109 protein-coding genes and 1 pseudogene (2 of these 110 only partly in view) are annotated in these 111,793 nt (G+C 68.3%); 44 read left to right on the top strand and 66 right to left on the bottom strand.

Translation table 11 applies throughout. The annotated features are described in order from the left end of the window. On the top strand, nt 1–721 hold the 3' portion of the coding sequence (locus KHC19_RS17350) for an LLM class flavin-dependent oxidoreductase (RefSeq protein WP_213353715.1). Its footprint begins 620 nt before the window's first position; the window shows 721 of its 1,341 coding nt (coding positions 621–1,341); the start codon falls outside the window, past its left edge; it ends in the stop codon at nt 719–721. Nucleotides 722–771: 50 nt separating this feature from the next. Here the strand turns inward: KHC19_RS17350 and KHC19_RS17355 are convergent, their stop codons facing one another. The 14 genes from KHC19_RS17355 to KHC19_RS17420 form a co-directional block, all read right to left on the bottom strand. After that, nucleotides 772–1,752 carry a Csu type fimbrial protein gene (locus KHC19_RS17355; protein WP_213353717.1) on the bottom strand — a complete coding sequence of 327 codons (981 nt, stop codon included), beginning with the start codon at nt 1,750–1,752 and terminating at the stop codon, nt 772–774. Then, the gene (locus KHC19_RS17360) at nt 1,749–4,130 is read right to left on the bottom strand and encodes a fimbria/pilus outer membrane usher protein (protein WP_213353719.1); all 2,382 of its coding nucleotides are present in this window, start codon (nt 4,128–4,130) and stop codon (nt 1,749–1,751) included. The genes KHC19_RS17355 and KHC19_RS17360 overlap by 4 nt, the downstream gene beginning before the upstream one ends. Before the next feature lie 25 nt (nt 4,131–4,155). Next, nucleotides 4,156–4,887, bottom strand: a complete 732-nt coding sequence (locus tag KHC19_RS17365; protein WP_213353721.1) for a fimbrial biogenesis chaperone — start codon at nt 4,885–4,887, stop codon at nt 4,156–4,158. A gap of 34 nt (nt 4,888–4,921) precedes the next feature. Beyond that, the gene (locus tag KHC19_RS17370) at nt 4,922–5,404 is read right to left on the bottom strand and encodes a Csu type fimbrial protein (protein ID WP_213353723.1); all 483 of its coding nucleotides are present in this window, start codon (nt 5,402–5,404) and stop codon (nt 4,922–4,924) included. 645 nt (nt 5,405–6,049) lie between these two features. After that, nucleotides 6,050–6,238, bottom strand: a complete 189-nt coding sequence (locus tag KHC19_RS17375; RefSeq protein ID WP_213353725.1) for a hypothetical protein — start codon at nt 6,236–6,238, stop codon at nt 6,050–6,052. A gap of 159 nt (nt 6,239–6,397) precedes the next feature. After that, nucleotides 6,398–6,859 carry an SRPBCC family protein gene (locus tag KHC19_RS17380; protein ID WP_213353727.1) on the bottom strand — a complete coding sequence of 154 codons (462 nt, stop codon included), beginning with the start codon at nt 6,857–6,859 and terminating at the stop codon, nt 6,398–6,400. 19 nt (nt 6,860–6,878) lie between these two features. Then, the gene (locus tag KHC19_RS17385; protein ID WP_213354217.1) at nt 6,879–7,583 is read right to left on the bottom strand and encodes an ABC transporter ATP-binding protein; all 705 of its coding nucleotides are present in this window, start codon (nt 7,581–7,583) and stop codon (nt 6,879–6,881) included. Further along, nucleotides 7,576–8,331 carry an ABC transporter ATP-binding protein gene (locus KHC19_RS17390; protein WP_213353729.1) on the bottom strand — a complete coding sequence of 252 codons (756 nt, stop codon included), beginning with the start codon at nt 8,329–8,331 and terminating at the stop codon, nt 7,576–7,578. Before KHC19_RS17390 ends, KHC19_RS17385 begins: the two co-directional genes overlap by 8 nt. After that, nucleotides 8,328–9,293 carry a branched-chain amino acid ABC transporter permease gene (locus KHC19_RS17395; protein WP_246549119.1) on the bottom strand — a complete coding sequence of 322 codons (966 nt, stop codon included), beginning with the start codon at nt 9,291–9,293 and terminating at the stop codon, nt 8,328–8,330. Before KHC19_RS17395 ends, KHC19_RS17390 begins: the two co-directional genes overlap by 4 nt. Nucleotides 9,294–9,339: 46 nt before the next feature. Further along, entirely contained in the window at nt 9,340–10,212 is an 873-nt protein-coding gene (locus KHC19_RS17400; protein ID WP_213353733.1) for a branched-chain amino acid ABC transporter permease, read from the bottom strand. Between the two features lie 34 nt (nt 10,213–10,246). Further along, nucleotides 10,247–11,491: an ABC transporter substrate-binding protein gene (locus KHC19_RS17405; protein ID WP_213353735.1), complete on the bottom strand. Its 1,245-nt coding sequence runs from the start codon at nt 11,489–11,491 to the stop codon at nt 10,247–10,249. Between the two features lie 63 nt (nt 11,492–11,554). Beyond that, nucleotides 11,555–13,930 carry a xanthine dehydrogenase family protein molybdopterin-binding subunit gene (locus KHC19_RS17410; RefSeq protein WP_213353737.1) on the bottom strand — a complete coding sequence of 792 codons (2,376 nt, stop codon included), beginning with the start codon at nt 13,928–13,930 and terminating at the stop codon, nt 11,555–11,557. Then, entirely contained in the window at nt 13,927–14,439 is a 513-nt protein-coding gene (locus KHC19_RS17415; RefSeq protein ID WP_213353739.1) for a (2Fe-2S)-binding protein, read from the bottom strand. Before KHC19_RS17415 ends, KHC19_RS17410 begins: the two co-directional genes overlap by 4 nt. Next, nucleotides 14,436–15,296, bottom strand: a complete 861-nt coding sequence (locus KHC19_RS17420; RefSeq protein WP_213353741.1) for an FAD binding domain-containing protein — start codon at nt 15,294–15,296, stop codon at nt 14,436–14,438. The genes KHC19_RS17415 and KHC19_RS17420 overlap by 4 nt, the downstream gene beginning before the upstream one ends. Before the next feature lie 164 nt (nt 15,297–15,460). Between KHC19_RS17420 and KHC19_RS17425 the strand changes: the two genes are divergently transcribed. The 4 genes from KHC19_RS17425 (at nt 15,461) to KHC19_RS17440 (ending at nt 20,226) form a co-directional block, all read left to right on the top strand. Then, a complete protein-coding gene (locus tag KHC19_RS17425; RefSeq protein ID WP_246549062.1) occupies nt 15,461–16,135 on the top strand; it encodes a TetR/AcrR family transcriptional regulator in 675 nt (224 codons plus the stop codon). 407 nt (nt 16,136–16,542) lie between these two features. Then, the gene (locus KHC19_RS17430; RefSeq protein ID WP_246549065.1) at nt 16,543–17,235 is read left to right on the top strand and encodes a gluconate 2-dehydrogenase subunit 3 family protein; all 693 of its coding nucleotides are present in this window, start codon (nt 16,543–16,545) and stop codon (nt 17,233–17,235) included. Nucleotides 17,236–17,239: 4 nt separating this feature from the next. Then, nucleotides 17,240–19,006: a GMC family oxidoreductase gene (locus tag KHC19_RS17435; protein WP_213353745.1), complete on the top strand. Its 1,767-nt coding sequence runs from the start codon at nt 17,240–17,242 to the stop codon at nt 19,004–19,006. Beyond that, nucleotides 19,003–20,226, top strand: a complete 1,224-nt coding sequence (locus KHC19_RS17440; RefSeq protein WP_213353747.1) for a c-type cytochrome — start codon at nt 19,003–19,005, stop codon at nt 20,224–20,226. Before KHC19_RS17435 ends, KHC19_RS17440 begins: the two co-directional genes overlap by 4 nt. A gap of 123 nt (nt 20,227–20,349) precedes the next feature. On the opposite strand, the gene katG is transcribed toward KHC19_RS17440, so the two are convergent. Beyond that, nucleotides 20,350–22,527, bottom strand: coding sequence for a catalase/peroxidase HPI (gene katG, locus KHC19_RS17445; RefSeq protein ID WP_213353749.1), 2,178 nt, complete (start codon nt 22,525–22,527; stop codon nt 20,350–20,352). A gap of 199 nt (nt 22,528–22,726) precedes the next feature. Between katG and KHC19_RS17450 the strand changes: the two genes are divergently transcribed. Further along, on the top strand, nt 22,727–23,671 hold the full coding sequence (locus KHC19_RS17450; RefSeq protein ID WP_213353751.1) for a hydrogen peroxide-inducible genes activator: 945 nt from the start codon (nt 22,727–22,729) through the stop codon (nt 23,669–23,671). A 64-nt stretch (nt 23,672–23,735) separates the two neighbouring features. On the opposite strand, the gene KHC19_RS17455 is transcribed toward KHC19_RS17450, so the two are convergent. Together KHC19_RS17455 and KHC19_RS17460 are read right to left on the bottom strand one after the other, a co-directional pair. Then, on the bottom strand, nt 23,736–24,248 hold the full coding sequence (locus KHC19_RS17455) for a cytochrome P460 family protein (protein ID WP_213353753.1): 513 nt from the start codon (nt 24,246–24,248) through the stop codon (nt 23,736–23,738). A 13-nt stretch (nt 24,249–24,261) separates the two neighbouring features. Next, complete coding sequence (locus tag KHC19_RS17460; protein WP_213353755.1) at nt 24,262–25,329, bottom strand: alpha/beta fold hydrolase; 1,068 nt, start codon at nt 25,327–25,329, stop codon at nt 24,262–24,264. Nucleotides 25,330–25,650: 321 nt separating this feature from the next. On the opposite strand from KHC19_RS17460, the gene KHC19_RS17465 reads away from it, so the two are divergent. Next, nucleotides 25,651–26,067, top strand: a complete 417-nt coding sequence (locus KHC19_RS17465) for an organic hydroperoxide resistance protein (RefSeq protein ID WP_213353757.1) — start codon at nt 25,651–25,653, stop codon at nt 26,065–26,067. Between the two features lie 68 nt (nt 26,068–26,135). On the opposite strand, the gene KHC19_RS17470 is transcribed toward KHC19_RS17465, so the two are convergent. The 6 genes from KHC19_RS17470 to KHC19_RS17495 all read right to left on the bottom strand — a co-directional run bounded on the left by KHC19_RS17470 (nt 26,136) and on the right by KHC19_RS17495 (nt 32,290). Next, nucleotides 26,136–26,276, bottom strand: coding sequence for a hypothetical protein (locus KHC19_RS17470; protein WP_213353759.1), 141 nt, complete (start codon nt 26,274–26,276; stop codon nt 26,136–26,138). 37 nt (nt 26,277–26,313) lie between these two features. After that, on the bottom strand, nt 26,314–27,780 hold the full coding sequence (locus KHC19_RS17475; RefSeq protein ID WP_213353761.1) for an aldehyde dehydrogenase: 1,467 nt from the start codon (nt 27,778–27,780) through the stop codon (nt 26,314–26,316). Nucleotides 27,781–27,919: 139 nt separating this feature from the next. Continuing rightward, entirely contained in the window at nt 27,920–29,701 is a 1,782-nt protein-coding gene (locus tag KHC19_RS17480) for a cytochrome c biogenesis protein DipZ (protein ID WP_213353763.1), read from the bottom strand. Nucleotides 29,702–29,896: 195 nt separating this feature from the next. Next, nucleotides 29,897–30,865: a quinone oxidoreductase family protein gene (locus KHC19_RS17485; RefSeq protein WP_213353770.1), complete on the bottom strand. Its 969-nt coding sequence runs from the start codon at nt 30,863–30,865 to the stop codon at nt 29,897–29,899. Between the two features lie 54 nt (nt 30,866–30,919). Further along, nucleotides 30,920–31,486 carry a TetR/AcrR family transcriptional regulator gene (locus KHC19_RS17490; RefSeq protein WP_213354219.1) on the bottom strand — a complete coding sequence of 189 codons (567 nt, stop codon included), beginning with the start codon at nt 31,484–31,486 and terminating at the stop codon, nt 30,920–30,922. Between the two features lie 78 nt (nt 31,487–31,564). Beyond that, entirely contained in the window at nt 31,565–32,290 is a 726-nt protein-coding gene (locus KHC19_RS17495; RefSeq protein WP_213353772.1) for a response regulator, read from the bottom strand. Nucleotides 32,291–32,635: 345 nt separating this feature from the next. Between KHC19_RS17495 and KHC19_RS26490 the strand changes: the two genes are divergently transcribed. After that, on the top strand, nt 32,636–32,881 hold the full coding sequence (locus KHC19_RS26490) for a DUF1127 domain-containing protein (RefSeq protein WP_246549066.1): 246 nt from the start codon (nt 32,636–32,638) through the stop codon (nt 32,879–32,881). Between the two features lie 35 nt (nt 32,882–32,916). Here the strand turns inward: KHC19_RS26490 and KHC19_RS17505 are convergent, their stop codons facing one another. From KHC19_RS17505 to KHC19_RS17555, 11 genes are all read right to left on the bottom strand, one after another. Continuing rightward, nucleotides 32,917–35,460, bottom strand: a complete 2,544-nt coding sequence (locus KHC19_RS17505) for a two-component system VirA-like sensor kinase (RefSeq protein ID WP_213353774.1) — start codon at nt 35,458–35,460, stop codon at nt 32,917–32,919. Continuing rightward, nucleotides 35,417–36,610: a cytochrome-c peroxidase gene (locus KHC19_RS17510; protein WP_246549067.1), complete on the bottom strand. Its 1,194-nt coding sequence runs from the start codon at nt 36,608–36,610 to the stop codon at nt 35,417–35,419. Before KHC19_RS17510 ends, KHC19_RS17505 begins: the two co-directional genes overlap by 44 nt. A gap of 136 nt (nt 36,611–36,746) precedes the next feature. After that, nucleotides 36,747–37,463: an HAD family hydrolase gene (locus tag KHC19_RS17515; protein ID WP_213353776.1), complete on the bottom strand. Its 717-nt coding sequence runs from the start codon at nt 37,461–37,463 to the stop codon at nt 36,747–36,749. A gap of 4 nt (nt 37,464–37,467) precedes the next feature. Beyond that, on the bottom strand, nt 37,468–38,148 hold the full coding sequence (gene rpe, locus KHC19_RS17520) for a ribulose-phosphate 3-epimerase (RefSeq protein WP_213353778.1): 681 nt from the start codon (nt 38,146–38,148) through the stop codon (nt 37,468–37,470). Nucleotides 38,149–38,244: 96 nt separating this feature from the next. After that, nucleotides 38,245–39,165, bottom strand: coding sequence for a CbbX protein (cbbX, locus tag KHC19_RS17525; RefSeq protein WP_213353780.1), 921 nt, complete (start codon nt 39,163–39,165; stop codon nt 38,245–38,247). 232 nt (nt 39,166–39,397) lie between these two features. Continuing rightward, nucleotides 39,398–39,817 (bottom strand): ribulose bisphosphate carboxylase small subunit, encoded by a 420-nt coding sequence (locus KHC19_RS17530; protein WP_213353782.1) that lies wholly within the window; start codon nt 39,815–39,817, stop codon nt 39,398–39,400. A 145-nt stretch (nt 39,818–39,962) separates the two neighbouring features. Next, on the bottom strand, nt 39,963–41,432 hold the full coding sequence (locus tag KHC19_RS17535) for a form I ribulose bisphosphate carboxylase large subunit (protein ID WP_213353784.1): 1,470 nt from the start codon (nt 41,430–41,432) through the stop codon (nt 39,963–39,965). Between the two features lie 100 nt (nt 41,433–41,532). Beyond that, the gene (gene fba / locus KHC19_RS17540; protein ID WP_213353786.1) at nt 41,533–42,618 is read right to left on the bottom strand and encodes a class II fructose-bisphosphate aldolase; all 1,086 of its coding nucleotides are present in this window, start codon (nt 42,616–42,618) and stop codon (nt 41,533–41,535) included. 11 nt (nt 42,619–42,629) lie between these two features. Beyond that, entirely contained in the window at nt 42,630–44,585 is a 1,956-nt protein-coding gene (gene tkt / locus KHC19_RS17545) for a transketolase (protein ID WP_213354222.1), read from the bottom strand. 83 nt (nt 44,586–44,668) lie between these two features. Then, on the bottom strand, nt 44,669–45,544 hold the full coding sequence (locus tag KHC19_RS17550) for a phosphoribulokinase (protein ID WP_213353787.1): 876 nt from the start codon (nt 45,542–45,544) through the stop codon (nt 44,669–44,671). 10 nt (nt 45,545–45,554) lie between these two features. Then, the gene (locus KHC19_RS17555; RefSeq protein WP_213353789.1) at nt 45,555–46,619 is read right to left on the bottom strand and encodes a class 1 fructose-bisphosphatase; all 1,065 of its coding nucleotides are present in this window, start codon (nt 46,617–46,619) and stop codon (nt 45,555–45,557) included. Between the two features lie 184 nt (nt 46,620–46,803). Between KHC19_RS17555 and KHC19_RS17560 the strand changes: the two genes are divergently transcribed. Next, on the top strand, nt 46,804–47,745 hold the full coding sequence (locus tag KHC19_RS17560) for a LysR family transcriptional regulator (protein WP_213353791.1): 942 nt from the start codon (nt 46,804–46,806) through the stop codon (nt 47,743–47,745). Nucleotides 47,746–47,799: 54 nt separating this feature from the next. Here KHC19_RS17560 and KHC19_RS17565 read toward each other — a convergent pair whose 3' ends face one another. From KHC19_RS17565 to KHC19_RS17575, 3 genes are all read right to left on the bottom strand, one after another. Next, on the bottom strand, nt 47,800–48,735 hold the full coding sequence (locus tag KHC19_RS17565) for a RimK family alpha-L-glutamate ligase (protein WP_246549069.1): 936 nt from the start codon (nt 48,733–48,735) through the stop codon (nt 47,800–47,802). Then, entirely contained in the window at nt 48,732–49,688 is a 957-nt protein-coding gene (mch, locus tag KHC19_RS17570; protein WP_213353793.1) for a methenyltetrahydromethanopterin cyclohydrolase, read from the bottom strand. The genes KHC19_RS17565 and mch overlap by 4 nt, the downstream gene beginning before the upstream one ends. Nucleotides 49,689–49,770: 82 nt before the next feature. Continuing rightward, nucleotides 49,771–50,667, bottom strand: coding sequence for an NAD(P)-dependent methylenetetrahydromethanopterin dehydrogenase (locus KHC19_RS17575; RefSeq protein ID WP_213353795.1), 897 nt, complete (start codon nt 50,665–50,667; stop codon nt 49,771–49,773). 814 nt (nt 50,668–51,481) lie between these two features. Here KHC19_RS17575 and KHC19_RS17580 point away from each other — a divergent pair. The 12 genes from KHC19_RS17580 to KHC19_RS17635 all read left to right on the top strand — a co-directional run bounded on the left by KHC19_RS17580 (nt 51,482) and on the right by KHC19_RS17635 (nt 64,119). After that, nucleotides 51,482–51,862: a 4a-hydroxytetrahydrobiopterin dehydratase gene (locus KHC19_RS17580; RefSeq protein WP_213353797.1), complete on the top strand. Its 381-nt coding sequence runs from the start codon at nt 51,482–51,484 to the stop codon at nt 51,860–51,862. 8 nt (nt 51,863–51,870) lie between these two features. Continuing rightward, nucleotides 51,871–53,106, top strand: coding sequence for a molybdopterin-binding domain-containing protein (locus KHC19_RS17585; protein ID WP_213353799.1), 1,236 nt, complete (start codon nt 51,871–51,873; stop codon nt 53,104–53,106). Nucleotides 53,107–53,196: 90 nt separating this feature from the next. Beyond that, complete coding sequence (locus tag KHC19_RS17590; protein WP_213353800.1) at nt 53,197–54,867, top strand: formylmethanofuran dehydrogenase subunit A; 1,671 nt, start codon at nt 53,197–53,199, stop codon at nt 54,865–54,867. 319 nt (nt 54,868–55,186) lie between these two features. Next, nucleotides 55,187–56,092 (top strand): formylmethanofuran--tetrahydromethanopterin N-formyltransferase, encoded by a 906-nt coding sequence (gene fhcD / locus KHC19_RS17595; protein ID WP_213353802.1) that lies wholly within the window; start codon nt 55,187–55,189, stop codon nt 56,090–56,092. Beyond that, the gene (locus tag KHC19_RS17600) at nt 56,089–56,907 is read left to right on the top strand and encodes a formylmethanofuran dehydrogenase subunit C (RefSeq protein WP_213353804.1); all 819 of its coding nucleotides are present in this window, start codon (nt 56,089–56,091) and stop codon (nt 56,905–56,907) included. The genes fhcD and KHC19_RS17600 overlap by 4 nt, the downstream gene beginning before the upstream one ends. Nucleotides 56,908–57,086: 179 nt before the next feature. Then, on the top strand, nt 57,087–57,485 hold the full coding sequence (locus tag KHC19_RS17605) for a c-type cytochrome (protein ID WP_213353806.1): 399 nt from the start codon (nt 57,087–57,089) through the stop codon (nt 57,483–57,485). A 162-nt stretch (nt 57,486–57,647) separates the two neighbouring features. Beyond that, nucleotides 57,648–58,676: a quinoprotein relay system zinc metallohydrolase 2 gene (locus KHC19_RS17610; protein ID WP_213354226.1), complete on the top strand. Its 1,029-nt coding sequence runs from the start codon at nt 57,648–57,650 to the stop codon at nt 58,674–58,676. 452 nt (nt 58,677–59,128) lie between these two features. Further along, entirely contained in the window at nt 59,129–60,934 is a 1,806-nt protein-coding gene (gene xoxF5, locus KHC19_RS17615; RefSeq protein WP_213353808.1) for a lanthanide-dependent methanol dehydrogenase XoxF5, read from the top strand. 212 nt (nt 60,935–61,146) lie between these two features. Further along, entirely contained in the window at nt 61,147–61,788 is a 642-nt protein-coding gene (locus tag KHC19_RS17620) for a c-type cytochrome, methanol metabolism-related (RefSeq protein WP_213353810.1), read from the top strand. Between the two features lie 4 nt (nt 61,789–61,792). Beyond that, nucleotides 61,793–62,656, top strand: coding sequence for a substrate-binding domain-containing protein (locus KHC19_RS17625; RefSeq protein ID WP_343207749.1), 864 nt, complete (start codon nt 61,793–61,795; stop codon nt 62,654–62,656). Between the two features lie 74 nt (nt 62,657–62,730). Further along, a complete protein-coding gene (locus KHC19_RS17630; RefSeq protein WP_213354228.1) occupies nt 62,731–63,309 on the top strand; it encodes a PQQ-dependent catabolism-associated CXXCW motif protein in 579 nt (192 codons plus the stop codon). Nucleotides 63,310–63,522: 213 nt separating this feature from the next. Next, a complete protein-coding gene (locus KHC19_RS17635; RefSeq protein WP_213353814.1) occupies nt 63,523–64,119 on the top strand; it encodes an HXXEE domain-containing protein in 597 nt (198 codons plus the stop codon). A 14-nt stretch (nt 64,120–64,133) separates the two neighbouring features. On the opposite strand, the gene KHC19_RS17640 is transcribed toward KHC19_RS17635, so the two are convergent. The 5 genes from KHC19_RS17640 to KHC19_RS17660 form a co-directional block, all read right to left on the bottom strand. Beyond that, nucleotides 64,134–64,784, bottom strand: a complete 651-nt coding sequence (locus KHC19_RS17640; RefSeq protein WP_246549071.1) for a hypothetical protein — start codon at nt 64,782–64,784, stop codon at nt 64,134–64,136. Between the two features lie 36 nt (nt 64,785–64,820). Continuing rightward, nucleotides 64,821–65,699 carry an ABC transporter permease gene (locus KHC19_RS17645; RefSeq protein ID WP_213353816.1) on the bottom strand — a complete coding sequence of 293 codons (879 nt, stop codon included), beginning with the start codon at nt 65,697–65,699 and terminating at the stop codon, nt 64,821–64,823. Beyond that, nucleotides 65,696–66,508: an ABC transporter ATP-binding protein gene (locus tag KHC19_RS17650; protein WP_213353818.1), complete on the bottom strand. Its 813-nt coding sequence runs from the start codon at nt 66,506–66,508 to the stop codon at nt 65,696–65,698. Before KHC19_RS17650 ends, KHC19_RS17645 begins: the two co-directional genes overlap by 4 nt. Before the next feature lie 427 nt (nt 66,509–66,935). Further along, entirely contained in the window at nt 66,936–67,922 is a 987-nt protein-coding gene (locus tag KHC19_RS17655) for a PQQ-dependent catabolism-associated beta-propeller protein (RefSeq protein WP_213353820.1), read from the bottom strand. A 52-nt stretch (nt 67,923–67,974) separates the two neighbouring features. Then, nucleotides 67,975–69,204: an ABC transporter substrate-binding protein gene (locus KHC19_RS17660; protein ID WP_213353823.1), complete on the bottom strand. Its 1,230-nt coding sequence runs from the start codon at nt 69,202–69,204 to the stop codon at nt 67,975–67,977. Nucleotides 69,205–69,528: 324 nt separating this feature from the next. Between KHC19_RS17660 and KHC19_RS17665 the strand changes: the two genes are divergently transcribed. The 4 genes from KHC19_RS17665 (at nt 69,529) to KHC19_RS17680 (ending at nt 72,617) form a co-directional block, all read left to right on the top strand. Then, nucleotides 69,529–70,032 (top strand): DUF3280 domain-containing protein, encoded by a 504-nt coding sequence (locus KHC19_RS17665; protein WP_213353825.1) that lies wholly within the window; start codon nt 69,529–69,531, stop codon nt 70,030–70,032. Further along, complete coding sequence (locus KHC19_RS17670) at nt 70,029–71,051, top strand: ABC transporter substrate-binding protein (RefSeq protein ID WP_343207750.1); 1,023 nt, start codon at nt 70,029–70,031, stop codon at nt 71,049–71,051. The genes KHC19_RS17665 and KHC19_RS17670 overlap by 4 nt, the downstream gene beginning before the upstream one ends. A 136-nt stretch (nt 71,052–71,187) precedes the next feature. Beyond that, the gene (locus tag KHC19_RS17675; RefSeq protein WP_213354234.1) at nt 71,188–71,862 is read left to right on the top strand and encodes an ABC transporter permease; all 675 of its coding nucleotides are present in this window, start codon (nt 71,188–71,190) and stop codon (nt 71,860–71,862) included. Further along, nucleotides 71,859–72,617 (top strand): ABC transporter ATP-binding protein, encoded by a 759-nt coding sequence (locus KHC19_RS17680; RefSeq protein ID WP_343207751.1) that lies wholly within the window; start codon nt 71,859–71,861, stop codon nt 72,615–72,617. The genes KHC19_RS17675 and KHC19_RS17680 overlap by 4 nt, the downstream gene beginning before the upstream one ends. 241 nt (nt 72,618–72,858) lie before the next feature. On the opposite strand, the gene fae is transcribed toward KHC19_RS17680, so the two are convergent. After that, nucleotides 72,859–73,365: a formaldehyde-activating enzyme gene (gene fae, locus KHC19_RS17685; RefSeq protein ID WP_213353830.1), complete on the bottom strand. Its 507-nt coding sequence runs from the start codon at nt 73,363–73,365 to the stop codon at nt 72,859–72,861. Nucleotides 73,366–73,851: 486 nt separating this feature from the next. On the opposite strand from fae, the gene KHC19_RS17690 reads away from it, so the two are divergent. From KHC19_RS17690 to KHC19_RS26015, 11 genes and pseudogenes are all read left to right on the top strand, one after another. Further along, nucleotides 73,852–74,061, top strand: a complete 210-nt coding sequence (locus KHC19_RS17690) for a hypothetical protein (protein WP_213353832.1) — start codon at nt 73,852–73,854, stop codon at nt 74,059–74,061. Between the two features lie 230 nt (nt 74,062–74,291). Continuing rightward, nucleotides 74,292–74,771, top strand: a complete 480-nt coding sequence (locus tag KHC19_RS17695) for a cupredoxin domain-containing protein (protein WP_213353834.1) — start codon at nt 74,292–74,294, stop codon at nt 74,769–74,771. Between the two features lie 71 nt (nt 74,772–74,842). Next, nucleotides 74,843–75,112: a histidine kinase gene (locus tag KHC19_RS17700; protein WP_213353836.1), complete on the top strand. Its 270-nt coding sequence runs from the start codon at nt 74,843–74,845 to the stop codon at nt 75,110–75,112. A gap of 119 nt (nt 75,113–75,231) precedes the next feature. Further along, nucleotides 75,232–76,971: a sensor histidine kinase gene (locus tag KHC19_RS17705; RefSeq protein WP_246549073.1), complete on the top strand. Its 1,740-nt coding sequence runs from the start codon at nt 75,232–75,234 to the stop codon at nt 76,969–76,971. Then, the gene (locus KHC19_RS17710; RefSeq protein WP_213353838.1) at nt 76,968–77,669 is read left to right on the top strand and encodes a response regulator transcription factor; all 702 of its coding nucleotides are present in this window, start codon (nt 76,968–76,970) and stop codon (nt 77,667–77,669) included. The genes KHC19_RS17705 and KHC19_RS17710 overlap by 4 nt, the downstream gene beginning before the upstream one ends. Before the next feature lie 186 nt (nt 77,670–77,855). Continuing rightward, nucleotides 77,856–77,933, top strand: coding sequence for a pyrroloquinoline quinone precursor peptide PqqA (gene pqqA, locus KHC19_RS17715; RefSeq protein ID WP_213354238.1), 78 nt, complete (start codon nt 77,856–77,858; stop codon nt 77,931–77,933). 55 nt (nt 77,934–77,988) lie between these two features. Next, a complete protein-coding gene (pqqB, locus tag KHC19_RS17720; RefSeq protein WP_213354239.1) occupies nt 77,989–78,945 on the top strand; it encodes a pyrroloquinoline quinone biosynthesis protein PqqB in 957 nt (318 codons plus the stop codon). After that, a pseudogene (gene pqqC, locus KHC19_RS17725) lies at nt 78,942–79,997 on the top strand (pyrroloquinoline-quinone synthase PqqC). The gene pqqB and the pseudogene pqqC overlap by 4 nt, the downstream one beginning before the upstream one ends. Beyond that, nucleotides 79,994–81,139, top strand: a complete 1,146-nt coding sequence (pqqE, locus tag KHC19_RS17735; RefSeq protein ID WP_213353844.1) for a pyrroloquinoline quinone biosynthesis protein PqqE — start codon at nt 79,994–79,996, stop codon at nt 81,137–81,139. Before pqqC ends, pqqE begins: the two are co-directional and overlap by 4 nt. A gap of 18 nt (nt 81,140–81,157) precedes the next feature. Then, complete coding sequence (locus tag KHC19_RS17740; protein WP_246549075.1) at nt 81,158–81,871, top strand: hypothetical protein; 714 nt, start codon at nt 81,158–81,160, stop codon at nt 81,869–81,871. 241 nt (nt 81,872–82,112) lie between these two features. Further along, complete coding sequence (locus KHC19_RS26015) at nt 82,113–82,433, top strand: hypothetical protein (protein ID WP_343207753.1); 321 nt, start codon at nt 82,113–82,115, stop codon at nt 82,431–82,433. Nucleotides 82,434–82,580: 147 nt separating this feature from the next. Here KHC19_RS26015 and KHC19_RS17750 read toward each other — a convergent pair whose 3' ends face one another. From KHC19_RS17750 to KHC19_RS17805, 12 genes are all read right to left on the bottom strand, one after another. Beyond that, nucleotides 82,581–83,447, bottom strand: coding sequence for a quinoprotein dehydrogenase-associated SoxYZ-like carrier (locus tag KHC19_RS17750; RefSeq protein ID WP_213353848.1), 867 nt, complete (start codon nt 83,445–83,447; stop codon nt 82,581–82,583). Between the two features lie 145 nt (nt 83,448–83,592). Further along, nucleotides 83,593–84,801, bottom strand: a complete 1,209-nt coding sequence (locus KHC19_RS17755) for an MFS transporter (protein WP_213353850.1) — start codon at nt 84,799–84,801, stop codon at nt 83,593–83,595. A gap of 14 nt (nt 84,802–84,815) precedes the next feature. Further along, nucleotides 84,816–85,640 carry an aldo/keto reductase gene (locus KHC19_RS17760; protein ID WP_213353852.1) on the bottom strand — a complete coding sequence of 275 codons (825 nt, stop codon included), beginning with the start codon at nt 85,638–85,640 and terminating at the stop codon, nt 84,816–84,818. A gap of 177 nt (nt 85,641–85,817) precedes the next feature. Continuing rightward, a complete protein-coding gene (locus tag KHC19_RS17765; protein WP_213353854.1) occupies nt 85,818–86,336 on the bottom strand; it encodes a gluconokinase in 519 nt (172 codons plus the stop codon). Nucleotides 86,337–86,358: 22 nt separating this feature from the next. Beyond that, on the bottom strand, nt 86,359–87,396 hold the full coding sequence (locus KHC19_RS17770) for an L-idonate 5-dehydrogenase (protein ID WP_213353856.1): 1,038 nt from the start codon (nt 87,394–87,396) through the stop codon (nt 86,359–86,361). A gap of 48 nt (nt 87,397–87,444) precedes the next feature. Then, nucleotides 87,445–88,725 (bottom strand): TRAP transporter large permease, encoded by a 1,281-nt coding sequence (locus KHC19_RS17775; protein WP_213353858.1) that lies wholly within the window; start codon nt 88,723–88,725, stop codon nt 87,445–87,447. Then, entirely contained in the window at nt 88,722–89,303 is a 582-nt protein-coding gene (locus tag KHC19_RS17780) for a TRAP transporter small permease (protein WP_213353860.1), read from the bottom strand. Before KHC19_RS17780 ends, KHC19_RS17775 begins: the two co-directional genes overlap by 4 nt. Before the next feature lie 147 nt (nt 89,304–89,450). After that, nucleotides 89,451–90,467, bottom strand: coding sequence for a TRAP transporter substrate-binding protein (locus tag KHC19_RS17785; protein ID WP_213353862.1), 1,017 nt, complete (start codon nt 90,465–90,467; stop codon nt 89,451–89,453). 64 nt (nt 90,468–90,531) lie between these two features. Then, complete coding sequence (locus KHC19_RS17790) at nt 90,532–91,302, bottom strand: SDR family oxidoreductase (protein ID WP_213353864.1); 771 nt, start codon at nt 91,300–91,302, stop codon at nt 90,532–90,534. A gap of 11 nt (nt 91,303–91,313) precedes the next feature. Continuing rightward, nucleotides 91,314–92,513, bottom strand: a complete 1,200-nt coding sequence (locus KHC19_RS17795) for a mandelate racemase/muconate lactonizing enzyme family protein (protein WP_213353866.1) — start codon at nt 92,511–92,513, stop codon at nt 91,314–91,316. 65 nt (nt 92,514–92,578) lie between these two features. After that, complete coding sequence (locus tag KHC19_RS17800) at nt 92,579–93,604, bottom strand: DctP family TRAP transporter solute-binding subunit (protein ID WP_213353868.1); 1,026 nt, start codon at nt 93,602–93,604, stop codon at nt 92,579–92,581. Next, nucleotides 93,582–94,409 carry a FadR/GntR family transcriptional regulator gene (locus tag KHC19_RS17805; RefSeq protein ID WP_213353869.1) on the bottom strand — a complete coding sequence of 276 codons (828 nt, stop codon included), beginning with the start codon at nt 94,407–94,409 and terminating at the stop codon, nt 93,582–93,584. Before KHC19_RS17805 ends, KHC19_RS17800 begins: the two co-directional genes overlap by 23 nt. A 177-nt stretch (nt 94,410–94,586) precedes the next feature. Here KHC19_RS17805 and KHC19_RS17810 point away from each other — a divergent pair, with 177 nt between their 5' ends. Beyond that, nucleotides 94,587–95,609, top strand: a complete 1,023-nt coding sequence (locus KHC19_RS17810; protein ID WP_213353870.1) for an LLM class flavin-dependent oxidoreductase — start codon at nt 94,587–94,589, stop codon at nt 95,607–95,609. A gap of 113 nt (nt 95,610–95,722) precedes the next feature. After that, entirely contained in the window at nt 95,723–97,396 is a 1,674-nt protein-coding gene (locus tag KHC19_RS17815; RefSeq protein WP_213353871.1) for a B12-binding domain-containing radical SAM protein, read from the top strand. A 21-nt stretch (nt 97,397–97,417) separates the two neighbouring features. On the opposite strand, the gene KHC19_RS17820 is transcribed toward KHC19_RS17815, so the two are convergent. Continuing rightward, nucleotides 97,418–98,413, bottom strand: coding sequence for a LacI family DNA-binding transcriptional regulator (locus KHC19_RS17820; RefSeq protein ID WP_213353872.1), 996 nt, complete (start codon nt 98,411–98,413; stop codon nt 97,418–97,420). A gap of 151 nt (nt 98,414–98,564) precedes the next feature. Between KHC19_RS17820 and KHC19_RS17825 the strand changes: the two genes are divergently transcribed. Genes KHC19_RS17825 through KHC19_RS17845 form a run of 5 tightly spaced genes read left to right on the top strand, consistent with a single transcriptional unit; the run spans nt 98,565 to nt 104,280 of the window. Then, nucleotides 98,565–99,623, top strand: coding sequence for a sugar phosphate isomerase/epimerase family protein (locus KHC19_RS17825; RefSeq protein ID WP_213353873.1), 1,059 nt, complete (start codon nt 98,565–98,567; stop codon nt 99,621–99,623). After that, complete coding sequence (locus KHC19_RS17830; protein WP_213353874.1) at nt 99,620–100,780, top strand: Gfo/Idh/MocA family protein; 1,161 nt, start codon at nt 99,620–99,622, stop codon at nt 100,778–100,780. Before KHC19_RS17825 ends, KHC19_RS17830 begins: the two co-directional genes overlap by 4 nt. Further along, nucleotides 100,777–102,294 carry a sugar ABC transporter ATP-binding protein gene (locus KHC19_RS17835; RefSeq protein WP_213353875.1) on the top strand — a complete coding sequence of 506 codons (1,518 nt, stop codon included), beginning with the start codon at nt 100,777–100,779 and terminating at the stop codon, nt 102,292–102,294. Before KHC19_RS17830 ends, KHC19_RS17835 begins: the two co-directional genes overlap by 4 nt. Then, the gene (locus tag KHC19_RS17840; RefSeq protein WP_213353876.1) at nt 102,287–103,282 is read left to right on the top strand and encodes an ABC transporter permease; all 996 of its coding nucleotides are present in this window, start codon (nt 102,287–102,289) and stop codon (nt 103,280–103,282) included. The genes KHC19_RS17835 and KHC19_RS17840 overlap by 8 nt, the downstream gene beginning before the upstream one ends. A 26-nt stretch (nt 103,283–103,308) precedes the next feature. Then, nucleotides 103,309–104,280 (top strand): ABC transporter substrate-binding protein, encoded by a 972-nt coding sequence (locus tag KHC19_RS17845; RefSeq protein WP_213353877.1) that lies wholly within the window; start codon nt 103,309–103,311, stop codon nt 104,278–104,280. A 41-nt stretch (nt 104,281–104,321) separates the two neighbouring features. Here the strand turns inward: KHC19_RS17845 and KHC19_RS17850 are convergent, their stop codons facing one another. Together KHC19_RS17850 and KHC19_RS17855 are read right to left on the bottom strand one after the other, a co-directional pair. Next, nucleotides 104,322–105,026 (bottom strand): LrgB family protein, encoded by a 705-nt coding sequence (locus KHC19_RS17850; protein ID WP_213353879.1) that lies wholly within the window; start codon nt 105,024–105,026, stop codon nt 104,322–104,324. Then, a complete protein-coding gene (locus KHC19_RS17855) occupies nt 105,007–105,426 on the bottom strand; it encodes a CidA/LrgA family protein (protein WP_213353880.1) in 420 nt (139 codons plus the stop codon). The genes KHC19_RS17850 and KHC19_RS17855 overlap by 20 nt, the downstream gene beginning before the upstream one ends. An 88-nt stretch (nt 105,427–105,514) precedes the next feature. Here KHC19_RS17855 and KHC19_RS17860 point away from each other — a divergent pair, with 88 nt between their 5' ends. Next, nucleotides 105,515–106,399, top strand: a complete 885-nt coding sequence (locus KHC19_RS17860) for a LysR family transcriptional regulator (protein ID WP_213353882.1) — start codon at nt 105,515–105,517, stop codon at nt 106,397–106,399. A 42-nt stretch (nt 106,400–106,441) separates the two neighbouring features. On the opposite strand, the gene KHC19_RS17865 is transcribed toward KHC19_RS17860, so the two are convergent. From KHC19_RS17865 to KHC19_RS17900, 8 genes are all read right to left on the bottom strand, one after another. Then, nucleotides 106,442–107,266, bottom strand: a complete 825-nt coding sequence (locus KHC19_RS17865) for a lytic murein transglycosylase (protein ID WP_213353884.1) — start codon at nt 107,264–107,266, stop codon at nt 106,442–106,444. 130 nt (nt 107,267–107,396) lie between these two features. Beyond that, entirely contained in the window at nt 107,397–108,638 is a 1,242-nt protein-coding gene (locus KHC19_RS17870) for an RNA polymerase sigma factor (protein ID WP_213353886.1), read from the bottom strand. Beyond that, nucleotides 108,638–109,009, bottom strand: a complete 372-nt coding sequence (locus tag KHC19_RS17875) for a YciI family protein (protein ID WP_213353888.1) — start codon at nt 109,007–109,009, stop codon at nt 108,638–108,640. Before KHC19_RS17875 ends, KHC19_RS17870 begins: the two co-directional genes overlap by 1 nt. Nucleotides 109,010–109,035: 26 nt before the next feature. Further along, entirely contained in the window at nt 109,036–109,356 is a 321-nt protein-coding gene (locus KHC19_RS17880; RefSeq protein ID WP_213353890.1) for a ubiquitin family protein, read from the bottom strand. Between the two features lie 10 nt (nt 109,357–109,366). Further along, the gene (locus KHC19_RS17885) at nt 109,367–110,452 is read right to left on the bottom strand and encodes a WD40/YVTN/BNR-like repeat-containing protein (RefSeq protein WP_213353892.1); all 1,086 of its coding nucleotides are present in this window, start codon (nt 110,450–110,452) and stop codon (nt 109,367–109,369) included. Between the two features lie 12 nt (nt 110,453–110,464). After that, entirely contained in the window at nt 110,465–110,878 is a 414-nt protein-coding gene (locus tag KHC19_RS17890) for a VOC family protein (protein ID WP_213353894.1), read from the bottom strand. A 146-nt stretch (nt 110,879–111,024) separates the two neighbouring features. Further along, nucleotides 111,025–111,381: a winged helix-turn-helix domain-containing protein gene (locus KHC19_RS17895; protein WP_213353896.1), complete on the bottom strand. Its 357-nt coding sequence runs from the start codon at nt 111,379–111,381 to the stop codon at nt 111,025–111,027. A gap of 95 nt (nt 111,382–111,476) precedes the next feature. Beyond that, nucleotides 111,477–111,793, bottom strand: the 3' portion of a protein-coding gene (locus KHC19_RS17900; protein ID WP_213353897.1) for a UxaA family hydrolase. It continues 1,207 nt past the right edge of the window; the window shows 317 of its 1,524 coding nt (coding positions 1,208–1,524); its start codon lies beyond the right edge, outside the window — the gene reads right to left on this strand; the stop codon is at nt 111,477–111,479.

Raw genomic sequence — 111,793 nt, forward strand, 5'->3', positions numbered from 1 at the left:
CTCGCCGCAGGGGCGGCCGGTGCTGATCCAGGCGGGATCCTCGGAGACCGGCGTCGCCTTCGCCGCCCGCCATGCCGAGGTGGTGTTCACCGCCCAGCGCACGCTGGAGGACGGCCAGCGCTTCTACCGCGAACTGAAGCGGCAGGTGGCGGCGAACGGCCGCGACCCGGAGCATGTGAAGATCGTCGTCGGCCTCAGCCCGATCATCGGCGGCACCGAGGCGGAGGCGAAGAAGCTCGCGCAGGAGCTGAACGAGCTCACCGTGCCGGAATACGGGCTGCGGCAGCTCCGGCAATTCAGCGGCGTCGATCTCTCCGCCTATCCGCTCGACGCGCCGGTGCCGCTGGACGCCTTCCCGGACGCCGAGGCGGTGGAGACCCATCGCAGCCGCACCGCGCTGGTGATCGAGCTCGCCAAGCGGGAGACGCTCACCATCCGCCAGCTGCTGCACCGGCTGGCCGGGGCACGCGGGCACCAGACCTTCGTCGGCAGCACCGACCAGCTTGCCGACCGCATCGAGGAATGGTTCACGAGCGGCGCCGCCGACGGGTTCAACTTCATGCCGGCCTATCTGCCCGGCGGGCTGGAGGATTTTGTCGACGGGGTCATCCCGATCCTGCAGCGGCGGGGCCTGTTCCGCCGTGACTATGAAGGCACCACGCTGCGGGATCATTACGACCTGCCGTTCCCCGAGGCCGGGCGCGACCGGCGCGCCGCCTGACGCTTCCCGGCCGGTGCGGCGGAGGCGCATGCGTCGCCTCCGGGCGGTTCCTAATAGGTGACGGTCACGGCTACCGAATCCGTATAGGTCCCCGGGGGCGGCGTGGTCTGCGGCGGGACGCGGCCGAACACGGTGAGGTTCTGCGTGAGGCCGCTGCCGGTGTTGCCGACCGTCTCGCCGCCCGCCGATCCCCAGGGAATGGTGCGTCCCGAATTCTGGTAGAGGCCGTAGAGGACGAAATAGGCGCCGCTGATCATGCGCCGCGTCGTCGCCGTATAGGCGCCGACCGCGAGCGCAACGGTGTAGCTGGTGCCGCTGGTGCAGGTCACGCGCACCTGGCCGGAGGCGTCGATATTGCTGCTCAGCAGCCCCTGCGAACCGAAATCGACGTTCTGGGTGGTGACGAGGCAGTTCTTGTCGATCTGGGCGCTGGCCGTGAAACTGGAGGTGGCGGTGAGCGGCAGCAGGCCCAGTATGCCCGAACAGCCGCCGAGCAGCGGTGCCGTCAGCAGGCCGTAGCGCGCCGAGATGGTGAGGCTGGAGGTGTAGCTTCCCACCGGCACCGTCGTCTGCGAGCCGGCGATCTGCCCGTATACCGTCACGCTGGCCGAGCCGCCGCCGGTGCCGATGACGGGAATGGTCACCGGCACGTCGACGCGGGGGACCGCGCCGAGCGTGGTGTCGGCATTGGTTCCCCAGGAGACCGAGCGGGCGGTATCACTGTAGAGGCCGAAATTCAGCGTGTTGGCGCCGCTGACCATGCGCCTGACGGTGCCGGTGGAGCCGCCGGAGCCGGCATTGATGCCGGGGCACACCGCCACCTGCCCGAGGGACGTCACGTCCAGCACGGTCGTCACGCAGTTGATGGTGAGCGTGGTCGAGGCGTTCACCGCCGCCCCCGACAGGATGTCGATGCCGCTGAAGGTGATGTTGCCGGCGGTGGCCGTGCAGGTCACGGCCCGGGCCGGCGCAAGGCCGCCCAGCGTCCACAGGAGCAGGCCGAGGATCCAGACGGCGGAGGCGGATTTCATTGGCACGGCACCTTCTCGATGACGACCTGACGGCCGGGCCGGGGCGTGAAATCGAAGCTGGCGGCGCAGCTATTGCCGTCCGGCAGGGTGATGGTCGCGCTGTTGGAGGGCTGGAGGTCGCCGAGGAAGGCCTGGCCGTCATAGCCCACCACGACCGGCTGCGGCGAGCCGTTGAGCGCCACCAGCGTGCCCATCGGCAGCGCGACGCCCTTGGCATCGATGAAGGCGACCAGCGCCGAGGCGCCACCGGATTTGACGCCGAACTTCACCAGCACGCCGCTGCGCGCCGCCGGCACCACGGTGCGCCGCGTATTGGCGATCTGCGCGTCGACCGGCAGATTGGTCGGGTCGATCTCGATGGCGTTTTCCTCGTAGCTCTGCAGGTTTGGCACCAGCACCTTGCCACCGGCATCGGTGACGCCGACCATGTGGTTCTGCGCCCGGACCGGCACGCCCGGCGCGCCGACGTCGACGACGCCGAAGGAATCGCTGATCTGGTTCGAGAAGAACACGCCGCCGCCGGCCGCCACGATCGCCCCCTGCGCGGTGGCGGTGAAGGCATTGCCGCCGCTGCCATATTGCTGGACGCCGACCTCCACGCGCCCGTTCTGGCCGCGATAGCTGCCGGCGACGCCGCGATAGGTCTGGGCGCCCTCTGAATCCAGGAAGCGCCAGCCATAGCTGCCGGGTTCCAGCCCTTCCGACTTCATCGCCTGCGCCGCGATGCTGGCCCCCTGCGCATCGACATCGGCCGAGAGCGCGCCGCTCGATTGCGGCCCCAGCGGCACGGAGAAGCCGAGCGTCGCGCCGTAGCTGCCGGCATTGGCGAAATCCATGAAGCCGTTGACGAACAGGTTGCCGTTGAACAGCGGGCGCGCATAGCTGATGCCGGCGATGCGGTAATTGCTGCCGTCGATCTGCTCGTAATTGGTGAAGTTCAGGTTCAGCGAGGCCCTGTCGGCGAGCGGCGTCGAGATCGAGAGCTGGTCGATGGCCCTGGGAGGCAGCGCATTGAACAGCGGGGCGACGCTGAACGGGGTGGGCAGCTCCTGCCCTTCCGCCGTCACCGAGGCGATGTCCTGGTAGTCGCCAAAGGTGCGCTGGCTGCGCAGGCTGACCCGCCAGCTATCGATGGCGAACTCGATCGACCCGGCGATCTGGTAACCGCTGCGATCGTCGAGGACGCTGGCCGCGCCGGCGAGGCTCATCACGCCGTAGGAGGCGAGGTTGAAGGCACCGCCGAAGCCGCCATTCACCAGCCCGGCCCCGCCTTCCGCATGCGCCTCGATCGTCAGCTGGTTCGAGAGGCCGTAGCGGATGGTGCCGGAGCCCACCGGGTCGGAATAATAGACGTCCGAATAGATGCCATAGTAGTTGCGCGCGTAACCGGCCTCCAGCGAGTAGTCGACCAATCCCTCCGCCAGCAATTGCGTGGAGACGTAGAAGGGAACGTCGGCGACGATCTGGCGGCCGCTCGATTCGGTCAGCACCAGCCGTGCCTGGCCCGGACCGGCCACGATGGGCAGGTTGGTCACCTGGAAGGGCCCGCTGGGAAGCTGCTTGTCGAGCGTCCTCTGGCCGTTGACGAATACTTCCACCGTGGAGGGGACGGCGGCGCTGCCGGCGAGGCTGGGGATGGGCAGGGTGACGAGATCCGGCCGAAGCCCGAAATTCCTTCGGATCTGCACGCCGCCGAGCCGTACCGGCCGGGTCCAGAGCAGCCCGCCGGATACCAAGTCGCCGGCGGTGTAGGTCGCGAGGTTGCGCGCGTCGAAATAGGTCCAGCTGGTGTTCAGGCGCAGAAAATCCGGCGCGCCATATTCGCTGGCGCCGGTATTGGCGATGAAGGAATAGTTCAGGTTGCCGAAGGGCGAGAACAGCGTGTTGTCGAGCGTCGCTGACGTTCCCTGATAATCGGGGATGGAGAAGAACTCCTCGTTCTGGAAATTGGCGAACAGCGTGTAGTTCGACACCACGCCCCAATCGCTTTCGGGATCGGCCCGCGCGACCGGGTCGCCGCGCGCATCGACGTTGCGCGGGATGCGCAAGGCATCGGGCGCCTCGACCTGCAACGACTGCGAGGCGGCATCGTAGCGGAAGCTCGCCCCGCTCATGCGGTCGAGCCTGACGCGCCCATCCGCTCCCAGCGCCGCCCGCTGCGGCCGGATGCCGAGCTCCGACAATTCCTTGGGATCGACGCTGAGCGTGCCGTCGGCCTCCTGGCGGAACGATCCGATCAGCCCGGTGGTGACGCCGTTCACGAAGACTTCGAGCTGGAGGTCGAGCGCGGGGCCTGCCGCCGCCGCGCCGGTGTCGTCGGGGGCGGGGGCCACCTCCGGCGCGGCGGCATGCGCAAGGCCCTGGTGAACACACAGCATGAAGAGGGCGGCCAGGAGAGCGAGGCTATTTCGCAGCCTGCACCGTCGCCTGCACGCGGATGCGATTATTGTCGCTCGCCGCATTGAGCACCACAGCTGTGCCAGGCTTCACGTTGCGGGCGGCCGGAAACGACCAGCTCCGCGACGAGCCTCCAAGGACGTAGCCGGCGAGCCCCTTCCTGTCCGCCAGCAACTGGCCGGAGGCGGTGGCGAGCGACATGTCCGCGATCTTCTGCCGGCGGCTGCCGCCGTTCGTCGCCGTCACCGTCACCCCGGAGCGGCCGGCCGACACCTGCCATTGCAGCTGCGGCGCGGAGACCTCGAGGCCGGAGAAGAACACCGGGATCGACTGCCGGACCAGCAGGGAGATCCGGCCCGGCTGCACCCGGCCGGCCGTGGGCAGCTCGTCGATGAGCAGGCGGTAGCTTTCCTCGCCTCCCGATGCGGGGCCGCCGGCGCGCACCACCCGCACCACGTAGCTGGCGCCCGGCGCCAGGGTGGCGGCCGGCGGGCTGGCCACGACATCGGTGGTCGGCTGCAACGCGTCCTGGCCGTCGGCGCCCTGCATCCAGCGGAAGACGCGGATCTGGACATTCGCCGGCTGGGTGCCCTCGTTGCGCAGGGTGATCGCGCCCGTGGCGGCCGGTGCGGCCAGATCGAGCGTGACCGGTACGACGCGCAGCGCTCCCGCCGATGCCACGCCAGATGTGACGAACGAGGCCAGCGCCCAGAGAAGTGCGCAGCAGAAAGGCTTCATGATCCGGCAACAATACGCTTGAGTGCGGGGCGTCTCAGTAATCGACGGAGATGATCACCGTATCGGAATAGGTATTGGCGGTCGGTGTCGTCTGCGAGGGGACCCGGCCATAGACGGTGTAGGGCTGCGCGGAGCCGTTGCCGCTCGCCGATACCGTATCGGTGCCCGAATCCACGCCCCATACCTGGGTATGGCCGCTGTCGCGGTACAGGCTGTAGGCGACGGTCTCAGCGCCGGAGGTCATGAGACGGTTCGTGGTCGTCGCGCCGGTTCCCGTGCCGGTACCAAGGGAAATCACATAGGGCGTTCCGTTGGTGCACTGTACTTCGAAGCTGCCTTCCGCCGTAAGGGCGGTATTCAGCAGGCCAACGCTGCCGAAGTTCACGTTACTGACCGCCGAGATGGCGCATGTTGCGTTGATGGTGATGCTCACGCCAAGATTTGACGTCGTGGTTACTGCGTTGGCCGTGCCGCCGGCGGACAGCGCGAGCCCGGAGGCCAGCGCGACGCATCCCAACCACCGAGAGCCCCTCCGAAGACCGGGCCGAAATTTTTTCACTGAGAGTCTCCCCCAAAGGTATCGATTTTTTTTCAGGATACATGCATCCTTTCATCCGTCAATAAAGTCGCGAATATGAATTAAACTGGTGTTAGGCTACGACGAGCATGCGGAAGAGGTATTGATCGAGGTATAAATTCACCGCTCGGAACTATTCGGTCGTCTCGGTGTTCCGGCTGCTTGAATTGCCGGGCGGGGGTATCGGTCGTTTTTTCGAGATGTGGGTTTTCCTGCGAAAAGTTTCGCCTTTCGAGAGTAAGGGCGCAATACGCCGACCGTTTCCGCCAGATGATTTTCCTGTACGCGGTCGCGCGGTCGCCTCGTATAGCCGCGAGCGGGGCGCGGTGCCTGTCCGGCGAGGCGTGCCGGCCATTTCCCTAAGGTAATCTGCTTCGAACCATCACCGGAAGTCCACATCGGGAAGCGGCTGTCCCCCGAGGCCTGCCGGCTGCCGACGGCGTCATTCCATTTCGCGGGCAGCGACGTTCTCGGACGGCCGGCGGTCGCCTCAAGCCTTCCGGCACGCGCCTCTCGATTCAGAAAGCGGGCCCGATGCCGCGGCCCCGGCGGGGCGTCGGGCTTGGGCGGATGATGTCGCGGCGATTATTGCCCGGCCAGCCGGTCGAGCTCGCGCCGGACGGCCTGCATCCGTTCCCAGGAACGGCGGCTTGCCCGCACGAGCTGCAAACGTTCCTCGGCCGTGACCGCCTGGCGCCGAGCCTTGGCCAGCGCTACCGCCTGCACATCCAAGGCCGTCTCGAAATCCGCCAGCAGTTCGTTGATCGTCTGCATCGTGGCCTCCGTCGCCCGGACCATCGTTGATAGCTGGTGCTGCCGAGGACGGCGTCAAGTACCTGCCGGCCCGAAGCCCGCGCCGCCATTCGGGGCGGCGATGCGCAGGGTTCTTCGGTTGCCGGGGAGGGGCTTTCCGGGGACGAGCGGCGGGCCGCGCTACGGAACGGCGGAATCCACGCGTGGCGCCAGACGCTCGGCGAAGGCGGAGAAGAACTGGTCCGCCAGCTTGCGCGACGTGGCCTGCACGAGGCGGCCGCCCAGCGCCGCGAGCTTGCCGCCGATCTCCGCCCTGGCGCTGTAGCTCAGCACGGTCGCTTCGCCCTCCTCGGCAAGCGCGACCTCGGAGGCGCCCTTCGCGAAGCCGGCGACGCCGCCATTGCCCTGGCCGACGATGCGGCAGCCCTTCGGGGCGTCGATGTCCAGCAGGTCGACCGAGCCGGCGAACAGCGCCGAAACCGGCCCGACCTTCAGCTGCACCTTGGCCCGGAAGCTGGTCGGCGAGGTCTGCTCCAGCTCCTTGCAGCCGGGAATGCAGGCCTTCAGCGTCTCGACGTCGAGCAGCGCCGCCCAGACCGCCGCCCGCGGCGCCGCGATGCGGTGTTCGCCGGTGATGTCCATGAATGTCCTCCGGGCGCCGTCACACGGCGCAGTAGCGTTCCTGGATGGCCTTGTCGGCGAGCAGCGCCGCCGCGCTGCTGGAATGGACGATCTCGCCCTGGTCGATGATGACCGCGCGGTCGGCCAGCCTGAGCGCCCATTCGACGTTTTGCTCCACCAGCAGCAGCGTGACGCCCTCGTCGCGCAGCCGGCGGAACAGCGCGCCCATCTCCTCGACCAGCACCGGCATGATGCCCTCGGACGGCTCGTCCAGCAGGATCATGCGCGGGCGGGCGATCATGGCGCGGGCGATGGCCAGCATCTGCTGCTCGCCGCCCGAGAGGGTGACTCCCTGCTGGTCGAGCCGCTCCTTGAGGCGCGGGAAGGTGCGGGCGATGTCGTCGATGGCGGCGCGCTCGTCGATGCCGCGATCGGCCGCGAGCAGGCCGAGTTGCAGGTTCTCGCGCACCGACAGGCCGGGCACGATGCGCCGCTCCTCCGGCACATAGGCGAGGCCGAGCCGGAACCGCGCATGGGCGGGGAGCGGCAGGAGTTCGGTGCCGGCAAAGCGCACCGAGCCGGTGGCCTTCGGCATCAGCCCCATGACCGAGCGGATGGTGGTGGTCTTGCCGGCGCCGTTGCGCCCGACCAGCGCAACGATCTCTCCCGGCTCCACCGCCAGCGACAGGCCGTGCAGTACATGGCTGGCGCCGTACCAGGCGTTCAGGCCGTCGATCTCAAGCATAGCCATCGTTCTGTCCCAGATAGACGCGGCGGACCTCCGGGTCCGACTGGATGTGGCACGGGTCGCCATCGGCGATCAGCCGGCCGTGATGCAGCACGAGGATGCGGTCGCTGAGGCCGAGGATCATCTTCATCTTGTGCTCGACGAGCAGGATGGTGCGGTCCGCCGCCAGCTTCTCGATCAGCGCGACCATGTCGCGGGTTTCTTCCGGGCCCATGCCGGCGGTCGGCTCGTCGAGCAGCAGCAGTTCGGGAGCGGCGACGAGGGCGATGGCGATCTCCAGCGCCCGCTGCTGGCCATGGGCGAGGAACTTCGCCGTCGTCGTGCGGCGACCGAGAAGGCCTACCGCGGCGAGGGCGGCGTCGGCCCGCTCGTCGAGCTCGGACATCGCCGCGCGGGCGCGCCAGATGTCGTAGCGGGTGCGGAAGGCCTGCGCCGCGACGCGGACATTCTCGTGCACCGACAGTTCCGGGAAGATGTTGGTGATCTGGTAGGAGCGGGCGATGCCGAGATGCACGAAGCGGTGCTGCGGCGTGCCGGTGATGTCGCGCTGCTTGAAGCGGATCGTGCCGGCCGAGGGCGCCAACACACCGGAGAGCAGGTTGAAGAAGGTGCTCTTGCCGGCGCCGTTGGGGCCGATGATCGCCGTCACCTTGTTCGGCTCGAAGGCGGCGGTCACGCCCTCGAGCGCGACGAAGCCACCGAAGCGCCGGCCGATATTCTCCACCGCGAGAAGAGGGGCGCTCATCGGCCGGCCCTCCAGGCGAGCAGCGTGCCCCAGATGCCCTTGGGCAGGAACAGCACGAACAGGATGAACACGGTGCCGACCACGATCTGCCAATGCGGCGTCCATAGCGAGACGACGTCCTCCATCAGCAGGAAGGCGAGCGCGCCGACGAACGGGCCGAAGAAGCTGCCGGCGCCGCCGAGCAGCGTCATCATCACGATCATGCCGGAGGTCTGGATGCCGAGTATGTCGAGCGGGACGATGGCGAGATGCAGCGCGAACAGCGCGCCGGCCAGCGCGCAGACGAGGCCCGACAGGGTGAAGGACATCACCTTCGAGCGCTCGACGTCGTAGCCGCAGGCGCGGGCGCGGGTCTCGTTCTCGCGGATCGCCTCGATCACCGCGCCGAAGGGGGAGTTGAGGATGCGCGAGACGAACCACAGGGCGAGGGCGGCGAACACCATCAGCACATAGTATTTCTTCACCGGGTCGAGGAAGTCGATCGACCAGCCGAACAGGTCGATGCGGGCGAGGGTGAAGCCGCGCAGGCCGTTCTCGCCGCCGGTGATCGAGGTCGCCTGCAGCGCCGTGTAGTAGACGAGTTGCGCCAGCGCCAGCGTGACCATCGAGAAATAGATGCCGCGCGTGCGGATCGCCAGCAGCCCGACGACGAAGGCGAGCGCGCCGCCGGCCAGCATGCCGTAGCCGATCGCCGCGAACCAGGGCAGGCCGAACTGGCCGATGCCGATCCCGGTGGCATAGGCGCCGGCGCCGAAGAAGGCGGCGTGGCCGAAGGACAGCATGCCGGTGTAGCCGAACAGCAGATTGTAGCCGACGGCGAGGAGGCCGTAGATCAGCACGTTGACGGCCAGCGCCTGCGAGGGCAGCACCCAGGGCAGCAGGCACAGCACGAGGACGGAGAGCGGCACCCGCCAGCGGGCGAGGCGCTCGCGCCAGCCGCGCCGGCCGGCGGGGCCGGCCATCACCTCGGCGACGGAATGGACGGAGGCGGTCATGTCGGGGATCTCCTCACGCGCGGCCGGGCTTGCCGAACAGCCCCTGCGGGCGGATGAGCAGCACGAGGGCCATGAGCGCGAACATCACGATGGTCGCCATCTCCGGTGCGAACAGCGCGGTCATGCTGATGGCGATGCCGATGAGCAGGCCGGCGACGATCGCCCCGACCAGCGAGCCCATGCCGCCGATGACGGTGACGACGAAGGCCTCGGCCAGCACCAGCGTGCCCATTTCCGGGTCGACGCTGCGCATCGGCGCGGCGAGCACGCCGCCGAGCGCGGTGAGCCCGACGCCGAGGCCGAACACCATCAGCCAGACCCTGGCGACATCGACGCCCAGCACCCGCATGATCTGCGGGTCGCGGGCGCCGGCCCGCACGATCAGGCCGAACCGGGTCTTCTCCAGCCCCAGCCAGAGCAGCAGCAGGATCACCGCGACGACGCCGACCACGAACAGGCGGTAGATCGGGAAATAGCCGATGCCGAGATCGGCGACGCCGGCGAGTTCCGGCGGGGTCGGGAAGGGCATGCCCTCATTGCCGAACAGGATGCGCACCGTCTCGACCAGCACATAGCCGAGCCCGAAGGTGAGCAGCAGCGGGTCGTCGATGGAGCGCCCGTAGAGCGGGCGGATCAGCACCCGTTCGATCAGCATGCCGAAGGCACCGACCGCGAGGGGCGCCACGAGCAATCCCCACCAGAAGCTGCCGGTGAGGGTGGCGACATAGAGGCCGGCATAGGCCCCGACCATGAACAGCGCGCCATGGGCGAAATTCACCACGCCCAGCATGCCGAAGATGATCGACAGGCCGAGCGCGACCATGACCAGGATGGCGCCGAGCGCCACCCCCGAGAAAAGCTGCATGGCGATGAGTTCGGCATCCATCCCGGATCCTCCCTGACGAGACGTCGATGGCGGGTCAGGACGGGAAGCCGAGCTCGGTGCAACTGCGCAGGATGTCCTCGGAAGCCGGCTCGACGGCGAGGATGCGGAACGGATCCGCCTCGTCCGGCGTGTCGGCCTTGGCCTTGGATTCCAGCACCAGCACCGACTGCACCGACTGGTGGTCGCATTTGCGGTAGTGCTGCGGCCCCTTGGCGACGTCGTAGGTCAGCGCTTCCAGCGCCGCCACCACCTTGTCGGTATCGGTGCCGCCGGCCTTCTCCATGGCGAGCAAGAGCGAGGAGACGCCGGTGAAGCCATAGGCGCCGTAATCGGTGGGGTAGGCGCCTTTATAGGCGGCCCGGTAGGCCTCGTTGAAGGCCCTGGCTGAGGCCAAGGTGTCCTGCAGCTTCCAATAATAGTTGGCGCCGCCGATCACGCCCTCATAGGCCTCCCCGCCGATGCCGAGCCGCTGCGTGTAGAGCAGCACCGGCACCACGATCTTCGCCTGCTTGTTGAGGCCGAAATCCACCGCCTGCTTGATCGAATTCGCCTGGTCGCGGCCGAAATTGCAGATGCACAATATGTCCGGTTTCATGGCGCGCAGGCGCGGCATGAAGGTGGAATAGTCCGGCGCGCCGATGGGGTGCAGGATCTCGCCGACGCTCTCGGCGCCGATCGCCGCCTGCGCCCGCTTGAAGCCGCGCAGGATCTCGTGGCCGAAGGCATAGTCGGCGGCGAGATAGGCGATCCTCATGCCGGGCTTGAAGGTGTGCCTGGCGACGGCGGCCGTCGTCATGTGCGGGTTCAGCGCCTCGTGGAAGGTGACGCGGCTGAAGTCCTTGACCTCGTTGATGGTATCGGACTGGCTGATCGAGACGAAGATCACGCCGCGGGCGCGGGTGACCTCGTTGATGGCGAGCTGCACCGCACTGGACAGCGAACCGACCACGGCGTGGACCTTTTCCTTCTCGATCAGCTCCAGCGTGCGGGTCGCGGCCTCGCCGGCGTTCATCTTGTCGTCGCGCACGAACAGCTCGACCTTGCGGCCGCCGATGCCGCCCTTGTCGTTGACGAGCTTCACCGCGAGCTCGGCGCTGCGGACTTGGTCCTTCGCCTCCGCGGCATAGGGGCCGGTCAGCGGGGTGGGAAAGCCGATGCGGATGGTCTCACCTTGCGCGCGAAGCAGTCCCGGCATGGCGAGGGTGGCGGTGCCGGCGGCGAGGCCGGCCAGCGCGTGCCGGCGGGTCATGGGAAAGGAAGGCAGGCCCTTGCTGGTCATGGTTTCCTCCGCGGATCATGGTTTTTGTCGTTATCATTCTGTTTTCAGGTCAGTGGCTTGGCGTCAGATTTTACCGAGCGACTTCAGGAGCCGCGCCGGTGTCATCGGTATCTGGGCGATGCGGCCTCCCAAGGGGGCCATCGCGTCGTTGACGGCATTGAGCGCCGCGGCCGAGGCGGCGGCGGTGCCGGCCTCGCCGCAGCCCTTGGCGCCGAGCACGGTGTCGGCGGTCGGGGTCTCGACATGGCCGACGACGATGTCGGGCATTTCGCAGGCCATGGGCACGAGATAATCGGCGAGCGAGCCATTGGTGAGCTGGCCGCCGGCATCGTAGCGGCACTCCTCGAAGAAGGCAGCGCCCAATCCCTGCACCACGCCGCCGCGCACCTGTTCGTCGACCAGCAGCGGGTTGATGATGCGGCCGCAATCTTCCACCACCCAATGCCTGAGGATCTTCACGAGGCCGGTGTCGGTGTCGAGCTCGACATGGCAGCCCTGGACGCCGTTGGTGAAGGCGAAGGGATAGCCCTGCGGCGCGTAGTGATGGGTGATCGACAGCTGCGCGTTGGTATCCGGCGGCAGGGTGTCGGAGCGGAAATAGGCGATGCGGGCGACCTCGGCGAGGCTGATGCGCTCGGCGCCACCCATCGCGTCGACGATCCGCCCGTCGCGCAGATCGAGCTGGCCGGGGCTTGCCTGCAAGATGGCGGCGGCCAATGCCAGCACGTTGTCGCGCAGCCGGCGCGCCGCCTGCAGCGCCGTCTCGCCGCCGATGCCGGCGCCGCGGCAGGCCCAGGTGGCGCCGCCATGCGGGGTGGTCTCGGTGTCGCCGGTGACGACGCGCACCTTCTCGCGGGCCACGCCGAGCTGATCGGCGACGATCTGGCCGATGATGGTCTCGGTGCCCTGGCCCTGCTCGGTGACGGAGATCAGGCAGCGCACCTCGCCGGAGGGGGTGATGCTGAGGGTGGCGCCGTCCTGCGCCGAGATGCGCGCGCCGCCGATGCCGTAGAAGGCCGGGCTCGGATTGGAGATCTCGACGAAGCTGGCGATGCCGATGCCGCGATGAATGCCGCGCGCCCGCAGCGCCGCCTGCTCGGCGCGCAGGGCGTCATACTCAATCAGCGCCTTGAGCTTTGCGAGGCACGCCTGGTGCGACAGCGCCTCGAATTTGTAGCCGGTCGGGGAGTCGCAGGGGTAGGCCTCGTCCGGGATCAGGTTCTTCTCGCGCATCGCCACCGGATCGAGCCCGGCCCGCGCGGCGGCGAGGTCGACCATCCGCTCGGTGACGGCGCAGGCGACCGGATGGCCGACGGCGCGGTACTGGCTGGTCTGCACCTTGTTCTGGAACACCACCGACAATTCCGCCCGGTAGTTGCGGAAGCGATAGGGCGCGCCCATCAGCCGGACGACCTGGTTGCCTTCCACCGCGCTGGTGCGCGGATAGGTGGAGAAGGCGCCGATGGCGGTGACGTCGTCGACATCCATGGCGAGGATGGTGCCCTCGGCATCCACCGCCATGCGGGCCCGCACGCGATGATCGCGGGCATGGATGTCGGAGACGAAGGATTCCATGCGGTCGGCGACATATTTCACCGGCCGCCGGCACATCAGGGCGAGGCCGATGACCGCCATGTCCTCGTGATAGACATGCAGCTTCATGCCGAAGGAGCCGCCAATATCGGGCGCGATCACCCGCACGCTGGCTTCCGCTATGCCGAAGTGGCGGGAATACAGGTCCTGGAACTGGTAGGGCGTCTGGGTGGCGTGGTGGACGGTGAGCTTGCCCTCGCCGGCGTCCCAATCGGCGAGGATGGCGCGCGGCTCAAGCGTCACCGCCGTGTGGCGGCCGAAATGGAACTCTTCCTCCACCACATGGGCGGCGCCGGCGAAGATCGCGTCGAGCCCGCCGGTGTCGAGCCGGGTGCGGAAGCACAGATTGTCCTCGATCCCGGATGCCGCGCGGTCGGCGCCGGGCGTGCGGGCGGCGTCGATGTCGGTGACCGGGGGTAGTTCCTCGAATTCGACCAGGATCGCCTCGGCGGCGTCTTCCGCCTGGGCGCGGCTGTCGGCGACGACGGCGACCACCGCCTGCCCGGACCACAGCACTTCCTCGAGCGGCAGCGGCAGCTGCGGCGCCGACTTCATGCCCTTGAAATGGTCGAGCGTGCCGGTCCACGGCGTGCAGAGCCCGGCGAGATCGGCGCCGGTGGCGACGAGGCGCACGCCCGGCATGGCGCGGGCCGCCTCCGTATCGATGGAGGCGATGCGGGCATGGGCATAGGGGCTGCGCAGGAAGGCGGCGTGCAACATGCGCGGCAGCACGAGATCGGTGACATAGCGCCCGCGCCCGGCCAGCAGTCGCTTGGCATTCGGCCGCGGCACCGAGCGGCCGATATAGGAGTTCGGGCGATCGAGGCTGCCGAGCGGGGCGTTCATGCCGGCTCCTCCATGAACGGGGCCGCGGTCTCGCCGGCCGCGCGGCGGCGGGCGACGGTCTCGATGGCATCGACGATCGCCTCATAGCCGGTGCAGCGGCAATAATTGCCGGAGAGCGCGTCGCGGATTTCCGCGCGGCTGGGCAGGGCGGTGCGGGCCAGCAGCCCCTGCGCGCTCACCAGCATGCCGGGGGTGCAGAAGCCGCATTGCAGGGCGTTGCGCTGATGGAAGGCGTGCTGGAGATCGGCGAGGACGCCGTTTTCCGTCAGCCCCTCGACGGTGGCGATCTCGGCGCCGTCCGCCTGTACGGCGAAGGTGAGGCAGGCATGCACCGGCGCGCCGTCGAGCATGACGAGGCAGGCGCCGCACACCCCCATCTCGCAGCCGGCATGGGTGCCGGTGAGGCCGAGATCGCGGCGCAGGAAATCCGCCAGCGTCTCGCGCGGCTCGACGAGCCGGGTCAGCGTCTCGCCATTGACGGTGAGGGTGACGGGGAGGGCGCTGCTCATGCCGCCTCCGCCATGCCGCCGAGCAGGCGGCCGAGCAGCACGCGGGCGAGATGCAGCCGCATCGCCGCGGGCACCTCCGCATCATCGGGCGGATCGAGGTCGTCCGCCAGGGCGGACTGGGCCTTTCGGATGCTGTCGGGGTCGAGGCGCCGGCCGATGAGCGCCGCCTCCGCCGCCCGCGCCCGTAGCGGTGTGGAGCCAACCGCGAGGCAGGCGATACGCGCTTCGTCCACGATGTCTCCGGGCATGGTCAGCATCACGCCGCAGCCGGCAAGGGCATAGTCGCCCCGGCGGCGGGCGATTTCGTCGAAGGCGCAGCGATGTCCCGGGCCTGCGGCGGGAATATGCAGGGCGACGAGCAGTTCGCCCGGCTCGAGCGCGGTCTGGTAGAGGTCCTGGAAGAAATCCCCGGCCGGCACGCGGCGCGATCCCTCCGGCCCGGTGATTTCCATCTCGGCATCCATGGCGAGCAGCATCGCCGGGAACTCGGCCGCCGGATCGGCAAGCGCGACGCTGCCGCCCAGCGTGCCGCGATTGCGTATGGCCGGGTGCGCGACATGGGGAGCGGCGAGCGCCAGCAGCGGCGCATGGGTCGCGACCAGCGGGTGATCGTGCAGCTCGACATGGCGGGTGAGGGCGCCGAGCCGCAGCCACCCCTCCTCCACCGCGATGCCGCGCAGTTCGGCGATATGGGCGATGTCGACCAACCGCGCGGGCGCCTGCAGGCGCAACGCCAGCGCCGGCACGAGGCTTTGCCCGCCCGCAATGTAGCTGGCGTCGCCGTCGGCCTGCTCAAAGGCGGTAAGCGCCTCCGCAACGCTGGCGGGGCGGGCATAGTCGAAGGCCCGGGCTTTCAAGGCGCCGAACTCCCTGGCTGCGCTTCCTCTCCAGATTTGTAACCATCTGGTCTCAAAATGAACGCACGACAGGCAGCAAGCGTCAAGTTAAAATGACCAGATGGTCACAAGTTTGCGCCAGCAAGCCGAGACGTTATATTTGTGAATGCATAACGAGAACAGGCATGACGATTACCGAAGACGGCGCGACCGAGACCCGTCCCCGCCGGCGCAACATGCGGGCGCCGGAAAGGGAGCAGGCCATTCTGGACGAGGCGATCCGCTTCTTTGCCGAGCAGGGTTTCGCCGGCCAGACCCGCGAGCTCGCCAAGCGCATGGGCATCACCCATTCGGCGATCTACCGCCATTTCCCGAGCAAGGAAGCGCTGATCGAGCGGGTCTACGAGCATGTCTATCTGAGCCGCTGGAAGTCGTCCTGGGGACCGCTGATCGCCGACCGTTCCCGACCGCTGGAGCAGCGGCTGCGGCAGTTTTACCGGGAATATGTCGAGCAGGTCTTCGACCATGACTGGGTGAGGATCTTCGTCTTCTCCGGGCTTCGATCCGTCGACATCACCAGCCGCTATCTCGACAAGGTGCGGGGCGAGGTGATCGAGCCCGCCTGCGCCGCGCTGCGCGCGGAGTTCGACCTGCCGGACATCTCGGAGGTGCCGCTCTGCGAGCGGGAGACCGAGATGTTCTGGGGCCTGCACGGCCGCGTCTTCTACATCGCGATCCGTCGCTACGTGTATCAGGCGCCGGCACCGCGCGACCTCGACGAGATCATCTCCGACGCGGTGCGGATCTTCGTCATCGGTGCCCGCGAGGTATTGCCGGAAATCGTGCGGCGCGAGGGCTGAGCGCCTTCCGCCTGACGCGGCCGCCGCCCGCCGCCCTTTGCACCCCGCGGGGCTATGAGCGAATGACAGGGCTCGGCCGCGGTTGGAAGACCGGGCGACCGATCGCCGTTCCGCGAGAATACAGCGGGAAATCTTCGCAGGGCACGGGAATACGCGAGATGCCGCCGCCGCCATCCTGCGGCGGGGCTCCGCTATGTCCGGCTGCGGGCGTTGACGTCAGGGAATCCGACAAAATGATGGGTGAAATCCATGCATTTTTCGCATGGCTGGGGATGGATATAGAATTTTACTAATCTATATCAGCCCCGGGTCGACGGGGCGGGTCGGCAATGGTCACCAGAGGGAGTTCGATGCACACCTCCAGTCCATCCGGTTTGTCACGTCGCAGATTTCTCGCGTCGACGGCCATGGCAGCGCTGCTGGCGGCCAGCGGCAAGGCGTTCGGCGACGTGATCCGCGGTACGCAGCCCTTCTCGCCCTTCGACTACGCGCCGCCGGAAACCCTGCCGGGCGGCCGCTGGTACTTCTTCTCGCCGGACGAGGCGAGGGCGGTGGAGGCGATCGTCGAGCGGCTGATCCCGGCCGACGATCTCAGCGTCTCCGGCAAGGAGGCCGGCTGCGCCGAGTTCATCGACCGCCAGCTCGCCGGTTCCTACGGCTCCTATGAGCGGCTCTACATGCAGGGGCCGTTCCAGAAGGGCACGCCCGAACAGGGCGACCAATCGGAATTCGTGCCGCGCGCCCGTTACCGCCGCGGCCTCGCCGCACTCGACGCCTGGTGCCGCGCCAGCCACTCCAAGGCCTTCGCAGAACTGCCGGGCGAGACCCGCGACGAGATCCTGTCAGGGCTCGAGGCCGGCAAGATCGAGCTGCCGGGCTTCGACGGCAGGCTGCTGTTCGAGACCGTGCTCGGCAACACCATGGAAGGCTTCTTCGCCGACCCGATCTATGGCGGCAACAAGGACATGGTGTCGTGGAAGATGCTGGGCTTTCCCGGCGCCCGCTACGACTACCGGGACTATGTCGAGCGCCACAACGAGAAGCTGGACCTGCCGCCACTGTCCATTGCCGGCCGGCCGGAATGGAAGACGAGGGGCTGAAGACATGGCTGTGAAACTCCCCCGCAAGGACGTGGTGGTCATCGGGCTCGGCTGGGCCGGCTCGATCATCGCCAATGAGCTGACCGACGAAGGCCTCGATGTCGTCGCCATCGAGCGCGGTCCGTGGCGCGACACGGCGCGTGACTTCAACATCGCCACCGCCGCCGACGAGCTGCGCTACAACCAGCGCCAGGAACTGATGGTGCGCCCGGCGCAGAACGCCATCACCGTGCGCAACAACGCCTCGCAGACCGCGCTGCCGATGCGCAACTGGGGCTCGTTCCATCCCGGCAACGGCACGGGCGGCGCCGGCAACCACTGGGCTGGCATCACCTTCCGCTTCGGGCCGGACGACTTCCGCCTCAAGAGCTACCTCACCGAGAAATACGGCGCCGCCGCCATGCCCGAGGAGCTCACGCTCCAGGACTGGGGCACCGACTGGGCGGAGATGGAGCCGCATTACGCGTCCTTCGACCGGATCGCCGGCATTTCCGGCAAGGCCGGCAACCTGAACGGCGTCATCCAGGAGGGCGGCAACCCGTTCGAGGGGCCGCGCTCGGAGGAATACCCGACCAAGCCGATGAGGCAGCCCTATGGGCCGACGCTGTTCGCGGAGGCCGCGCGCAAGCTCGGCTACAAGCCGTTCCCGGTGCCGTCGGCGCTGTTGTCGGAGGCCTATACCAACCCGCTCGGCGTCACCATGGGGCCGTGCACCTTCTGCGGCTTCTGCACCAATTACGGCTGCGCCAACTATTCCAAGGCCAGCGCCATCACCACCGTGCTGCCGGCGCTGGTGCGCAAGTCGAACTTCACCGCGGTGACCAATTCCGAGGTGCTGCGCGTGACGCTCGACCGCTCCGGCACCCGCGCCACCGGCGTCGTCTATGTCGATAGTTCCGGGCAGGAATGGGAACAGCCGGCCGACCTCGTGGTGGTCAGCGCCTTCACCTTCGAGAATGTGCGGCTGATGCTGCTGTCGGGGGTCGGCAAGCCCTATGACCCGGCGACCAACAGCGGCAGCACGGGGCGCAATTACTGCTACCAGACCGCCAACAGCGTGCAGATGTTCTTCGACGACAAGAACTTCAACTCCTTCATCGGCGGTGGTGCCGTCGGCATGGGGATCGACGAGTTCAACAACGACAATTTCGACCATTCCGGCCTCGGCTTCTTCGGCGGCGGCTCGATCCGGGTGACGCCGATCGGCGCGGCGCCGATCGGCAGCCGTCCGACCCCGCCCGGCACGCCGCGCTGGGGCTCGAAATGGAAGAGCGAGACGCAGAAGGCCTATCTCAGCACCATGAGCATCGGCTGCGAGGCGTCGAGCTACGCCATTCGCGGCAACTACCTGTCGCTGGACCCGACCTACAAGGATCGGCTCGGCCGGCCGCTGCTGCGGGTCACCTTCGACTTCCCGGAGAACGACCTGAAGATGGCGCAGTACTGCACCTCCAGGGTCGCCGAGATCGCCCGCGCCATGGGGCCGCGCCAGATCGTCGAGCGGCCGATGAAGGGACACTGGAACAGCGTGCCCTATCAGTCCTCGCATGTGGTCGGCGGCTTCGTCATGGGCACCGATCCGACCACCAGTTCGGTGAACAAGTATCTGCAGGCCTGGGACGTGCCGAACCTGTTCGTGGTCGGCGCCTCCGCCTTCCCGCAGAACCCGGGCTACAACCCCACTGGCACGGTGGGGGCGCTGGCCTTCAAGGCGGCGGACGCCATCCGCACCCTCTATCTGAAGGCGCCGGGCGCGTTGGTGCCGGCATGAGGAAGAGCGTTCTCCTCGCCCTCGCCATCCTCGGCGGCCTGTCTGCCGCGGCACAGGCCGGCGACCAGACCGACTTCGTCACCGTCGAGCGCGGCCGCTATCTCGCCGTGCTCGGCGACTGCGCCGCCTGCCACACCGCGCCCGGCGGCAAGCCCTTCGCCGGCGGCGTGCCGATCGAGACGCCGTTCGGCCGGCTGGTCGGCGCCAACATCACGCCGGACCGCGAGACCGGCATCGGCGACTGGACGCTGGAAGACTTTCAGCGGGCCATGTCGGAAGGCGTCGCCAAGGGCGGCTACCATCTCTACGGCGCCATGCCCTACACCGCCTATACCAAGGTGACGGCGGCGGACAATGCGGCGCTGTTCGCCTATCTCAAGACGCTGGAGCCGGTGCACAGCGAGGTCGAGACCAACCAGCTGCCCTTCCCGTTCAACATCCGGCTCAGCCTGTTCGGCTGGAACCTCCTGAACTTCACCAAGGGCGAATATGTGCCGGATCCCAAGCGGGACGCGGAATGGAATCGCGGCGCCTATCTCGTGCAGGGGCTGGCCCATTGCGGCACCTGCCACACGCCGAAGAACGTGATCGGCGGCGACAAGAACGACCAGTTCCTGAAGGGCAACGTCGTCGATGGCTGGCTGGCGCCCGACATCACCGGCAATGCGCATGAGGGCATCGGCAAGTGGTCGGTCGACGAGCTGATCGACTACATGAAGGACGGCGCCAATCGCTACGACATCGCCTCCGGGCCGATGGCGGAGGTGGTGGAGAAATCGTCGAGCCAGTGGACCGATGCCGATCTCAAGGCGGTGGCGACCTACCTGAAGAGCCTCGACGGTTCGCCGACCGCCCCGCCGGCGCCGCTGGCCGCCTCCGATCCGCGAATGGTGGCCGGTCGGGCGATCTATGAGGATCGCTGCTCGGGGTGCCATGTCGGCAAGGGCGAGGGTATCGCCGGGCTGTTCCCGAAGCTTGCCGCCGCGCCGCTCGTCAACAATGCCGATCCGGCCTCGCTGATCCGCGTGGTGCTGGCGGGAAGCCGGGCCGGGGCGACCGATGCCCGCCCGACCGGTCCTTCCATGCCGGCCTTCGCCTGGAACCTGAAGGACGAGGACGTCGCCAACCTGCTCACCTATGTGCGCAACAGCTGGGGCAATGCCGCGCCGCCGGTGGCGGCCGGCGAGGTGGCGAAACTGCGGAGCGAATTGCAGCCCTGAGGGAGCGCGGCGGGCGGCCGGGATACCGGCCGTGCGTCTGGATATCGCCGGGGCTCCTGGGCCCGAACGGCGTGGAAAGAGTGGCCGCCGCCGGATCCCCGGCGGCGGCCATTTTCGTCAGGATCAGGCGAGATCGAAGCGGTCGAGGTTCATCACCTTGGTCCAGGCCGCCACGAAGTCGTCGACGAACTTCGCCTGGGCGTCCGAGCTGGCATAGACCTCGGCCAGGGCGCGCAGCACCGAGTTGGAGCCGAACACCAGATCGACGCGGGTGCCGGTCCACTTGACCTCGCCGGTCTTGCGGTCGCGGCCCTCATAGAGGTTCTTCCCCTCGTCGACGGCCTTCCATTGCGTGCTCATGTCGAGGAGATTGCCGAACACGTCGTTGGTCAGCGCGCCCGGGCGCGCGGTCAGGACGCCATGGGTCGAGCCGTCGGCGTTGATGTTGATCGCGCGCAGGCCGCCGACCAGCACCGTCATCTCCGGCGCCGTCAGGGTCAGCAACTGCGCCTTGTCGATCAGCGCCACCTCGGCCGGAACCTTGAGGCCCGCCTTCTGGTAGTTGCGGAAACCGTCCGCCGCCGGCTCCATGACGCCGAAGGCGTGGAGGTCGGTCTCGTCCTGCGTCGCGTCCGTGCGGCCGGGCGAGAAGGGCACGGCGACGTCATGACCGCCGACCTTCGCCGCCTGCTCGACGCCGGTATTGCCGGCCAGCACGATCAGATCGGCCAGCGAGACCTTCTTGCCGCCGGTGGCGCTGAGGTTGAATTCCGACTGGATGCCTTCCAGCACGGCGAGCACCCGGGCGAGCTGCGTGGGCTGGTTGGCCTCCCAGTCCTTCTGCGGGGCGAGGCGGATGCGCGCGCCGTTGGCGCCGCCGCGCTTGTCGCCGCCACGGAAGGTGGACGCCGAAGCCCAGGCGGTGCCGACCAGTTCGGACGTCGTCAGGCCGGAGGCCAGGATCTTGGCCTTCAGCGCCGCAATGTCCGCATCGTCGACCAGGGGATGGTTGACCGCCGGAACCGGATCCTGCCAGACCAGCACTTCCTTCGGCACTTCCGGGCCGAGATAGCGCGAGCGCGGGCCGAGATCGCGGTGGGTCAGCTTGAACCAGGCGCGGGCGAAAGCCTCGGCGAAGGCCTGCGGGTTCTCGAGGAAGCGCCGCGAGATCTTCTCGTAGACCGGATCCACGCGCAGCGACAGGTCGGTGGTGAGCATGGTCGGCTTGCGCTTCTTCGACGGGTCGTGCGCATCCGGGATGATCGCCTCGGCGTCCTTGGCCTCCCACTGGATGGCGCCGCCGGGGCTGCGGGTCTGCACCCATTCATACTTGAACAGGTTCTCGAAGAAGTGGTTGCTCCACTGAGCCGGGGTCTGCGTCCAGGTGACTTCCAGGCCGCTGCCGACGGCGTCGGCGCCGAAGCCCGAGCCGAAATTGCTCGCCCAGCCGAGGCCCTGCGCCTCCAGCTCGGCGGCCTCCGGGTCCGGGCCCTTGTGGGATTCGGGCGCGGCGCCGTGGGTCTTGCCGAAGGTATGGCCGCCGCCGATCAGCGCCACCGTCTCCTCGTCGTTCATCGCCATGCGGGCGAAGGTCTCGCGGATGAAGGCAGCGGCGGAGAGCGGGTCGCCATTGGCGCCCGGGCCTTCCGGGTTGACGTAGATGAGGCCCATCTCGGTGGCGCCGAGCGGAGCGTCGAACTTGTCGAGCGGGCGATGGGTCAGCCAGGAGGTCTCGGTGCCCCAGAACACGTCGAGGTCCGGCTCCCAGGTGTCGGCGCGGCCGCCGGCGAAGCCGAAGGTGCGGAAGCCCATGGTCTCCAGCGCCACGTTGCCGGTGAGGATCAGCAGGTCGGCCCAGGAGATCTTCTGGCCGTATTTCTGCTTGATCGGCCACAGGAGGCGGCGCGACTTGTCGATGTTGACGTTGTCCGGCCAGGAATTGAGCGGGGCGAAGCGCTGCTGGCCGCGACCGCCGCCGCCGCGGCCATCGGCGAGGCGATAGGTGCCGGCGGCGTGCCAGGACATGCGGACGAATTGCGGACCGTAGTGACCGAAATCGGCCGGCCACCATTCCTGCGAATCCGTCATCAGCTTGCGCAGGTCGTTCTTCAGCGCCTCGTAGTCGAGCTTCTTGAACTCCTCGCGGTAGTCGAAGGCCTCGTCCAGCGGATCGGATTTCGACGAGTGCTGGTTCAGCAGGTCGACGCGCAGCTGGCTCGGCCACCAGTCACGATTCTGGGTGCCGCTGCTGCCATGGGCGACCGGGCATTTGCCGGTGCTCCCCTCAGTCGTTGCGCTCATGCTCTTCTCCGCTGTGTTCGTTGCACTGCCGGGGGCGAAGCGCGTGGCACGCCATCCCCAGCGTCATGGTCATCTCGATGAAGGGCGTCCGGCCGAACGGCTCGTGCCGGTTGCTCCCGCTCTCTACCGGCTAGGCTCATAGCAAAGATACTTCATTAGATTAATTCCGATTTGCTGATCGTTGCGATAAGATCCTCTTATGAAAAACCTGACTTTCAAGCAGCTGCGTTATTTCGAGGCGCTGGCCCGCCACGGCCACTTCCGCCGGGCGGCTGAGGCCTGCGGCATTTCCCAGCCGGCCTTGTCCATGCAGATCAAGGAAATGGAGGAGGAGGTCGGCATGGAGCTCTTCGAGCGGGGCGCCCGGCAGGTGCGTCTGACCGGCTTCGGCGAGGAATTCGCTCCGCGCATCCGCGAGATCCTGCGCTCGGTCGACGAATTGGGGGACATTGCGCGCGCCTCGCGCGACCGGTTGGTCGGACGGCTGCGCATCGGGGTGATCCCCACCGTCGCGCCCTATCTGCTGCCGTCCCTGCTCGGCAATCTCGGCCGCCTGCACAAGGGGCTCGACGTCCATGTGCGGGAGACGCAGACGCCGCGGCTGATCCAGGAACTGGAAGAGGGCCGGCTCGACACGGCGATCGTGGCGCTGCCGGTGTCGGAGGCCGCCTTGACCGAGATCACCCTGTTCACGGAGAATTTCGTGCTGGTGCGCCCCGGCGCGGATGCCGGAAAGCCGGTACCGGAGCCCGAGGCGGTGCGCGAGATGCGGCTGCTGCTGCTCGAGGAAGGCCACTGCTTTCGCGAGCAGGCACTGTCCTTCTGCAACATGGACATGCGCACGCCGCCGCGCGACGTTCTCGATGCGAGCTCACTCTCCACGCTGGTGCAGATGGTGGATGCCGGCATCGGCGTGACGCTGATACCGGAAATGGCGGTGGCGGTGGAAACGCGCTCGGCGTCGGTATCCGTCGCGCGGTTCAAGGATCCCGAACCCTCGCGGACGATCGGCATGGTCTGGCGCCGGACCAGCCCGCTGGCCAGCCAGCTGCTGCAGATTTCCGAGGTGGTGCGCCGTTCCATCGGTGCGCTGCGCGATCAGCACGACGGGCAGCGCGCCAGGGACAACGTTCCCGGCCAATGATCAGGTGCGGGGCGCGCACTCCACCGGCGCATGGAGGCCGGTGGAGGTCTTTGGCGGAGGAGGCTTACGGCGCGTAGCGGGTGAAGACGTAGTCGTGGTCCTTCACCAGTGCCTCGTGACAGGCCCAGCATGTCTCGTGCTGGGCCTTGTCCACCGGCTTGCCGTCGATGAAGCGGCCGAAGCCCCATCCGCCGGTGGCGGCATATTTCTTCGAGTCCTTCACCATCACCTGCACCGTCGTCGCCGCGCCCGGCACGGTCGCCGAGGCGAATTCCGGCGACTGCTTCTGCTTCCAGGCGAGCTTGACCAGAACGGTGCCGTCCGGGAAGGGCAGGGTGCCGGCGCGATAGGCATCGACCGCGATCTGGTTGCCGACCACGGCCCGCAGCTCGTCGAGAGGCTCCGCCTCGAGCGCGGGCGCGATCAGCTCCCATTTGCGATAGCCATCCGGGATGGTGACGCCGTAGATCGGCGAGGCGTTCTCCGGCGTCGCTTCGCTAGTGGCCCAGGTCGCGGTGGCCAGTGCCAGCGGCGTCAGCAGCGCGGCGGCGCCGGCGAGGAGGTAGAGCGGCTTCATGCGCTTGCCCCCGTCAGAACTTGTCGACGTCGATGATCGCCTGCGCGAAGGCGTCGGGGGCCTCCTGCGGCAGATTATGGCCGATGCCGCCGGTGATCAGGCGGAACTCGTATTTGCCGGTGAATTTCTTCGCATAGTTCGCCGGATCGGGATGCGGCGCGCCGTTGGCATCGCCTTCCATGGTGATGGTCGGCACGTTGATGTTGGGCAGGGTGGCGAGCTTCTTCTCCAGCTCGTCATACTTCGCCTCGCCCTTCGCCAGGTCCAGCCGCCAGCGATAGTTGTCGATGCTGATGGCGACGTGGTCGGGATTGTCGAAGGCCGTCGCCGAACGGTTGAAGGTGGCGTCGTCGAACGCCCATTTGGGCGAGGCGAGCTCCCAGATGAGGCGGGCGAAGTCGCGGGTGTACTTCCGGTATCCCAGCACGCCGCGCTCGGTGGCGAAATAGTACTGGTACCACCATTGCAGCTCGGCCTTGGGCGGGAGCGGCTGGCGGTTGGCTTCCTGGCTGCCGATCAGATAGCCGCTGACCGAGACCATGCCCTTGCAGCGTTCCGGCCAGAGGGCGGCCAGGATGTTGACGGTGCGCGCGCCCCAATCGAAGCCGCCCACCACCGCGCTCTCGATCTTGAGCGCGTTCATGAAGGCGAGGGCGTCCACCGCGAGCGCCGCCTGCTGACCGTTGCGCGGGCTCGCCTCCGAGAGGAAGCGGGTTCCGCCATAGCCGCGCAGATAGGGAACGATCACCCGGTAGCCCGCCGCGGCGAGGAGGGGAGCGACATCGACATAGGCATGGATGTCGTAGGGCCAGCCATGGAGCAGCAGCACCGGCGGGCCATCGGCCGGGCCGGCTTCGGCGTAGCTGACTTTCAGCACGCCGGCATCGATCTCCTTCAGCGGGGCGAAGGACGTATGCCGGCCGCGCGACGCGCTGGCCGGCGACGGGCTCCCCACGGGGCTGCCCGCCGTTCCGCTCGACTGGGCCGAGGCCACGGAGATGGCGCCGAGCGGCGCGGCGGCAATGCCCAAGGCGGCCATGCCGAGAATGCCGCGCCGCTGGTGGTTGATGTCGTGTGCCATGTTTGGCCTCCGCGTACCGATTGATTGGGGCATTCCATGCCCGCCGTGTATCCGTGCCATGTGGGATCGGGCTGGATTTGAAAGCCGGTGTAGCGATCCCGACGCCGAACACAGTGCGATACAAACCGCCGGCGAGGTGTCGCGAACGCACGCGGCCGCGGCGGCGGCGGGCTTTCCAAGTATCGCAATGTAACGAAACGGCTTGAGAAGGGAGTGGGTTACAGAGCTCGCCCGCCGCCACACATGCCCGACATGTCCGGCTGCGATCTCACACCCGCTGATCTGCGCCGCCGATGCCGGCGCCAGCCAACGGAGCGTTCCATGACCAAGATCGACAAGGTTCTCTACACGGCGAAGACCCACACCACCGGAGGGCGGGAGGGTGCCTCGCGCAGTTCCGACGGCCGGCTGGACCTGAAGCTCTCGACGCCGGGCAGCACGGGCGCCGGCACCAACCCGGAACAGCTCTTCGCGGCGGGCTGGTCGGCCTGCTTCATCGGCGCCATCGGCCTCGCCGCCGGCAAGCGCAAGGTGGCGCTGCCGGCGGACCTCGCCGTCGACGCCGAAGTCGATCTCGGCACCACGGAAGGGGCCTATTTCCTGCAGGCGCGCCTCAATGTGCGCATACCCGGCCTCGATGCGGATCTCGCCCGCAGCCTGGTGGAGGAGGCACATCGGACCTGCCCCTATTCCAAGGCGACGCACGGCAATATCGACGTCACGCTCAACGTGATCTGAGGCGTCGGACCCAGTGAAGCCGTGGCCGGGGCATTGGTGCCCCGGCCTTTTTTGTTGCCCGGTGTCCTTCACCTGCTGGCGGACACCGGGGCGCCGGCATGCGGAGCGACGAGCGCCGTCACCGGTGCCATGTCGCGCGGATTGGAATCCCAGGCGCAGGGAAAAGCGGCGAGCGCGATCGTCGCGACCGCGATGATGAAGGAACGCATTCCTGTTCTCCTCGTCAGGGGGATCGGACAGCCCGGCCTAGGCTGCGGCCGGCATGAAGATGGCCTTGGTCTCGAGAAAGGCTTCCAGGCCTTCCGGCCCGCCTTCCCGACCGAGGCCGGAGGACTTGAAGCCGCCGAACGGCACCGAGGGCGCGAGTTCCACGCCGTTGATGCCGACCTGCCCGGTGCGGATCCGGCGGGCGAGCCGATAGGCACGCTCGCCGTCGCGGCTATAGACGCTGCCGCTGAGGCCGAGGTCGCTGTCATTGGCGAGGCGGATCGCCTCGTCCTCGTCGTCATAGGCGTGAACGGTGACGACGGGGCCGAAGATTTCCTCGCGGGCGATGGTCATCTGCGGCTGGACGTCGACGAACACCGTGGGTTCGACGAAGAAGCCGCGATCGAACCCGTCGGGGCGCCCGCCGCCGAGCACCACCCGCGCGCCTTCCGACACGCCCTCGTCGATGAAGCCGAGGATGCGGTCGCGCTGGCGGGCGTTCACCACCGGGCCGATCTGCGTCTGCCGGTCCCAGGGGTCGCCGAGGCGGAGCTTGCGGACAATGCCGGCATAGGCGTCCACCACCTCGTCGAAGCGGCTGCGGGGCGCCAGGATGCGCGTCTGCGAGAAGCAGATCTGGCCGGAGAAGAGCATGGTGAAGGGAGCAAGCGCGGGCAGTGCGGCGGAAAGGTCGGCATCGTCGAGGATGATCGCCGCGGACTTGCCGCCGAGCTCCAGCGTCGTGCGCGCCATGCGGTCGGCGGCACCGAGGCCGATCATGCGGCCGGCGGCGACGCTGCCGGTGAAGCTGATCTTGTCGATGTCCGGCGAGGCGACGAGATAGGCGCTTTCCGGGCGGTCGGCGGTGACGACATTGATGACGCCGCGGGGCAGGCCGGCCTCGGCCGCGCATTCGGCCAGGATGAGGCCTTCCACCGGGCTTTCCACCGGCGACTTGACCACCATGGTGCAGCCGGCCGCGAGCGCGGCACCGACCTTGTGGGCGGTGATCGGGAAGGTGGCGTTCCAGGGTGAGACCAGCGCCGCCACCCCCACCGGCTCGCGCCGGACGCGGGCGTGGCCGCGCGCCGTGGGACGGCGGTCCTCGAAGGCGTAGCTGGCGGCGAGCTGGGCATAATAGTGGTAGCGGGCGAGGCCGGTGCGCACGAGGTTCTCCGCCAGGGAGATCGGCATGCCGACCTGCGCGGTGGCGAGGCGGGCCAGCAGCTCCGAGCGCTGCGCCAGCCCGTCGGCCAGACGGGTCATGAGCCTTGCGCGCTCGGCGCCGTCCATGTGCGGCCAGGGGCCGTTGTCGAAGGCGTGGCGGGCGGCGGCAATGGCGCGGTCCATGTCGTCGGTATCCGCCAGGGCGGCGTGAAACACCGTGCCTTCGGTGGCGGGGTGCACGACGGTGGCGTGTCGGCCCGAATGACCCGGGATCCAGTCGCCGCCGATATGGAAGCGCTCGAGAAGATGGGGAGCGAGTTCGTCGGTGATGTCAGGCATGTCCGCCTCCTTTGCGAGGGGAAGGCTGGTTCGCTCGCGTATCGCGCCTATGTTCACCGGGCGGTCGATATGTTTGCGTTTGTAGCGGAGCGGGGCCGGGGCGGGCCGGTCGGCGGCGATCCCGGGGTTCGGCCGGCGGCTAGCCGAAGGTGAAGGCGTAGGCCTCCACGCCGGCATCGAGAAAGCGGATCTCGATCCGGCGCGGACGCACCTGCCCGGTCTGGCGCACGAGCTGGTAGAGCCGTGTCGCCGATACCGTGCCGCTGCCATCGGCGGCGATATCGGCGCCATGATCGGCGCCCGGGGGCTCGCCATCGAGGCTCACCTGGAAGCGGACCGGGCGGCCCGCCGCTCCCGGACCCAGTACGAGGTGCAGGTCGCGGGCGTCGAAGCGTTGAACGATCGCGCCGCCCGGACGATCGAGCGTCGCGTATTCGGCGCCGACGGTCCAGTTGCCGGACAGTCCCCACTGGTCGAGGCGTGGCGTGCCCGGCGTGTAGTCGCGCGGGCGATCGGCGGCCAATCCTTCCGGCGAGACGAAGCCCTCGGCCTGCGCATAGCCGAGATAGGTCTCGCGCGAGCGCAGATGCGCGAGATCGGGAGAGGCCTGCGCGCCGGTGGCTTGCGGTGCCACCGGCGTGTTGTCGGCGCGCCGGCTGCCCGCGGCCTCGGCCAGCAGGTCCTGGATCACGCGTTCCGAGCGCGCATAGCCGCCCTCGCCGAACTGGTGGTAGCGGATGCGGCCTTCGGCATCGATGAAGTAGAGGGCCGGCCAATAGCTGTTGCGGAAGGCGTTCCAGATGCGATGGTCGCTGTCGACGGCCACCGGATAGCCGATACCGAATTCCCGGGTGGCCTTCTCGACATTGTCGATCTTCTTCTCGAAGGCGAATTCCGGCGAATGCACGCCGATGACGACCAGTCCCTGATCCTTGTACTTCTCGGCCCAGGCGCGGATATAGGGCAGGGTGCGGATGCAGTTGATGCAGGAATAGGTCCAGAAATCGACGAGGACCACCTTGCCGCGCAACGCCTCGGCCGTCAGCGGCGCGGAGTTCAGCCACGCCACGGCGCCGTCGAGCGACGGGAGTTCCCCTTCGACCGGGAGATTGCTGTGATAGGCCGGCCGGGCGTCGGTGGTGGTGGCGGTTTCGTTGCTGGCGAAGCGGGTGCCGGGCCGGGACGGTGCGCCGCCGAACCGGTCGAGCAGGCGCTGCTCGATGCCGGCGGTGCTCGCATAGGACAGCCGCGCCAGCGCGCCGGTGTCGAGGCCGAGGGCGATGCTGCCGACACCGGCGAGCACCGCAACGCCCAGCCCCCGCCGGATATGCTCGCCGGTGGCGAAGGTGCCCTTCATCATCGCCAGCACGCGCCCGCCCGCCAGAGCCGCAACCGCAAGCGAGGAGGCCGCGCCCGCAGCATAGGCGGCGAGCAGCAGCGTGGTCTCGACGCTGGTGCCCTTCAGCGCCGCCCCCGCGAGGATGAGGCCCAGGATCGGGCCGGCGCAGGGCGCCCACAGCAGGCCCGTCGCCGCGCCGAGCAACAGCGAGCTGCCGATGCCGGGCTTCTCCGTGGCGTGCCCGTCGGGCTGCGCCGTGTGCCGCAGCCGGTCGCCGAGGCCGACCGCAGGGGCCGACAGGATGGCCGCCACGGTGGGCGAGACCAGCATCAGGCCGAACAGGGCCAGCATGGCGAGCGCCACGGCGCGGCCGACCTCATTGGCCTGCACCGCCCAGCTGCCGCCGACATAGGCGAGCGAGGCGACGATCGCGAAGGTTGCGGCCATGCCGATCAGCATCGGCAATATCCCGCGCAGGAACGGCGTGTGCGCGCGTGCGAACACGAACGGCACGATCGGGAGGATGCAGGGGCTGAGGATGGTCAGCACGCCGGCGAGATAGGAGATGACGAGCAGGGTCATGGCCGGTCCTTTTCCGACACGACCGGCCGGGAGGGCCGGTTGAAGCGTCCGGCCATTCCGCACGCCCGAGGTATCCGCCATATGTTTCGGCGGGGCCGGAAATGTAACGGCGTGTAGAGGGGCCGATTTGCGCTGCGGCGGTCCTGCTCCAAAGGGTCGCCGCAGCGGGATGCGCTTGCCGTCCGTCGGCCTGCCTCAGGGCAGCAGCAGCAGCTTGCCGGTGGTCGCCCGGCTCTCCATGTCCCGATGCGCCCGTGCGGCATCGGCGAGCGGGTAGGTGGCGCCGATCCTCACCTTGAGCACCCCGGCGGCGATCCACTCGAACAGCCGTTCGCTGCGGGCGCGCAGCAGTTCCGGCGTGTGGATGTGGTCGAAGAAGGTCGCGTAGCCGATCTTGATGCTCCGGGGCAGGCTCATGATGTCCAGCGCCCCAGGGCCTCCCAGGACCGGGCCGTACCAGCAGAAGGTCCCGCTGCGGCGCAGGGCGTCCAGCGAGCCCTTGAAGGTGGTCGGCCCCGATCCGTCATAGACGACGTGCACCCCCTCGCCGCCGGTGAGGCGAAGGGCCTCCTCGGCGAAATTGCCTTCGGTATCGACGATCACATGGTCGGCGCCGGCCTCCCGGGCGATGGCGGCCTTGTCGGCGGACGAGACGCGGCCGATGACATGGCCGCCCCGCAGCTTGATGATCTGGGTGAGCAGCAGCCCCACGCCGCCCGCGGCGGCATGCACGAGCGCGACATCCCCGGATTGCACCGGATAGAAATCGGTCGCGAAATGACTGGCGGTCAATCCCTGCATCATCACGGCCGCCGCCGTGCGGTCGTCGATGCCGTCCGGCACGCGCACAAGCGCATCCTCCGGGATGGCGAGGCGCTCGGCATAGCTGCCGGGCGCATAGACCCACGCCACCCGGTCCCCCGGTCGCAGCCGGCTTACGCCCTCGCCGACCTCGATCACGCGGCCGGCGCCCTCGACGCCGAGGATCTTGGGATTGGGCTGCGGCGCCCAGGCGAGGCCGCGACGCACGCCGGTATCCATGAAGTTGACGCCGGCCGCGGCGATCTCGACCAGCACATGGCCGGCGCCCGGCGTCGGTTCCGGGGCATCCACCCCTTCAAGCACTTCCGGCCCGCCGGCACGGGTCATGACGATGGCCTTCATGTCTCTTGCTCCATTATTGAATGTTCGTTCCAGAATTGGGTAAAAAAAGGGGCGCTATCTCAGGGCGCGGAAGGCGAGCCGGCGGAGCGCGGCGAGATGGGCATCGTCCGCCCCGCCGCGCGCGGCGATGCGGATGGCGGCGACATGCGCGAGCAGAAAGTCGGCCATTTCCATAGGCTCGACATCCGGTGCGATGCGTCCGGCGGCCTGCGCCTCGCTCACCCGTCGCGACAGGGCGACCCGGAGCGTGGCGGCGGCGGCATCGTGAATGGCCGACAGCTGCTCGTTGCTGCGGCCGAACTCGCAGATCGAGCCGATTCCGAGGCATGGCCGGCGTGCTTCGGCGACCACCCGCTGGATCATGGCTTCGAGGCCATCGAAGGCCTCGGGCGGTCCATTGAGCGCGGCCAGATGCGCGCGGGTCTCGTTCTCCGCGTAGCGCTGGACCGATGCGCAATAGAGCTGCCATTTGTCGCCGAACGTGTCGTAGAGGCTTTGGCGGCCGATCTTCATGGCACCCGTCAGCATGCTGGCGGAGGTGCCCTCGAAGCCGTGCTCGCGGAAAAGGGCGATGGCGGCGCTCAGCGCCTGGTCGCGATCGAATTCTCTGGGTCTTGCCATGCTGCGAGATCTAATCATTGTGGAACGATCAGTCAATAACTGTCCAGCCGAAATGTCGACCCGGCGAGGCGCCGGCATTCAGGGCTTGCCCCGCCGCCGCTCCTCGACGGTGACTTCGGCGTTGAACATGTAGCCGGCGCCGCGTTCGGTCAGGATCAGCTTCGGCTCGGAGGCATCGACCTCGATCTTGCGTCTCAATCTCAGGATCAGCACGTCGATGCTGCGGTCGTAGATTTCCTCCGCATGCACGCGGCTGGCGGCGAGGAGCTGCTCGCGCGACAGGATCTGGCGCGGCGAGCGGAGGAACGCCACCAGGAGATTGAATTCGGCCGCCGTCAACTTGATTTCCTCGGCGCTCCCGAAGGTGAGCTGCCGTCGCTTGACGTTCAGCGTCCAGCCGTTGAACGAATAGATCTTGCGGTCATTGTGCTCGGTCGAGATCGGTTTGATGCGCAAGGCCGCGCGGATGCGCGCGAGGAACTCGCGCAGCCCGAAAGGCTTGGTCACATAATCCGAGGCGCCGAGTTCCAGCCCCACGACCTTGTCGGTTTCGTCCTGACGGTCGCCGCTGATCACGATGATCGGCGTGTCCGATTTGGCGGACAGCGTGCGCACGATCTCGAGGCCGTCTTCGTGGCCGAGATTGAGATCCACGATGACGAGGTCGACCTCGTCGGTCGCCATGACCTGCGTGAGCTGATGCCCGTCCTTCACCCCGGTCACGCGGAAGGCGTGCTGGGACAGATAGTCGATCAGCAGGCTGCGGAGTTGTGTGTCGTCGTCGACGACGAGGAGATGTTTCACGGTTCGGCTTTCAAGCGGCCGCAGGCAATGCTGGCGGCATGGCGCCCCCCGGGGCCATGTGCGTCATGGGACGGCAAGCATGTCGCCGGCATGTGTCGACAGAGGCAGTGAAATGTATCGCGATGTATATAGCCGGCGCGCCCATTGAATGGAGCTTTATTGTCCGAAAGATCATTGCATGCGTATTTCTCGCGTCTGCTGAGGACGTTTCGAATGTAACGATATGGATTGTTTTCACGTTCGATGAGTCCAGTTTCATCGATAGCCAAGTTTGCTTGGCAGAAATCATCTGGAGCGTTTCGGCTGGTCAGTTCATGGACGCAATCCGAATATGGGGATGTCGTCATGCACGCCTTCCAGCTCCGCACGTTCTTCCGGTCCTTTCGCCTGCCCGGATATTCTGTCGAGAGTACCCTTGTGCCGTTCGGGCGCCACGTCATGGCCGAGATCCGGCTTTGGCAGGCGGCGCGGCGTCTCTCGGCGCTGGAGGACCGCGCACTGGCCGATATCGGCATATCGCGCAGCCAGATCGAACACGCCACCCGCCATGGGCGCGAGTATGAAGGTTGCCGGCATCCGCGAAACACATAGCGACATCGGCCGGAGGGGCCTGCGTCTCTCCGGCTTCAGCGGCTCGCCGGCTCGAGCTCCGGCGTCCGCTGCGTCGGCCTGATCCGGGCCGCGATGGCCGAGGCGAGCTGCATCGAGCTGACAGGCTTGCGCAGCACCGACAGATGACCGGATGTCACCTGCCCGGGTGGCATCTGGGTCGCATCGGCCAGCAGGAGGGCGGGAACCGCGCCGAAGCCCTCCACGATCTCGGCAAGGCTCGAGGCGTCCTCGCACAGATCGAGATCGAGCAGGATCAATTCCGGCGTGCGGGGATCGCGCGCCAGCCAGTCACTCAGGCTGGCGAGGCTGGAGAAGCCTACGGGCTCGTAGCCCAGCGCGGCGATCTTCTCCTCGTACATCGGGCGCAGCATGGCATCGCGCTGGGCGATGAGCACGGTCTGCCCGCCTCCCAGCGATACCGTCCCTTCCTCGAAGAAGTGCCGGAGCGGCACCACCGGCTGCCGCACCACCGGAAAATGAAGATCGAAGCGGGTCTGGCCGGGACGGCTCTCGACATGGATGCGTCCCGACATCCCGGTCACGATGCCATGCACCGCGGCAAGGCCGAGGCCGGTGCCGCCGCCACCGGCCCGGGTGGTGAAGAACGGCTCGAAAATGTGCGGCAGCACGCCGGCGGCAATCCCGCTTCCACCGTCGACGACGCTCAGCACCACATAGGAGCCGCACAGCAGCTCGCCATGGGACAGCTGGGCGCGGTTGCGCAGCTCGATGGCCTTCACCGAGATCTGGACGACCCCGCCTTCGCGGGAGGCATGGGCGGCGTTGGTGCAGAGATTCATCACCACCTGCTGGATCTCGATGGGATTGCCGAGCACCGCGGGCAACGCTTCCTGGATGCGGATATCGATGCGGACCTGTTCCAGCACCGACAGCTTCAGCAAGGGCAGGATATCGGCCACCGCCTCGCCGAGGTCGAAGGGCTTGGCGAGGCGTTCGCGCTTGCGGCCGAATGTCAGGATCTGGTCGGTCACGTATTTGGCGCGCTGGGCGCTGGTCACGATTTCCCGGAGATAGTGCCGAAGCTGAACGGTGCCGCGCTTCACCTGCAGGGCCATCTCGGCATAGCCGAGAATGGCGCCGAGGGCGTTGTTGAATTCATGAGCGATGCCGCCAGCCAGCGTACCGATCGCCTCCAGCCGCTGGGCGTGATCGAGGCGTTCCTCCAGCACTTTTCTCTCTTCCCGCGCGAGCCGGGCCGTCAGGTTCTGCGACAGGACCAGGGCGGCATGGGCGTAGAGCCGGGATTCATGCTCATTGGCTCTTGCCCCCGGCTTGCGCCGCTTGATGAGGAACTGGGCGATCGATCGTTCGTTGATCCGCCCCATGATGACGGCGCCGTCGCTGATCTCCATCCGGCTGAGACTGCCGCCGCCGGGGGCCTTCAGGCCGTCATATTCCGTGCTCGCCTCATCCGCCTCGGTGTCGGACGCCGCTGCCGCGACCCGCGGGCCGAACTGCCAGGCGATGGTCTGGACCAGCGTTTCCCCGGCGTCGCCATAGCTGCGTTCCACGGTGAAGTCGTCGGCGTTCACGATGGCGAAGGCGTAGCAGCGGGCATCGAAGAAATCGGCGAAGAGGCCGGCCGATTGATCGAGCGCGACGGATATGTCGTCGCAGCTGTCGTCGAAACGGTGCGCGACCGCCGTCGCGATGTTCTCGAATTCCAGCTGGCGGCGCAGGCGGCGGGTCTGCGTCCGCAGCCGGAAGATCAGCACGGCAATGTAGCTCCACAACATCACCGACACCGAGCCGAGCAGGGCACGGCTCCAGGCCGACTGGGCGCTGACGTCGCCGAACGCTTCGAGGTAGTCCTGCTGCAGCGCCTGGGCAGCCAGCGACGTGTGCGACAGCTGGATGGACTCGATGGTCCGGTCCACCTCGGGAAGCGTGGACAGGAGTATCCTGACATGAGTGGTGAACGAGGCGATGTCTTCCGCCGCGCTCGGTATGGTTCGTTCGAGCTTGTCGAGGCGCTCGCGTATCGTGCGGTCCAGCTCGGGCCCGGGCTGGGCGATGAACTGCATCAGCAGCAGGCCGAGATCGCTGGTGGCCGCCAGCGCCTGGCGGGTCGGCGGATCGGCGTCTTCGTCGAGCGTGTCGAGAGCCCGGAGCGAGAGCGAGAAGGAATTCTGCAACAGGGCGTTGCTGGTCTTGAACATGTCGACCAGCGCCTCATCGGCGTCGATGCCGGTGGAGAGTGCCGTGAGTTCCTCGTCGAGATGCGCCGCTGCTCCGAGGCCCGTTTCGTTGAAAAGCCCCCGGAGCGTCACGACCGAGCCCCTCAGCCGCTGCAGGGAGCCGGCCAGCGGATCATAATTGAGCAGCAGCCCCGCGCGGGCCTGCAGCACGTCGCGCTGCAGCGCGGCGTGATCGGCGTCGATGGCCCGGAGCGAGGTCAGGACGGCTTCGTGCAGCTCGCGCGAGGGCATGCGCCCAACGGCGAGCAGCGCGAAGATGATCGCGCCGGCAAGGAGCAGGCCGACATACCAGGGTTCAATCGTCCTTGTCGGGAAGGGCCTGGAGTTTCTTTCCATCATATTCGCCGGTCAGCGTCTGGAGGAAGGCGACGAGCGACTGGATGTCCGCGGGACTGAGTTGTCGCCCGAGCTGGCTCTCGCCCATGATGGCGACCACCTCCGGCAGCGTCGCGATCCGGCCGTCGTGCAGATAGGGAGCGGTAACGGCGACGTTGCGCAGGCCCGGCACGCGAAACACGCCCTTGTCCTGTTCCCTGCCGGTCAGTGTATAGCGCCCGAGATCGCCATCGCTTTCGGAATCGACGGGTGCGGGATGGGCATAGATGCCGAATTTCTGAAAGAGGTTTCCGCCGAGATTGCTTCCCTGGTGGCATGAGGCGCATCCATAGTCGCGGAACAGCCGGTAGCCTTTCAGCTCCTCGCTGCCGAGGGCGGAAAGATCGCCGTCGAGATAGCGGTCGAAGGCCGAATTCGGGGTCGCGAGCGAGCGCTGGAACGTTGCCAGCGCATCGAGCACCGAGTTGCGGTCCGGCGGGTGGCCATAGGCCTGGGCGAACTGGAGGGCGTATGTCTCGCTTGCCTCCAGCCGGCCGATGATCACCGGCCAGCGTGCGCCCATGAGATTGTCGTCGAGAAGAACCCTCTCGTTCTGCTCCTCCAGCGAGGTGAAGTCGCCTCTCCAGCCCAGCCGGTAATTGCTGCCGACATTGAAGATGGTCGGTGCGTTGAAGCGATGGGTCCGGCCCTGATAGCCGACGGTGCGCTTCATGTTGACGGTGCCGCCCGCCGACAGGACATGGCAGCTGTTGCAGGACAGCTTGTTCATGCTCGAAAGGATCGGATCGGAGAACAGCGCCTCGCCGAGGGCCACCTTCGCGGGATCGAGATTTCCGGGCGCCCGGACCGGCGCGAAGGGTTCGCGAGCGCCCGGCGCGACGGTCGGGCCGGTGCTCGCCGCCGTCGCGGTTCCGACGGCTGCGGCAAGCACGAGAAGGACGAGCACGGTCCGCCGCCTGCCGGCGCGGCGGCGGCCGGGAGAAAGAGCCGGTTTCCGGCGTCGATGTCCACCTGTCGCGGCGCCCATGGCCCGCCATGCTCCCTCATCGACGACGCGGCCTGCGTCGCCTCGACTATGAAGGGCGGACGATGTTGCGCGCATTTCAGCCGTGCGGTTCGGGTTACGGTTGCAACGCCGGCCCGGGCTCGCCATGGGCCCGCACCAAACCGCGCCCATGAAATGACGGCCATGTATCCGGCATGTTTCCACGGAGCGCCGGCGCCGCACGCGCCCGCACGGGCTTGTCGGCAGGGGAGGCCGGCAGGGGAGGCCGAAGGTGTCCCGGCGCCTACCAGCCGGCGTCGGCGGCGCGCCATCTGGCGATGGTTTCCAGCGACACCGGCGGGGTGTCGAGATCGGGTACCACGGCCAGCGCGCCCGGAAATTTCTGGTGGCTGGTATAGACGCTGGGAGTGACCAGCGTCGGCAGGCCGGCGGCGCGGGCGGAATCGAGCCCGTTGCGGGAATCCTCAATGGCGAGGCAGGCGAAGGTCGGCATGCGCAGCTCGTCCAGCACATGCCGGTAGATGTCCGGTGCCGGCTTCTTCGCCGCCACGATGTCGCCGGCGCCGATCACCTCGAAGATGCTCGATGCCGGCGCGCCGAAGGCCGCCTGGAGCAATGCTTCGACATTGGGCAGGCTGGTCGTGGTGGCGATGGCGAGGCGCACGCCCTTGTCGCGCGCTTCCGAGATGAGCCGCAGCACGCCGGGCCGCAGGCGGGCGGCGCCTTCGGCGATGAGCTCCGTGTAGATTTCCGTCTTGGCGGCATGCATCTCCGCCACGCGCTCGAGAGCCTGCGCGCCATCGGGTGGTTGATGGCCGGCGACGAAGGCGCGGATGCGTTCCTTGCCGCCGGTCACGTCGAGCAACTGGCGGTAGAGCGGCCGGTTCCAGTACCAGTCGAGGCCGAAGCGAACGAAGGTCTCGTTGAAGGCCAGCCGATGGATCTCCTCCGTTTCGGCCAGCGTCCCGTCGACATCGAAGATGATCGCCTCGGCGCGCATCGCGTCACGCCGCCTTCGCGCGGGCCTGTTCGCCGGCCGAACGGATGGCGGCAATGTTGGTGCGGTAGCCCTCGATGCCGCCCTTGAATACCGCGGAACCTGCCACCAGCACGTCGGCGCCGGCGGCGACGCAGCGGGCGCCGGTCTCGGGATTGACGCCGCCGTCGATCTCCAGATGGATCGGACGGTTGCCGATCATCGCGCGCAGCCGCTCCACCTTGGGCAGCACGTCGGGGATGAAGGCCTGGCCGCCGAAGCCGGGATTCACCGTCATGGCGAGGATCAGGTCGACCTTGTCGAGAACATACGCCACCACGCTTTCGGGGGTCGCCGGGTTGAGGGCGACGCCGGCCTTCTTGCCGAGAGAGCGGATCACCTGCAGGCAGCGGTCGAGATGGTCGGTCGCCTCGGCCTGGACGGTGATGATGTCGGCACCGGCCTTGGCGAAGGCTTCGAGATAGGGCTCCACCGGCGAGATCATCAGGTGCACGTCGAAGACCTTGTCGGTGTGCGGTCGCATCGCCTTGATGACATCCGGCCCGAAGGTGATGTTCGGCACGAAATGGCCGTCCATCACGTCGAGATGGATCCAGTCGGCGCCGGCCGAGACGACGTCGCGCACTTCCTCGCCAAGCCGGGCGAAGTCGCTGGCGAGCATCGAGGGGGCGATCAGCGGGGAGGTCATGTCCATTCTCCTGATGAGGACCGTCGTCCCCGGGCTCGGCCGGGGATCCACGTCTTGGGGAATGCCGGTCGCGTGCGAAGGCTCGTTGGCCGGCACTCAGGCCTTCAGCGGCGGATAGCTGTCGATGCCGCCGGCGAAGACACGGCTCGCCAGAATGTCGCCGGCCTCGATCGTCACGAGATCCTCGGCGGTGACCGGCTTGCCGGCGGCGAACAGGCGGTTGGCCTGGCGCAGCCGGGCGCGGTCGAGCGCGTTGCGCACCGAGCGGCCATTGGCGAAGTGCGGCTGCACGGCCCGGAGCTCGATATAGCGCGTGAAGGCCTCGCCGGCATCGGGGGCGAGCTTGTAGTTCATGCCCGCCAGGATGCGCTCGCCGATGGCGAACAACTCGCCCTGCGAATAGTCGGGGAAGTCGATGTGGTGGGCGACGCGGGAGCGGAAGCCCGGATTGGCCATGAAGAAGCGCTCCATGCGGTCGGCATAGCCGGCGAGGATCACGACGAGGTCGTCGCGTTGGTTCTCCATCACCTGCAGCAGGATCTCGATGGCTTCCTGGCCGTAGTCGCGCTCGTTCTCGGGACGATAGAGATAATAGGCCTCGTCGATGAACAGCACGCCGCCCATGGCCCGCTTGAGGATCTCCTTGGTCTTCGGCGCGGTGTGGCCGATGTACTGTCCGACCAGATCGTCGCGGGTGACGGTGACGAGATGGCCTTTGCGGACATAGCCGAGCCGGTGGAGGATCTCCGCCATGCGCAGCGCCACGGTGGTCTTGCCGGTGCCGGGATTGCCGGTGAAGCTCATATGCAGGGTCGGGCTCACCGCGTTCAGCCCGAAGCGGGCGCGGGCGCGGTCCACCAGCAGCAGCGCGGCGATCTCGCGCAGGCGCTGCTTCACCGGCGCGAGGCCGACAAGGTCGCGGTCGAGCTCGTCGAACACCTCCGCGAGGCCGGATTCATCGAACTCCGCAGCAAGATCCACGGCCTCGCCGGAACCGGTCGTCTTAACGTCGTCCATCACAGCATCCATGGCGCTTGTCTCCATTCCGCCTTGTCCCGGCCATGCAGGAACCTGCCGGCCGGCAAGGGCCATCCCGCCCGCCGCCGCGCGCAGGTGGCAGCCGGCGGATGATCGAAGAAAGAGACCGGTCCGGGAGCGCGGGATCCCGGACCGGTCGGTTCGCTGCCGTGGGAGGAACGGATCGATCAGCGAACCAGTTGGTCATGAAGACGAACCTGCACGGTTGTCTTCAGTAGCGGGCGCCCTCGGGGCGCTGGGCGGCATAGGAACGGGTGGTGTAGCGGATGGCGCGGCCGTCCACTTCCTGCCGCTCCAGGGAGAAGCCGGGCTCCTCCGCCGGGCGGTCGGTGATGAAGGACAGGCGCAGCGATTCCCACGTATGGGTCGAGTCGAAGGCGCTGACGCGGATGTAGTTGTGTCCGGCATGCGCCTTGCGGCACTCGTTCAGCTCGAAAAGGATGCCGGCGGCGTCCTTCACGTCGAACATCGGCATGCCCCACATCTCCCAATAGGTGTTGCGGGGGTGGGGATCGTCGGTGAACTCGATGTTCACCGCCCAGCCCTTGTCGATGCAGTACTGGATCTGCTTGGCGATCTGCTCGTCGGTCAGATCGGGCAGGAAGGAGAAGGCTCCCTGGGTCAGTCGCATGGTGGTCTCCTAAAGGCCGTAACAGCCATTGTGGTTGTCGTCCCCGGACTTGTTCCGGGGATCCACGTCTTCGGCCTCCCCAGGCGGGAGGGCGTGGATGGCCGGGCCTGGCCCGGCCATGACGGCGAGGAATGCCGGACTGGATTCACTCGGCCGCGGTGACCTGCGGGACGAAGTCGGGGGTGTCGGTCGAGGAGTAGTTGAAGGTGACGTCCTTCCAGGTATCCAGCGCCTGCTTGAGCGGCAGGCAGTGCTTGGAGGCGGCCTTCAGGATCTCCGGCCCTTCGTTCACGATGTCCCGGCCCTCGTTACGGGCGAGGATCATCGCTTCCAGCGCAACGCGGTTGGCGATGGCGCCGGCCTGGATACCCATCGGGTGACCGATGGTGCCGCCGCCGAACTGCAGCACCACGTCCTCGCCGAGCAGGTCGATCAGCTGGTGCATCTGGCCGGCATGGATGCCGCCGGAAGCCACCGGCATCAGCTTGCGGGTCGAGGCCCAGTCCTGGTCGAAGAAGATGCCGTGCGCGAGGTTCTGCGGCACGAAATCCTCACGGCAGAGGTCGTAGTAGCCCTTGGTGGTGTGGGGGTCGCCTTCCAGCTTGCCCACCACGGTGCCGGCATGGATATGGTCGACGCCGGCGAGGCGCATCCACTTGGTGATGACGCGGAACGACACGCCGTGGCTCTTCTGCCGCGTATAGGTCGAGTGGCCGGCGCGGTGAAGGTGCAGGATCATGTCGTTGCGCCGCGCCCACTTCGCCATGGACTGGATCGCGGTGTAGCCGATGATCAGGTCGATCATCACGATGGTCGAGCCGAGCTGCTTGGCGAATTCGGCGCGCTCGTACATCTCCTCCATGGTGCCGGCGGTGACGTTGAGATAGGTGCCCTTGATCTCGCCGGTCGAGGCCTGCGCCTTGTTCACCGCCTCCATGCAGTAGAGGAAACGGTCGCGCCAGTGCATGAAGGGCTGCGAGTTGATGTTCTCGTCGTCCTTGGTGAAGTCGAGGCCGCCCTTGAGCGCCTCATAGACCACGCGGCCATAGTTGCGGCCGGACAGGCCGAGCTTCGGCTTCACCGTGGCGCCCAGCAGCGGGCGGCCGAACTTGTCGAGGCGCTCGCGCTCCACGACGATGCCGGTCGCCGGGCCGTCGAAGGTCTTCACATAGGCCACCGGCAGGCGCATGTCCTCGAGGCGCAGCGCCTTGAGCGGCTTGAAGCCGAACACGTTGCCGATGATCGAGGCCGAAAGGTTGGCGATCGAGCCGTTCTCGAACAGATCGAGGTCGTAGGCGATGTAGGCGAAGTAGGAGCCGGGCGTGTTCGGCACCGGATCGACGCGGTAGCACTTGGCGCGGTACTTGTCGTGAGCGGTAAGACGGTCGGTCCACACCACCGTCCACGTGGCGGTGGAGCTTTCGCCGGCGACCGCCGCCGAGGCCTCGATCGGATCGACGCCGTCCTGCGGGGTGACGCGGAACAGGGCGATGACGTCGGTGTCCTTCGGCTCGTAATCGGGCTCCCAGTAGCCCATCTTACGGTATTCCATGACGCCGGCGCTGTAGCGGTCGCGCTTCTTCTCGGTGGGCTTGGTGGTTTCGAGCGTGGTCATCGGGCTACTCCCATGGCTCTCCCGTCGACGCGCAGCGGTGCTGGCGCCTGGGGTCTTCGTCATTGATTCGTCGTCGGGACCCCTCAGCGGAGGGGATGGTTCACTCCGCCGCTACCTTGGCGCCACCGATCACCGGATCGAGCGCGCCCGAGGCATAGCGCTTGGCCATTGCCGCGAGCGGCAGGACCTTGATTTTCGAGGCATTTCCGGCGGTGCCGAACTGCTCGAAACGTTCCCGGCACAGGTCGCGCATCGCGTCCATCGCCGGCTTCAGGAATTTGCGCGGGTCGAATTCCGACTTGCTGGCCTGCGCCACCTTGCGGAACTGCGCGGTCATGGCGAGGCGGCAGTCGGTATCGATGTTCACCTTGCGCACGCCGTGGCGAATGCCGCGCACGATCTCTTCCACCGGCACGCCCCAGGTCTGGGGCATCTCGCCGCCGGAGGCGTTGAACAGGTCCTGCAGCGCCTGCGGCACCGAGGAGGAGCCGTGCATCACCAGATGCACGCTCGGCAGGCGACGATGGATCTCCTCGATCACGTTCATGGCGAGGATGTCGCCGTCCGGCTTGCGCGAGAATTTGTAGGCGCCGTGCGAGGTGCCCATGGCGATGGCGAGCGCGTCGACCTTGGTGCGGGCGACGAAATCCACCGCCTGGTCCGGGTCGGTCAGCAGCTGGTCGTGCGACAGCGCGCCTTCCGCGCCGTGGCCGTCCTCCTGCTCGCCGGCGCCGTGCTCCAGCGAGCCGAGCACGCCGAGCTCGCCTTCCACCGAGGCGCCGACCCAATGCGCGGCATCGACGACGCGGCGGGTAATGGCGACGTTGTAGTCGTAGTCCGCCGGCGTCTTGGCGTCTTCCTTGAGCGAGCCGTCCATCATCACCGAGGTGAAGCCGTGCTGGATGGCGGACAGGCAGGTCGCCTCGTTGTTCCCGTGATCCTGATGCATGCAGATCGGGATGGAGGGGTACATCTCGACCAGTGCGTCGATCATCCGCGAGAGCATGATGTCGCCGGCATAGGAGCGGGCACCGCGGCTCGCCTGCATGATGACGGGAGCGTCGACGGCCTGGGCCGCCTCCATGATGGCGATGCCCTGCTCCATGTTATTGATGTTGAAGGCGGGCACGCCGTAGCCGTTTTCGGCCGCGTGGTCGAGAAGCTGGCGAAGGGTGATACGGGCCATTTTCCGTCTCCTCAGGCGCAGGTCAGGAGGTCGCAGGCGGCGGCGACCACCCCCTCCGGCGTGATGCCGAAATGTTCGTACAGGGCCGGCGCGGGGGCGGAGGCGCCAAAGCCCTCCATGCCGACGAAGCGGCCACGGTCGCCGATCCAACGGTCCCAGCCGAGCCGGGCGGCGGCCTCGATGGCCACGCGCGGCGCCGTGCCGAGCACCTGGCGGCGGTAGTCCTCGCTCTGCTTCTCGAACAGCTCCCAGCAGGGCATCGACACGATGGCGGCGTCGACGCCCTTGGCCGCGAGCAGTTCGGCGGCCTTGAAGGCGATGTCGAGTTCCGAGCCCGTCGCCAGCAGCGTGACGTCGCGCCACTTCTGCGGCTTGCGCACCACATAGGCGCCGCGTGCGCTCAGATTGTCGGCGGTGTGCTCGGTGCGGAAGGTCGGCAGGTTCTGCCGCGACAGGGCGAGCACCGTGGGGGTGCCTTCCGAGGCGAGGGCGATCTGCCAGGCTTCCAGGGTTTCCACTGCATCGGCCGGTCGGAACACCTGCAGGTTGGGCGTCGCCCGCAGCATGGCGAGATGCTCGATCGGCTGGTGCGTCGGACCGTCTTCGCCGAGGCCGATGGAGTCGTGCGTCAGCACATAGACGACGCGCTGGCCCATCAGGGCGGAGAGGCGGATGCCGCCGCGGGCGTAATCCGAAAACACCAGGAAGGTGCCGCCATAGGGAATGAACCCCTTGTGCAAGGCGATGCCGTTCATCACCGCGCTCATCGCGTGCTCGCGGATGCCGTAATGAATGTAGCGGCCGGCATATTTGCAGGGGGCGACCGAGGCGAGGCCCTTGGTGAGGGTGAGGTTGGAGTGGGTGAGGTCGGCAGAGCCGCCCACCGTCAGATCGGTGGCCTCGTTGATCACCGCCAGCGCCATTTCGGATGCCTTGCGGCTCGCGACATTCGGGGCGCTTTCGGAAAGGCTGCGCTTGTAGGCGAGCAGCTTCTCGTCGAAATCGGCCGGCAGCTTGCCGGCGATGGCCGCCTCGAAGGCCTGGCGCTTGTCGGAAGCCTGCAGGCGGTCTTCCCAGGCCGCGCGCGCCTCGCGGCCGCGATCGGCGATCTGTTCCCAGGCCGAGCGGATGCCGGCCGGGATCTCGAAGGGAGCCGACGACCAGCCGAGCCGGTCGCGGGCACCTTCGATCTCGGCCGCGCCGAGCGGGGCGCCGTGCACCGCCTCGGTGCCGGCCTTGTTGGGCGCGCCATAGCCGATGGTGGTGCGGCAGGCGATCAGCGAGGGGCGCTTCGAGTTGCGCGCCTTGGCGATGGCGTCGATCAGCGCGTGGTGCGAATGGCCGTCGACCCGGAACACGTCCCATCCCGCGGCTTCGAAGCGCGCCAGCTGGTCGGTGGAGGTCGACAGCGAGGTCGAGCCGTCGATCGAGATGCCGTTGTCGTCCCACAGCAGGATCAGTTTGCCGAGCTTGAGATGCCCGGCGAGGTCGATCGCCTCATGGGAGATGCCTTCCATCAGGCAGCCGTCGCCGGCAATGACATAGGTGTAGTGGTCGACCAGCTCGTCACCGAAGCGGGCATTCATCATGCGCTCGGCGAGCGCCATGCCGACCGCGGTGGTCAGCCCCTGGCCGAGCGGGCCGGTCGTGGTCTCGACGCCGAGCGTGTGGCCGTATTCGGGATGGCCGGCCGTGCTCGAGCCCAGCTGGCGGAACCGCTTGATCTGCTCGATGTCCATGTCGGCATAGCCGAGCAGGTGGTTGATCGAGTAGAGCAGCATCGAGCCATGGCCGGCGGAGAGCACGAAGCGGTCGCGGTCCGGCCAGTGCGGGCGGGTCGGATCGATCTTCATGAAGCGGGTGAACAGCACGGTCGCCGCGTCGGCCATGCCCATGGGCATGCCGGGATGACCGGACTTCGCCTTCTCGACCGCGTCCATGGTGAGCGCGCGCAGCGCGTTGGCCATGTCGGCATAGGGGATTTCGGTTGCCCCTTCCTGCGGGCACAGGACCGGAACGGTGGTCTTGGTCAGCATGGTGTCCTCCGGGGTCACGCGGCACGCCGCTTCTTGTCGACGAGGTTGAGGATCATCGGGGTGAGGATCAGCTGCATCGCGATGTCGAGCTTGCCGCCCGGGATCACGATGGAGTTGGCGCGGCTCATCCAGCTGCCCTGGATCATCGAGAGCAGGTAGGGGAAGTCGATGCCGCGCGGGCTCTTGAAGCGGATCACCACGATCGATTCGTCGGCCGTGGGAATCCAGCGGGCGATGAACGGGTTCGAGGTGTCGACCGTCGGCACGCGCTGGAAGTTGATGTCGGTATAGGTGAACTGCGGGCAGATATAGTTCACGTAGTCCGGCATGCGGCGCAGGATGGTGTCGGTCACCGCCTCGGTGGAATAGCCGCGATGCGAGCGGTCGCGATGGATCTTCTGGATCCATTCGAGATTGATGACCGGCACCACGCCGATCTTCAGATCGGCATAGCGGGCGACATCGATATTGCCGCTCACCACGGCGCCGTGCAGGCCTTCGTAGAAGAGAAGGTCGGTCGGCGTGGGAATGTCTTCCCAGGCGGTGAAGGTGCCCGGCGGGCCGCCGAATTCCTCGGCCTCCTTGGCGTCGTGCACATAGTGGCGGGTCTTGCCGGTGCCGGTCTGGGCGTAGGAGCGAAAGGTCTCCTCCAGCTCCTCGAACAGGTTCGAATCCGGTCCGAAGTGGCTGTAGTGATTGTTTCCGCGGCCAGACTCCTCGGCCATGACGCGCTTCATCTCGGCGCGGTCGTAGCGGTGGAAGGCATCGCCCTCGATATAGGCGGCGACGACTTCCTCGCGCCGGAAGATCTGTTCGAAGATGCGCCGCACCGAGGTCGTGCCGGCGCCGGAGGAGCCGGTGACGGAGATGATGGGATGATGGATCGACATGCCGTCCTCCTTACGCCCGCAGCAGGCCGCGCCGTCCGAAGAGCGGCGAGCGTTCGGGAAGCTGGCTGGGATCGCTGTGATAGCGGCCGATCCGATCGACTTCCGCCCGCGAGCCGAACACCAGCGGGATGCGCTGGTGGAGTTCGGAAGGGATGATGTCGAGGATGCGTCGGCGCCCGTCGGTGGCGCTGCCGCGCGCCTGCTCCATCAGGAAGGCGATGGGGTTGGCCTCGTAGACCAGCCGCAGGCGGCCGTTCGCGTAGCCCTTGCGGGCGTCGCCGGGATAGAGATAGACGCCGCCGCGGGTGAGGATGCGGAAGGCCTCCGCCACCATCGAGGCCGTCCAGCGCGTGTTGAAGTCCTTGCCGCGCGGGCCGTCGGCACCGGCCTGGCAATCCTCGACATAATAGCGGATCGCGTTGTCCCAGTGGCGGGCATTGGAGCCGTTGATGGCGTATTCCGTCGTCTCCGGCGGGATGATGACGCTGTCGCGGACCTTCAGGAAAACCGGGTTCCGCAGGACCGGGTCCTGCATCTTGACGAAGTGCATCGAGGCCGGATCGAGAATGAAGATGTGCGTGCCGGCACCGAGCGTGAGCACGAGCGCGACCTGCGGGCCGTAGACCAGGAAGCCGGCGGCGAGCTGGCGCGAGCCCGGCTGCAGCAGCGCGTTGGGGCCGGTAAAGGGCAGGATCGAGAAGATCGTGCCGACCGAGATGTTGATGTCGATGTTGGACGATCCGTCCAGCGGATCGACCGCGACCGCCAGCGTGCCGCGCGGATCGAGGGCGACCGGCTCGGGTAGCTCTTCCGAGCCCAGCACGGCGACCGGCGCCGTGCGCAGGGCCTTCATCACCAGCTGGTCGGCGAGGACGTCGAGCTCCTTCTGGCTGTCGCCGTCCTCGTGATAGCCGCGCACCGCGGCCATGGCGCCGGCGAGCGGGCCGGCGGCGATAAGCTCGGATATGGCGATGCCGGCGCTTGCCAGGGCAAGCACGGTCTCGGCGACTCCCTGACGCAGGGAATCGGTCTCGGCCCACCTCTCGAGGTGGTCCTGCAATGTCTCGTGTGTCACGGCGTTTCCCCGGTGTTCGATTGGGTCTTCGGACCTTTTGGCGTTTCGTTTCCGTATGGCCTTCGAGTGGGGGACCCGAAGCGGCGGACGCCTTTATTGAGGTCACCTTGCCTCACTTTCCAGCGTAAGGAAATTCGAATATTCTTTTCTAGGTTTTTAGTACTTCTGAATGCTGGAATACATCATGCGGAATGTCACGCTGAAGCAGTTGCGCGCCCTGGCCGCGGTGATCGATACCGGTACTGTGACGGCCGCGGCGCGGCAGCTGAACGTCACCCCGCCGGCGGTCACCATGCAGGTCCAGCTGCTCGAGGAATTGCTCGGCCTGCCGCTGCTCGATCGCGCCGGCGAGCGTTTTCAGCCGAGCGATGCCGGCCGCGAGGTGCTCGCGGCCACGGCTCGCATCGAGCGGGCTCTCGCCGATTGCGGCGCCTCTCTCGATGCGATGAAGGGGCTGGATGCCGGGCGGGTCTGCGTCGGCATCGTCTCGACGGCCAAATATTTCGCGCCCAACGCGCTGGGCGTCTTCGCCCGCTCCCATCCCGGCATCGACGTGGCGCTGGTGGTCGGCAACCGGGAGGAAATCATCGCGGCGCTGAGGGGCGACGTGATCGACGTCGCCATCATGGGGCGGCCGCCGCTCGACATCGAGGTGGACAAGACCCTGCTCGGCCCTCATCCGCACGTCATGATCGCGCCTATCGACCATCCGCTGCTGGGGCGGCGAATCGCCCCGGGCCTGCTCGGCGGATCGACCTTCCTCGTACGCGAGCCGGGGTCGGGCACGCGCACGCTGATGGAGCGATTCTTCCAGGATGCCGGGGTGGAGCCGAAGATCGGCATGGAGATCGGCTCGAACGAGACCATCAAGCAGGCGGTGATGGCGGGGCTCGGCCTGTCCTTCATCTCCGCCCACACCATCGCGGCGGAGGTGGCGGACGGCCGGCTCGCCGTGCTCGACGTCGAGGGCATGCCGGTGGTGCGGCAGTGGTTCGTGGTGAAGCGCTCGGCGAAGCGGCTGACACCGCCGGCGGCCGCGCTGAACGACTTCCTCGCCAATCGCGGCTCCGAATTCCTGCCGCGCCCTATCGCGCCCACCGCGGCGCGAATCCCCGTCGCCGGCTAGGGCGGCGGGGCCGCGCTTCCGCGAAGGGTCTTTCCGGGCGAGGGACGCGGAGCGTCAGCCGACGGCGGCGGGTTGCAGGCAGCTCACGAGATGATGCGCCATGGCGGCGGCGACATCGGTCTCCGTCGTCTTCTGCAGGCCCTTCCAGGCCGGCATGGAATTGACCTCCAGGATCGTGAAGCCGCCGCCGGCCTCCTCGATCAGGTCGACCCCCGCGTAATCGGCGCCCACCGCGGCCGTCGCGGCGATGGCCAGCTCGGCTGCCGCGCCGTCCAGCGGGGCGGGTTCGCCGGCGGCGCCCTGGTGAATATTGGTGATCCAGCGCTCCGACCGCCGCATCATCGCCGCCACCGCACGCCCGCCGACGACGAAGACGCGCCAATCCTGAAACAGCCCGTCCCGGCGGCGTCCCTCGACGAATTCCTGCAGGTAGTAGACACCGCCCACCTTGGTGGCCTCGGGAAGGGGCTCGCGGGCCGCGATCCGGCGCAAGCCCTTGCCCTGCGCGCCGAAAAGCGGTTTCAGCACCGAATCTCCCGGCGCCGAATCGATCAGCGCCTGCATCGCCGCCGGGTCCTCCCGCACGAAGGTGCGCGGGGTCGGCAGCCCCGCTTGGGCGATCAGGAAGCTGGTCATGCTCTTGTCGACGCAGCGCTCGATGGCGCGGGCGTCGTTCATCACCTTCACCCCGAGCTCCCGCAGCGCATGCAACACACCGAGCCGCATGGTGATCTGCTCGGTGGTGCCCTTGGCGATCACCCGGACGAAGGCGGCGGCCGGCAGCTGGCCGTCGAGGCCGGGCAATAGCAGCCCGTGCGGGGTCTCGCCGATGGCGAAGCCGCAATCATTGAGGGAGAGCACGAGCACCCGCAGGCCTTGCCGCTCGATGGCGCGGCACAGGGTGCGGGTGTGCCAGTCGGCATCCTCGGTGAAGATGACGACAAGGTCGCGTACCGGATCGCGCGTCGGCGTCCCGCCAACCATCCTCATGCGAAGGACCGTTCCAGTATCTCGTCGTGGAAGGCCCCGAAGGTGAAGCTGCGTCCGGTTTCCAGCGCGGTGACGGTGACGCGGGCCGGGGAGAACAGCATCGGATCCATGGCGTAGAAATCGCCCTTATAGGCGGTGAAGATCTCCGCGAAGGTACGGCCGTGGTCGCGCGAGGAAGAGGAGGGCAGTCCCTCGGCGAGGTTCCGGGCTTCCTCCTCGGGGCCCGTCACGAAGAGCTGCACGTCGCCACCATAGAGCGTGGCGTCGTTGGTGCGGCCCATGGCGCCGACGAAGTCCGGCGCCGGCGGCGGCAGCGGCGAGGAGCCGATGCCATCCACCACGCGCTCCAGCGGAAAATGCAGCGCATGGGTCTTGTGCAGCGCGACCTCCAGCACCCGCGCGACGATCTGCACCGTGCCGGCGAGGCTGGACGTCGGCGTCAGGATCAGCGTGAGCCGTTCGGGGGCAACGCCGCATTCCTGCGCGATGCGGGCGACCAGGCTGTCCGGCGGGGTACGGTCCACCTCCAGCACCAAGGCGGCGTGATCGGCGCTGTCGCGGTAGCCGAGCTCCTCATAGAGCTTCTCCTTCGCCCACAGCGCGCGACCGGGGCCGGAGCCGAGGGCGAAGAAATCGCCTTCCGACAGGCTCCAGCCGGCATATTGGCTGCCGAGGCAGGCGATGACGGGATCGGCTGTCGTCACGGTGATCATGGTGCCCCAGCGCGGAAACCGCCCGCTGGTGCCGATGCCGACATGGCCGAGGCCGCCGAGGCAGATCTCGGCGATCCGCCGGCCGGCCTCGATGCCGCCGCGCACGCCGATGCCGCCATCGACGATGCGGGCGCCGCAGGGGCTGCGGCTCACGTCGAGCCTCAGCACCTGCGCATCGGCAATCAATGCCTCGACCAGGGGCGCGGACAGCGCAGCTACACTCGGGCGGCGCTCGCTCATGTTTCCCTCCCTCTCCGGCGATTTCCGGCTCGCCTGTTCATATGCCCGCCGCGATGGCCGCGCGGGCGGCAATGTCCGATCCCTAGGCCGACAGCGACCGGGCGAGCTCGAAGGCGTCCTCGAACCCGATGATCAGCGCGGTGTCGGTCGCACGCATCCGCTTCAGAAGCTCGTGCTGCACCTTGTATTTGAGGTGGCCGATGGCCAGGGCGCCGATGCCGAGCGCGCCGCCGCCGATCGGCTTGCCGTCGTCCAGCGCGTCGATGCCGGCGATGCCCGACGGCGGCACCGCGTTGACGTCGGCGGCCACCAGCAGCCCGTGCGCCTCCGCGAGGTGATCGGCGGTCAGGATCTGCACGCCCGCCTTGCCGCAGGCCAGCACCACCTCCGCCTCGGGCATCAGCTTCAGCTTCTCGGCATCGTCCCGCGCGACGGCACTGAGGAGATCGACGCCGAAGCGGACCTTGAAGTCGGCCGCCTTCAGCCGCACCGTGTCGATGTCGCGATGGCTGACGAGGGTCACGTCGGCGCCGGCCTGGGCGGCGATCACCGCCGCGATGCCGCCGACGACGCCGGTGGCGCCATAGACCTGCACTTTCGCGCCCTTGAGGCCGCCCGTCCGCCGTCCGCGCAGCTTGCGCTCGACCTCGGCGATCATCGCCGCCGCGGTGGTGAAGGACCCCGCCGGATCCACGAAGACGGAGATCTGGAAGGGCGGGAACAGTGCCGAGCGGGCCTCCTTCGCCATATCGAGGGCGAGGCTGGCATCCTTGCCGCCGATGAACAGGCCGGTGCGCGAGGCGTGATCCGGGGGACGCGAGAACATCATGTCCTGCGTCAGGTCGACCATCTCCTCCAGCTTCACGTTGGAATAGGGGAGGATGGTCGTATAGCCGGCATCGACGGCCATGTTCACGTCGAAGGGGCTGACGTGCCGGAGCGGCGAGACGATGTGAAGAATCGGCGCTATGTCCGCCATGGCGTTTCATTCTCCTGGGTAGAATCGGGCCGTTGCGGCCTCTGGTCGGGAGAGAGGGTAGCGACGCGGGCTTTCCGCCAATCCGCCGCTTGCGCTGCCCGGGGCAGGCAGGCCGTTCGATCCGCTCGCGCCATTGCTGGCAACTGCTGTCGAAGGCCAGACGAGATACGGCGTGGTGCCGCCCTCGGCTCTTCATTCTTCGGTCGTGGCCAGCGCGCCGGTGGGCGGCGCAGGCGGCGGGGAACCGGCAATTCCGGCCGATGCCGGCGAGCCGGCATCGTGCCATCGCCCTGTTCCGACGACCTCTGGATTCGTATAGCGGCCAGCCGGCCTGCCTGCATAGAGCCCGCCGCGCATTCTCCGCATTTCTCCCGCGCGCCCTGCCGAAATGCCGCAGCTTTTACCGGGCGGACGGGCGCCTGCGAGCAGGGGTCGACACGAAGGCGGGTAGGTGCCGACCCACCTGCGGCATTTTCGACCGACTTCCGCACTGGCGGGACATCCGGCCCGGCGGCCATGTCGCGGTGGCGGCCCGGCCTTGCCGCGGCGTCCGGCGCTCCGGGCGACGGGCAGAGGCGAGCGTTTGCTCATGCCGCTTTGCGCCGGGTGCCCCACCGGGCGGCGGCGAAGGTGAGCGTTGCGTTGTTATCGGGCCGATTGCTGCCCGTCATGGTAAAACCGGCCGGCTTTCGCCGACAAGAGGAAGCGGGCCGAAGATGATCGAAGCATTTGCGGCAGCGGCCTCCGTCATGGTACCGAATCGGAAAATCGGTTCGCGACAGAACGGGCCGGAAGACCGGGAGGACGAGGCGCGATGGCGGTCGATCCTAAAAAGACATTCACCGACAATGAGATAGAGGCGCGCCTGAAGGCCGAGCTGCCCAAGTGGCGGCTGGAAGACGGCTGGATCCGGCGGACCTATCGCACCTCGAGCTGGAAGGGTACGCTGATGGTGATCAATGCCGTCGGCCATCTCGCCGAGGCGGCCTGGCACCACCCCGACATCACCGCCTCCTATGCCTGGGTCGAGGTGCGCCTGATGAGCCACGACGCCAAGGGCGTGACCGAGCGGGACTTTCAACTCGCGAAGAAGATTGAGGAGTTCGTTTCCTGGCGACCGGCGTCGGTCGAGGGAAGCGCCCTGGCGGGGACGCCCGAAGGCGACCTTCGCTTTGCCTATATCAAGCATGATTGAGCACGGCGATGAACAGTGAAACCGGCGCGGGTGCTCCGCTTGTGGTGAAAGACGTGGTCTGCGGCTTCTGCGGGCTCGGCTGCGACGACCTGGAGGTCGAGGTGGCCGGCCGCGAGGTGCGTCCACGGGCTTCGGTATGCCCGGAGGCGGCCCGGCTTCTGCGGCGCCTGGATACCGGGGCCGAGGCCGGGCCGGCGTCCGATGCGGTGTATGGTCGGGCCAGAAAATTGCTCGAGGCGGCACGCGCGCCGGTTTTCGCCGGGCTCGGGGCCGATGTCGATGGTGGGCGGGCGATTCTCGACCTCGCCGCCCGCCATGGCGGGGTGCTGGACCATGCCGTCTCCGACGGGTTGTTTGCCAACTATGCGGCGGCGCAGCGCACCGGCTGGCTGGCGACGACGCTGGCGGAGGTGCGCAATCATTGCGACGTGCTCCTGGTCGTCGGCGAGGACCCGTCGGCGAGCTTCGGGCGGTTCTTCGAACGGGCACTGCCGACCGACCCGCTTTTCGCGGCGTCGCGCCAGGTCATCGTGCTCGGCGGCACGCTCGGGGCCGCGGCCCGGAGGCAGCTCGGCGCGGCCGGGGTGACGGAGATCGCCGCCGAGGACCTCACGGCGGCGCTTTCCGCCCTGACGCAGATGGTCGCCGGCCCCGCGCCACGCGGGACGTCCTTCGGCGGGGCGGCAGCGGACGCGCTGGAGGCGGCGGCGGCGGCGCTGAAGGCGGCCGCCTATGCGGTGGCGGTGTGGAACGCCGCGGCGCTCGAGGATGCCGACCTGATCGCGGAGCGGGCGACGCGGCTCGTCGACGCGCTCAACATCACGACGCGGGCGGGCGTGTTTCCGCTGGGCGGGCGCGACAACATCATCGGCATCAACCAGCTGCTGCTGTGGCGCCTCGGCTATCCGCTGCGCACGGCCATACGCGGGGAAACGTCCGAGCACGATTCCGCGCTCTACGCGACCGAGGCGGCGCTGAAGGACGCCGATCTGCTGGTCTGGGTCTCGGCGTTCCGGCCGGAGCCGCCGCCGGCCTTCGGCGGGCCGGTGATCGTCATCGGCCATCCCGATACCCAGTTCGCCACGCCGCCCGAGGTTTTCATCCCGGTCGGCACGCCGGGAGTTGACCACGCCGGCACCGTGTTCAGAATGGATGCAATTGTAAGCCTGCCGCTCGGCGCCTTGCGCGTCGCGACGCTCCCCAGCGTCGCCGAGGCTGTGCGCCGGCTGGAGCCCGTCCGCTAGGGGACAGGACCCGGCCGTTCAACCGAGAACCCCGCTTTCCGCCCGACGTTCGCGTCGGCGGGGCAGGGGTTCCGAGCGGGAGGGGACGACATGCGTATCAGGCTCAAGGGCGGGCGGGTGCTCGACCCGGCACATGGCGAGAACGCCGTGGCGCGCGACGTCGAGTTCGTCGACGGCCGCATCGTCGCGGCGACCCGCGAGAAGGCCGATGCCGAGCACGAGCTCGGCGGCGCCGTGGTGATGGCCGGCGGCATCGACCTGCACAGCCATATCGCCGGCGGCAAGATGAACCTGGCCCGGCTGCTGATGCAGGAGGACCGGCGGGCGCATCCCGAGCCGGCGCTGCCCGGCTTTTCCGGTGCCGCTTGCGGCTGCGGCGGCGGGCGGGCGGTGCCGACCGCCCATGCCACCGGCTGCCGCTATGCCGAGCTCGGCTACACCACGGTGTTCGAGCCGGCGATGCTGGGCTCGAATGCGCGCTCGGCGCATCTCGAGATGGCGGATATCCCCAATCTCGACACCGGCGCCTATCTGGTGCTCGGCAATGACGACTTCATCCTGCGGCTGATCAAGGCCGGCGCGCCGCAGGAGGAGATCAACGCCTATGTCGGCTGGATGCTGAAGGCGACGCAGGCCTTCGCCATCAAGATCGTCAATCCCGGCGGCATCAACGCCTTCAAGTTCAACGCCCGCAAGCTGGATCTCGACGAGGCCAACCCGCATTACGAGGTGACGCCGCGCACGGTGCTGACCACGCTGATCCGCGCGGTGACCGAGCTCGGCGTGCCGCACCCGATCCACCTGCATGGTTGCAATCTCGGCGTGCCCGGCAATGACGAGACCACGCTCGCCACCATCGCCGCCGCCGAGGGCCGGCGGCTGCACCTGACGCATCTGCAGTTCCACAGCTACGGCACCGAGGGCGACCGGCGCTTCTCCTCCTCCGCCGCGCGCATCGCCGCGATGGTGAACGCCAACCCCAACATCTCCGTGGATGTCGGGCAGGTGATGTTCGGCCAGACGGTGACCGCCTCGGCCGACTACATGTCGCAATACCGCAACCGCGGCCTCGCCTCGCCGAAGAAGTCGATCGGCATGGACATCGAGCTCGACGCCGGCTGCGGGGTGGTGCCGTTCGAATATCGCGACAGGAACTTCGTCAACGCGCTGCAATGGGCGATCGGGCTGGAGCTGTTCCTGCTGGTGGAGGATCCCTGGCGGATATTCCTGACCACCGACCACCCCAATGGCGGGCCGTTCACCACCTATCCGCACCTGATCCGGCTGCTGATGGACCGCGATTTCCGCAACGCCCAGCTCGCCACCCTCAACAAGACCGCGCAGGCCCACACGCTGCTGGCGCAGATCACCCGCGAATATTCGCTGGAGGAGATCGCCATCCTCACCCGGGCGGCGCCGGCGCGGATATTGGGGCTCAAGGACAAGGGGCACCTGGCGCCGGGGGCGGTGGCCGACATCGCCGTGCACGAGGAGAACGCCGACCGGGAGGCGATGTTCTCCAGGGCGAAGCTGGTGTTCAAGAACGGACGGCTGATCGTGCGGGACGGCGAGGTGATCGACCTGGCGCCGGGCACCACCCATGTGGTCCGCACGGATTTCGACACCGCCATCGAGAGCAAGCTCGACACTTGGTTCGACCGCGCGGTCGGGCTGAAGGCCAAGCATTTCCGCCTGTCCGACGGCGAGTTGCGCGGCGGGCGCGGGCCGACGGTGCTCAATTGCGTGGGAGGCGCGTCGTGATGGCTGTCATGGCGATGCGGTCGCTCATCACGTTTTCCGCCGTGCGCCCCCTCACTCCACCGCTCTCCCCAATGGGGAGAGGGAGCAGGGCCGATCTGGTGGAGCCGTTCTTCACCTCTCCCCGCGGGGGAGAGGTCGCCGCGCAGCGGCGGGTGAGGGGGGGCGACGCTGGCCGCTCCCGGCCCAAGGCGTGGATGCCCGGATCACGTCCGGGCATGACGTTCTTCTTGCGGACACCGGACTTCACAAGGCGCGACGCCATGGCCGGACCAGGCCTGGCCATCCACGCCTTCGACACGGCCGACCGGGGGGCCTCCCGATGATCGTCAACGGCGTCGAGATACGCGACAGCTTCGCCGAGGCCTTCCCGATGGTGGGCACGCGGCTGATCATCACCGCCGACACGCCGGACTGGGCGATGACGGCGGCGCGCGTCACCACCGGCTTCGCCACCTCGGTGATCGGCTGCGGCTGCGAGGCGGGGGTGGAGCGGGTGATCCCGCCCGAGGACACGCCCGACGGCCGGCCGGGGGTGGCGATCCTGATCTTCGCCATGGACTTCAAGGGATTGAAGACCGTGGTGCCGCTGCGGCTGGGCCAATGCGTCCTCACCTGCCCGACCACCGCCTGCTATGCCGGCGTCGAGGGTGGCAAGAGAGTGCCGCTGGCCAAGACCATCCGCTATTTCGGCGACGGCTTCCAGACGTCGAAGAAGTTCGGCGACAAGCGCTTCTGGCGCGTGCCGGTGATGGATGGCGAGTTCGTCTGCGACGAGGACACCGGCTCGGTGGAAGGCGTCGGCGGCGGCAATATCCTGATCCTCGCCCGCTCCCGAGGGCAGGCGCTGCACGCCGCCGAGCAGGCGGTGAAGGCGATGAGCAAGGTCGAAGGGGTGATCCTGCCGTTTCCCGGCGGGGTGGTGCGCTCGGGCTCCAAGGTCGGCTCGAAATACAAGGCACTGTTCGCCTCCACCAACGATGCCTATTGCCCGACCCTGCGCGGGGTGGGGGCCTCGGCGCTGCCCGAGGAGGTCGGCAGCGTGATGGAGATCGTCATCGACGGGGTGAGCTTCGAGGCGGTGGCGCAGGCCACCCGCGCGGGCATCGAGGCGGTGTGCGAGGTGGGCGCCGCGCGTGGCGTGGTCGCCATCGACGCCGGCAATTACGGCGGCAATCTCGGCCCGTTCCACTTCAAGCTGCGCGAGATCATGGGAGGCGGGGCATGAGTGTCGTGCTGCGGCTGAAGGCGCCGCTTGCCGCGCGGCTCGATCTCGAAGGGCTGACGCCCGCCGCGCTGGCCGGCAAGGCGCCGGCCGAGGTGGAGGCGATCGCGCTGCCGCATGGCGGCCGGAGCGTGGCGCTCGGGGAACTGTTCGCGATACGTGCCGGGACCGAGGGGCGGCTGGTGCTGGAGGGCGGCGATGCGCGCCTCGACGGCGTGGGCGCCGGCCTCGCGGCCGGGGAAATCCTCGTGGAGGGCGATGTCGGCGCCCATGCCGGTCGCGGCATGGCGGGTGGCGTGCTGCGCATCGGCGGCCATGCCGGCGACGAGCTTGCGGCCGGGCTGACCGGCGGACGGATCGAGATCGACGGCAATGCCGGGGCGCGGGCCGGGGCGGCGCCGTCCGGCGCGCGGCGCGGCATGGCCGGCGGCGTGGTGCTCATTCGCGGCCATGCCGGGGAACGTGCCGGCGAACGCCAGCGCGGCGGGCTGATTCTCATCGAGGGCGATGCCGGCGCGGAGGCGGCCACCGACATGATCGCCGGCACGCTGGCGGTCGGCGGCCGGTTCGCCCCCGGCGCCGGGCGGGGCATGAAGCGCGGCACGCTGATCGCCCGCGCGACGCCGGATCTCGCCGAAGGCTTCGCCGATACCGGCACGCACGATCTGGTGGCGCTGCGGCTGATCGCCCGCCGCGTGCCGGATCTCGCCGGGCTGATCGCCGCCGCCGTCCGGGCGCGCCGACTGGTCGGCGACCGGTTGCAGGGCGGGCTGGGCGAGGTTCTGGTCCTCGAAGAGGGCGCCGCCTCGCCCGCGTGACGCCGTGCCGCACCTCCGCAAGCCGCCTGCCGAAGGGATATGCGGCGAATTGTCGAGTGCCTGCCGGCCTCGGGAACGATGCTTAGTCTAGGATCGTTCCAGGCAAGGCGCTAAGCTTCAACCGGGTCAAGCGCCGCAGCGATGGCGCCGTTCAAGACAAGCACTTAGGAAGGACTCCCATGAACCGTCTTCTCGCCGCCGCCACTCTCCTCGCCCTCGGCTCCACCGTGGCCCTCGCCGATGGCGACGCCACCAAGGGCGCCAACGTCTTCAAGAAATGCATGGCCTGCCACGCCGTCGGCGAGGGCGCCAAGAACAAGGTGGGGCCGGAGCTGAACGGCATCGTCGGCCGCAAGATGGGCGCGGTGGAAGGCTTCAACTATTCCGACACGCTGAAGGAGCACGGCGCCAAGGGCGACACCTGGACCGCCGAGCAGCTCAGCACCTATCTCGCCAATCCGCGCCAGGCGATGCCGGGCGTGAAGATGGTGTTCGCCGGCCTGCCCAAGGACGACGATCGCGCCGACCTGATCGCCTATCTCTCGCAGTACGACGCCAGCGGCGCCAAGAAGCCGTGAGCTTCGCCGCGGCCTGAGCGGCCGCGGTGCCGCCGGGGCGACCCGTCGCGGCCGGCGCGTCCGGCCGCCTGCCGTGATCCGGGGGAGCGTTCGCGCGTTTCCGGGGCGGCCGCCTTCCGCGTGGAGGGCAGGACAGGGAGGCGAATGGGCAATCGCATGGCCATGAGAATCCCGCCGAGAATCCCGCGGAATATCCCGCCCCGGCCCTCGCATGGATTTCCCGGGCTTCCCGCACTGAACCGCCGCGCCGCGCTCGCCCTCGGGGCGTTCGCGGCCGTCGGCGTTTCGGCGGGTGCCTTCGCGCCCCCCTGCGGCTGCGCCTTTGCCGCGGCCGATGGCGCGCTGTCGCTCGACGAGATCGCGCCGGGGGTGTTCGTGCATCGCGCGCCCTATGAAGTGCTGGCGCCGGACAATGACGGCGCCATCGCCAATGTCGGCCTGATCGTCGGCGCCGAGGCGGCGGCGGTGATCGACACCGGCAACAGTCATATCGCCGGCCTGCGGCTGCGCGAGGCGGCCCGCCGCGTCACCGACCGGCCGATCCGCTATGTCGTCAACACCCACATGCATCCCGACCATGTGCTCGGCAACTCCGCCTTCGAAGGGGAGGGCGTGCGCTTCGTCGGCCATCGCAAGCTGCCGCGCGCGCTCTCCGTGCGGGCCGAGACCTATCTCGACCAGGTGAAGCGGCTGCTCGGCCCGGCGGGGGAGGGCACGCGCATCGTGCTGCCGGACCTCCTGGTGGAGGACCGGCTGGTGCTCGATCTCGGCGGCCGTCCGCTCGAATTCGAGGCGCATCCGACCGCCCATACCGACAACGACCTGACGATTCGCGATTCGGCGAGCGGGACGTGGTTTCTCGGCGACCTGCTCTTCGTCGGCCATGTGCCGACGCTCGACGGCAGCCTGCAGGGATGGCTGTCGGTGCTGGACCGCCTGGCGGCCCGCGCCGCGTCCCGGGCGGTGCCCGGCCACGGGCCGGCGAGCGTCGAATGGCCGGCCGCCATGGCCGCCGAGCGGGCCTATCTGGAGGATCTGCGTACCGACGTGCGGCGCTTCATCGCAGACGGTGTCCCGATGGGGGAAGCCGCCGAGCGGGCAGGGCGGTCGCAGGCGCGGTCCTGGGCGCTGTTCGACGAGTTCAACGCCCGCAACGCAATAGCGGCCTATCACGAATTCGAGTGGGAATGATCCCGGCGGGGCGCCACGGCCGGAAGCTGCCCCCGGCGCAAACGCTGGCGGCGACGGCGTTAGCCGGCGAAATGGATCGAAGTCGCTGTGAAATCCAAGTATTTCGCTCTGGTATACAGTACATCAATTCGCAGGTGCAGCAAAGAATAAGCTGCTGCAGCAAAATCATAATAAGAGAGATTTCGCGGGCCGGTTCTTATTGCGCGTTGTTCAAAATCGGTCTAGGGTCATGACATCTCCGGCTTCAATGAATTTTCGGGGTCCAAAGCTCCGAAATTCACTTCGTAGGCCAGCTTGGGGCGAGGGCCCCCGTGATTTCCGGCTGTTCTCCCCCCAGCCGGTCGTGACACGCTGTCGGAGATGAACGTGAAAAGAGAACAATAAACCGCTCACGGCATCGCTGAACACAGCTTTCTGTGACCGGAGGAACGCGTTGAGGAGGAGATATACGCATGCGCAAGCTTGCCTGTGCGGCGCTGCTGATGGGTGTTGCCGTCTATGCTTGGCCTGCCGCGGCCAATGACGGACTGACCAAGATCATCAAGGACCCCAAGCAATGGGGTATTCAGACCGGTGACTACGCCAACACCCGGTATTCCAAGCTCGATCAGATCAACGCCGGCAATGTCGGCAAGCTGCAGGTAGCGTGGAGCTTCTCCACCGGCGTACTGCGCGGCCACGAAGGCGGGCCGCTGATCATCGGCGACGTGATGTATGTTCACACGCCCTTCCCGAACATCGTCTACGCGCTCGATCTCAATAATGACGGCCGGATCCTCTGGAAATACGAGCCCAAGCAGGACCCGAACGTCATCCCGGTGATGTGCTGCGACACGGTCAACCGCGGCCTCGCCTTTTCCGACGGCCTGATCTACCTGCACCAGGCCGACACCACCCTCGTCGCGCTGGACGCCAAGACCGGCGAGAAGAAGTGGTCGGTCGTCAACGGCGACCCGAAGAAGGGCGAGACCAACACCGCCACCGTGCTGCCGGTGAAGGACAAGGTCATCGTCGGCATCTCCGGCGGCGAGTTCGGCGTGCGCTGCCACGTCACCGCCTATGACTCGAAGACCGGCAAGCAGGTCTGGCGCGGCTACTCCATGGGCCCGGACAGCGACCTCCTGGTCGACCCGGAGAAGACCACTGCGCTCGGCAAGCCGATCGGCAAGGATAGTTCGCTGAAGACCTGGGAAGGCGATCAGTGGAAGATCGGTGGCGGCTGCACCTGGGGCTGGTACTCCTACGACCCCGAGACCAACCTGGTCTATTACGGCTCGGGCAACCCCTCGACCTGGAACCCCAAGCAGCGTCCCGGCGACAACAAGTGGTCGATGACCGTCTGGGCGCGTGACGCCGACACCGGCGTCGCCAAGTGGGTCTACCAGATGACCCCCCACGACGAGTGGGACTATGACGGCGTCAACGAGATGATCCTCACGGATCAGCAGTTCAACGGCGCGCCGCGCAAGCTGCTGACCCACTTCGACCGCAACGGCTTCGGCTACACGCTGGACCGCGTGTCGGGCGAACTGCTCGTCGCCGAGAAGTATGACCCGTCGGTCAACTGGGCCACCAAGGTCGACATGGACAAGAACAGCCCGACCTTCGGTCGTCCGCTGGTCGTGGCCAAGTATTCGACCGAGCAGAACGGCGAAGACGTGAACTCGAAGGGCATCTGCCCGGCGGCGCTCGGCACCAAGGACCAGCAGCCGGCGGCGTTCTCGCCCAAGACCAACCTCTTCTACGTGCCGACCAACCACGTCTGCATGGACTACGAGCCGTTCCGCGTCAGCTACACCGCGGGCCAGCCCTATGTCGGTGCCACCCTGTCGATGTTCCCCGCGCCGAACAGCCATGGCGGCATGGGCAACTTCATCGCCTGGGACAACACCAAGGGCAAGATCGTGTGGTCGCTGAAGGAGCCCTTCTCGGTGTGGTCGGGCGCGCTCGCCACCGCCGGCGACGTGGTCTTCTACGGCACGCTCGAAGGCTACCTGAAGGCGGTCGACGCCAAGACGGGCAAGGAACTCTACAAGTTCAAGACCCCGTCGGGCATCATCGGCAACGTCACCACCTATGAGCATGGCGGCAAGCAGTACATCGCCATCCTCTCCGGTGTCGGCGGCTGGGCGGGCATCGGCCTGGCGGCTGGCCTGACCGATCCGAATGCCGGTCTCGGCGCGGTCGGCGGCTATGCGGCCCTGTCGAACTACACCAACCTCGGCGGCCAGCTCACCGTCTTCGCAATTCCCAACTGACGGAGATCGCCGTCCCCCCGGGGACGGCGCCTCCCACCGACCGACGGCAAAGGGGCCTGGCCATCGTCAAGGCGATGAGCCGGGCCCCCGCGTCTCGGCGCCCTGAACTTTATGAGAATCTTAGAATCATCCCAGGTCGCGTGCCGTCTGCCGCTCGCATCTCGGCGCATTCCGACCCTCAATTCTGGCCTGGTGCCTTCGGGAGTGACTCCATGACGATTTCTGTTTTCGGACGGTCGAACCCCAGCCCGGCGCGTGCGCGCCTCGCCGGGAGCGCGCCGTCCGCGTTGCTGGCCATCGCTCCGCTGGTCATCTGCCTCGCCCTGTCGCCCGTCGCCGCGCAGGCGCAGGAGCAGCCCGCCGCGCCGAACACGGTTGGTACCGCCCCCGACGGCTCCAAGACCCATGGCGGCCAGGAAGCGACCAAGGACGACCTGGGCAAGTACACGCTGCCCGACGGCTCGCCCACCTATCACATCACTTCCGACGGCACGCTGGACTGGTACGCCTATTCCGGCTACCGCCGCTACCACGCGGAATGCCATGTCTGCCACGGCCCGGACGGCATGGGCTCGACCTACGCCCCGGCGCTCGCCAACTCGCTGAAGAACCTGACCTATGAGCAGTTCACCGAGATCGTGGTGAACGGCAAGAAGACCGTCGGCGTCGGCACGGCGGACCAGGTGATGCCGGCCTTCGGCGAGAACCTCAACGTCATGTGCTATCTCGACGACCTCTATGTCTACCTCAAGGCCCGTGCCGACGGGGCGATGGACCGCACCCGCCCGAGCAAGCGCGAGGACAAGACGAAGGCCTATGGCGACAATGAGAACCAGTGCTTCGGCCGGAACTAGTCCGGTGAACCGCTCCACCGGACGTCGCCGCGGCGCTGCCGGCGCCGGAACGGCGGCGCTGGCCGGCCTCGTGCTGGCCGCGCTGCTGCCGGCGACGGCGGGCGCGCAGGTCTCCGACCTCGTCGACCGCTCGACGCTGAGGGTGTGCGCCGACCCGGCCAACATGCCCTTCACCAACGAGAAGGGGGAGGGATTCGAGAACCGGATCGCCGACCTGCTCGCCAAGAAGCTGAACGTGCCGCTGGACTATACCTGGTTTCCGCAGGCGACCGGCTTCTACCGCATGACGCTCGGCCTCAAGCGCTGCGACATCGTCATGGGCTATGTCGCCGGCGGCGACCCGGTGCTGAACACCAATCCCTACTACAAATCGGCCTGGGTGCTGATCACCCGCAAGGGCGGCCCGCTCGACGGGGTGGACACCCTGGCGGATCCGCGCCTCAAGGGCCTGCATGTCGGCATCGTCGCCGGCTCCCCGGCGGGCGACCACCTGCAGCGCAACGGGTTGATGGGCTTCGCCCGGCCCTATGCGCTGATGGTCGACCGCCGTTTCGAGAACCCGGCCGAGCAGATGATCGCCGACATCAATGCCGGCACCATCGACGCCGGCATCTTGTGGGGGCCGATCGGCGGCTATTATGCCCGCCGCTCCGAGGCGCCGCTCAATGTCGTGCCGCTCACCAAGGAGCGCGGCGACCCGCAGATGGTCTACCGGATCACCTTCGGCATCCGTCCCGGCGAGCTGAACTGGAAGCACCAGCTGAACGAGTTCATCACCGGCGCGCAGCCGGAGATCAATCGCCTATTGCTGGATTACGGCGTGCCGCTGCTGGACGAGCGCAACCAGCCGATCGAGGCCGGCAAATGACCGCGCGGGCGGCGAGGCGAGGGGAGCCGGCCCGCGGGGCGGCCCTCTCCGACCGCCTGCTGCCGAGCTCGCCCATGGTGCGGCTCGCCTGGCTCGGCATGGCCGGGCTCGCCGTGGCGCTGATCGCCTTCACGCCGGCCAAGGCGCAGAACCCCGCCGAGGGAAAGCCGCCGGAGACGGTGGCCGAGCCGGAGAGCTACCGCATGGACGCCTATCGCGCGCCGACGCCGGCGACGCTGAAGGGCGCCCATGTGATCGATACCGGCGAGGCGGAGCGGCTGTGGCGGGCCAAGGCGGCGCTGTTCGTCGACGTGCTGCCGCGCGATGTGAAGCCGGCAAACCTTGCCCCCGGCACCGTGTGGCGGGACAAGCCGCGCGACCATCTTCCCGGCAGCACCTGGCTACCCAATGTCGGGTATGGCGCGCTGAGCGAGGCGATGGACGCCTATTTCCGCCGCAGCCTTGAGGCGCTCACCGCCGGCCTGCGCGAGGCGCCGCTGGTGTTCTACTGCCTCACCGATTGCTGGATGTCGTGGAACGCCGCCAAGCGGGCGATGGCATATGGCTATACCGACGTCGCCTGGTATCCGGCCGGCAGCGACGGCTGGTCCCGGGCCGGCCTGCCGCTCGAGCGCGCCGAACCGCGCGAGTGAGCCGGCGCACCGCCTGAGCGCGGCGCATCCTGCATGCGATCATCCCGACGTCCGGCCCCCAGCCTTGGGAAGCTCGCGGCTTCGCGCGGGCCGTTCCCCGCGCCAGGCGCCGCATGCGGCCGAATGCTTCGCGCAACCGCCCCCATCCCGACGCTCCGGCTGTTCGCCCGGCCTCGCCGCGCTACACTTGCCGGGACAGGGGAGGGCGAGCGCATGGATCGGCATCTCATACGTGCCGTCGTCTACTGGCTGGCGGGTCACTGGGTGAGCGGCGCGGGCTTCATGGCGGCGGCGCTGCTGGCGCTGGCGCCGCTGCTGGCACAGGTGCTGGAGCCGCCGCTGCTGCTCGTCTTCCTGCACGGCCCGGTCTATATGCTGCACCAGATCGAGGAGCATGCGGGCGACCGCTTCCGCCGCTTCGTCAATACGCGGCTGCTGCACGACCCGGATGGCTTGACCGTGGCGGCGGTGCTGGTTGTCAACCTGCCGCTGGTATGGGGAGTGAACCTTGCCGCCCTGTATGCGGCCGTGCTGTGCGGACCCGCCGCCGGGCTGGTGGCACCCTATGCGATGATCGTCAATGCCGTGATCCATCTGGCGGCGGCGCTGCGGCTGCGCAGCTACAATCCCGGCCTCGTCACCGCCCTCCTGCTGTTCCTGCCGCTCGGCCTCGCTACGCTGGCGGCGGTCGGCATGCAGGCCGGCATCGCCGCCCATCTCGGCGGGCTCGCGCTTGCCGTGCTGCTGCACGCGCTGATCGTCGTGCATGTCGCGCGGCGCCTTCGGGGACGCCGCGCGACGGCAAAGTGAGAGGCGCGCGGCCTTCACTCCATCTGCGAGCGGATCGCGCGGGCGAGCGCGAAGGCGCGCTGCTCCAGGATGACCGGGCTCTCGCACACCGCCGTCACCGCCTGGGTGCGGGTGTCGTAGATGCGGGTATCCCACAGGAGCTGCTTCTCGGCATCGGCGGCCTTGGCCTTGTCGGCATCGCTGTCGGCGGCCTTCTTCAGCCGTGCCACCTCCAGGCTCTCCTGCCGGATGCGGTCGGACAGGTCGATCTGGTGCTTCGAATAGCGCTCGATGCCGGTGAGGATGCGTGCGCGCAGGCCGTTGATCTGGTCGAACACGCCGGCGAACAGCAGGGTGAGGCGCTTGTCCTTGTCGGCGCCGGCCTGCTTGGCGAACGCCTCGATCTTCGCATCGGCGTCCTCGATCGGGGTGCGGCGGGCGGCGAGCACCGGCACCAGATCGCCCACCGCGGGATCGGCGCGCCAGTCGAGGCCCTCTATGGACGGGCCGTCCCACATCTGCGCGGCGGCGAGGCTTTCGACGCGCGGCTGGATGCAGGGCCACAGGCTCCCGGCGGCGGGGCTCGCCGCCTGTGCCGCCGGCGCGGCGATGAGGAGGGCGGCAGCGAGGCCGGCCCGCAGGGGAGCGGATATCCCGCCCTTGGGGCGCATGCGCGTGAGGATCATTGGCGTCTCCCGGCAGTCATTCTTTTCATTTGCTTTTCATTTGGCGGCGTCCGGCCCGCCGCGGCGGGCCATCAGTCCGGCGGAGGGATCATAGGCGACAATGGCGGCGCAGAGGAATGCGACCGCACAGCCCGCCACGACCATGGCGGAGAAGGCGTCGAACTGGCCGTACAGCGCGAAGCGGATCAGCTCCACCGCATAGGTGAACGGGTTGAACAGGCAGATGTAATAGAGCGGCAGGCTGCTCTCCTGCACCTTCCACAGGGGGTAGAGCGCCGAGGAGGTGAAGAACATCGGAAAGATGACGAAGTTCATCACGCTGGCGAAGTTTTCCAGCTGCCGGAACAGCGACGACATCAGCAGCCCCATGGCGCCGAGCATCAGGCCGGACAGCATGAGCGCCGGCAGCACGGTGAGGTAGCCGATGGGCGGGGCCTCCACCTCCCAGAACCAGGCGATGGCGAGGAAGGCATAGGCCTGCAGCAAAGAGACGCAGATGCCCGCCACCAGCTTCGACAGCAGCAGGAACCAGCGCGGATAGGGGCTCACCAGCAGGATGCGCATGGCGCCCACCTCGCGGTCATAGACCATGGAGAGCGAGGATTGCAGGCCATTGAACAGCTGGATCATCGCCACCAGGCCCGGCGCCACATAGACCTCGTAGAGGATGTAGGTTTCGTAGGGCGGGATGATCGACACGCCCAGCACCGAACGGAAGCCGGCGGCGAAGATGAACAGCCACACCAGCGGGCGCACCAGCGCCGAGAGGAAGCGGCCGCGCTGGTTGAGGAAGCGCAGCGCCTCGCGCCAGCAGATGCCGGCCATGCAGATGGCGTAGCCGGAAAACGGCAGGCGGACCGGGGGCTCCGAAGCGGCGGAGGCGGCGGTTGCGGCAGATTCGGGCAGGCGGCTCATGCTTCTCCCCCGCCATGCGTCTCGCCCGCTTCCCCCGCGCCGGTGAGCGCCAGGAAGGCGCTGGCGAGGTCCGGCGCCCGGCCGGCGGCCAGCAATTCCTGCGGCGATCCTTCGGCGCGCACCCGGCCGCGGTGCAGCACCACGATGCGGTCGCCGGCCTCGATCTCCTCGATGATATGGGTGGCCCAGAGCACGCCGATGCCCTCGCGGGCGATGAGCCGGCGCACCTCGGCGACCAGTGCGGCGCGCGAGCCGATGTCGAGGCCGACGGTCGGTTCGTCGAGCAGCAGCAGGCGCGGCCGGTGCATCAGCGCGCGGGCGATCTCGACGCGGCGCATCTGGCCGCCGGACAGCTGGCGCACCTTGTCCCTTGCCCGGTCGGCGAGGCCGACGCTTTCCAGCGCCTCCAGCGCCCGCGCCTTCGCACGTCCGAAGCCGATGCCGTGCAACGTGGCGTGATAGACGAGATTCTGCATCACCGAGAGGTCGAGATCGAGCGTGCGGGCCTGGAAGACGACGCCCAGCCGCGACAGCGCCGCCGCCGGCTCGCGGCGCACGTCATGGCCGAGCACCCGGATGGATCCGGTGCGGTTGTCGTAGAGCCGGGTGATCAGCGAGAACAGCGTGGTCTTGCCGGCGCCGTTGGGCCCCAGCAGCGCGGTGAAGCTGCCGCGCGGCACCGTGAGGCTGACATCGTCCAGCGCCTTGCGGGCCCCGAAGGCGTGGGTGACGCCCGCCACCGCGAGCGCCGGCGGCGCCTCGTCGGGCAGGGGGGGATCGCGCGGGGCGGGGGGGGCGAGGTCGGTCATTCCGGCATATTCCGCTGCGGAAGAGGGGCGGGTTCCAAACGATCATCCCCGGCGCGGGCCGGGGATGGGAAGGGGCGGCGGGCCCGCCCGGGGATCTTATCCTGCGGCTCGCCGCGTCGTCTCGCCGCGTGTGCGGGGGCGACGATGCCGAGGCGGGAGCGTGCGAGCCTCGACGGGGAGCTTGCGATGCGAGGGGGGCGTGGGGGGCGAGAGCCCCTCACCCCATCCCTCTCCCCGACGGGGAGAGGGGGCCTGCCGCTCTCCCGGCGGGTCTCGTTCCATCGATCCGGCAAATCCCTCCCCGGCAGATCTTTCCCCGGCAAGTCCTCTCCCTGCGGGTTCTCTCGGCGGATCCCGTTGAGGATCCGCAGGGAGGTCTCTTCCTGGCAGGGCCTTGAATCGGCTTTGCCGGGCCGGCATGGAGCGGCTAGGGCACCACGACCGCGCCCCAGGGCGACCGCCCGACCGCCACCGACTTGGTCACCTTCTCGGTGCCCACGTCGATGATCGAGATGTCGTTGGAATTGCCGTTGGTGGAGATCAGCAGCTTCTCGTCCGGCGTGAAGGCCAGCTGCCAGACCCGCTGGCCGACCAGGAGATACTTCTCCACCTCCAGCGTGCCGGTATCCACCACCGCGACGCGGTTGGCCGGGCCGAGCGCCACGAAGGCCTTCTTGCCATCCTTGGTGAGGCGCACGCCGACCGGCTGGATGGCGTCCTTGTTCACGCCGGGAATTTCGAAGGAGATCTTCTTGATGATCTTCCAGTTGGACGGATCGATCACCGCCACCGTTCCGCCCACCTCGGCCGACACCCAGAGCTGCTTGCCGTCCTTGCGGAACTCGGCGATCCGCGGACGGGAATCGACCAGGATGTTCTCGATCACCTCATTGGTCTTGGTATCGATGACATGCGCCATGTTGGTGGTCTCGGAGGTGTTCACCAGGAACTTGCCGTCCGGGCTCACGCCCATGCCCTCCGGCTCGACGCCGACCGGTATCTCGGCGACGAGTTCGTTGTTCTCGACATTCACCACCGTGACCATGTTGTCGTCTTCGTTGGCGATGTAGAGCGGGTTGCCGGAGGGGGCGAGCACGAACAGCTCCGGGTCGGGGCCCGAGCGCAGCGTCTTCACCAGCTTGAAGGTCTTGGAATCATAGACCTCGACGCGGTTGTCGTCGGAGGCGGCGACATAGATCAGCTTGCCGTCCGGGCTGGCGGTGACGCCGCGCGGCCGGCGGCCGGTCTTGATGGTCTCGATGACCTTCAGGCTGTCGAGATCGACGACGCTCATCGTATGGTCGCGCTCATTGGTGATGAAGGCGCGTACCTGCGCCTGCGCCGGCAGGGTCTCCCCCATCACCATCAGGCCCGCCGCGGCAAGGCCGGCGCTCAGCAAGATACGGCGTGTCATCGTTTCCTCCCTGGGGCAGCGGGTGCTCTCAATGGCACCTGATCCTGCGCTTTCAATCGAGCTTGCATCGGGACTCGGGCTGGTCGAAGCCGAGCGTGTCCAGCGGCGTGCGCTGGTGCAGATAGGCCTGCTGCGGCGACAGCGTCACCGTGTTGGTGGCATGGGTCAAAAGGATCGGCTGCCGCAACTGGTGGTCCCAGGGGCGGAAGCTCGCCGCCACCCCCTTGAACACCGGCAGGTCGTATTGCGGCGAGAGCAGCTGGGCGCGGATTTTGTCCACCTCGCTGGAGCGGGTCTTCATGCCCGCCGAGGCGATGGAGAAGATCCCTTCCCACATCTGGAAGTCCAGCGGCTGCATCATCCGCTGGTGCTGCTTGAAGAAGCGGCTCTGCAACTGCGCGGCGCCCCAGTTCTCCATGGTCGGGTGCCAGGAGAGCGACATCAGCCCCTGCGTGCCGGCGGTCGGCCGGGCGAGCCAGGTATTGTAGGGTAATATGTCGCCGAACTCGCCCTGCTCGTCGGCGATGACGAGGATGTCGTACTCGCCGACCTGGGTGGCGCGCGGCACTTCCGACTGGGCGGTGGCGCGGGCGTCCGGCCCGTAGTCCCACACCTTCTCGGCGACGATCTTGGCGCCGAACTTCTTCGCCGAGTTGCGCACCGCCTCGGCATAGAGCCTGTCACCCTCGGTGCGGCCGACGAACAGGAACCAGTTGCGCCAGCGCTTGGTCATGAGGAACTGCGCCAGCGCGTCGGTGAGCATCGCCCGGTTGGGCGCGACATGGAACACGTTGGCGCGGCAGTCGGCCTGGCGCAGGCTGTCGTCCGGCGCGCCGACATTGACGAGAAGCACGTCCTTGCCCTTCAGCGCGTCGGCGATGCGGATGAGCTGGGCGGCGGGCACATCGAGCAGGATGTAGTTGTTGCCGGCCTCGGCGAGCTTCTGTGCCGCGGGGAGGGGATCGCCATCGGCCGGCACCACCTCGGTCTCGAGCTTGTAGTCGAGCTTGAGGAAGCGCCCGGAGGCGAGCGCGTCGCGAATGCCGAGCTCGGCGCCGGCGACGCCGAGATTCTCCGGCGGGGCGGTGAGCGGGGCAATCCACGGCGGCAAGGGCGGCATCTGGCGGACGAGGCCGACGCGGAAGCTCTGCTCGGCCGGAACGGCGGCGGCGGCGGCGGCCTTCGGCGCCGGGGCCGGATTTTCCTGCGCGACGGCGGCAAAAGTTCCGCCGACAAAGGACAGCACGGCCGCGGCCGCCGCTGCGCGGACCATCCGTTTCATGAGCGTCCGTCCCGTATTACTTCGGTCTTGCATTGGCGTGCCTGACCTTCGGTTATGTTTGGAAGAAGACTATCAAACGTCTTGAGGTCTTCAACAGATTAAATTCCATAAGAAATTAATAAGTACAAAGAATTTTCACGATGTATTGGGAAAGTTTGGCATGTGCCTGACGGAAAAGTGAACGGGATGTCTTGCCGCCCGTCGGGGCCGGGATATGATCCTCGCAACAAGAGGCGCAACGGAGCGGGAGGTCGCCGGATGTTTCGTCAACGACCGTCCGACACCCGCCGCCGGCAGCCTGCCGGCAGGGCCGCGGGCGCCGCCATGCTCCTCGCGCTGCTGCCCGCCTGCCTGGTCGCCGCGCCGGCGGAGGCGGCCACCCGCGTGGCGGTGTTCGGCTTCGAGCTGCTCGACACCAGCGGCGAGGCCGGGCTGGGCGGGCCGAAGCCGGAGGAGCAGCGCCGGCTCGACCTGATCACCCGGGATGTGCGCCAGCGCCTCGCCGCCGCCGGCTACGACGTGCTCGACCTCGCCCCGCAAAAGGCCGAGATCGAGGACGCCGCGCCGTTCCGCAACTGCAATGGCTGCGAACTGCCGATCGCCCGCGCGCTGGGGGCGAAGATCGAGGTGATCGGGCTGGTGCAGAAGGTGTCGAACCTCATCCTCAACATCAATTTCCAGCTGCGCGACGTCGCCACCGGCAAGGTGCTGCGCGCCGGCAGCGCCGATATCCGCAACAATACCGACGAATCCTGGCTGCGCGGCGTCTCCTATCTGGTGCGCAACCGCCTGCTGGATCCGCCATTGACCGGCGAGGCGGCACCGTGACCAAGAAGGACATCCAGGCCGGCGGCGGCAGCGCCCCGTATCGGCCGAGCCGCCGGGCGATGCTGGCGGCTCCGCTGCTGCTGGCGCTGGCGCCGCGCCTCGCCCGGGCCGAAGGGCCGGCGTTGCGGATCGGCTCGCTGAAGTTCGGCACGCTCAACTGGCTGACCGAGACCATGCGCGCCGAGGGCTTCGCCGCGCGCGAAGGCGTGGAGATCGACTCGATCGACTTCGCCGGCGGCCAGGCGACGACGGTGGCGCTGCAGGCCGGGGATATCGACCTGATCGTCAGCGACTGGCTGTGGGCGATGCGCCGCCGTCAGGAGGGCGAGGACTTCCGTTTCGCGCCTTTCTCCAACGCGCTGGGAGCCCTGATGGTGGCGAAGGGCGGCCCGGTGCGCGCGCTCGCCGATCTCAAGGGGCGCAAGATCGGCGTCGCCGGCGGGGCGCTGGACAAGAGCTGGCTGCTGCTGCGGGCCTATGCGCAGCAGACGGCCGGCATCGACCTCGCCAAGGATGCCGAGCCGGTCTATGGCGCGCCGCCGCTGATCAACCAGCAATTGCCGCTCGGGCGCATCGATGCGGCGCTGACCTTCTGGCCGTTCGCGGCTCGTCTGGACGCGCAGGGCTTTTCGCGGCTGCTCGACATGAAGGACGTGGTCGCCGGTCTCGGCATCGCCCCGCCGCCGCCGCTGGTGGGCTTCGTCTGGCGCGAGCGCATGGCGGCGGCCAAGGGGCCGCAGCTTGCCGGCTTCTTCCGCGCCGCGGCGGCGGCCAATCGCCTGCTCGCCGCCTCCGATGCGCCCTGGGAGCGGCTGCGGCCGCTGATGCAGGCCGCCGACGACGCGGAGTTCGCCAAGCTGCGCGACTATTACCGCGCCGGTATTCCCGGGCCCTTCGACGCGACGAGCGTCGCGGCCTGCGGCAAGCTTTACGACGTGCTGGCGCGGATCGGCGGCAGCGAGCTGGTCGGCCCCAAGCCCGGCTTCGACGCCAGCCTGTTCGCGTTGTCGAAGGGCTGATGCCGTGACCTTCCTGCGCATCGGCACGGCGACGGCCGGCGCCTCCCGCCCGGCGGCGGCCCGTTCCGGGCTTGCCGGCGCGGCGGCGACGGCGATCTCTCTCGTGCTGCTGGTGCTCGCCTGGCAGGTGGTGGCGATGTTCGTCGCCTCGCCGCTTCTGCCCGGCCCGCCCGAGGTCGCCGCGGCGCTGGTCCGCGCCAGCGCCGATTTCGCCTTGCCGCGCAATATCCTCATCACCCTCGGCCGGGTGGCGGCGAGCTTCTTCGTCGCGATGGTGGTGGGGGCGGCGGTCGGCGTGGCGCTCGGCCGCTCGAAGGGGCTCGACCGGGTGTTCGGGCCATGGCTGATCGTGCTGCTGAACCTGCCGGCGCTGGTGGTGATCATCCTCTGCTATGTCTGGTTCGGCCTCACCGAGGTGGCGGCGATCACCGCCGTCGCCGTGAACAAGATCCCCAATGTCGCGGTGACGCTGCGGGAAGGGGCGGTGGCGCTGTCGCGCGATCTCGACGAGATGGCGCAGGTCTACCGCTTCGGGCCGCTGCGCACGCTGCGCCATGTCGTGCTGCCGCAGCTGGCGCCCTTCTTCGCCGCCGCGGCCCGCTCCGGCCTCGCCCTCACCTGGAAGATCGTGCTGGTGGTGGAACTGCTCGGGCGCTCCAACGGCGTCGGCTTCGAATTGCAGACGGCGTTCCAGCTGTTCGACGTCGCCACCGTGCTGGCCTATGCGCTGGCCTTCACGCTGGTGGTGCAGCTGATCGAGCTCACGATTCTCCAGCCCTGGGAACGCCGTGCCAGCCGGTGGCGGCGGTGACGGGCATCGTCCTCGATATCGTGGAGAAGCGGTTCCCGGCCGCCGCCGGCGCGCCGGCGGCGCCGATCTACCGGGATTTCCGGCTCGACGTCGCGCCGTTCAGCTTCCTGGTGCTGCTGGCGCCGTCCGGGTCCGGCAAGACGACGCTGCTCAACATGATCGCCGGCCTCGACCGCGACTTCGCCGGCCGAATCGGCTTCGAGCCTGCCGCCGGCGGCGCGTTCGGGCCGGAGGGGCCGCGCATCGCCTATGCGTTCCAGAATCCGCGCCTGCTGCCGTGGCGCCGCGTGCTCGACAATGTGGCGCTGCCGCTCGGGGGCGGGGAGGCGGCGCGGGAGGCGGCGCTGGCGATGCTGCGGGAGGTGGGGCTCGAGGAGCAGGCCGGCGCCTATCCCGAGCGGCTGTCGCTCGGCCAGCAGCGCCGGGTGGCGCTGGCGCGCGCCTTCGTCCTCGATCCCGACGTGCTGCTCATGGACGAGCCCTTCGTCTCGCTGGACGAGGCGGGCGCGGCGCGGCTGCGCGACCTGCTGCGCCGGCTGCTGGCGCGGCGGCCGACGACGGTGGTTTTCGTCACCCATGACAGCCGCGAGGCGGTGGAGCTCGGCACGCGGCTGGTGCGGCTCGACGGGGCGCCGGCGCGGATCGTCGCCGACATCCCGGTGACGCTCAGCGCCGAGGACAGGTGCTCGCCGGCCATGGTGGAGGCGCTGCGGCGGCAGGTCGTCGGCCACGGTTCATCGGCTGACCGCAGCTGACGTCGCGTATCAGGATATCCGTATATCCATCTGATCCTGAATGAAAAAGGCCCGAGGCAGAACGCCCCGGGCCTTGGAAGTCGGCGGTCATGGAAGCGGCCAGGCCGCTTCAGCTTGCACGAGCGTGAAGGGTGGCGTGCCACCCTCACTTGTCGAGGAAGATCGCCGCCAACCGCTGGAGCAGGCCCTTCGGCAACGGAGCCGCGGGCGGAGGTATTGTCTGCTCAGGGTTGCTTCCGATCTAAGCCGCGAAGGGGTGCTTCGCGGAGGCGGCGCCGGCGAGGACTTCCTTGACGCTGGGCTGGCCGTTGATGGCGCGAGCGAGCGCTTCCTTGGTGGCCTGGTAGTTGTACTGCTGGATCTTGGCGTCGTCGGCCGCTTCCCAGTGGATGAACACGCCGACCGAGATGAACAGGTCGTCGGCTTCTTCCTCGGGGATCACGCCCTCGGCGACCGAATCCACCACCGCCTTGGCGACGGCATACTGGGCAGGGCCGAACATCTGGACGGCCTGGCGGGCGTCCTTGATGGTGACCTTGTTGAACAGGATGGTGTTGGGCTTGGCCAGCAGGTTGGGGGTCACCACCGCGAGGAGCGAGGTGAAGCCGTCCTTGTTGTTGGTCAGCGCGTTGACGAAGGCACTTTCGGCCGCGCTGCCGCGCGGGCCGATGATGAGGTCGATGTGGGCCACTTCATTGCCGTCGCCGACAAGCGATTCACCGATCAGAACCTTGTTGATCTTGGCCATCTTAATCCTCCCAAACGGGGTTGCTCATCAGAAGGGCGGGGTGCCCCTCTCCGATGTCCCGGCTATCTTTGTTGCAGCGTTTGAAACACCAAACCGGTTGGCCCGATAGCACGACCAGACGGGCGGAAGACTAGTTCCGCTTCGCTTCTCCCCGCAAGGGGAAGTTCGTTGCCAACATTGATTTTGAGCCGCTTTCGCCCGGGCGGCGGCGCCGTTTCGCCGTGATCGGGCGGACGGAGCGGCGCCGTCGCGACCATAGGCCGCGCATTTCGGCCGTGATCAGCCTTTAGTCATGACCGGAATGGCCGCGCCCAATCCTTGATCGTCCGGGCCGCAGGCCGCGACCGGCGGACCGGAAACGCCGTGCGGAGACAAAAGACCGCAGCTCTGCCGCCGTCTACCAATCTGGCATGCCATTTGCTGGGTGATCGGTGTCTTTGGGGGAAACGCTCGGGTAGCTCAGGTCCACGCTCAAAAGGTCCCGCTATGGAGCTCATTCTGTCTATCTGCCTGATCGCCTCACCCGGCGTGTGCAAGGAAGAAGCCGTGTCCTTGAACACCGAGCAGGTTTCCCTCCCCACCCAATGCATCATGGGCGCCCAGCCGGTGATCGCCGAATGGTCGGAAAGCCATCCCAAATGGCGCGTGACCCGGTGGCGTTGCGGCCGCCCCGGTGCCGCCGGCAAGGAGATCTGACGTCCGGCCTTGCCCCGGTCCGGCCCGCTGTCCCTCACCCGCCACCGGCCTATCGCCGCGGCGCGGGGAGGGAGAGGGCTTCATTATAAAATATTCATAAGAATCAATGTTGTAGACAGGAATTATCGTCGCCCATAGGCTTGCCTGACGGGAAACATCCCGGCCCGGTTCGCCGGTCTCGCCTCGGCGGGACGACGTCCGCCGCCAAGAACAATGTCAGGAGGAGACCTATGAAGGACGGGCATCGCCGCCGCGTCGGCGCAGGCTTGATTTCCACTGTCGTACTGGGCGCCGCCGCCCTCTTTCCGGCCGTCCTGCTGTCGGCCGGCACCCCCGCGCAGGCGGGCGATCTCGCCAAGGGGCGGCAGGACCTGCCGGAGATCGTGCTCGGCGATACCAACGGCAACGACTTCGCCGTGCCGGTGAAGGACATCACCATGGAAGGCGGCAAGTCGTATCGCCTCAACGTGACGTCGAACGGCGGCAAGGAATACAAGTTCATGGCGCCGGAATTCTTCCGCAACGCCTGGATGAACCAGATCGTCATCAACCACCTCGAGATCCATCCCTATGGCCCGCCGCATCACATCGAGTTCGATGATGCCGGCACCATCGCGCTCGAATTCGTCCCGATCCGCACCGGCACCTATGAGTGGTGGATCGAGGGCCTGAAGGACAAGGGCATGCATGGCACGCTGACGGTGAAATAGCCGTCGCATCGCCGTGCGTCGTATCGGGACTGGGGAAGCGCCGGCGCGGACCGGCGACAGGGGAGGAAACCATGCAGACATTCACGCGTGCCGCCGCCGGTGGCGCTGTCCTTGCGATCGTGCTCGGTCTCGGCCTGGCGGCGCCCGCCGCAGCCGACGAGGCGAAGGATTGCTCGGCCGGCATCGCGCTTTTGAAGGCGGAGGCGGCCAAGAATCCGCCCAAGGCCACGCTGGACAAGATCAACAAGGCGCTCAAGGGTGCCGAGCGCGAGCTCGGCGAGAAGGAATATGACGAGTGCGTCGACTTCGTGAATGACGGCAAGAAGGCGTTGAAGGGCTGACATTCCCGGCCCGTACCGGATGAGGCCGCGCGTGCTGCGCCGCAGCGTGCGTTGCCTCGCCGGACGTGAAATCATCCGGCTTCCTCGCGCGAGGAGCGTCGATCCGGGAAGCCATCCGAATGCTGGGCCTGTCCTTCTTTCCGCTGCGGACACGCGTCTCCGCGCTGCGCGGGCGGATGTCCTCCCTGCGCGCGCGGATGGGCCTGCTGCTCGCGGTCGCGGTGCTGGTGACGGCCGCCTCGGCGGCCTCGCTGGTCACGGTGCTCGGGCTGGCGAATGCCGAGGTCGACCGCCTGGTTTCCGCGCAACAGCGGCTGGAGCTGCTTTCCGGCCTGTCCGGCCGTGTCGGCGACTACGCGCTGATGGCATTGCAGGCGGCGCAGGTGCCGGACGGGCTCGGCAATCTGCCGGCCGCCGGCGACCGGGCGCGCGAGGCGTTCCGCCGTTTCGAGACGACGCTCGGCGAGGACGTGGCGCGCCAGGGCGACGAGGAGCAGCGCACGCTGATGGCGGCGCGCAGCCGGACCATCGCCCGCCTCAGGGCCCAGTTCGAGATGCTCGACCAGCGGGTGAAGGCGGCGATGATCTCGCCGCAGCGCGCGGTCGGGGTGAGGCTCGCCCTCGATGTCTTCGCCGCCGGCTTCGGCGCGCCGCTCGGCCAGGCGATCGAGGAGGAGCGGGCCAGCGCCCTGGCGGCGCAGCAGGCGGTGCGCGAGCTGCGCGCACGCACGCTCCGCTGGGCGATCGCCGGCGTCCTGGCGTCGCTTGCCCTGGCGGCGCTGATTTATCACCGGCTCGGCCGCTCGCTGATCCGGCGCGTCGTCGACGTCGCCGCCGCCGCCTCCGCCATTGCGCGCGGGCGCACCGATACCCGGCTGACGGTGAGCGGCCATGACGAGCTCAGCCTCGCCATGGCACGCTTCAACCGCATGGCGATGCAGCTCGCCCGCCGCGAGGCCCGTCTCGTCGCCGCCCAGCAGCAGCTTCAGGACATCATCGACGCGCGCACCGCGGAACTGCGGGCCGCCAATGAGCGGCTGGAGAATGTCGATCTGGCGCGCCGCCGCTTCTTCACCGATGTCAGCCACGAGCTGCGGACCCCGCTCACCGTGATTCTCGGCGAGGCCGAACTCACCCTGCGCCCGGCGGTGCCCCGGCCGGACGACATGCGCGCGGCGCTGGTCGTGATCCAGGCGCGGGCGCGCCGGCTGCATCGCCGGGTGGAGGACCTGCTGCGCATCGCCCGTTCGGAAACCGGGCAGATCGAGCTGGAGCGTGTCCCGGTGGCGGTGACCGACCTGTTCGCCGAGGTGGCGGAGAGCGTGCAGCCGCTCGCCGCCGCCCGCCGGCTGACGCTGGAGAGCGGCGGCGCCGACGGGCTGACGGTGGAGGCCGACCGGGAATGGCTGCGGCAGGTGATCGAGGGTCTGGTCGCTAATGCCGTGCGGCATTCCTCGCCGGGCGGGACGATTCGACTGGAGGCCTCGATGGAGGCCGAGGAGGTCGTTCTGCGGGTCCGCGACGACGGCGAGGGCATCCCCCGCGACGAGCTGCCGCACGTCTTCGAGCGCTTCTGGCGCGGCGCCGGCGGGGCGCGCGAGGGCAGCGGATTCGGCATCGGTCTCGCACTTGCGAAATGGGTGGTCGAGCGACATGACGGCTCGATCGCCGTCGAAAGCGCCGGCGGCGTCCCGGCACGGGAGGAGGGGGCCGTCGGTGCCGCCTCTCCCCTGGCGCCCCTGCCCCCTTATGCCGAGGCCGCGCCCGGGGAGGGGCCTGCCGGACAGGTCCGGGGAACCTGTATCGTGATCCGCCTGCCCGCCGTTCTGCCGCATGCCATGCTGGAGCCTGCCCAATGACCATCCTGATCGTCGAGGACGATGCCGATATCGGTTCCCTGCTGCGCCGGGGCTTCGCCTCGGAAGGCTACCAGGTGGAGCTGGTCGGCGATGGCGATCTGGCGCTGAAGGCCGCCAACGGCAAGGCGCCGGAGGCGATCATCCTCGACGTGATGCTGCCCGGCCGCTCCGGCATCGAGGTGTGCAAGGCCCTGCGGGCGGCCGGCCAGACGGCGCCGATCATCATGCTGTCCGCGCGTTCCAGCGTGAACGAGCGCACCGAGGGACTGCTCGCCGGGGCGGACGACTACATCGTCAAGCCGTTCGCCTTCGAGGAACTGCTCGCGCGGGTGAAGGTGCAGGCGCTCCGCCGCAGCGGCGGCGACGAGGAGCCGCGCGTGCTGACGGCCGGGCCGCTTTCGCTGGACCTCGAGGTGCGCCAGGTGCAGGCGGGCGAGGCGCGGGTGCGGCTGACCGAGCGCGAGGTGGAACTGCTGGCGCTTCTCATGCGTCATGAAGGCGAGCCCCTCGCCCGCGCCGACATCTTCGCGGCGCTGTGGGCCGGCCATGGCGGCGCCTCGCTGAACGTGGTGGACGTCTATGTCGGCTATATCCGCCACAAGCTCGGCGAGGTGCTGGCGGGCGGCGAGCAGCTCATCGTGACGGTGCGCGGGCGCGGCTTCATGTTCGAACCGAGAATGGAACCCAAATCCGCGTGAGGCGCCCCGATGGTGCTGCGCTGCGGTGTCGTCCGGGGCGACGAGAAGAATTCCAGACTTGTCCTTGACGTGGGGTGTGCAAGTGATCAGATTATTGTTGTTGTCGCCATGGAATTAAGTGGCGATTGCCTCTTATAAACTTCTTAGAAAAGTATAGAGAGGCACATCAACCTGGAGGACGAAGAAATGGCCTGGAACACCCCGCGTATCGTCGAAGTCTGCGTCGGCCTGGAAGTCAACGCCTATATGCCGGCGGACTTCTGAGTTCGAAGGGCGGGACGGGCATCGAGGCAAGATGATGCCCCCGCGCACGTCCCGCCTGCAGCTCATCGTTCTCGGCTCCGCCGCCGGCGGCGGCTATCCGCAATGGAATTGCCGCTGCGCGGTCTGCGCGCTCGCCTGGCAGGGCGACCCGCGGGTGAAGCGGCGGACCCAGAGCTCCATCGCGGTCAGCGTCGACGGCGAGCACTGGGCGCTTATCAACTGCGCGCCGGAAATCCTGTCGCAGATCCAGTCGCGCCCGGCGCTGCAGCCGCAGCAAGGCCGCCGCCATACGCCGGTGGCGTCCATATTGCTCACCAATGCCGACATCGACCATGTCGCCGGTTTGCTGAGCCTGCGCGAAGGCCAGGCGTTCACCCTGAAGGCAACGCCGGCCATCCACGAGGTGCTGCGCGCCAACCCGGTCTTCGACGTGCTCGCCGAGGGCGTGGTCGAACGGCAACCGGTGCGGCTGGACACCCCGTTCGAGCTGGTGGCCGGTGTGACGGCGGAGATTTTCGCCGTGCCCGGCAAGATCGCCCTCTATCTGGAAGCCGGGGAAATCGCCGCCCGCGGCGAGGTCGCGACCGCGCTGGAAGGCGAGCAGACGGTCGGCGTCGAGATTCGTGACGGAATCTCGCGCCTCCTGTTCATTCCCGGCTGCGCGCGCATGACCGAGCCGCTGGCCGCGCGCATCGCCGGCGCCGACGCGGTGCTGTTCGACGGCACGGTGTGGCAGGACGACGAGATGATCTGCGCCGGGGTCGGCAGCAAGACCGGCGCCCGCATGGGCCACATGGCGATGTCCGGCCCGGCGGGCTCGATCGCCGCCTTTGCCGGCCTCGATGTCGGCCGCAAGATCTATGTGCACATCAACAACACCAATCCGGTGCTGATCGACGGCTCGCCCGAACGCCTCGCCGCCGAGGCCGCGGGATGGGAAATCGCCGAGGACGGCATGGAGATCGCGCCCAGGGGGACGCCCGCCGGCGCGCCGATGGAGATCGCCTCATGACGACGCTGCTCTCGCCGGAGGAACTGGAGGCGCGGCTGCGCGATGTCGGCCGGCGCCGCTATCACAGCCTGCACCCGTTCCACAAGCTGCTGCACGGCGGCGAGCTGAATTTCGGCCAGGTGCAGGCCTGGGCGCTCAACCGCTACTACTACCAGGCGATGATCCCGGTGAAGGATTCCTCGATCCTGGCGCGGATCGAGAGCCCGGAATTGCGGCGCGTCTGGCGCCAGCGCATCATCGACCATGACGGCGACCGGGAAGGCGAGGGCGGCATCGCCCGCTGGCTCAAGCTGACCGACGGCCTCGGCCTCGACCGGGACTACGTCACCTCGCTCGCGGGCCTGCTGCCGGCCACCCGCTTCGCGGTCGAGGCCTATGTGCATTTCGTGCGCGACAAGACGCTGCTGGAAGCCATCGCCTCCTCGCTCACGGAGATGTTCTCGCCGGGCATCATCGGCGAGCGTGTGGCGGGCATGCTGAAGAACTATGATTTCGTCTCCAAGGAGACGCTCGCCTATTTCGACAAGCGCCTCACCGAGGCGCCGCGCGATGCCGATTTCGCACTGGATTACGTCAAGCGCCACGCCCGCACCCCGGAGCAGCAGCAGCAGGCGATCCGGGCGCTGGAATTCAAATGCGACGTGCTGTGGGTGCAGCTCGATGCGCTCTATTTCGCTTATGTCGATCCGGCCATGCCCTATCCCGGCGCCTTCGTGCCGGCGGGCGTGCGGATCGCGCAGGAGGCCTGAATGACCACTGAGGCCGCGAGCGCCCGCCTTCCCGCCGCCGGCGTTCCCCGGCTCGCGCGCGGGGTGCGGCTGCGCCATGACGAGGCGCGCGGCCAGTGGGTGCTGCTGGCGCCCGAGCGGGTGCTGCAGCCCGATCCGGTGGCGGTGGAGATCCTGAAGCGGGTCGACGGCGAGCGCTCGATCGACGCCATCATCGACGACCTGATCCTCGCCTTCTCGGTGGAACGCGGGCGCGTCGCCGCCGATGTCGACGCCTTCCTCGCCGGCCTCGTCGAGAAGGGCATGGTGGAGGTGGCGTCATGAACGTCGTTCCGCGTTCCGAACCGATCGCCGCGCCCGTCGCGGTGCCGCTGCCGGTGCCCTACGGCATGCTGGCGGAGCTGACGCATCGCTGCCCGCTGATGTGTCCCTACTGTTCCAACCCGGTGGAGCTCGACCGCCGCAATGCCGAGCTCGATACCGAGAGCTGGCTGCGCGTCTTCGGAGAGGCGGCCCGGCTCGGCGTGCTGCAGGTGCACCTGTCCGGCGGCGAACCGACGGCGCGGCGCGATCTCGAGGAGATGATCCGCCACTGCGTGAAGGTGGGGCTCTACACCAACCTGATCACCGCCGGCGTCGGCGTCACGCCCGAGCGGTTGCAAGCGATCTCGGAGGCCGGTGTCGACCACATCCAGCTCTCCTTCCAGGGCGCGACGGCGGAGGTGACCGACCATGTGTCGAACTTCAGGGGCGCGCATGAGAGGAAGCTGGCGGTGGCGCGCGAGGTGCGCCGGCTCGGCATTCCCCTGACCATCAATTCGGTGGTGCACCGCGCCAATATCCACCAAATCCCGGACTTCCTCGAACTGGCGCTGAGCCTCGGCGCCAAGCGCATCGAGATCGCCCATGCGCAATATTACGGCTGGGCGTTGCGCAACCGCGGCGCGCTGATGCCGACGCGCGAGCAGGTGTTCGAGGCGCTCGACGTGGTGGAGGAAGCGCGCGAGCGGCTGAAGGGCGTGCTCACCATCGACGCCGTGGTGCCGGACTATTACGCCAAATACCCCAAGGCCTGCATGAACGGATGGGGCCGGCAGTCGCTGAACGTCACCCCGTCCGGCAAGGTGCTGCCCTGCCACGCCGCCGAGACCATCCCGAATCTCGACTTCTGGAACGTGCGCGAGCATTCGCTGGCCGAGATCTGGCAGGCCTCGCCGGCCTTCAATGCCTTTCGCGGCACCGACTGGATGCCGGAGCTCTGCCGCTCCTGCGAGCGCAAGGAGAAGGATTGGGGTGGCTGCCGCTGCCAGGCGATGGCGATCGCCGGCGATGCCGCCGCCACCGATCCCGCCTGCCACAAATCGCCGCTTCATGGCCATCTGCTGGCATTGGCGGAAGCCGATGCGGCGGCGGGCGTGACGGATTACGACTATCGCCGCTTCACGACCCCTGACCGGGCGCAGTGACGCCTTTCGGAGCCCAGCATGCGTCTGATGTCTCGCCTTCCGCTCTACCGCCACACGCTTCGTCTCGCCGTCGCGGCGGTTCTTGTCGGCGCCGTCGTGCTGCCGGCGGGGGCCGCGATCGCCCAGCCCGACCCGGTCGAGCTGTTCTTCGAGACGCCCTATCTCGCCAAGCTGCCCGATGGCAGCCAGGTGTCCTACACCTATGCCCACACCACGGCGCGGAAGGATCTCGGCGACAGCTTCGACGAGAGCATGCAACTCACCCTGGTGCCGGCGCCGGAGGATGCCGCCAAGCAGATCGCCAAGGTCGACATTCGTCGCGGCGAGGCGGAGCAGGGCGCGGGCCCGTTCCCGGCCCTGAGCAATCCGCTGACGCTGGTGCTGCTGGAGCGCGAGGCGAAGGAGATCACCGAGCTCAGCAAGGGCAGCCCCTACTATATCCGCAACCGCCTGCGCGAGGCGCTGGCCACTGCGAAGGTCGAGCCCGCCACCTTCGACTACAAGGGCAAGACGATCACCGGCTGGAAGATGATCATGACGCCCTTCGCCGAGGATCCGCACAAGCAGCAACTGGCGGAGCTCATCAACCGCCGCTACGAATTCCTGTTCTCGGACGAGGTGCCGGGCGGCCTCTATGCGGCGCGCGTCGCGACGCCGCAGGCCGATGGCAAGGCAAACCTCATCGAGACGCGCCTGACCATCGACGGCGCCGCCGCGCCCGCCACGAAGTAGGGCGCCTGCCCGCGCGGCGCGGAGCCGGGCGGGTCAATCGCTTGAACGCCGGTCAACGGCGAAGAAAGGGAGCAACGCCATGCCTCGCTTCATGCGTCATTTCTCTGCGGCTGCCATCGGCCTGTGCCTCAGCCTTGCCGGCGGTGGCGCCTTCGCCCAGGCGGTCACTCCGGGACCGGCAGCCGTGCCCGGCGCGCCGGCGGGCGGGGATCCGGCCGGCGTGCTCGTCGGCCCGGCGGGGGTGAGCCGGCCGGCGCCGACCGCCAATGTGCCGCCGGGCTTCATCAACGACTATCCCACCGTCGCGCGGGCGGACTACGTCTTCGGCTGCATGGCCGCCAACGGCCAGAGCCGGCCGGCACTGGAGAAGTGCTCCTGCTCCATCGACACCATCGCGACCATCCTGCCCTATGAGAAATATGTCGAGGCGGAGACGATCCTCAGCGTCGGCCAGGTCGCCGGCCAGCAGGCCGAGATCTTCCGCTCCACCGGCATGTTCCGCGACATGGTGGCCGATCTGCGCCGGGCGCAGGCCGAGGCCGAGGTCACCTGCTTCTACTGAGGAGCCTCGCGCAGCGGCGGGGCGTGATCGCCCTGTGCCGCGGGATGGGGAGGCCGACGAGGAGCTGTCGGGCCCGCGGCCCGGCCGCTCGGCGGCCGGGATGCCCCTCCGCAGAGAGGCTGAACCGTCCGCTCAGCCCGCCCCCGTTCAGCCCGCCGGCTGCAACGCGCCTTCGAAGGCCCGCCCGTCGGTGTCGCCGGCATCGACATGGATCTGCTGGCCGGTCGGCTCGAAGGAGAATTGCAGGTTCGGATCCTCGCTCAGCGAGATGCCGCCCTCCATGGAGAGGATGAGCGCGTCGCCCTGCTTGACCTCGATATGGTCGACATATTTGGCGGGAATGTAGAGCCGCGTGACCTGGTCCATCTGCAGGCCGGAATAGTTGGGATGCCGGATCATCAGCTGGACGCGGGCGAAGCGGCTGGCCTTGGTCGCGTCGCCCAGCTGGCCGGGCTGCACCAGCCGCAGCTTCATCTGGCCGATATTCTTGAGCGCCGCCTCTTCGTCCTTCATCGCCGGGGCGGAGCAGCCGCCCGACGCCTTGACGAAACGCTGCGTCATCTGCAGCGAGCCGTCCGAGAGTTGCGCCACCGCCCGTATATAGCTGTAGGAATTGACCCGCAGCCGGGTGGCGAGGGCGAGGTCCCGCCTGTCGCCGCCGAAGGTGAAGGTGGCGGCGACAGGGGCGGGATTCTCGTCGACGATGAGCGTGAGCTTCTGGATGGTGCGGGCATCGCCCGGCGGCAGCGTCACGGCGACCTCGACGGGCACCATGGCGGCGTCCTCCGCCCGGACGGGGGCGGAGAGCGTGACCAGCGTGCCGGCATCGAAGACCGGCCGCTCGCCGAACACGTCGGGCTTCAGCGCCTGCCAGGTGGCGCCTGCCGTTGCGTCCACCGTGGCGCCTGCCGTGGCATCGGCGCTAGCCTCCTGCGCCGCACCGGCGGCGGTGAGGGCGACAAGCAGCGTCGCGGTCATGATCGAGGTGGCGAGGATGGCCTTGGCGAGGCGCATGACAACTCTCCCTGTCCGCCCGCCGGGTCATTGGCCTGCCCGGCGGTTCGAGTGGAGATCATACGCCTGCGCGACGTGGATTGCAGGTCAAATCATCGTTCGCCGGCGCGGCCGAAGGACCCGGCCGCGCCGCGCGTCGTTCGCGTCAGGCCCGGCAGGGCTGCGGGGCGGCGCGGGTGCGGGCGAGCCACACCAGCGCCAGGCCGCCCGCCGCCAGCAGGCCGCCGGCGAGCGGCACCGCCTGATAGCCGAGGCCGAGGCTGATCACGCCGCCGCCCACCGCGGCCCCCAGCGCGTTGCCGAGATTGAAGGCGCCGATATTGATCGCCGAGGCGAGGCCGGGCGCCTCGGCGGCGGCCTGCATCACCCGCATCTGCACCGGCGGCACGATGGCGAAGGTCGCCGCACCCCAGACCAGCAGGCCGATCGCGGCACCGACAGGGGTGGTGAGCGCCAGCGGCAGCACGGCCATGATGAGGGCGAGCGCGGCGAGGAAGATCATCGTCGCACCGTCGAGGGACCAGTCGGCGAGCCGGCCGCCTAGCCCGTTGCCGAGGGTGAAGCCGACGCCGATCAGCACCAGAGCGAGGGTGACGAAGGCGTTGGAGGCGCCGGTCAGCTCCGCCAGCACCGGGGCGACATAGGTGTAGAGGGTGAACATGGCGCCGGCGCCGAGCACGGTGGTCGCCATGGCGAGCAGCACGGCGGGGCGGGTGAGCACGCCGAGCTCGCGCCGCACGTCGGGCACCTTGCCGGCCTCGCCCCTCGGCAGGGCCAGCCACAGCGCGGCGATGGCAACGAGGCCGAGCACGGCGGTGCCGGCGAAGGCCATGCGCCAGCCGATCTGCTGGCCGACCCAGGTGGCGGCCGGCACGCCGCCTATATTGGCGATGGTCAGCCCCATGAACATGGTCGCCACCGCGCTGGCCTGCTTCTCCTTCGGCACCACGCTGGCCGCGACGATGGCGCCGAGGCCGAAGAACGCGCCGTGATTGAGGCTGGTGACCAGGCGGGAGGCGAGCAGGGTGTAATAGTCCGGCGACAGCGCCGAGAGCAGGTTGCCGAGGGTGAAGATGCCCATCAGCAGCATCAGCGCGGTGCGTTTGCCGAAGCGGCTGAAGGCGAGCGTCATCACCGGCGCGCCGACCATCACGCCGATGGCATAGGCGCTCACCAGCAGCCCGGCGGTGGGGATCGACACGTCGACGCCCTCGGCGATCACCGGCAGCAGGCCCATCGGGGCGAATTCGGTGGTGCCGATGCCGAAGGCGCCGATGGCAAGGGCCAGAAGCGGCCAGCGGCTGTCGCCGGCGTCACGCGCGCCGGTCCTCGTCTGCGAAGCAATCGCGTCCATGATCCGGCTCCTTCCTAAGCGTCCCAGGCCGGCGCCAGGCCGGCCGGGCTGACCAGGCGCCCGTCGGGCCGGGCGAGCCCGCCGATCGCCGCCATGTCCGTGTCGCTGAGGACGAAGTCGAACACGGCGAAGTTCTCGGCGACCCGCTCGGGCTTCGCGGTCTTGGACAGCACGACGAAGCCCTGCTGGATGAGCCAGCGCAGCGCCACCTGCGCGGCGCTCTTGCCGTGGGTCTCGCCGATGGCGCGCAGCAGCGGATCGCGCGGCACCGCCCCGTCGGCCATCGCGAAATAGGCGGTCAGGCTGACGCCCGCCGCGGCGGCGGCCTGCGCCATCGCCCGCTGGTCGAGATAGGGGTGCATCTCGATCTGGTTGGTGACGATGGGGGCGGCGCTCCGCGCCACGGATTCGCGAAGCTGGGCGATATTCTGGTTGCTGACGCCGATATGGCGGGCATGGCCGGCGGCCTGTACCGCGTTCAGCAGGTCGATCTGGTCGGCGATCGCCACCTTGTCGCCGGGCCAGTGCAGCAGCAGCAGGTCCACCTGGTCGACCTTCAGCTTGTCGAGGCTCTCGGCCACCGAGGCGGCGAAGCGCTCGGGGCTGTAATTGTCGACCCAGACCTTGGTGGTGAGGAACAGCTGGTCGCGCCGCGCACCGGCCGCTTGCAGGGCGCGCCCGAGCGCGGCCTCGTTACCGTAGATCTGCGCGGTGTCGAAATGGGTGAAGCCGGCTTCGAGAGCGGCGGGGACGACCTGCTCGACTTCGGCATCCGACATGCGGAAGACGCCGAAGCCGAGGGCGGGGATCCGGGCGCTCCCGGCGGAAACGGTCTGCATGGCAGCCCTCCTGAATGGCTATGCGTGGGCCTCGCCTGGCCACGCGGGTGCGGGCGCGGGCGGGATGGTGTTGCATGCCGAGATAGGACAGCAGGAGCGACCTGATAATTGGTCTTTCGCCCATATCAGCTATGAAGCGAATTCACAGATCAGCGCCGAGAGTATGCGGAGCTGGCCTCAGCCCCGCCGCTCGCGCGCGCCCGACAGCGCGTCGCGGGCTGCCGCGACGATCTCGGCCGGCGACAGCGTGACCGACAGCCGGAGCGCGCGCTCATCCGCGTCCGGCGGCTCGAGGGTGGCGATCTGGCTGTCCAGCAGCGAGACGGTGGCGAAATGGCCGGGCCGGGCGCGCATGCGCTCGGCGATCACCTCGCGCGGCCCGTCGAGGAAGACGAAGCGCACGCCGTCCAGCCGCTCGCGCAGCACGTCGCGATAGGCCCGCCTCAGCGCCGAGCAGGCGATTACCACCGGGCGCTGCGGCGCGGCGCTGGCGGTGTCGCATATGGTGGCGAGCCACGGCCAGCGCATCGCGTCGGTGAGGCCGATGCCCTGCCGCATGCGCGCGACGTTCTCCGCGCTGTGCAGGCGGTCGGCCTCGATGAACAGGCCGTCGAGCGCGGCCGCGAGCCCCTCGGCAATGGCGCTCTTGCCGCAGCCGGAAACGCCCATCACCACGATGAAGTCGGGGGCCGCCATCTTCACATCCTCAACGTAGCGGTCAGGCGCCGAAGCGGAACTGCACCTTCATGGCCCGCCGGCGATCGGAGGCAAGCTCGAAGGCGGCGGCGGCCTCCTCGATCGGGAAATGGCCGGTCAGCAACGGGCGCAGATCCACCGCGCCGGTGGAGACGAGTTCGGCGGCGCGCGCGAATTCGGTGTCGAAGCGGAAGCTGCCCCTGATCTCCAGCTCCTTGGCGACGATGCTGTTCATCGGCAGCGGCAAGTCGCCGCCGAGCCCGACCAGCACGATGGTGCCGCGCGGATGCACGAGCTCGATGGCGCTCGCCAGCGCCCGGGCATTGCCGGAGCATTCCAGCGCCGCATCGACGCGGCCCTTGTCCCGCGCGAGGTCGGCGAGGGCGTCGGTGCCGCCGGAGACGTCGACGCAGCGCGTCGCGCCGAGCTGCGCGGCGATCGCCAGCGCCTCGGGGGCGATGTCGGTGGCGATGATCTCCGCCGCGCCCGCCAGCTTGACGCCGGCGATCACCAGGCAGCCTATGGGGCCGCAACCGGAGACGAGAACCGTCCTGCCCTTCAGGTCCCCGGCCTGGGCCACGGCGTGCAGCGCCACCGCGAAGGGCTCGCACAGGGCGGCGAGGCCGAGGTCGACCTCCGCTCCGACCTTGATCGCCTGGACGTCCGGTACGGTCATTTCCTCGCGGAACGCGCCCTGGACATGGGGAAAGCGCATGGCGCTGCCGTAGAAGCGCATGTCGAGGCACTGGTTGTGCAGGCCCTGGCGGCAATAGTCGCAAGTGCCGCACGGACCCGACGGGTTGACGGCCACCCGGTCGCCGACTGCCACACAGCGGACATCGGCGCCCACCGCCGCCACCGTGCCCGCCACTTCGTGGCCGAGTACCATGGGCTGCTTGAGCCGGACGGTGCCGAAGCCGCCATTGTGGAAGTAATGCAGGTCCGAGCCGCAAATGCCGCCGGCACCCATGCGCACCACCACCTCATGCGGTCCCGGCGGGGGAGCGGGCATGGGCTCGATGCGCAGGTCGTGAGGGGCGTGGATGACGATGGCGCGCATGGCGAGGGTCCTCTGGTCTTGCAAGCTCGGGGAGAAGGACGACCCGCGTCAGCGGGTCATCCAGGCCAGCGGCCACATGACGATCTGCGGGAACACCACCAGCAGGAACATCACGATCGTCTGGGCGATCAGGAACGGCAGCACGCCGCGGATCACCCCGCTCATCGGCACCTTGGCGACGCCGCACACCACGTTGAGCACGGTGCCGACCGGCGGCGTCACCAGCCCCAGCGCGTTGTTCATGATGAACAGCACACCGAAATAGACCGGATCGATGCCCGCCTGCTTGATCACCGGCATCAGCACCGGGGTGAGGATCAGCACCGTCGGGGTGAAGTCCAGCGCGGTGCCGACCACCAGCACCAGCACCATCAGCACCGCCGTCATCAGCATCGGGCTGTCCATGAACGGGGCGACCAGTTCGGCCAGCGCCTGCGGGATGTCGGCGGTGGTGATCAGCCAGGCCGAGACGCCGGCCGCCGCCACCAGGAACATGATGACCGCCGTGGTTTCCGCCGCGCGGTAGAACAGGTGGAACAGGTCGCGCAGCTTGATCTCGCGATAAACGACCACGCCGACGAACAGCGAATAGACGGCGGCGATCACCGCGGCTTCGGTGGGGGTGAAGATGCCGAATTTCAGCCCGCCGATGATGACGATCGGCAGCAGCAGCGCCCAGAAGGCGTCGCGCGTCTCGACCAGCCGCTCGCGCATGCTGCGGCGGGGCTCGGTGCGCGGGTTGTCGTGCTTGATGCACCAGCGCCAGGCGAGCATGATCGCCAGGCCCATCAGCACGCCCGGCACGATGCCGGCGATGAACAGCTTGGTGATCGACACGCCGCCGGTGACGCCGAAGATGATCAGCCCGATGGAGGGCGGGATCACCGGCGCGATGATGCCGCCGCAGGCGATCAGGCCGCAGGAGCGGTTGATGTCGTAGCCGGCATTGCGCATCAGCGGCACCAGCACCGAGGCGAGCGCCGCGGTATCGGCCACCGCCGAGCCGGACAGCGAGGCCATGATCACCGCCGCCATCACCGCGACATAGCCGAGGCCGCCGCGTATGTGCCCGACCCAGGCCATCGCCATGGTGATGATGCGCCGGGTCATGCCGCCGGCATTCATGAACTCGCCGGCCAGCATGAAGAAGGGCACAGCGAGCAGCGGGAAGGAATTGGCGCCGTCCCACATGTTCTGGATGATGATCTGCGGGTCGGTGAACCCCATGTAGAACATCATGACGAGGCCGCAGCCGATCAGCGCGAAGGCGACCGGCAGGCCGAGCGCCATCAGCGCCAGCAGCGAGCCGACAAAGACGAAGACGATCATCGCGCGGCCCCCTTGTGAGCGGTCTGGTCGGCGAGCTCGTGCTCGATCTCCTGGACCTCGCTCATTCCTTCCTCGTTGACGTCGATGAGTTCGTGCTCTTCGACCATGCCGAGGAACAGCCGGACCAGATTGGCGATGCAGATGATGGCGATGGCGATGCCGGTGACGTAGCTCACGCCATAGACCCAGAGCGTCGAAATCTGCGCGACCGGCGAGGCGTTGCCGGTGATGATCTCGTGCTGCAGCCAGGTGCCGTAGACGATGTAGTAGGCGCAGATGAGCATGATGGCCTGGCTGAGGCCCCAGCAGATCTTGCGGCCGACCAGCGGCAGCGCCCGCACCACCATGTCGACGCCGAGATGCGCGCGCCGGTGCAGCCCGACGATGGCGCCGAGGAAGGTCAGCCAGATGAAGGCGAAGCGCGGCATTTCCTCGGACAGATCGATGCCGCTGTTGAAGAACAGCCTGAGCATCACATTGCCGAACACCATGATCAGCATGACGACCATGCACAGGACCATGACGATTTCGAGCAGCCGGTAGAACAAGGCGACCGCCGATTTCAGCAGCAGGTTCATCGGAACACCTCGGGGGCTGGGTACGGTTCCGGCCGCGATACGCGCCGGCGCGGGGCGAGCGCCATGCCCTCGGCACCGCGCCGCCGCTCATGGGATCGGGAAAGGGACTGCGACGGGCGCCCGGCCGGGACGCCCGTCGCGGCACCGTCAGTTGCCGCCGCGCACCTTGGCGATCTCGGCATAGAAGCCGTCGACGAACTCGTCGCCGATCTGGCCCTTGAACTTGGCGACCACCGGCTTCACCTGCTCCTGGATGCGGGCCAGTTGGTCGGCGGGCACCTCGTCGACCTCGACGCCGGCTTCCTTGAACTTGCCGATGACCTCGCGGTCACCCGCGTCGAGCAGCTGGCGCTGCAGCAGGCCCGCCTCGACCGCCGCCTTGCGGATGCCGTCCTGGTCGGCCGGGGTCAGCTTGTCCCAGAACTTCTTCGAGGCCACCAGCGCCACCGGCGTATAGACGTGGTTGGTCAGCGAGATGTACTTCTGCACTTCCTGCATCTTGTTGGCGTACATGTGCAGCAGCGGGTTCTCCTGGCCGTCGATGGCCTTCACCTCCAGCGCCGGGAACACCTCGGAGAACGGCATCGGCGTCGCGTTGGCGCCGATGGTCTTCCAGGTGTCGAGCGCGACGGGGTTGGCCATCACGCGCAGCTTGAGCCCGGAGATGTCGTCGAGCTTGGTCACCGGATGCCGGCTGTTCGACAGGTTGCGGAAGCCCATGCCGCTCCAGGTGAGGCCGACGAGGCCGGTCGGCTCGATCTTCTCGAAGATCTTCTTGGAGGACGGGCCGTCGAGGACCGCATAGACCTCCTTGGTGTTCTGGAACATGAAGGGCAGGTCCCATACCTGCACTTCCTTCACGCGGGTCGACAGCGGCGCCAGCGTGCCGATGTAGAATTCCTGCGTGCCGGCCTGCACCGCCTGCAGCTGCTTCTCGTCCGAGCCGAGCAGGGCGCCGTGATAGGTCTGCACCTTCACATTGCCGTTGGTGTAGGTGCCGACCAGCTCGGCGAACTTGGTCATCGCCGCCGCCTGCGGATGCGAATCCGGCATGGCGTGGCCGACCTTGGCCTTGATCTCGGCCGAGGCGGGACCGGCGGCAAACAACGCGGCGGCCGCCAGCAGGGCGACATGGGCGACGCGCATTCCAAGAGCGAGTTTCATAGGGTTTCTCCTTGGGAAGACTGGTGTTTCTTCTTGGTGTCCCGCGGCGGACGCCGCGGGGGGATCACAGGACGGCCAGCATGCCTCCGTCGACATAGATGATCTGGCCGTTCACATAGTCGGAGGCGGAGGAGGCGAGGAACACCGCCGCGCCGACGAGTTCGTCCGGCCGCCCCCAGCGCCGCGTGGGCGTGCGCCCCTTCACGAAGCTGTCGAACTTGGGATCGTTCATCAGCGCCTCGTTCATGTCGGTGGCCATGTAGCCGGGCCCGATGGCATTGGACTGGATGCCATGCTCGGCCCATTCGGAGGCCATGCTGCGGGTGAGCAGTTTGATCCCTCCCTTGGCCGCCGTATAGGGCGCCACCGTCGGACGGGCGACTTCGCTCATCAGCGAGCCGATATTGATGATCTTGCCGCCGGTGCCGCGGGCGATCATGCGCCGGGCGGCCTCGCGGCCGATCAGGAAGGCGCTGGTGAGGTTGGTGTCCACCACGCGCCGCCAGTCGGCCGGGTCGAGCTCCAGCATCGGCTTGCGGAACTGGATGCCGGCATTGTTCACGAGGATGTCGACCGTGCGCCCCTCGGCGTCGAGCGCGGCGAACGCCGCCAGCACCGCGGCATCGTCGACGACGTTGAAGGCGAGGGGGCTGGCGTCCAGCCCTTCGGCGACCAGGGTCTCGGCGGCGGCCGCGGTGCGCCCGGCATCGGTGCCGTTGAGGATGATGCGCGCGCCGGCCTTGCCGAGCCCGCGCGCAATGGCGAAGCCGAGGCCGCGGGCGGAGCCGGTGACGAGGGCAGTCTTGCCGGCGAGGGAGAAGAGTTCGAGCGACATGGTGATTTCCCTCAGAGGGCGCTGCGGCGGATGGTGAGATCGTCGCGCTCGAAGACCTCGGGCTTGAGCTCGAGGCCGAGGCCGGGGCCTTCCATCGGATAGGCGTAGCCGTTCTCGATGCGCGGCATGGCGGTGACGAGCTCGTTGTACCAGCCGCGATAGAAGGCCCGCACCGATTCCTGGATCAGCGTGTTGGGCTGGCTGAACGAGCAATGGATCGCCGCGACGAAGGCGACCGGGCCGGTGCAGTCATGCGGCGCGAAGGGGCGGTGATAGGTGTCGGCCTGGGCGGCGATCTTGCGGCCTTCCGTGAGGCCGCCGGTCCAGCACAGGTCGACCATCACCACGCCGGCGGCGTCGACATTGAGGAAGTCCTGATAGGCGAAGCGCGAGCCCAGCGTCTCGCTGGCGCAGACCCACACATCGGTGGAGCGGGCATATTCCGCCAGCGCCTGCGGCGAGTTCATGCGGATCGGGTCCTCGTACCAGGTCGGCGCGTAGGGCTCGAGCGCACGGGCGATCTTCTTGGCGGTCGGCAGGTTCCACAGCGAGTGGAACTCCACCATGATCTCCATCTTGTCGCCCACCGCCTTGCGGATCTTCTCGAAAGGCTGGATGGCCGCCTTCATCTGCTCGGCGCTGATGTGGTTGCCGCCGGTCTCGATGGCCGCGGGATCGAACGGCCAGATCTTCATGGCGGTGATGCCCTCGTCGAGCAGGCTCATCGCCAGCTCGTCGGCACGGTTCATGAAGGCGTCGAGGTCCTCGTAGGGGCCCTCGCTCTCGCCGATGCCCCAGGTCGAGACCGGCTTGATGCTCATCGAGCGGACATATTTGTAGCCGGCGCAGGTGTTGTAGAGCCTCAGCTTGTCATGGGCGAGGCCGCCGAGCATCTGGTGGACCGGCTGGTTGCACAGCTTGCCGAAAATGTCCCACAGCGCGAAGTCGATGGCCGAGGCGGCGCGGTATTCCACACCGGTGGAGGCCTGCGCCAGCGGCAGGTTCACCATCTCGCGGTTCAGCGCCTCGATGCGCAGCGGGTCGCGGCCGAGCAGGCGCCCGGCCAGCGTGTCGTGGATGTGCGCCTCGACGGCGCCGGCGCCGTAGAAGGTCTCGCCCAGGCCGATGATGCCCTCGTCGGTATGGACGTGGACCCAGAGCAGATTGGCGAATTCCGCGACGCGGATGGTCTCGATGGCGGTGATTTTCATGGCGTGCACAAGGTTTCATGGCGGTGCCGCCGGCCGGGATCCGGCCGGCACGCACCTGCCGAGCTTCAATTGGGCTGGCGGAACTTGCGGATGTCGGCGTTGAACGCCTCGACGAAGTCGCGGCCGATCGTGTCGGTGTTCTTGTCGAGCACCGGCTGGATGGCGACGCGGATCTTGTCGAGCTCGGCCGGCGGCATTTCGGTCATCTGCATGCCGCTGCTCTTGAGCTCGTCGATGGCCTGCCCCGCCTGACGCAGCTCGGCGGCGCGCTGGAAGGTGCGGGTCTCCTCGGCGGCCTTCTCGACGGCGGTGCGCTGCTCCGGCGTCAGGCTGTTCCAGAACCTGGCGGACGTGACCAGCACCACCGGCGTGTACACATGGTTGGTGATGGTGAGGTACTTCTGCACCTCGTACATCTTGTTGGCGTACATATCGACGACGGGATGCTCATAGCCGTCGAGCGCGCCGGTCTCCAGCGCGGTGTAGACCTCGGTGAAGGCCATCGGCACCGCGTTCATACCCATGGCGTTGAAGCTCGCCAGCGCCATCGGGCTCTGCATCACCCGCACCTTGAGGCCCTTCATGTCGGCGAGGGCGTTCAGCGGGCGGCGGCTGTTCGACATGTTGCGAAATGCGCCGCCCGACCAGACGAGGCCGTGCAGGTTCAGCGGCGCGAGGTCGTCGAGAAGCTGGCGGCCCATCGGGCCGTCCAGCACCGCGGCGGCTTCCGCATCGGTGGCGAACAGGAACGGGAAGTCGAAGATCTGCAGCTTCTTCTGGCGGGCGGCGAGCGGCGACAGCGCCCCCATGTAGAAATCGATCGTGCCCGACTGGGCGGCGATCAGCATCTTCTCTTCCGAGCCCAGCACGGCATTGCCGAACACCGCGACCTTGATCTTGCCGTCGGTGCGCTTCTCCACCTCGGCGGCGAAGAATTTCATCGCCTCGGCGCGCGGATGGCTGTCGGCGAAGGAATGGCCGAGACGGGTGCTCTTCACGTCCTGGGCGTTGCCGGGGGCGGCGGCGACGGCGGAAAGCAGGGTGAAAGCGGCGAGGGCCGCAGCGAGGCTACGGCGAGAACAGTTTGCCATGGCGTTTCTCCACATGATCTTTTTGGGTTTCCTGGCCGAGCTCTTGGGCGGCTCGTTGCGCGGACGCAAAGGCGTCCGTCGCATCAGGCAGTTTGGGGGACGGGAATTTCTGGCTGCCGTCCCGGAGCACGGCGCGCAGGTCGCGCTGAGCGTCGTCGAGCAGCACGATCACCGCCCTCTCCGCGTCGGAGGGGCGGCGCTGCTCGATCGCCTCGCACACATGGCGGTGCAGCGGCAGCGAACGCACCCGGCCGCCCGGCAAGGCGGCCACGCGCTCGAAGCAGATGTGCAGCACCGTCGACATCACGCTCTGCAGCTGGGTGACGAACGGGTTCGCGCAGGCGCGGATGATGGAGTGGTGGAACGCGACATCGGCCGTCGCATAGTCGCCCTCGCCGGCGACCGCCGCCGCCATGACCTCGTAGGCGGCACGGATGGCGGCGACTTCCTCGGCGCTCGCCCGCTCCGCGGCCAGCCGGGCGGCGGCCGGCTCGACGATGCGGCGCAGTTCCATGATGTCGGTGCCGAGCGTCAGGTCGACGCCGGTGACGTCGGCGCGCCAGATCATGACTTCCGGGTCGAGCAGGCTCCAGCGGCCCTGCTCCAGCACCACGGTGCCGGTGCGGCGGCGCACCTCGACCATGCCCTTGGAGGCCAGCCCCTTGATCGCCTCGCGCAACACGATGCGGCTGACGCCGAGCTGCTCGCCCAGCACCGGCTCGGCCGGAATCACCTGTCCGGGGCGATAGACCCCGGCGCAGATGTCCTTGCCCAGGCGGGCGAGCGTGTCATGGTAGAGCGTCATGGCAAACATCATACGTATGATGTTTGAAGAGTCAAAGCCGGTTTTCCGCCTGGCACACAGCCGGGCGGCTTGCGGATCTGCCCGGACGGCATTGCAGCGGTGAGCCGGGTTCGGGCGTGCGTTTGCCGGTGCGAGTGCCTAGCTTGAGGCCTCCTTCATCAGCGTGGCGGATGTGTCGTGAAGAAGATCGGTTTCCTGTCGTTCGGGCATTGGACGCCCTCGGTTCACTCGCAGACCCGCTCGGCCGGGGACACGCTGCTGCAATCCATCGAGCTGGCGGTCGCCGCCGAGGAACTGGGTGCCGACGGCGCCTATTTCCGGGTGCACCATTTCGCGCGCCAACTGGCCTCGCCGTTCCCGCTGCTGGCGGCGGTGGGGGCGCGGACGAAGCGGATCGAGATCGGCACCGCCGTCATCGACATGCGCTACGAAAACCCGATGTACATGGCCGAGGATGCCGGCGCGGCGGACCTGATCGCCGGCGGAAGGCTGCAGCTCGGCATCAGCCGCGGCTCGCCCGAGCAGGTGATCGACGGCTGGCGCTATTTCGGCTACGCGCCGGCCGACGGGCAGAGCGACGCCGATATGGGGCGGCGCCATGCGGAAGCCTTTCTCGAGGTGCTGAAGGGCGAGGGCTTCGCCGAGCCCAACCCGCGGCCGATGTTTCCCAATCCGCCCGGCCTGCTGCGGCTGGAGCCGCATTCCGAGGGGCTGCGCGAGCGCATCTGGTGGGGCGCCAGCTCCAACGCCACCGCCATATGGGCGGCGAAGCTCGGCATGAACCTGCAAAGCTCCACCCTCAAGGACGACGAGACCGGCGAGCCCTTCCACGTGCAGCAGGCGGCGCAGATCCGCGCCTACCGGGCGGCATGGAAGGAGGCGGGCCATGCGCGCGCGCCGCGCGTCTCGGTCAGCCGCAGCATCTTCGCGCTGGTGAGCGACGAGGACCGCATCTATTTCGGTCGCTCCGGCCAGGAGGCGGATTCGATCGGCTTCATCGACGAAAAGACGCGGGCGATCTTCGGCCGCTCCTATGCCGCCGAGCCGGACGCGCTCGTCGAGCAGCTCCGTCAGGACGAGGCCATCGCCGAGGCGGACACGCTGCTGCTCACCGTGCCGAACCAGCTCGGCGTCGCCTACAACGCCCATGTCATCGAGGCGATCCTGACGCATGTGGCGCCGGCCCTCGGCTGGCGCTGAGAGCCGACGGTCCTTTTTCATAGAGGAAGGGGAAAGCTCTGCTAAGCTGGCGCTGAAGCCCGTGCGGGTCGCGGGTGGCGAAAGGTCCGTGTTTGCCATCGGGAGAGTACCGGATGCACGAACAAGACGTGGCGCCAACGGCTCGCTTGCATCCCCGGGTGCTGCTCGTCTTTCCGCGCTTCAACCCCAATTCGTTCTGGAACTTCAGGCCGGCCTACGAGATGTATGGCGCGCGCTGCGTCGCCCCGCCGCTCGGGCTGATGACGCTCGCCGCCCTGCTGCCCGCGCATTGGGACCTGCGCCTCGTCGATCGCAACGCGCAGGAGCTCGCCGACGAGGAGATCCTGTGGGCGGACCTCGTGCTCACCGGCGGCATGCTGCCGCAGCAGAACGACACCCTCGCCATCATCGGGCGCTGCCGTGGGCTCGGCCGCCCGGTCTGCCTCGGCGGGCCGGACCCGACCTCCAACCCGGCGGTCTACGAACAGGCGGACTTCCTGGTGCTGGGCGAGGCCGAGGGCATCATCGACCGCTTCGTCGAGGCCTGGGAGCAGGGCGCGCGCAGCGGCCGCTTCGATGCCGAGAAGTTCAAGGCCAATGTGGCGGAAAGCCCGATCCCGCGCTTCGACCTGATCGACTTCAAGAACTACCTCTATGTCGGCGTGCAGTTCTCGCGCGGCTGTCCGTTCACCTGCGAGTTCTGCGACATCATCGAGCTTTACGGCCGGGTGCCCCGCACCAAGACCAACGAGCAGATGCTGGCGGAGCTCGACCGTCTGGTGGAGCTGGGCTATCGCGGGCATGTCGATTTCGTCGACGACAACCTCATCGGCAACAAGAAAGCCATCAAGAAATTCCTGCCGGAGCTGACGCGCTGGCAGCAGCGCCACGGCTATCCGTTCCAGTTCTCCACCGAGGCCTCGCTCAACCTGGCTGACGATGCCGAGCTGCTGGCGATGATGACCGCGGCGAACTTCTTCGTGATCTTCACCGGCATCGAAAGTCCCGACGAGGACACGCTGGTGGCGATGCAGAAGAAGCAGAACACGCGACGGAGCATCGCCGCCAGCGTCGAGCGCATCTATGAGGCGGGCATCTATGTCACCGCCGGCTTCATCGTCGGCTTCGACACCGAGCGCGGCGACATGGCGACGCCGATGGCGGCCTGCATCGAGGACAGCCATATCCCCGTCGCCATGGTCGGCCTGCTGCACGCCTTGCCGAATACACAACTGATGCGGCGCCTGCGGCGCGAGGGGCGGCTGTTCGAGGATTACAACGTCGCGCCGGCCGAAGCGGGCGACCAGTGCACCGGCGGGCTCAACTTCGTCACGCTGCGCCCGCGCACGGAGATATTGAGGGACTATCGGCGGGTGATCGAGGAGATCTACGCGCCGAAGGCCTTCTTCGAGCGGACGCGTGTCATGACCCGCAAGCTGAAGCGGCGTTCCTTCGGCGTGCGCTCGCCGGAGATCGTCAAGGGGGAGCTGAAGCTGCTCGCCCGGGCCTGCTGGCGGATGACCTGCCAGCGCCCGGACATCGCCTGGCACTTCTGGAAGACCTTCATCCACTGCGCCCGCCACAACCCCGAGGCGCTGGAGGCGGCGATGATGAACATGGTGCTGTATCTGCACCTGTATCCGTTCTCGCGCCATGTCATCGCCGAGCTCGACGCGCGCATCGCCGACATGGAGAAGGGAGCCTGGCGCGAGCCCGGCCTCATGCCGGCGGAAGCGGAGCCGGAGCCGGCGCTCGCCTCCTTCGGCCTGCAGGCGGCCGGCGCCTGAAGCGCGGGAAGGCCGCGCCGGTTATCGGCGCGGCGCCGCCGTGCTCCCCCGCAGCACCAGTTCGACCGGCAGGATGGTGTCCGCCGAGCCGTCGTCGCCGCCGATCCTGTCGAGCAGGCGCTGGGCGGCCTGGCGGCCGATCGCCTCGCGCGGCTGGCGGATGGTGGAGAGGGCAGGGGTCATGTGCGACACCAGCTCGATGTCGTCGAAGCCCATGACGGAGACGTCGCGCGGCACCACCATGCCGTTGTGCTGCACCTCGCCGATGAAGCCGCAGGCCATCTCGTCGCTGGCGAGAAACACGGCGGTCGGGCGCTCGTCGGCCGGCAGGGCCAGCCACGCCTCGCCGGCCCGGCGCCCGGAGGCGAGGGTGAAATCGCCGGGGAAAATATGCGGCGCCGGCAGGCCATGCGCCTTCAGCGCCTGTTCGGTGCCGGCCAGCCGCGCATCGGTCAGCACGTTGCCCGGCGGGCCGGCGACATGGGCGATATGCCGGTGCCCGTGCCCGATGAGGTGCTCCACCGCCAGCTGGGCGGCCTGCCGGTTGTCGATCTTGACGCGCGGGGCGGCAAAGCCGGGAATCCATTCGCAGGCCAGCACCACCGGCACCCGGCGCGCCAGCCCGTCGGCCGGCAGCGAGCCGTCGAGCACGATCAGCCCGTCCGCCCGGCTCGGCTCGGCATAGCGCAGGATGGAGGCGCGGCCTTCCGTGCGGGTGTCGGCAACGAGGAGGTTGTAGCCGGCGGGCGCCAGCACCGCGGCCATGCCGGCGAGGATCTGCGAGAAGAACGGGTTGGAGAGGTTCGGCACCAGCGCGACCACGCCGCCGGTGCGCTGATGGCGCAGATTGCGGGCGGCATGGTTGAGGCGGTAGCCGGTCTGGCGGATCGCCTCCTCGACGAGCCGGCGGGTCTCGGCATTGACGATCTGCGGGTTGGAGAGCACGCGGCTCACCGTGGCGGTGGAAACGCCGGCGAGCCGCGCCACATCCACGATCTTGGGTCGCTGGTGCTGCATTGCCTCTCCATAGACGCCGCGCGGCCGGCTCGGCAAGCCTGACGATATTCCGCAGCGGCACCCCTCTTGAAATCGATTACATAACTCCGCTACGCTGTTTGCAACCGATTACAAGAACAAGCGGTGGCTCCAAACGGGGCTGGGAGGAAACATGCGTACGATCAAGGGGCCGGGCCTGTTCCTGGCCCAGTTCATCGGTGCCGACTCGCCGTTCAACGGCTGGGAGCCGATCACGCGCTGGGCGGCCGGCTGCGGCTATGAAGGCGTGCAGGTTCCCACCAACGATTCCCGCATCCTCGATCTCGACCTCGCCGCCTCCTCGCGCGACTGGTGCGCGGAATGGGCGGGGCGCGGCGCGGCCAACGGCGTCACCGTCACCGAGCTCTCCACCCATCTGCAGGGCCAGCTGGTGGCGGTGCATCCCGCCTATGACGCGATGTTCGACGCCTTCGCCCCGGCGGCGGTGCACGGCAATCCGGCGGCGCGGCAGGAATGGGCGGTCGATCAGATGAAGAAGGCGCTCACCGCCTCGAAGCATCTGGGGCTGACGGCGATGGTCAGCTTCTCGGGTGCGCTTGCCTGGCCCTATGTCTATCCCTGGCCGCAGCGCCCGGCCGGGCTGATCGAGGAGGCGTTCGACGAATTGGCGCGCCGCTGGCGCCCGCTGCTCGACCATGCCGACGCATGCGGGATCGACATCTGCTTCGAGATCCATCCCGGCGAGGACCTGCACGACGGCGACACGTTCGAGATGTTCCTGGAGCGGGTCGGCAACCATCCCCGCGCCAAGATGCTGTACGACCCCTCGCACTACGTGTTGCAGCAGCTCGATTATCTCGACCATCTCGACATCTATGCCGAGCGGATCGGCATGTTCCACGTCAAGGACGCGGAGTTCAATCCGACCGGCCGCAAGGGCGTCTATGGCGGCTACCAGCCCTGGCTGAAGCGCGCTGGCCGCTTCCGCAGCCTCGGCGACGGGCAGGTGGATTTCGGCGCCATCTTCTCCAAGCTGGCGGCGATGGATTTCGCCGGCTGGGCGGTGGTGGAGTGGGAATGCTGCCTGAAGCATCCCGAGGACGGCGCCCGCGAGGGCGCGGCCTTCGTGAAGAGCCACATCATCCGCGTCACCGAGCGCGCCTTCGACGATTTCGCCGCCGCCGGCACCGACCGCGCCGCCAATCGCCGTCTGCTGGGGCTCGACCGATGATCGCCGGCTCCGCTTCCTCGACCCATGCTCCCATCCGCCTCGGCATGGTCGGCGGCGGCACCGGCGCCTTCATCGGCGCTGTGCACCGTATCGCCGCCCGGCTGGACGGCGAGTTCCAGCTGGTGGCCGGCGCCTTGTCCTCGACGCCGGAGAAGGCGCGCGCCTCGGCGGAAGCCCTCGGCCTCGCCCGCTCCTATGACGACTTCGCCGCCATGGCGAAGGGCGAGGCGCGCCGCAAGGACGGCATCGAGGCGGTGGCCATCGTCACGCCCAATCACATGCATGCCGCCCCGGCGATCGAATTCCTGAAGCGCGGCATCCACGTCATCTGCGACAAGCCGCTGACCGCGACTCTGGCGGAGGCCCGCAAGCTCGCGGCGGCGGCCGAGAAGTCGGGTGCGCTGTTCATCCTCACCCACAACTACACCGGCTATCCGATGGTGCGTCAGGCCCGCGCGATGGTGGGGGCGAGCGATCTCGGCCGCATCCGCCTCGTGCAGGTGGAATATGTGCAGGACTGGCTGACGCAGGCCGCCGAGAAGTCCGGCTCCAAGCAGGCGGAATGGCGCACCGACCCCGAGCGATCCGGGGCGGGCGGGGCGACCGGCGACATCGGCACCCACGCCTATAACCTCGCCTGTTTCGTCTCCGGCCTGACGCCGCAGGCGCTTGCCGCCGACCTCTCCAGCTTCGTGCCCGGCCGGCCGCTCGACGACAATGCCCATGTGCTGCTGCGTTTCCACGGCGGTGCCAAGGGCATGCTGTGGGCGAGCCAGGTGGCGCCGGGCAACGAGAACGGCCTGCGCCTGCGCGTCTATGGCGAGAAGGGCGGGCTCGACTGGGCGCAGGAGGACCCGAACCGGCTGTGGTTCACCCCCTATGGCGCGGAAAAGCGGCTGATCACCCGCAACGGCGTCGGCGCCGGGCCGGAGGCGGCCCGGATGTCGCGCATCCCGCCGGGGCACCCGGAGGGCTATCTCGAAGCCTTCGCCAACATCTATGCCGAGGCGGCGCGGGCCATCCGCGCTTTTCGCACCGGCGCCGCGCCGCCGGCCGGCACGCTCTATCCGACGCTGGCCGACGGCCTTGCCGGCATGCGCTTCGTCGATGCCTGCGTGCGCTCCTCCACGCGCAATGCCGCCTGGGTGACGCTATGACCGCCGCCACGGCGCCGGTGCTGGAACTCGTCGGGGTCCGCAAGAGCTTCGGGCCGATCGAGATCCTGCACGGCGTCGATTTCGCGCTCCACGCCGGCGAAGTGCATGCGCTGATCGGCGAGAACGGCGCCGGCAAGTCGACGATCATGAAGATCCTCGGCGGCTTCATCGCCCCCAGCGCCGGCGACATTCGGCTCGACGGCCGCCCGGCCTCCTATCGCAGCGGCGCCGAGGCGGAGGCGGCGGGCGTGGTGGTGATCCACCAGGAGTTCAACCTCGCCCCCGACCTCACCGTCAGCGAGAATATCTGGCTCGGCCGCGAGCTCGGGCGCGTGTTCCTCGATCATCGCGCCATGCGGGCCGGCACGCAGGCGCTGCTCGACGAGCTCGACAGCGCCATCTCGCCCGAGGCCCGCATCCGCGACCTGCCGGTGTCCGACCGGCAGATGGTGGAGATCGCCAAGGCCCTCTCGCGCAAGGCGCGGGTGCTGATCATGGACGAGCCCTCCGCCGTGCTCACCTCGCGCGAGGTCGAGGTGCTGTTCCGCCAGATCGAGCGGCTGAAGGCGCAGGGCGTCGCGCTGCTCTACACCTCGCACCGGCTGGAGGAAGTCACCCGCCTCGCCGACCGCGTCACCGTGCTGCGCGACGGCGCGGTGGTGCGGCGGGCGCGGCGCGGCGAGCTGACCGAGGACGGCATGGCCACCGCCATGGTCGGCCGCGACCTGCAGGACATCTACCCCGCCCGGAGGCATCACCCCGGCGAGGTGGCGCTGGAGGTGCGCGGCTTCCATGTGCCGCCGCTGGTCGAGGACGTGTCGTTCGCGCTGCGGCGCGGGGAGGTGCTGGGCATTTCCGGCCTGGTCGGCTCCGGCCGCACCGAGCTCGCCGAGGGACTGGTCGGCCTGCGTCCCGCCCATGGCGAGATCCGCCGCAACGGCGTGCCGGTGGCCATCGGCACGGTGCGCGAGGCCGCCGCCCACGGCATGGCCTACCTCACCGAGGACCGCAAGGAACGCGGCTTGCTGCTGGACAAGAACCTGCGCGAGAACCTCACCCTCTCGACGCTGCCGCGCTTCGGCACGCCGTTCCTTTCGGCGGCGCGGGAGGAGGCGGCGCTGGGCAAGGCCATCGCCGATTTCGACATCCGCGCGCCGCGCCGCGACCTGCGGGTCGGCAACCTTTCGGGCGGCAATCAGCAGAAGCTGCTGCTCGCCAAGACGCTGCTGTCCGACCCGGAGATCGTCATCATCGACGAGCCGACGCGCGGCATCGACGTCGGCACCAAGAGCCAGATCTACGCCTTCATCGACGCGCTGGCCCGCGAGGGCCGGAGCGTCATCGTCATCTCCTCCGATATGCCGGAGATCCTCGGCCTGTCCGATCGGGTGCTGGTGATGCGCCAGGGCCGCCTTGCCGGGGAGCTCGCGGGGGAACGCATCACCGAGACCGCCGTGGTGCGCCTGGTGATGGGAACCGCCGGGGACAGCTCAGGAAGCGCCGCCCATGTCTGATACCGCCATCCGCCCCGCCGCCGGCCCGCGCCTGCCCGGCCTCTCGGCGCTCGGCCCGCTGCTGGCGCTGATCCTGCTGGTGGTGCTGGGCGCCTTCCTCAACGACAATTTCCTCTCCGCCGGCAACGTCACCAACGTGCTGGCCCGCTCGGCCTTCATCGGCATGATCGCGGTGGGCATGACCTTCGTCATCACCTCCGGCGGGCTCGACCTTTCGGTCGGCTCGATGGCTGCCTTCATCGCCGGGGTGATGATCCTCGCCATGAACGCGCTGCTGCCGGCGATGGGGGTCGGCGTGCCGCTGATCCTGGCGGGCATGGTGATCGCGCTGGCGGTGGGGCTGGCGGCCGGGCTGACCAACGGCCTGTTGGTCACCCGCGCCGGCATCGAGCCCTTCATCGTCACGCTCGGCACCATGGGCATCTTCCGCTCGCTGGTGACGTGGCTGGCCGATGGCGGCACCATCAGCCTCGACTTCGCGGTGCGCCAGCTCTACCGGCCGGTCTATTATTCCGGCCTGTTCGGCGTCGCCTGGCCGATCCTCGTCTTCGCTCTCGTGGCCATCGCCGGGCAGGTGGCCATGCGCCACACCCGCTTCGGGCGCTATTGCGAGGCCATCGGCTCCAACGACAAGGTGGCGCTCTATTCGGCCGTGAATGTCGAGCGCATCCGGCTGCTCACCTATGTGCTGCTCGGCCTGCTCGTCGGCCTCGCCACCATCATGTATGTGCCGCGCCTCGGCTCGGCGTCGGGCTCGACCGGCACGCTGTGGGAGCTGGAGGCCATCGCCGCGGTGATCATCGGCGGCACCGCGCTCAAGGGCGGCTATGGCCGGGTCTGGGGCACGGTGGTCGGCGTGCTCATTCTCAGCCTCATCGACAACATCCTCAATCTCGCCGACCTGGTCTCGCCTTACCTGAATGGCGCGATCCAGGGGGTGATCATCGTGCTCGCTGTGGTGTTGCAGCGTGGAAAATCAGCCGCCTGAGAGCGGCGCAAATGGGAGGAACTCGCATGGAACGCAGGACATTTCTCACCACCGCCGTTCTGGCCGGCGCCGGCGCGGCCACGCTCGCCGGCCTCGCCACGCCCGCCGCGGCGCAGGCGAAGAAGGCGGTGATCGGCGTGTCGATCCCCTCGGCGACGCATGGCTTCATGGGCGGGCTGAACTGGCACGCGCAGGAGACCATCAAGCGGCTGAAGACCACCTATCCCAACCTCGATTTCGTGCTCGCCACCGCCGGCGCGGTCGGCAAGCAGGTCAACGACATCGAGGACATGATCGCCACGCGCAACATCGACGCGCTGGTGGTGCTGCCCTTCGAATCCGAGCCGCTGACCAGCCCGGTCAAGGCGGTGAAGGAGGCCGGCAAATGGGTGACGGTGGTGGATCGCGGCCTTGCCCAGGCCGGCATCGAAGACCTCTATGTCGCCGGCGACAACACCGCCTTCGGCCGCGTGGCGGGCGAGTATTTCAAGGCCAACCTGAAATCCGGCGCCAAGATCGTGGTGCTGCGCGGCATCCCCACCACGCTCGACAATGAGCGCGTCGACGCCTTCAAGAAGGCCATCGACGGCTCGGGCATCGAGATCCTCGATGCGCAGCACGGCAACTGGAACCGCGACAAGGCCTTCTCGGTGATGCAGGACTACCTGTCCAAGCACAAGAAGATCGACGCGGTGTGGGCGGCCGACGACGACATGGCCATCGGCGTGCTGGAGGCGATCTCCCAGGCCGGCCGGCAGAAGGAAATGTGGGTGGTCGGCGGCGCCGGCATGAAGGAGATCGTCAAGCGGATCATGGACAAGGACCCGCAGCTGCCGGTCGACGTCACCTATCCGCCGGCGCTGATTTCCACCGCGCTGGAGATCACCGCGCTGCGCTTCGTGTCGGATACGCCGGTCTATGGGCGCTTCATCATCGGCTCGACGCTGATCACGCCGGAGAACGCCGCGCAGTTCTACTTCCCCAACAGCCCGTTCTGAACAGGGCGGGCGCGGCGGCGGACCTCATGCCGCCGCCGCGACTAGCGCAGCAAATGGACGAGCAGCGGGGCCGCCAGCACGTTGAGCAGCCCCACCAGCACCATGACGAGGCCGGCGACCGTGCCTTCCACCTCGCCGATCTGGTGGGCCCGCGCGGTGCCGGCGCCATGGGCGCCGATGCCGAACAGGGCGCCGCGGGCAAGCGCCGAGGCGATCGGCACCCGTGCCAGGATCAGGTCGCCCATCGCCGCGCCGGCGATGCCGGTGATCACCACGAACACCGCGGTGAGATCGGGTAGCCCGCCTATGTCGCCGGACATCTCCATGGCGAAGGGCGTGCTGATCGAGCGCGGCAGCAGGCTGAGCCGGAGCGCCCCGTCGAGGCCCACCAGCGTGGCGAGCCCCCAGCTGGTCAGCAGCGAGGTGGCGCTGCCGACCACCATGCCGATCAGCAGCACCGGCCAGTGCCGGCGGATCAGCCCGCGCTGCTCGTAGATCGGTATCGCGAAGGCCACCGTCGCCGGGCCGAGCAGCAGCACCAGCCAGCGCGTGCCGCCGATATAGTCGCGATAGCCGGCATGCAGCGCCAGCACCACGCCGCCGATCAGCAGCGGCGTCACCATCAGCGGCGACAGCCACCAATGCGGCCAGCGGCGATGGAGCCGCTTGGCGCCCCAGTAGAAGCCGATGGTGACGAGCGACCAGAGCAGGGCGCCGGCGAGCGGTTCAGCGAGGAGCGGGCGCATGGGCAGCCCTCCAGCGCTGGCAGGCCTCCATGGTGAGCGCGGTGGCGATCATCACGCTGACGGTGCTGAACAGGATGACGAACAGGATCTTCAGCCCGGTCAGGCCCAGCAGCTCGCGATGATCGAGCACGGCGAGCACCGCCGGCACGAAGAACAGCAGCATGTCGGCCAGCAGCCATTGGGCGCCGCGCCGCAGGCGTCGCGCCTTCAGCCGGCGGGTGGCGAACAGCGCCAGCAGGATCGCCAGCCCGACGATGCCGCCGGGCAGCGGAATGCCGAGCAGCCGTACCAGCGCTTCGCCGAGCAGCCAGAAGCCGATGACGAGCATCACCTGCAGCGCGATCTGCATAGGCGGGCTGCGGCGAAGATAGCGGGCGGTATGGGCGACGGATGCGGACATGGCGAGCCTCTCCCCGCCTATGTATGCCGTGCTGCATCATGATGAAAATGAATTGACTGACTGAAAATCATTCCATTAGAGAATATTGATGGATTTCCGCACGCTCCGCGCTTTCGTCGAGGTGGTCCGGCAGGGTGGTTTTTCCCAGGCCGCCCGCACCGTGTTCGCCACCCAGTCCACCGTCAGCAAGGCGGTGAAGCAGCTGGAGGAGGAGATCGGCGCGCCGCTGCTCGACCGCGTCGGCCATCGCAGCCTGCTCACCCCGATGGGGGAGGTGGTCTATCGCCGCGGCGTGAAGCTGCTCGCCGACCGCGACGACCTCATCGCCGAGCTCGACGAGATTCGCGGGCTGAAGCGCGGCCTTCTGAAGCTCGGCCTGCCGCCGGTCGGCAGCGCGATGCTGTTCGCGCCGCTCTTCGCCGAGTATCGCCGCCGCTATCCCGGCATCGAGGTGCGTCTCGCCGAGCATGGCAGCGACCAGTTGCAGGAGAGCCTGCGGGCCGGCGAGATCGATTTCGGCGGCATCTTGCTGCCGGCCGCCCCGGAATTCGAGGCGCTGGAAGTCGGCAGCGAGCCGCTGGTGGCGCTGCTGCCGGCGATGCACCCCCTGGCCGCGCGGCCGAGCCTGGCCATGGGCGATCTTCAGGAAACCCCGTTCATCCTGTTCGACAGGGGCTTCACGCTTAACCGCATCATTCTCGAGACCGCCCGCCGTGCCGGCTTCGAGCCGGACGTGGTGGCACGCAGCAGCCAGATTGACTTCATGGTGCAGCTGGTGGCGACCGGGCTCGGCGTCGCCTTCCTGCCGCGCCTCATCGCCGCCCAGCGCCGCACCCCGGCGGTGCGGGAGGTGCTGCTCGACGAGCCGGGCTCGGAATGGACGATGGCGATGGTCTGGCGCCGCGGCGCCTTCCTCTCCGAGGCGGCGCAAGCCTGGCTCGCCCTGGTGCGCGAGGTGCACGGCCGGGCCTGAACGGCGCGCCGGCTCTCCCGCGCGCCGCCGAGGCCGGCCGGGTCAGTTGGCGAGCTTGGTGGCGAAATAGGCGATGGCCTTCTGGTAGACGCCCGCCTTGTTCCAGCCGGCCAGCGCCCCGGCATTGGCGCCGTTCTCCCACGACTTGCCGCTCCAGCCATAGCCGCGCAGATAATTGGCGGTGGAGGCCAGCACGTCGGCCGGGCTGCGGATCAGGTCGGCGCGGCCATTGCCGTCGAAATCCACCGCGAAGCGCACATAGGAGGTCGGCATGAACTGCGTCTGGCCGAGCTCGCCCGCCCAGGCGCCCCGCATCTCGCCCACGGAGAGGTCGCCGTGCTGGAGGATGCGCAGCGCATCGAGCAGCTGGCCGGTGAAGAATTCCGAGCGCCGGCAGTCATAGGCCAGCGTCGCCAGCGACTGGAACACCGGCTTCTTGCCCTGGTTGGCGCCGTAATCGGTCTCCATGCCCCAGATCGCCACCAGCACCGGGCCGGGAACGCCGTAGCGGGCCTCGATGCGGGCGAGCAGGTCGGCATGCTGCTTCAGCTTGGCCTTGCCCTGGGAGATGCGCCCCGCGCTCACCCGCTTGGCGATGAACTCCTCGAAGCTGACGGAGAAATGCCTCTGGTTGCGGTCCAGCCGGATGACGCTGGTGTCGTATTGCACGCCGTCCAGCGCGGCGAGCGCGCGCGGTGAGATGCCCTGTGCCGCCGCGGCCTTGCGGAAATCGCCCAGCCAGGCCGAGAAGCCGGATCCGTCATTGCCGCAGGGCGCGGCGAGCGCGGGCGCCGCCAGCGCCGAGAGCACGGTGAGAACGAGGGAGCCGCGCGTCAACGCGGCCTGCCAGTCGAAGCGCGGGAACATGCAGCCACCCCATTGGTTTGCCGGGCCTATCTAGGCAGGGCGGATGCGCGCGCGCAAGGCGATTGCCGGGCTGGCCGGCTGGCAATCGCGTGACAAGGTGAACGCGCCGCCGCCGCGGCGCCGATCGGCGTCACCCCTGGCTGAGCCCGTCGAGATGGGTGCGGATATGGGCCGCCTCGGCCGCCGTGGTGGCGAGGCCGATGGCGGTCATGAAGCCCTCGCGTGCTTCCCGCGTGCGGCCCAGCTGCATCAGCAGCGCGCCGCGCAGGCCGTGATAGTGGAAATAGCCGGCGAGTTTGTCGCCCAGCGGCTCGACCAGAGCGAGCGCCGCCTCCGGCCCGCGCAGCTTGGCCACCGCCACCGCGCGGTTGAGCGTCACCACGGGGGAGGGCTGCATGATTTCCAGCGTGCCGTAGAGTAGCTCGATCTGCGCCCAGTCGGTGTCCTCGGCGGCGGGCGCGCGCGCATGCAGCGCGGCGATCGCCGCCTGCACCTGGTAGGGGCCGGGCCGGCGGTGGCGCATCGCCTTGTCGAGCAGGGCCAGCCCCTCGGCGATCATCGGACGGTTCCAGAGCGCGCGATCCTGCCGGTCGAGCAGAATGGTCGCGCCGTCCGCGTCGAAGCGCGCGCCGGCGCGTGCGTGCTGGAGCAGCATGAGCGCCGCGAGGCCCATCACCTCCGGCTCGGCGGGAAACAGCCGCAGCAGCAGGCGGGCGAGGCGGATCGCCTCCTCGCATAGCGGCTCGCGCGCCGCCGAGGTGTCGCCGGCGGCGGAATAGCCTTCGTTGAAGACGAGATAGACCATGGCCGCCACCACGCCGAGCCGTTCGGCGCGCTCCACCGGCCCGGGCGGCTCAAAGGGCACGTCGGCCTTGCCGATCCGCGCCTTGGCACGGGTGATGCGCTGCTCCATCGCCGCTTCGGTGACGAGGAAGGCGCGGGCGATCTGCCTCACCGAGAGGCCGGAGACGATGCGCAGGGCAAGGGCGATCTGCTGTGTCGTCGGCAGGTCGGGGTGGCAGCAGATGAACAGCAGCCGCAGCACGTCGTCGCGATAATCCGCGCCGTCGAGCCGCTCGGCGATCTCGGCCTCGGCATCGCCGGTATCGGAGAGCGCCTCCTCCGGCGGCAATTCGGTCTGCTTGGCGCGGCGGCGCACGGTGTCGAGCGCGACGTTGCGGCCGACAAAGGCGAGCCAGGCGGCGGCGTCGCGCGGCGGGCCGTTCTGCGGCCAGGTCCTGAGCGCCCGCAGGCAGGCCTCCTGGAAGGCCTCCTCGGCGAGGTCGAGATCGCGGAAATAGCGCAGCAGCGCGGCGAGCGCCTGCGGGCGCGCGGCGGCGAGCGTGGTGCCGATCCAGCGCGCCTCGTCCATCACGGCCTCGCGCCGCCGTCGACGAACAGGCCGACCGGGCGGATCTCATAGGAGCCGCCGGGATTGGCGGCGCCGAGCTCGCGGGCGATACCGAGCGCTTCCTCCAGGTTTTCGCAGTCGAGCAGGTAGAAGCCCAGCAACTGCTCCTTGGTCTCGGCGAACGGGCCGTCCAGCACCAGAGGCGGGTCCTGGTCCTTGCGCAGCGTGGTGGCGGCGGTGGTGGGCAGCAGCCGCGCCACCGGGCCGAGCCGGCCTTCGCGGGCGAGCCGCTCCTGCACGACGGCGAGCTTGCGCATCACCGCGTCGTCCTCCTCCTTGGTCCAGGCGCAGACGACGTCTTCCTGATGGTAGCAGAGCAGGGCGTAGAACATGCGTGGCCTTTCGGTTGGCGTTGGGATCAGCCGCCGCTGATCGCGGTGATCACGAAGACGTCGGCGCCGGGACGCAGAGGGGTCGACAGGGTGGCGCGGCGTCCGTCGACGAACACGTTGATATGCCGGCGGATCGCCGGCGTCTCGTCGCAGATGCGCTCGCGCATGCCGGGCCACAGCGCATCGAGACCTTCCACCATCTCCGCGACGCTGCCGGCGCCGAGCGACACCCGCCGCTCGGCGCCGGGAAACAAGATGACGAGGTGCGGCGGCAGGCGCACCAGCACCGGCGCCGGTCCCGTCGCGGATCGCTCCTGCGGCGCGTCCTGTCCCGCCTGCCGTCCCATGGGTCGCCTCCTAGCGCTCGATCACCAGAGTCTCGACCGAGGTGATGGTGGGCAGGTAGGGCGCCACGCATTCCCAGCTGTCGCCCTCGTCGATGCTGGCATAGAGCCCGCCGGCATTGGTGCCGAAATAGACTCCGGCCGGCTCCATCGTGTCGGTCGCCATCGCCTGGCGCAACACGTTGAAATAGGCGTCGCCCTGCGGCAGGCCGGCACGCCCTGCCTCCCAGCTGCGGCCGGCATCGCGGGTGCGCCACACCGCCGTGTTGCCCTCCGGCATGAAGCGGCCCTTGATGTCGCCGTTCAGCGGGATGAGGTACAGGCTGTCCGGGTCGCGCGGATGCGCGGCGGCGGGAAAGCCGAAGGAGGAGGGCAGGCCGGCCTCGATGCTCTCCCAGCTCCTGCCGCCATCGTCGGAGCGATACATGCCGCAATGGTTCTGCTGGTAGAGCCGCGCGCCCCCGCCGGGGGCGCGGACGACGCAATGCACGCATTGGCCGAATTCGGGATAGTTCTGGCCCTCCGGCATGAAGTCGGCGCGGGTGCCGCGATTGCGGGTCTCCCAGCTGGCGCCGCCATCCTCGGTGGCGAAGACGCCGGCGGCCGAGATGCCGATCCAGATCTTCTTCCGGTCGGCGGGGTCGAGCACCAGCGAATGCAGGATCAGCCCGGCGCCGCCGGGATTCCATTCCGGCCGCGTCGGGTGCTGCTGCAACCCCTCGACATGGGTCCAGCTCTCGCCGCCGTCCTCGCTGCGGAACAGCCCGGCCGGCTCGACGCCGGCATAGAGGCTGCCATCCGCGCCGGCGGCGAGGCTCCAGGCCGCCTTCACCGGCGTCTGCCCGGCCTCATAGGCGAGGCCCTGGCTCGAATGCGTCCAGCTTTCGCCGAAATCGGTGGATTTCCACACCGCCGGCCCGAACCATTCATTGCCGCCGGCGGCATAGATGGTGCCGCTCGCCGGGTCGGCGACGACATGGTTGGTCGGCCAGGTCTCGCAGAACGGGCCGCGCAGGTCCCATGAGCGACGCGCGGCGTCGCTCTCGAGGATGAAGGCGCCCTTGCGGGTGCCGACGAGAATGAAGACACGCGTCGCCATGGCTCTCTCCTGTCATTGATTGGTGACGACCATCCACGAGACGCCGAACCGGTCCGTCAGCGTGCCGAAGGCGGGCGAGAAGAAGGTCTTGTCGAGCGGCATCGTCACCTGCCCGCCATCGGACAGGGCGGCGAACTTTGCCTGCGCCTCGTCCGGGGAGTTGACCGAAAGCGCCAGCGAGATGCCGCGAATGCCCTCCGCTTCCGACTGGCAGCCATCCGAGGCCATCAGCTCGGCCTCGCCGACCTTGAAGCTCGAATGCATGATCTTGTCGTCCCAGCCCTCGGGCACCATGCCGGGCGGCGGCGGCTCGGGCATGTCCTTGAAGCGCATCAGCATGGTGACTTCGGCGCCGACGGCCTTCTTGTAGAACTCGATGGCCTCTTCGGTGCGGCCGTTGAGCATCAGATAAGCCTGCACGTTCATGGTTTTTCCTCCCGTGGCCGATCCTCTTGCACCGGCACCGCGGCCAGGCTGAGCCGGCGCCGATGACGCAAGGACGAACGGGAAGATCCTAGGCCGACAACGCGGCAGGAATTTTTCGCAATATTTTTCGCGACGAGGGCGTGGGGTCAGCCGGCATCGGACGCCGGCTTGGCCGCCTGCGCCTGCAGGGCGTCGAGATGTGCTTGCGCGGCGGCCGTCGCGAGCTGCTCGATCTGCCGGTAGCGCTCGACGAGCTCGGCGCCGAAGGGCGTCAGCCGCGCACCGCCGCCGTGCCTGCCGCCGGCCTGCGACACCACCACCGGCTCGCCGAGGATGCGGCCGAGCTCGTCGACCAGATCCCAGGCCCGGCGGTAGGACATCTGCATGGCGCGTCCCGCCGCCGAGATCGAGCCGGTCTGCGCGATGGCCTCGAGCAGGGCGATCTTGCCGGGGCCGATGCGGCCCTCGGGATCGAGGTCGATGCGGATGGAAAGCGAGGCCATGGCGGTCCGGGGAAGCGGCGGGTCGGGGAACTCGGCCGCCAGCATGCCCGCGAAAGCGGCGACGTCAAATGCCGCCGCCGCGCGTCACCGTGCGGCTACATCACCGCGCCGAGCTGCCAGGGCACGAATTCGTTGCGCCCATAGCCGAGCAGCTCGGATTTGGAGCGGGTGCCGGAGGCGATGTCCAGCACCAGCTGGAAGATCTCCCGGCCCTTCTCCTCGATCGACACCCCGTCGATGATGTCGCCGCAGTTGATGTCCATGTCCTCCTCCATGCGCGCATAGAGGTCGGAGTTGGTGGCGAGCTTGATCGAGGGCGTCGGCTTGCAGCCATAGGCCGAGCCGCGCCCGGTCGTGAAGCACAGCATGTTGGCCCCACCGGCCACCTGACCGGTCGCCGCGACCGGGTCGT

Source organism: Ancylobacter oerskovii, assembly GCF_018390555.1.
Classification (GTDB): Bacteria; Pseudomonadota; Alphaproteobacteria; order Rhizobiales; family Xanthobacteraceae; genus Ancylobacter; species Ancylobacter oerskovii.

Excerpts from the sequence above, each read along its gene's own strand:
- KHC19_RS17355 (WP_213353717.1), bottom strand. The coding sequence starts at position 1,752 with ATGAAATCCGCCTCCGCCGTCTGGATCCTCGGCCTGCTCCTGTGGACG.
- KHC19_RS17360 (WP_213353719.1), bottom strand. The coding sequence starts at position 4,130 with ATGCTGTGTGTTCACCAGGGCCTTGCGCATGCCGCCGCGCCGGAGGTG.
- KHC19_RS17365 (WP_213353721.1), bottom strand. The coding sequence starts at position 4,887 with ATGAAGCCTTTCTGCTGCGCACTTCTCTGGGCGCTGGCCTCGTTCGTC.
- KHC19_RS17375 (WP_213353725.1), bottom strand. The coding sequence starts at position 6,238 with ATGCAGACGATCAACGAACTGCTGGCGGATTTCGAGACGGCCTTGGAT.
- KHC19_RS17380 (WP_213353727.1), bottom strand. The coding sequence starts at position 6,859 with ATGGACATCACCGGCGAACACCGCATCGCGGCGCCGCGGGCGGCGGTC.
- KHC19_RS17385 (WP_213354217.1), bottom strand. The coding sequence starts at position 7,583 with ATGCTTGAGATCGACGGCCTGAACGCCTGGTACGGCGCCAGCCATGTA.
- KHC19_RS17390 (WP_213353729.1), bottom strand. The coding sequence starts at position 8,331 with ATGAGCGCCCCTCTTCTCGCGGTGGAGAATATCGGCCGGCGCTTCGGT.
- KHC19_RS17395 (WP_246549119.1), bottom strand. The coding sequence starts at position 9,293 with ATGGCCGGCCCCGCCGGCCGGCGCGGCTGGCGCGAGCGCCTCGCCCGC.
- KHC19_RS17400 (WP_213353733.1), bottom strand. The coding sequence starts at position 10,212 with ATGGATGCCGAACTCATCGCCATGCAGCTTTTCTCGGGGGTGGCGCTC.
- KHC19_RS17405 (WP_213353735.1), bottom strand. The coding sequence starts at position 11,491 with ATGACCAGCAAGGGCCTGCCTTCCTTTCCCATGACCCGCCGGCACGCG.
- KHC19_RS17410 (WP_213353737.1), bottom strand. The coding sequence starts at position 13,930 with ATGAACGCCCCGCTCGGCAGCCTCGATCGCCCGAACTCCTATATCGGC.
- KHC19_RS17415 (WP_213353739.1), bottom strand. The coding sequence starts at position 14,439 with ATGAGCAGCGCCCTCCCCGTCACCCTCACCGTCAATGGCGAGACGCTG.
- KHC19_RS17425 (WP_246549062.1), top strand. The coding sequence starts at position 15,461 with ATGACGATTACCGAAGACGGCGCGACCGAGACCCGTCCCCGCCGGCGC.
- KHC19_RS17430 (WP_246549065.1), top strand. The coding sequence starts at position 16,543 with ATGGCAGCGCTGCTGGCGGCCAGCGGCAAGGCGTTCGGCGACGTGATC.
- KHC19_RS17435 (WP_213353745.1), top strand. The coding sequence starts at position 17,240 with ATGGCTGTGAAACTCCCCCGCAAGGACGTGGTGGTCATCGGGCTCGGC.
- KHC19_RS17440 (WP_213353747.1), top strand. The coding sequence starts at position 19,003 with ATGAGGAAGAGCGTTCTCCTCGCCCTCGCCATCCTCGGCGGCCTGTCT.
- katG (WP_213353749.1), bottom strand. The coding sequence starts at position 22,527 with ATGAGCGCAACGACTGAGGGGAGCACCGGCAAATGCCCGGTCGCCCAT.
- KHC19_RS17450 (WP_213353751.1), top strand. The coding sequence starts at position 22,727 with ATGAAAAACCTGACTTTCAAGCAGCTGCGTTATTTCGAGGCGCTGGCC.
- KHC19_RS17455 (WP_213353753.1), bottom strand. The coding sequence starts at position 24,248 with ATGAAGCCGCTCTACCTCCTCGCCGGCGCCGCCGCGCTGCTGACGCCG.
- KHC19_RS17460 (WP_213353755.1), bottom strand. The coding sequence starts at position 25,329 with ATGGCACACGACATCAACCACCAGCGGCGCGGCATTCTCGGCATGGCC.
- KHC19_RS17465 (WP_213353757.1), top strand. The coding sequence starts at position 25,651 with ATGACCAAGATCGACAAGGTTCTCTACACGGCGAAGACCCACACCACC.
- KHC19_RS17470 (WP_213353759.1), bottom strand. The coding sequence starts at position 26,276 with ATGCGTTCCTTCATCATCGCGGTCGCGACGATCGCGCTCGCCGCTTTT.
- KHC19_RS17475 (WP_213353761.1), bottom strand. The coding sequence starts at position 27,780 with ATGCCTGACATCACCGACGAACTCGCTCCCCATCTTCTCGAGCGCTTC.
- KHC19_RS17480 (WP_213353763.1), bottom strand. The coding sequence starts at position 29,701 with ATGACCCTGCTCGTCATCTCCTATCTCGCCGGCGTGCTGACCATCCTC.
- KHC19_RS17485 (WP_213353770.1), bottom strand. The coding sequence starts at position 30,865 with ATGAAGGCCATCGTCATGACCCGTGCCGGCGGGCCGGAAGTGCTTGAA.
- KHC19_RS17490 (WP_213354219.1), bottom strand. The coding sequence starts at position 31,486 with ATGGCAAGACCCAGAGAATTCGATCGCGACCAGGCGCTGAGCGCCGCC.
- KHC19_RS26490 (WP_246549066.1), top strand. The coding sequence starts at position 32,636 with ATGCACGCCTTCCAGCTCCGCACGTTCTTCCGGTCCTTTCGCCTGCCC.
- KHC19_RS17505 (WP_213353774.1), bottom strand. The coding sequence starts at position 35,460 with ATGATGGAAAGAAACTCCAGGCCCTTCCCGACAAGGACGATTGAACCC.
- KHC19_RS17510 (WP_246549067.1), bottom strand. The coding sequence starts at position 36,610 with ATGGCGAGCCCGGGCCGGCGTTGCAACCGTAACCCGAACCGCACGGCT.
- KHC19_RS17515 (WP_213353776.1), bottom strand. The coding sequence starts at position 37,463 with ATGCGCGCCGAGGCGATCATCTTCGATGTCGACGGGACGCTGGCCGAA.
- rpe (WP_213353778.1), bottom strand. The coding sequence starts at position 38,148 with ATGACCTCCCCGCTGATCGCCCCCTCGATGCTCGCCAGCGACTTCGCC.
- cbbX (WP_213353780.1), bottom strand. The coding sequence starts at position 39,165 with ATGGACGACGTTAAGACGACCGGTTCCGGCGAGGCCGTGGATCTTGCT.
- KHC19_RS17530 (WP_213353782.1), bottom strand. The coding sequence starts at position 39,817 with ATGCGACTGACCCAGGGAGCCTTCTCCTTCCTGCCCGATCTGACCGAC.
- KHC19_RS17535 (WP_213353784.1), bottom strand. The coding sequence starts at position 41,432 with ATGACCACGCTCGAAACCACCAAGCCCACCGAGAAGAAGCGCGACCGC.
- fba (WP_213353786.1), bottom strand. The coding sequence starts at position 42,618 with ATGGCCCGTATCACCCTTCGCCAGCTTCTCGACCACGCGGCCGAAAAC.
- tkt (WP_213354222.1), bottom strand. The coding sequence starts at position 44,585 with ATGGCCAACGCGCTGCGCGCGCTCACCATGGACGCGGTCGAGAAGGCG.
- KHC19_RS17550 (WP_213353787.1), bottom strand. The coding sequence starts at position 45,544 with ATGTCGATCCATCATCCCATCATCTCCGTCACCGGCTCCTCCGGCGCC.
- KHC19_RS17560 (WP_213353791.1), top strand. The coding sequence starts at position 46,804 with ATGCGGAATGTCACGCTGAAGCAGTTGCGCGCCCTGGCCGCGGTGATC.
- KHC19_RS17565 (WP_246549069.1), bottom strand. The coding sequence starts at position 48,735 with ATGAGGATGGTTGGCGGGACGCCGACGCGCGATCCGGTACGCGACCTT.
- mch (WP_213353793.1), bottom strand. The coding sequence starts at position 49,688 with ATGAGCGAGCGCCGCCCGAGTGTAGCTGCGCTGTCCGCGCCCCTGGTC.
- KHC19_RS17575 (WP_213353795.1), bottom strand. The coding sequence starts at position 50,667 with ATGGCGGACATAGCGCCGATTCTTCACATCGTCTCGCCGCTCCGGCAC.
- KHC19_RS17580 (WP_213353797.1), top strand. The coding sequence starts at position 51,482 with ATGGCGGTCGATCCTAAAAAGACATTCACCGACAATGAGATAGAGGCG.
- KHC19_RS17585 (WP_213353799.1), top strand. The coding sequence starts at position 51,871 with ATGAACAGTGAAACCGGCGCGGGTGCTCCGCTTGTGGTGAAAGACGTG.
- KHC19_RS17590 (WP_213353800.1), top strand. The coding sequence starts at position 53,197 with ATGCGTATCAGGCTCAAGGGCGGGCGGGTGCTCGACCCGGCACATGGC.
- fhcD (WP_213353802.1), top strand. The coding sequence starts at position 55,187 with ATGATCGTCAACGGCGTCGAGATACGCGACAGCTTCGCCGAGGCCTTC.
- KHC19_RS17600 (WP_213353804.1), top strand. The coding sequence starts at position 56,089 with ATGAGTGTCGTGCTGCGGCTGAAGGCGCCGCTTGCCGCGCGGCTCGAT.
- KHC19_RS17605 (WP_213353806.1), top strand. The coding sequence starts at position 57,087 with ATGAACCGTCTTCTCGCCGCCGCCACTCTCCTCGCCCTCGGCTCCACC.
- KHC19_RS17610 (WP_213354226.1), top strand. The coding sequence starts at position 57,648 with ATGAGAATCCCGCCGAGAATCCCGCGGAATATCCCGCCCCGGCCCTCG.
- xoxF5 (WP_213353808.1), top strand. The coding sequence starts at position 59,129 with ATGCGCAAGCTTGCCTGTGCGGCGCTGCTGATGGGTGTTGCCGTCTAT.
- KHC19_RS17620 (WP_213353810.1), top strand. The coding sequence starts at position 61,147 with ATGACGATTTCTGTTTTCGGACGGTCGAACCCCAGCCCGGCGCGTGCG.
- KHC19_RS17630 (WP_213354228.1), top strand. The coding sequence starts at position 62,731 with ATGGTGCGGCTCGCCTGGCTCGGCATGGCCGGGCTCGCCGTGGCGCTG.
- KHC19_RS17635 (WP_213353814.1), top strand. The coding sequence starts at position 63,523 with ATGGATCGGCATCTCATACGTGCCGTCGTCTACTGGCTGGCGGGTCAC.
- KHC19_RS17640 (WP_246549071.1), bottom strand. The coding sequence starts at position 64,784 with ATGATCCTCACGCGCATGCGCCCCAAGGGCGGGATATCCGCTCCCCTG.
- KHC19_RS17645 (WP_213353816.1), bottom strand. The coding sequence starts at position 65,699 with ATGAGCCGCCTGCCCGAATCTGCCGCAACCGCCGCCTCCGCCGCTTCG.
- KHC19_RS17650 (WP_213353818.1), bottom strand. The coding sequence starts at position 66,508 with ATGACCGACCTCGCCCCCCCCGCCCCGCGCGATCCCCCCCTGCCCGAC.
- KHC19_RS17655 (WP_213353820.1), bottom strand. The coding sequence starts at position 67,922 with ATGACACGCCGTATCTTGCTGAGCGCCGGCCTTGCCGCGGCGGGCCTG.
- KHC19_RS17660 (WP_213353823.1), bottom strand. The coding sequence starts at position 69,204 with ATGAAACGGATGGTCCGCGCAGCGGCGGCCGCGGCCGTGCTGTCCTTT.
- KHC19_RS17665 (WP_213353825.1), top strand. The coding sequence starts at position 69,529 with ATGCTCCTCGCGCTGCTGCCCGCCTGCCTGGTCGCCGCGCCGGCGGAG.
- KHC19_RS17675 (WP_213354234.1), top strand. The coding sequence starts at position 71,188 with ATGTTCGTCGCCTCGCCGCTTCTGCCCGGCCCGCCCGAGGTCGCCGCG.
- fae (WP_213353830.1), bottom strand. The coding sequence starts at position 73,365 with ATGGCCAAGATCAACAAGGTTCTGATCGGTGAATCGCTTGTCGGCGAC.
- KHC19_RS17690 (WP_213353832.1), top strand. The coding sequence starts at position 73,852 with ATGGAGCTCATTCTGTCTATCTGCCTGATCGCCTCACCCGGCGTGTGC.
- KHC19_RS17695 (WP_213353834.1), top strand. The coding sequence starts at position 74,292 with ATGAAGGACGGGCATCGCCGCCGCGTCGGCGCAGGCTTGATTTCCACT.
- KHC19_RS17700 (WP_213353836.1), top strand. The coding sequence starts at position 74,843 with ATGCAGACATTCACGCGTGCCGCCGCCGGTGGCGCTGTCCTTGCGATC.
- KHC19_RS17705 (WP_246549073.1), top strand. The coding sequence starts at position 75,232 with ATGCTGGGCCTGTCCTTCTTTCCGCTGCGGACACGCGTCTCCGCGCTG.
- KHC19_RS17710 (WP_213353838.1), top strand. The coding sequence starts at position 76,968 with ATGACCATCCTGATCGTCGAGGACGATGCCGATATCGGTTCCCTGCTG.
- pqqA (WP_213354238.1), top strand. The coding sequence starts at position 77,856 with ATGGCCTGGAACACCCCGCGTATCGTCGAAGTCTGCGTCGGCCTGGAA.
- pqqE (WP_213353844.1), top strand. The coding sequence starts at position 79,994 with ATGAACGTCGTTCCGCGTTCCGAACCGATCGCCGCGCCCGTCGCGGTG.
- KHC19_RS17740 (WP_246549075.1), top strand. The coding sequence starts at position 81,158 with ATGCGTCTGATGTCTCGCCTTCCGCTCTACCGCCACACGCTTCGTCTC.
- KHC19_RS17750 (WP_213353848.1), bottom strand. The coding sequence starts at position 83,447 with ATGCGCCTCGCCAAGGCCATCCTCGCCACCTCGATCATGACCGCGACG.
- KHC19_RS17755 (WP_213353850.1), bottom strand. The coding sequence starts at position 84,801 with ATGGACGCGATTGCTTCGCAGACGAGGACCGGCGCGCGTGACGCCGGC.
- KHC19_RS17760 (WP_213353852.1), bottom strand. The coding sequence starts at position 85,640 with ATGCAGACCGTTTCCGCCGGGAGCGCCCGGATCCCCGCCCTCGGCTTC.
- KHC19_RS17765 (WP_213353854.1), bottom strand. The coding sequence starts at position 86,336 with ATGGCGGCCCCCGACTTCATCGTGGTGATGGGCGTTTCCGGCTGCGGC.
- KHC19_RS17770 (WP_213353856.1), bottom strand. The coding sequence starts at position 87,396 with ATGCGCGCCATCGTCATCCACGCCCCTCACGACCTGCGCATCGAGCCC.
- KHC19_RS17775 (WP_213353858.1), bottom strand. The coding sequence starts at position 88,725 with ATGATCGTCTTCGTCTTTGTCGGCTCGCTGCTGGCGCTGATGGCGCTC.
- KHC19_RS17780 (WP_213353860.1), bottom strand. The coding sequence starts at position 89,303 with ATGAACCTGCTGCTGAAATCGGCGGTCGCCTTGTTCTACCGGCTGCTC.
- KHC19_RS17785 (WP_213353862.1), bottom strand. The coding sequence starts at position 90,467 with ATGAAACTCGCTCTTGGAATGCGCGTCGCCCATGTCGCCCTGCTGGCG.
- KHC19_RS17790 (WP_213353864.1), bottom strand. The coding sequence starts at position 91,302 with ATGTCGCTCGAACTCTTCTCCCTCGCCGGCAAGACTGCCCTCGTCACC.
- KHC19_RS17795 (WP_213353866.1), bottom strand. The coding sequence starts at position 92,513 with ATGAAAATCACCGCCATCGAGACCATCCGCGTCGCGGAATTCGCCAAT.
- KHC19_RS17800 (WP_213353868.1), bottom strand. The coding sequence starts at position 93,604 with ATGGCAAACTGTTCTCGCCGTAGCCTCGCTGCGGCCCTCGCCGCTTTC.
- KHC19_RS17805 (WP_213353869.1), bottom strand. The coding sequence starts at position 94,409 with ATGACGCTCTACCATGACACGCTCGCCCGCCTGGGCAAGGACATCTGC.
- KHC19_RS17815 (WP_213353871.1), top strand. The coding sequence starts at position 95,723 with ATGCACGAACAAGACGTGGCGCCAACGGCTCGCTTGCATCCCCGGGTG.
- KHC19_RS17820 (WP_213353872.1), bottom strand. The coding sequence starts at position 98,413 with ATGCAGCACCAGCGACCCAAGATCGTGGATGTGGCGCGGCTCGCCGGC.
- KHC19_RS17825 (WP_213353873.1), top strand. The coding sequence starts at position 98,565 with ATGCGTACGATCAAGGGGCCGGGCCTGTTCCTGGCCCAGTTCATCGGT.
- KHC19_RS17830 (WP_213353874.1), top strand. The coding sequence starts at position 99,620 with ATGATCGCCGGCTCCGCTTCCTCGACCCATGCTCCCATCCGCCTCGGC.
- KHC19_RS17835 (WP_213353875.1), top strand. The coding sequence starts at position 100,777 with ATGACCGCCGCCACGGCGCCGGTGCTGGAACTCGTCGGGGTCCGCAAG.
- KHC19_RS17840 (WP_213353876.1), top strand. The coding sequence starts at position 102,287 with ATGTCTGATACCGCCATCCGCCCCGCCGCCGGCCCGCGCCTGCCCGGC.
- KHC19_RS17845 (WP_213353877.1), top strand. The coding sequence starts at position 103,309 with ATGGAACGCAGGACATTTCTCACCACCGCCGTTCTGGCCGGCGCCGGC.
- KHC19_RS17850 (WP_213353879.1), bottom strand. The coding sequence starts at position 105,026 with ATGCGCCCGCTCCTCGCTGAACCGCTCGCCGGCGCCCTGCTCTGGTCG.
- KHC19_RS17855 (WP_213353880.1), bottom strand. The coding sequence starts at position 105,426 with ATGTCCGCATCCGTCGCCCATACCGCCCGCTATCTTCGCCGCAGCCCG.
- KHC19_RS17860 (WP_213353882.1), top strand. The coding sequence starts at position 105,515 with ATGGATTTCCGCACGCTCCGCGCTTTCGTCGAGGTGGTCCGGCAGGGT.
- KHC19_RS17865 (WP_213353884.1), bottom strand. The coding sequence starts at position 107,266 with ATGTTCCCGCGCTTCGACTGGCAGGCCGCGTTGACGCGCGGCTCCCTC.
- KHC19_RS17870 (WP_213353886.1), bottom strand. The coding sequence starts at position 108,638 with ATGGACGAGGCGCGCTGGATCGGCACCACGCTCGCCGCCGCGCGCCCG.
- KHC19_RS17875 (WP_213353888.1), bottom strand. The coding sequence starts at position 109,009 with ATGTTCTACGCCCTGCTCTGCTACCATCAGGAAGACGTCGTCTGCGCC.
- KHC19_RS17880 (WP_213353890.1), bottom strand. The coding sequence starts at position 109,356 with ATGGGACGGCAGGCGGGACAGGACGCGCCGCAGGAGCGATCCGCGACG.
- KHC19_RS17885 (WP_213353892.1), bottom strand. The coding sequence starts at position 110,452 with ATGGCGACGCGTGTCTTCATTCTCGTCGGCACCCGCAAGGGCGCCTTC.
- KHC19_RS17890 (WP_213353894.1), bottom strand. The coding sequence starts at position 110,878 with ATGAACGTGCAGGCTTATCTGATGCTCAACGGCCGCACCGAAGAGGCC.
- KHC19_RS17895 (WP_213353896.1), bottom strand. The coding sequence starts at position 111,381 with ATGGCCTCGCTTTCCATCCGCATCGACCTCGATCCCGAGGGCCGCATC.